The organism is Gordonia heveisoli (assembly GCF_030315745.1).
In the GTDB taxonomy this organism is placed as follows: Bacteria; Actinomycetota; Actinomycetes; order Mycobacteriales; family Mycobacteriaceae; genus Gordonia.
Map to the genome: position 1 here is coordinate 1 of NZ_JASXSH010000005.1, position 115,343 is coordinate 115,343.

The 115,343-nt window shown below is 67.5% G+C and carries 111 protein-coding genes (1 of these 111 running past the window's edge); 86 read left to right on the top strand and 25 right to left on the bottom strand.

Features of this window, described 5'->3' with window-relative positions:
- Positions 1-169 precede the first annotated feature (169 nt).
- From QSJ18_RS05675 to dprA, 24 genes are all read left to right on the top strand, one after another.
- Positions 170-580, top strand: a complete 411-nt coding sequence (locus QSJ18_RS05675) for a hypothetical protein (RefSeq protein WP_286325322.1) — start codon at positions 170-172, stop codon at positions 578-580.
- A gap of 268 nt (positions 581-848) precedes the next feature.
- Positions 849-1,322 carry an OsmC family protein gene (locus QSJ18_RS05680; RefSeq protein WP_286325323.1) on the top strand — a complete coding sequence of 158 codons (474 nt, stop codon included), beginning with the start codon at positions 849-851 and terminating at the stop codon, positions 1,320-1,322.
- A gap of 79 nt (positions 1,323-1,401) precedes the next feature.
- Entirely contained in the window at positions 1,402-1,725 is a 324-nt protein-coding gene (locus tag QSJ18_RS05685) for an acylphosphatase (RefSeq protein WP_286325324.1), read from the top strand.
- Positions 1,726-1,778: 53 nt separating this feature from the next.
- Positions 1,779-5,390, top strand: a complete 3,612-nt coding sequence (smc, locus tag QSJ18_RS05690; RefSeq protein WP_286325325.1) for a chromosome segregation protein SMC — start codon at positions 1,779-1,781, stop codon at positions 5,388-5,390.
- Positions 5,391-5,456: 66 nt separating this feature from the next.
- Positions 5,457-6,986, top strand: coding sequence for a signal recognition particle-docking protein FtsY (gene ftsY, locus QSJ18_RS05695; RefSeq protein WP_286325326.1), 1,530 nt, complete (start codon positions 5,457-5,459; stop codon positions 6,984-6,986).
- Positions 6,987-7,229: 243 nt separating this feature from the next.
- Positions 7,230-8,561 carry an ammonium transporter gene (locus QSJ18_RS05700; protein ID WP_286325327.1) on the top strand — a complete coding sequence of 444 codons (1,332 nt, stop codon included), beginning with the start codon at positions 7,230-7,232 and terminating at the stop codon, positions 8,559-8,561.
- Between the two features lie 49 nt (positions 8,562-8,610).
- A complete protein-coding gene (locus tag QSJ18_RS05705; RefSeq protein ID WP_004572306.1) occupies positions 8,611-8,949 on the top strand; it encodes a P-II family nitrogen regulator in 339 nt (112 codons plus the stop codon).
- Positions 8,950-8,957: 8 nt separating this feature from the next.
- Positions 8,958-11,573 (top strand): [protein-PII] uridylyltransferase, encoded by a 2,616-nt coding sequence (locus tag QSJ18_RS05710; RefSeq protein ID WP_286325334.1) that lies wholly within the window; start codon positions 8,958-8,960, stop codon positions 11,571-11,573.
- Between the two features lie 22 nt (positions 11,574-11,595).
- Entirely contained in the window at positions 11,596-13,167 is a 1,572-nt protein-coding gene (gene ffh, locus QSJ18_RS05715; RefSeq protein ID WP_286325335.1) for a signal recognition particle protein, read from the top strand.
- A 17-nt stretch (positions 13,168-13,184) separates the two neighbouring features.
- Positions 13,185-14,255 (top strand): amidohydrolase family protein, encoded by a 1,071-nt coding sequence (locus QSJ18_RS05720; protein ID WP_286325336.1) that lies wholly within the window; start codon positions 13,185-13,187, stop codon positions 14,253-14,255.
- 494 nt (positions 14,256-14,749) lie between these two features.
- Positions 14,750-15,214, top strand: coding sequence for a 30S ribosomal protein S16 (gene rpsP / locus QSJ18_RS05725; RefSeq protein ID WP_286325337.1), 465 nt, complete (start codon positions 14,750-14,752; stop codon positions 15,212-15,214).
- On the top strand, positions 15,211-15,453 hold the full coding sequence (locus QSJ18_RS05730; RefSeq protein ID WP_286325338.1) for an RNA-binding protein: 243 nt from the start codon (positions 15,211-15,213) through the stop codon (positions 15,451-15,453). Before rpsP ends, QSJ18_RS05730 begins: the two co-directional genes overlap by 4 nt.
- 23 nt (positions 15,454-15,476) lie before the next feature.
- On the top strand, positions 15,477-15,995 hold the full coding sequence (gene rimM, locus QSJ18_RS05735) for a ribosome maturation factor RimM (RefSeq protein ID WP_286325339.1): 519 nt from the start codon (positions 15,477-15,479) through the stop codon (positions 15,993-15,995).
- Between the two features lies 1 nt (position 15,996).
- Entirely contained in the window at positions 15,997-16,698 is a 702-nt protein-coding gene (trmD, locus tag QSJ18_RS05740) for a tRNA (guanosine(37)-N1)-methyltransferase TrmD (RefSeq protein WP_286325340.1), read from the top strand.
- A 167-nt stretch (positions 16,699-16,865) separates the two neighbouring features.
- Positions 16,866-17,213 (top strand): YbaB/EbfC family nucleoid-associated protein, encoded by a 348-nt coding sequence (locus QSJ18_RS05745; protein ID WP_286325341.1) that lies wholly within the window; start codon positions 16,866-16,868, stop codon positions 17,211-17,213.
- Positions 17,206-17,526, top strand: a complete 321-nt coding sequence (locus QSJ18_RS05750; RefSeq protein ID WP_286325342.1) for a hypothetical protein — start codon at positions 17,206-17,208, stop codon at positions 17,524-17,526. The genes QSJ18_RS05745 and QSJ18_RS05750 overlap by 8 nt, the downstream gene beginning before the upstream one ends.
- Positions 17,527-17,588: 62 nt before the next feature.
- Complete coding sequence (locus QSJ18_RS05755) at positions 17,589-18,545, top strand: hypothetical protein (protein ID WP_286325343.1); 957 nt, start codon at positions 17,589-17,591, stop codon at positions 18,543-18,545.
- Between the two features lie 203 nt (positions 18,546-18,748).
- Positions 18,749-19,090 carry a 50S ribosomal protein L19 gene (rplS, locus tag QSJ18_RS05760; RefSeq protein WP_286325344.1) on the top strand — a complete coding sequence of 114 codons (342 nt, stop codon included), beginning with the start codon at positions 18,749-18,751 and terminating at the stop codon, positions 19,088-19,090.
- A 252-nt stretch (positions 19,091-19,342) separates the two neighbouring features.
- The gene (lepB, locus tag QSJ18_RS05765; RefSeq protein WP_462476001.1) at positions 19,343-20,221 is read left to right on the top strand and encodes a signal peptidase I; all 879 of its coding nucleotides are present in this window, start codon (positions 19,343-19,345) and stop codon (positions 20,219-20,221) included.
- Between the two features lie 29 nt (positions 20,222-20,250).
- Positions 20,251-20,943 carry a ribonuclease HII gene (locus QSJ18_RS05770; RefSeq protein ID WP_286325346.1) on the top strand — a complete coding sequence of 231 codons (693 nt, stop codon included), beginning with the start codon at positions 20,251-20,253 and terminating at the stop codon, positions 20,941-20,943.
- Entirely contained in the window at positions 20,940-21,251 is a 312-nt protein-coding gene (locus QSJ18_RS05775; RefSeq protein WP_286325347.1) for a DUF2469 domain-containing protein, read from the top strand. Before QSJ18_RS05770 ends, QSJ18_RS05775 begins: the two co-directional genes overlap by 4 nt.
- Positions 21,252-21,369: 118 nt before the next feature.
- Entirely contained in the window at positions 21,370-21,783 is a 414-nt protein-coding gene (locus QSJ18_RS05780) for a YraN family protein (protein ID WP_286325348.1), read from the top strand.
- A 9-nt stretch (positions 21,784-21,792) separates the two neighbouring features.
- Positions 21,793-23,304, top strand: a complete 1,512-nt coding sequence (locus QSJ18_RS05785; RefSeq protein WP_286325349.1) for a YifB family Mg chelatase-like AAA ATPase — start codon at positions 21,793-21,795, stop codon at positions 23,302-23,304.
- The gene (dprA, locus tag QSJ18_RS05790; RefSeq protein WP_286325350.1) at positions 23,301-24,434 is read left to right on the top strand and encodes a DNA-processing protein DprA; all 1,134 of its coding nucleotides are present in this window, start codon (positions 23,301-23,303) and stop codon (positions 24,432-24,434) included. The genes QSJ18_RS05785 and dprA overlap by 4 nt, the downstream gene beginning before the upstream one ends.
- 3 nt (positions 24,435-24,437) lie before the next feature.
- Here the strand turns inward: dprA and QSJ18_RS05795 are convergent, their stop codons facing one another.
- Positions 24,438-25,004 (bottom strand): TetR/AcrR family transcriptional regulator, encoded by a 567-nt coding sequence (locus QSJ18_RS05795; RefSeq protein ID WP_286325351.1) that lies wholly within the window; start codon positions 25,002-25,004, stop codon positions 24,438-24,440.
- A gap of 213 nt (positions 25,005-25,217) precedes the next feature.
- Here QSJ18_RS05795 and QSJ18_RS05800 point away from each other — a divergent pair, with 213 nt between their 5' ends.
- Entirely contained in the window at positions 25,218-26,081 is an 864-nt protein-coding gene (locus tag QSJ18_RS05800; RefSeq protein WP_286325352.1) for a siderophore-interacting protein, read from the top strand.
- A 66-nt stretch (positions 26,082-26,147) separates the two neighbouring features.
- Positions 26,148-27,056: a tyrosine recombinase XerC gene (locus QSJ18_RS05805; RefSeq protein ID WP_286325354.1), complete on the top strand. Its 909-nt coding sequence runs from the start codon at positions 26,148-26,150 to the stop codon at positions 27,054-27,056.
- On the opposite strand, the gene QSJ18_RS05810 is transcribed toward QSJ18_RS05805, so the two are convergent.
- On the bottom strand, positions 27,004-27,621 hold the full coding sequence (locus QSJ18_RS05810; protein ID WP_286325355.1) for a M23 family metallopeptidase: 618 nt from the start codon (positions 27,619-27,621) through the stop codon (positions 27,004-27,006). The two genes, QSJ18_RS05805 and QSJ18_RS05810, sit on opposite strands and share 53 nt — an antisense overlap.
- A 428-nt stretch (positions 27,622-28,049) precedes the next feature.
- On the opposite strand from QSJ18_RS05810, the gene rpsB reads away from it, so the two are divergent.
- Together rpsB and tsf are read left to right on the top strand one after the other, a co-directional pair.
- Positions 28,050-28,865 (top strand): 30S ribosomal protein S2, encoded by an 816-nt coding sequence (gene rpsB / locus QSJ18_RS05815; RefSeq protein WP_286325356.1) that lies wholly within the window; start codon positions 28,050-28,052, stop codon positions 28,863-28,865.
- An 82-nt stretch (positions 28,866-28,947) separates the two neighbouring features.
- Positions 28,948-29,772, top strand: a complete 825-nt coding sequence (gene tsf, locus QSJ18_RS05820; RefSeq protein WP_286325357.1) for a translation elongation factor Ts — start codon at positions 28,948-28,950, stop codon at positions 29,770-29,772.
- Between the two features lie 118 nt (positions 29,773-29,890).
- Here the strand turns inward: tsf and QSJ18_RS05825 are convergent, their stop codons facing one another.
- Both QSJ18_RS05825 and QSJ18_RS05830 read right to left on the bottom strand, forming a co-directional pair.
- Complete coding sequence (locus QSJ18_RS05825) at positions 29,891-31,585, bottom strand: MFS transporter (protein WP_286325359.1); 1,695 nt, start codon at positions 31,583-31,585, stop codon at positions 29,891-29,893.
- Complete coding sequence (locus QSJ18_RS05830; protein WP_286325360.1) at positions 31,582-33,003, bottom strand: condensation domain-containing protein; 1,422 nt, start codon at positions 33,001-33,003, stop codon at positions 31,582-31,584. Before QSJ18_RS05830 ends, QSJ18_RS05825 begins: the two co-directional genes overlap by 4 nt.
- 309 nt (positions 33,004-33,312) lie before the next feature.
- On the opposite strand from QSJ18_RS05830, the gene QSJ18_RS05835 reads away from it, so the two are divergent.
- The 5 genes from QSJ18_RS05835 (at position 33,313) to QSJ18_RS05855 (ending at position 37,731) form a co-directional block, all read left to right on the top strand.
- Positions 33,313-34,341, top strand: coding sequence for an alpha/beta hydrolase (locus QSJ18_RS05835; RefSeq protein WP_462475994.1), 1,029 nt, complete (start codon positions 33,313-33,315; stop codon positions 34,339-34,341).
- A gap of 47 nt (positions 34,342-34,388) precedes the next feature.
- Positions 34,389-35,354, top strand: coding sequence for a glucosyl-3-phosphoglycerate synthase (locus tag QSJ18_RS05840; protein WP_286325362.1), 966 nt, complete (start codon positions 34,389-34,391; stop codon positions 35,352-35,354).
- Positions 35,355-35,428: 74 nt separating this feature from the next.
- Entirely contained in the window at positions 35,429-36,169 is a 741-nt protein-coding gene (gene pyrH, locus QSJ18_RS05845) for a UMP kinase (RefSeq protein ID WP_286325363.1), read from the top strand.
- A 60-nt stretch (positions 36,170-36,229) separates the two neighbouring features.
- Complete coding sequence (gene frr / locus QSJ18_RS05850) at positions 36,230-36,787, top strand: ribosome recycling factor (RefSeq protein WP_286325364.1); 558 nt, start codon at positions 36,230-36,232, stop codon at positions 36,785-36,787.
- 146 nt (positions 36,788-36,933) lie between these two features.
- Positions 36,934-37,731: a phosphatidate cytidylyltransferase gene (locus QSJ18_RS05855; RefSeq protein ID WP_286325540.1), complete on the top strand. Its 798-nt coding sequence runs from the start codon at positions 36,934-36,936 to the stop codon at positions 37,729-37,731.
- Positions 37,732-37,740: 9 nt separating this feature from the next.
- Here the strand turns inward: QSJ18_RS05855 and QSJ18_RS05860 are convergent, their stop codons facing one another.
- Positions 37,741-38,145: a LapA family protein gene (locus QSJ18_RS05860; RefSeq protein ID WP_286325365.1), complete on the bottom strand. Its 405-nt coding sequence runs from the start codon at positions 38,143-38,145 to the stop codon at positions 37,741-37,743.
- Positions 38,146-38,175: 30 nt separating this feature from the next.
- On the opposite strand from QSJ18_RS05860, the gene rlmN reads away from it, so the two are divergent.
- The gene (gene rlmN, locus QSJ18_RS05865) at positions 38,176-39,282 is read left to right on the top strand and encodes a dual-specificity RNA methyltransferase RlmN (protein ID WP_286325366.1); all 1,107 of its coding nucleotides are present in this window, start codon (positions 38,176-38,178) and stop codon (positions 39,280-39,282) included.
- A gap of 94 nt (positions 39,283-39,376) precedes the next feature.
- Here rlmN and QSJ18_RS05870 read toward each other — a convergent pair whose 3' ends face one another.
- Positions 39,377-39,652: a DUF2631 domain-containing protein gene (locus tag QSJ18_RS05870; RefSeq protein ID WP_286325368.1), complete on the bottom strand. Its 276-nt coding sequence runs from the start codon at positions 39,650-39,652 to the stop codon at positions 39,377-39,379.
- Positions 39,653-39,813: 161 nt separating this feature from the next.
- Between QSJ18_RS05870 and puuE the strand changes: the two genes are divergently transcribed.
- The 6 genes from puuE (at position 39,814) to QSJ18_RS05900 (ending at position 47,409) form a co-directional block, all read left to right on the top strand.
- Positions 39,814-40,797 carry an allantoinase PuuE gene (gene puuE, locus QSJ18_RS05875; protein WP_286325370.1) on the top strand — a complete coding sequence of 328 codons (984 nt, stop codon included), beginning with the start codon at positions 39,814-39,816 and terminating at the stop codon, positions 40,795-40,797.
- 83 nt (positions 40,798-40,880) lie between these two features.
- The gene (gene dxr / locus QSJ18_RS05880; protein WP_286325371.1) at positions 40,881-42,056 is read left to right on the top strand and encodes a 1-deoxy-D-xylulose-5-phosphate reductoisomerase; all 1,176 of its coding nucleotides are present in this window, start codon (positions 40,881-40,883) and stop codon (positions 42,054-42,056) included.
- A 63-nt stretch (positions 42,057-42,119) separates the two neighbouring features.
- Positions 42,120-43,346 (top strand): M50 family metallopeptidase, encoded by a 1,227-nt coding sequence (locus QSJ18_RS05885; RefSeq protein WP_286325372.1) that lies wholly within the window; start codon positions 42,120-42,122, stop codon positions 43,344-43,346.
- A 46-nt stretch (positions 43,347-43,392) separates the two neighbouring features.
- Complete coding sequence (ispG, locus tag QSJ18_RS05890) at positions 43,393-44,568, top strand: flavodoxin-dependent (E)-4-hydroxy-3-methylbut-2-enyl-diphosphate synthase (RefSeq protein ID WP_286325373.1); 1,176 nt, start codon at positions 43,393-43,395, stop codon at positions 44,566-44,568.
- Between the two features lie 66 nt (positions 44,569-44,634).
- Positions 44,635-45,471, top strand: a complete 837-nt coding sequence (locus QSJ18_RS05895; protein ID WP_286325374.1) for a GNAT family N-acetyltransferase — start codon at positions 44,635-44,637, stop codon at positions 45,469-45,471.
- 93 nt (positions 45,472-45,564) lie between these two features.
- Positions 45,565-47,409, top strand: a complete 1,845-nt coding sequence (locus QSJ18_RS05900; protein ID WP_462475995.1) for a penicillin-binding transpeptidase domain-containing protein — start codon at positions 45,565-45,567, stop codon at positions 47,407-47,409.
- Positions 47,410-47,427: 18 nt separating this feature from the next.
- Here QSJ18_RS05900 and QSJ18_RS05905 read toward each other — a convergent pair whose 3' ends face one another.
- From QSJ18_RS05905 to QSJ18_RS05915, 3 genes are read right to left on the bottom strand one after another with little or no spacing between them, the layout of a single operon-like run.
- The gene (locus QSJ18_RS05905) at positions 47,428-48,270 is read right to left on the bottom strand and encodes an ABC transporter ATP-binding protein (RefSeq protein WP_286325375.1); all 843 of its coding nucleotides are present in this window, start codon (positions 48,268-48,270) and stop codon (positions 47,428-47,430) included.
- Complete coding sequence (locus QSJ18_RS05910) at positions 48,267-49,286, bottom strand: FecCD family ABC transporter permease (RefSeq protein WP_286325542.1); 1,020 nt, start codon at positions 49,284-49,286, stop codon at positions 48,267-48,269. Before QSJ18_RS05910 ends, QSJ18_RS05905 begins: the two co-directional genes overlap by 4 nt.
- A gap of 50 nt (positions 49,287-49,336) precedes the next feature.
- Positions 49,337-50,389: a heme/hemin ABC transporter substrate-binding protein gene (locus QSJ18_RS05915; protein WP_286325376.1), complete on the bottom strand. Its 1,053-nt coding sequence runs from the start codon at positions 50,387-50,389 to the stop codon at positions 49,337-49,339.
- 263 nt (positions 50,390-50,652) lie between these two features.
- Between QSJ18_RS05915 and map the strand changes: the two genes are divergently transcribed.
- Positions 50,653-51,516, top strand: coding sequence for a type I methionyl aminopeptidase (gene map, locus QSJ18_RS05920; RefSeq protein WP_286325377.1), 864 nt, complete (start codon positions 50,653-50,655; stop codon positions 51,514-51,516).
- A 194-nt stretch (positions 51,517-51,710) separates the two neighbouring features.
- The gene (locus QSJ18_RS05925; protein ID WP_286325378.1) at positions 51,711-52,592 is read left to right on the top strand and encodes a hypothetical protein; all 882 of its coding nucleotides are present in this window, start codon (positions 51,711-51,713) and stop codon (positions 52,590-52,592) included.
- A 69-nt stretch (positions 52,593-52,661) separates the two neighbouring features.
- On the opposite strand, the gene QSJ18_RS05930 is transcribed toward QSJ18_RS05925, so the two are convergent.
- On the bottom strand, positions 52,662-54,941 hold the full coding sequence (locus tag QSJ18_RS05930) for a protein kinase domain-containing protein (protein ID WP_286325379.1): 2,280 nt from the start codon (positions 54,939-54,941) through the stop codon (positions 52,662-52,664).
- A 60-nt stretch (positions 54,942-55,001) separates the two neighbouring features.
- Between QSJ18_RS05930 and QSJ18_RS05935 the strand changes: the two genes are divergently transcribed.
- Positions 55,002-56,546, top strand: a complete 1,545-nt coding sequence (locus QSJ18_RS05935) for a cobyric acid synthase (RefSeq protein ID WP_286325380.1) — start codon at positions 55,002-55,004, stop codon at positions 56,544-56,546.
- A 76-nt stretch (positions 56,547-56,622) separates the two neighbouring features.
- Complete coding sequence (locus QSJ18_RS05940) at positions 56,623-57,426, top strand: alpha/beta fold hydrolase (RefSeq protein ID WP_286325543.1); 804 nt, start codon at positions 56,623-56,625, stop codon at positions 57,424-57,426.
- Positions 57,427-57,445: 19 nt separating this feature from the next.
- Here the strand turns inward: QSJ18_RS05940 and mtr are convergent, their stop codons facing one another.
- Both mtr and QSJ18_RS05950 read right to left on the bottom strand, forming a co-directional pair.
- Positions 57,446-58,846: a mycothione reductase gene (gene mtr, locus QSJ18_RS05945; protein ID WP_286325381.1), complete on the bottom strand. Its 1,401-nt coding sequence runs from the start codon at positions 58,844-58,846 to the stop codon at positions 57,446-57,448.
- On the bottom strand, positions 58,843-59,931 hold the full coding sequence (locus QSJ18_RS05950; protein WP_286325382.1) for an alpha/beta hydrolase: 1,089 nt from the start codon (positions 59,929-59,931) through the stop codon (positions 58,843-58,845). The genes mtr and QSJ18_RS05950 overlap by 4 nt, the downstream gene beginning before the upstream one ends.
- A 213-nt stretch (positions 59,932-60,144) precedes the next feature.
- Between QSJ18_RS05950 and mqo the strand changes: the two genes are divergently transcribed.
- From mqo to QSJ18_RS05980, 6 genes are read left to right on the top strand one after another with little or no spacing between them, the layout of a single operon-like run.
- Complete coding sequence (gene mqo, locus QSJ18_RS05955; protein WP_286325383.1) at positions 60,145-61,662, top strand: malate dehydrogenase (quinone); 1,518 nt, start codon at positions 60,145-60,147, stop codon at positions 61,660-61,662.
- A gap of 56 nt (positions 61,663-61,718) precedes the next feature.
- Positions 61,719-62,198, top strand: coding sequence for a GNAT family N-acetyltransferase (locus tag QSJ18_RS05960; protein WP_286325384.1), 480 nt, complete (start codon positions 61,719-61,721; stop codon positions 62,196-62,198).
- Positions 62,195-64,186: a VWA domain-containing protein gene (locus QSJ18_RS05965; RefSeq protein WP_286325385.1), complete on the top strand. Its 1,992-nt coding sequence runs from the start codon at positions 62,195-62,197 to the stop codon at positions 64,184-64,186. The genes QSJ18_RS05960 and QSJ18_RS05965 overlap by 4 nt, the downstream gene beginning before the upstream one ends.
- A 30-nt stretch (positions 64,187-64,216) precedes the next feature.
- Complete coding sequence (cobO, locus tag QSJ18_RS05970) at positions 64,217-64,834, top strand: cob(I)yrinic acid a,c-diamide adenosyltransferase (RefSeq protein ID WP_286325386.1); 618 nt, start codon at positions 64,217-64,219, stop codon at positions 64,832-64,834.
- A complete protein-coding gene (locus QSJ18_RS05975) occupies positions 64,831-66,309 on the top strand; it encodes a cobyrinate a,c-diamide synthase (protein ID WP_286325387.1) in 1,479 nt (492 codons plus the stop codon). The genes cobO and QSJ18_RS05975 overlap by 4 nt, the downstream gene beginning before the upstream one ends.
- Positions 66,310-66,316: 7 nt before the next feature.
- Positions 66,317-67,972: a GAF domain-containing sensor histidine kinase gene (locus tag QSJ18_RS05980; protein ID WP_462475996.1), complete on the top strand. Its 1,656-nt coding sequence runs from the start codon at positions 66,317-66,319 to the stop codon at positions 67,970-67,972.
- A gap of 1 nt (position 67,973) precedes the next feature.
- On the opposite strand, the gene QSJ18_RS05985 is transcribed toward QSJ18_RS05980, so the two are convergent.
- Entirely contained in the window at positions 67,974-68,660 is a 687-nt protein-coding gene (locus QSJ18_RS05985; RefSeq protein WP_286325388.1) for a response regulator, read from the bottom strand.
- A gap of 152 nt (positions 68,661-68,812) precedes the next feature.
- Between QSJ18_RS05985 and QSJ18_RS05990 the strand changes: the two genes are divergently transcribed.
- From QSJ18_RS05990 to QSJ18_RS06005, 4 genes are all read left to right on the top strand, one after another.
- Positions 68,813-69,808, top strand: a complete 996-nt coding sequence (locus tag QSJ18_RS05990; RefSeq protein ID WP_286325390.1) for an acyl-ACP desaturase — start codon at positions 68,813-68,815, stop codon at positions 69,806-69,808.
- Positions 69,809-69,915: 107 nt separating this feature from the next.
- Positions 69,916-70,164, top strand: a complete 249-nt coding sequence (locus QSJ18_RS05995) for a hypothetical protein (protein WP_286325545.1) — start codon at positions 69,916-69,918, stop codon at positions 70,162-70,164.
- Between the two features lie 115 nt (positions 70,165-70,279).
- Complete coding sequence (gene cobA / locus QSJ18_RS06000) at positions 70,280-71,503, top strand: uroporphyrinogen-III C-methyltransferase (RefSeq protein WP_286325391.1); 1,224 nt, start codon at positions 70,280-70,282, stop codon at positions 71,501-71,503.
- Between the two features lie 121 nt (positions 71,504-71,624).
- Positions 71,625-73,127: an MFS transporter gene (locus QSJ18_RS06005; RefSeq protein WP_462475997.1), complete on the top strand. Its 1,503-nt coding sequence runs from the start codon at positions 71,625-71,627 to the stop codon at positions 73,125-73,127.
- Between the two features lie 10 nt (positions 73,128-73,137).
- Here QSJ18_RS06005 and QSJ18_RS06010 read toward each other — a convergent pair whose 3' ends face one another.
- Complete coding sequence (locus QSJ18_RS06010) at positions 73,138-73,719, bottom strand: TetR/AcrR family transcriptional regulator (RefSeq protein ID WP_286325392.1); 582 nt, start codon at positions 73,717-73,719, stop codon at positions 73,138-73,140.
- 97 nt (positions 73,720-73,816) lie between these two features.
- Between QSJ18_RS06010 and QSJ18_RS06015 the strand changes: the two genes are divergently transcribed.
- Positions 73,817-75,448, top strand: coding sequence for an MFS transporter (locus tag QSJ18_RS06015; protein ID WP_286325393.1), 1,632 nt, complete (start codon positions 73,817-73,819; stop codon positions 75,446-75,448).
- A gap of 52 nt (positions 75,449-75,500) precedes the next feature.
- Here QSJ18_RS06015 and QSJ18_RS06020 read toward each other — a convergent pair whose 3' ends face one another.
- Together QSJ18_RS06020 and yaaA are read right to left on the bottom strand one after the other, a co-directional pair.
- A complete protein-coding gene (locus QSJ18_RS06020) occupies positions 75,501-75,818 on the bottom strand; it encodes a DUF3592 domain-containing protein (RefSeq protein WP_286325394.1) in 318 nt (105 codons plus the stop codon).
- Positions 75,819-75,948: 130 nt separating this feature from the next.
- On the bottom strand, positions 75,949-76,689 hold the full coding sequence (gene yaaA / locus QSJ18_RS06025) for a peroxide stress protein YaaA (RefSeq protein ID WP_286325395.1): 741 nt from the start codon (positions 76,687-76,689) through the stop codon (positions 75,949-75,951).
- A 104-nt stretch (positions 76,690-76,793) separates the two neighbouring features.
- Between yaaA and QSJ18_RS06030 the strand changes: the two genes are divergently transcribed.
- Positions 76,794-78,524 carry a proline--tRNA ligase gene (locus QSJ18_RS06030; RefSeq protein ID WP_286325547.1) on the top strand — a complete coding sequence of 577 codons (1,731 nt, stop codon included), beginning with the start codon at positions 76,794-76,796 and terminating at the stop codon, positions 78,522-78,524.
- A 28-nt stretch (positions 78,525-78,552) separates the two neighbouring features.
- Here the strand turns inward: QSJ18_RS06030 and QSJ18_RS06035 are convergent, their stop codons facing one another.
- On the bottom strand, positions 78,553-78,987 hold the full coding sequence (locus QSJ18_RS06035) for a ferritin-like domain-containing protein (protein ID WP_286325397.1): 435 nt from the start codon (positions 78,985-78,987) through the stop codon (positions 78,553-78,555).
- Complete coding sequence (locus tag QSJ18_RS06040) at positions 78,984-79,496, bottom strand: hypothetical protein (RefSeq protein WP_286325398.1); 513 nt, start codon at positions 79,494-79,496, stop codon at positions 78,984-78,986. The genes QSJ18_RS06035 and QSJ18_RS06040 overlap by 4 nt, the downstream gene beginning before the upstream one ends.
- A gap of 184 nt (positions 79,497-79,680) precedes the next feature.
- Here QSJ18_RS06040 and rimP point away from each other — a divergent pair, with 184 nt between their 5' ends.
- From rimP to QSJ18_RS06105, 13 genes are all read left to right on the top strand, one after another.
- Positions 79,681-80,244: a ribosome maturation factor RimP gene (gene rimP / locus QSJ18_RS06045; protein ID WP_286325399.1), complete on the top strand. Its 564-nt coding sequence runs from the start codon at positions 79,681-79,683 to the stop codon at positions 80,242-80,244.
- Between the two features lie 110 nt (positions 80,245-80,354).
- Complete coding sequence (gene nusA / locus QSJ18_RS06050; RefSeq protein ID WP_286325400.1) at positions 80,355-81,392, top strand: transcription termination factor NusA; 1,038 nt, start codon at positions 80,355-80,357, stop codon at positions 81,390-81,392.
- A gap of 44 nt (positions 81,393-81,436) precedes the next feature.
- Positions 81,437-81,820: a YlxR family protein gene (locus QSJ18_RS06055; RefSeq protein WP_353507204.1), complete on the top strand. Its 384-nt coding sequence runs from the start codon at positions 81,437-81,439 to the stop codon at positions 81,818-81,820.
- A gap of 79 nt (positions 81,821-81,899) precedes the next feature.
- On the top strand, positions 81,900-84,719 hold the full coding sequence (gene infB / locus QSJ18_RS06060) for a translation initiation factor IF-2 (RefSeq protein WP_286325401.1): 2,820 nt from the start codon (positions 81,900-81,902) through the stop codon (positions 84,717-84,719).
- A 141-nt stretch (positions 84,720-84,860) separates the two neighbouring features.
- A complete protein-coding gene (gene rbfA / locus QSJ18_RS06065) occupies positions 84,861-85,334 on the top strand; it encodes a 30S ribosome-binding factor RbfA (RefSeq protein WP_286325402.1) in 474 nt (157 codons plus the stop codon).
- Entirely contained in the window at positions 85,331-86,284 is a 954-nt protein-coding gene (locus tag QSJ18_RS06070) for a DHH family phosphoesterase (RefSeq protein ID WP_286325403.1), read from the top strand. Before rbfA ends, QSJ18_RS06070 begins: the two co-directional genes overlap by 4 nt.
- 41 nt (positions 86,285-86,325) lie before the next feature.
- Entirely contained in the window at positions 86,326-87,633 is a 1,308-nt protein-coding gene (locus QSJ18_RS06075) for an MATE family efflux transporter (protein ID WP_462476002.1), read from the top strand.
- Between the two features lie 64 nt (positions 87,634-87,697).
- A complete protein-coding gene (locus tag QSJ18_RS06080; protein WP_286325404.1) occupies positions 87,698-88,666 on the top strand; it encodes a metallophosphoesterase family protein in 969 nt (322 codons plus the stop codon).
- On the top strand, positions 88,663-89,346 hold the full coding sequence (locus tag QSJ18_RS06085; protein ID WP_286325405.1) for a 4'-phosphopantetheinyl transferase family protein: 684 nt from the start codon (positions 88,663-88,665) through the stop codon (positions 89,344-89,346). Before QSJ18_RS06080 ends, QSJ18_RS06085 begins: the two co-directional genes overlap by 4 nt.
- Entirely contained in the window at positions 89,346-90,245 is a 900-nt protein-coding gene (gene truB, locus QSJ18_RS06090; protein WP_286325407.1) for a tRNA pseudouridine(55) synthase TruB, read from the top strand. Before QSJ18_RS06085 ends, truB begins: the two co-directional genes overlap by 1 nt.
- 124 nt (positions 90,246-90,369) lie before the next feature.
- Positions 90,370-91,371, top strand: coding sequence for an oxygenase MpaB family protein (locus tag QSJ18_RS06095; protein ID WP_286325408.1), 1,002 nt, complete (start codon positions 90,370-90,372; stop codon positions 91,369-91,371).
- Between the two features lie 132 nt (positions 91,372-91,503).
- Positions 91,504-91,731 carry a hypothetical protein gene (locus tag QSJ18_RS06100; protein ID WP_286325409.1) on the top strand — a complete coding sequence of 76 codons (228 nt, stop codon included), beginning with the start codon at positions 91,504-91,506 and terminating at the stop codon, positions 91,729-91,731.
- Between the two features lie 13 nt (positions 91,732-91,744).
- Positions 91,745-91,942, top strand: a complete 198-nt coding sequence (locus tag QSJ18_RS06105) for a hypothetical protein (protein WP_286325410.1) — start codon at positions 91,745-91,747, stop codon at positions 91,940-91,942.
- 13 nt (positions 91,943-91,955) lie between these two features.
- On the opposite strand, the gene QSJ18_RS06110 is transcribed toward QSJ18_RS06105, so the two are convergent.
- The gene (locus tag QSJ18_RS06110; RefSeq protein WP_286325411.1) at positions 91,956-92,651 is read right to left on the bottom strand and encodes a metal-dependent transcriptional regulator; all 696 of its coding nucleotides are present in this window, start codon (positions 92,649-92,651) and stop codon (positions 91,956-91,958) included.
- A gap of 146 nt (positions 92,652-92,797) precedes the next feature.
- Between QSJ18_RS06110 and QSJ18_RS06115 the strand changes: the two genes are divergently transcribed.
- From QSJ18_RS06115 to QSJ18_RS06135, 5 genes are all read left to right on the top strand, one after another.
- Complete coding sequence (locus tag QSJ18_RS06115; RefSeq protein WP_286325550.1) at positions 92,798-93,781, top strand: bifunctional riboflavin kinase/FAD synthetase; 984 nt, start codon at positions 92,798-92,800, stop codon at positions 93,779-93,781.
- Between the two features lie 173 nt (positions 93,782-93,954).
- Positions 93,955-94,224 (top strand): 30S ribosomal protein S15, encoded by a 270-nt coding sequence (gene rpsO / locus QSJ18_RS06120; protein ID WP_286325412.1) that lies wholly within the window; start codon positions 93,955-93,957, stop codon positions 94,222-94,224.
- Between the two features lie 440 nt (positions 94,225-94,664).
- On the top strand, positions 94,665-96,938 hold the full coding sequence (locus QSJ18_RS06125; protein ID WP_286325413.1) for a polyribonucleotide nucleotidyltransferase: 2,274 nt from the start codon (positions 94,665-94,667) through the stop codon (positions 96,936-96,938).
- 215 nt (positions 96,939-97,153) lie between these two features.
- Positions 97,154-98,623: a putative nucleotidyltransferase substrate binding domain-containing protein gene (locus QSJ18_RS06130; RefSeq protein WP_462476003.1), complete on the top strand. Its 1,470-nt coding sequence runs from the start codon at positions 97,154-97,156 to the stop codon at positions 98,621-98,623.
- Positions 98,623-99,390, top strand: a complete 768-nt coding sequence (locus tag QSJ18_RS06135; protein ID WP_286325414.1) for an NRDE family protein — start codon at positions 98,623-98,625, stop codon at positions 99,388-99,390. The genes QSJ18_RS06130 and QSJ18_RS06135 overlap by 1 nt, the downstream gene beginning before the upstream one ends.
- Here the strand turns inward: QSJ18_RS06135 and ald are convergent.
- The gene (ald, locus tag QSJ18_RS06140) at positions 99,387-100,502 is read right to left on the bottom strand and encodes an alanine dehydrogenase (RefSeq protein WP_286325415.1); all 1,116 of its coding nucleotides are present in this window, start codon (positions 100,500-100,502) and stop codon (positions 99,387-99,389) included. The two genes, QSJ18_RS06135 and ald, sit on opposite strands and share 4 nt — an antisense overlap.
- A 147-nt stretch (positions 100,503-100,649) precedes the next feature.
- Here ald and QSJ18_RS06145 point away from each other — a divergent pair, with 147 nt between their 5' ends.
- The 6 genes from QSJ18_RS06145 to QSJ18_RS20190 all read left to right on the top strand — a co-directional run bounded on the left by QSJ18_RS06145 (position 100,650) and on the right by QSJ18_RS20190 (position 105,859).
- Positions 100,650-101,123, top strand: coding sequence for an Lrp/AsnC family transcriptional regulator (locus tag QSJ18_RS06145; protein ID WP_286325416.1), 474 nt, complete (start codon positions 100,650-100,652; stop codon positions 101,121-101,123).
- 164 nt (positions 101,124-101,287) lie between these two features.
- Positions 101,288-102,040, top strand: a complete 753-nt coding sequence (gene dapB, locus QSJ18_RS06150; RefSeq protein WP_286325417.1) for a 4-hydroxy-tetrahydrodipicolinate reductase — start codon at positions 101,288-101,290, stop codon at positions 102,038-102,040.
- A gap of 96 nt (positions 102,041-102,136) precedes the next feature.
- Entirely contained in the window at positions 102,137-102,568 is a 432-nt protein-coding gene (locus tag QSJ18_RS06155; protein ID WP_286325552.1) for a hypothetical protein, read from the top strand.
- A 7-nt stretch (positions 102,569-102,575) separates the two neighbouring features.
- Positions 102,576-103,031, top strand: a complete 456-nt coding sequence (locus QSJ18_RS06160; RefSeq protein ID WP_286325418.1) for a flavodoxin family protein — start codon at positions 102,576-102,578, stop codon at positions 103,029-103,031.
- A gap of 54 nt (positions 103,032-103,085) precedes the next feature.
- Positions 103,086-104,708 carry an MFS transporter gene (locus tag QSJ18_RS06165; protein WP_286325419.1) on the top strand — a complete coding sequence of 541 codons (1,623 nt, stop codon included), beginning with the start codon at positions 103,086-103,088 and terminating at the stop codon, positions 104,706-104,708.
- 710 nt (positions 104,709-105,418) lie between these two features.
- The gene (locus QSJ18_RS20190) at positions 105,419-105,859 is read left to right on the top strand and encodes a hypothetical protein (protein WP_353507205.1); all 441 of its coding nucleotides are present in this window, start codon (positions 105,419-105,421) and stop codon (positions 105,857-105,859) included.
- A gap of 6 nt (positions 105,860-105,865) precedes the next feature.
- On the opposite strand, the gene QSJ18_RS06175 is transcribed toward QSJ18_RS20190, so the two are convergent.
- Positions 105,866-106,615, bottom strand: a complete 750-nt coding sequence (locus QSJ18_RS06175) for a helix-turn-helix transcriptional regulator (protein ID WP_286325420.1) — start codon at positions 106,613-106,615, stop codon at positions 105,866-105,868.
- Positions 106,616-106,721: 106 nt separating this feature from the next.
- Here QSJ18_RS06175 and QSJ18_RS06180 point away from each other — a divergent pair, with 106 nt between their 5' ends.
- Positions 106,722-107,723: an aldo/keto reductase gene (locus tag QSJ18_RS06180; protein WP_286325421.1), complete on the top strand. Its 1,002-nt coding sequence runs from the start codon at positions 106,722-106,724 to the stop codon at positions 107,721-107,723.
- A gap of 91 nt (positions 107,724-107,814) precedes the next feature.
- Here the strand turns inward: QSJ18_RS06180 and QSJ18_RS06185 are convergent, their stop codons facing one another.
- Positions 107,815-108,504: a TetR/AcrR family transcriptional regulator gene (locus QSJ18_RS06185; protein WP_286325422.1), complete on the bottom strand. Its 690-nt coding sequence runs from the start codon at positions 108,502-108,504 to the stop codon at positions 107,815-107,817.
- Between the two features lie 65 nt (positions 108,505-108,569).
- Here QSJ18_RS06185 and QSJ18_RS06190 point away from each other — a divergent pair, with 65 nt between their 5' ends.
- Positions 108,570-108,884, top strand: a complete 315-nt coding sequence (locus QSJ18_RS06190; protein ID WP_286325423.1) for a hypothetical protein — start codon at positions 108,570-108,572, stop codon at positions 108,882-108,884.
- On the opposite strand, the gene QSJ18_RS06195 is transcribed toward QSJ18_RS06190, so the two are convergent.
- Positions 108,870-109,241, bottom strand: a complete 372-nt coding sequence (locus QSJ18_RS06195) for an HNH endonuclease (RefSeq protein ID WP_286325424.1) — start codon at positions 109,239-109,241, stop codon at positions 108,870-108,872. The genes QSJ18_RS06190 and QSJ18_RS06195 overlap by 15 nt on opposite strands.
- 33 nt (positions 109,242-109,274) lie before the next feature.
- Between QSJ18_RS06195 and QSJ18_RS06200 the strand changes: the two genes are divergently transcribed.
- The 3 genes from QSJ18_RS06200 to QSJ18_RS06210 are packed head-to-tail and all read left to right on the top strand — an operon-like array spanning position 109,275 to position 111,839.
- Positions 109,275-110,093, top strand: coding sequence for a thymidylate synthase (locus QSJ18_RS06200; protein WP_286325425.1), 819 nt, complete (start codon positions 109,275-109,277; stop codon positions 110,091-110,093).
- Between the two features lie 16 nt (positions 110,094-110,109).
- On the top strand, positions 110,110-110,616 hold the full coding sequence (locus QSJ18_RS06205) for a dihydrofolate reductase (RefSeq protein ID WP_286325426.1): 507 nt from the start codon (positions 110,110-110,112) through the stop codon (positions 110,614-110,616).
- Positions 110,613-111,839 (top strand): winged helix-turn-helix domain-containing protein, encoded by a 1,227-nt coding sequence (locus QSJ18_RS06210; protein WP_286325427.1) that lies wholly within the window; start codon positions 110,613-110,615, stop codon positions 111,837-111,839. The genes QSJ18_RS06205 and QSJ18_RS06210 overlap by 4 nt, the downstream gene beginning before the upstream one ends.
- A 5-nt stretch (positions 111,840-111,844) precedes the next feature.
- Here the strand turns inward: QSJ18_RS06210 and QSJ18_RS06215 are convergent, their stop codons facing one another.
- Both QSJ18_RS06215 and QSJ18_RS06220 read right to left on the bottom strand, forming a co-directional pair.
- A complete protein-coding gene (locus QSJ18_RS06215; RefSeq protein ID WP_286325429.1) occupies positions 111,845-113,362 on the bottom strand; it encodes a long-chain-fatty-acid--CoA ligase in 1,518 nt (505 codons plus the stop codon).
- A 151-nt stretch (positions 113,363-113,513) separates the two neighbouring features.
- Entirely contained in the window at positions 113,514-114,734 is a 1,221-nt protein-coding gene (locus QSJ18_RS06220) for a PucR family transcriptional regulator (protein ID WP_286325430.1), read from the bottom strand.
- Positions 114,735-114,766: 32 nt separating this feature from the next.
- On the opposite strand from QSJ18_RS06220, the gene rarD reads away from it, so the two are divergent.
- On the top strand, positions 114,767-115,343 hold the 5' portion of the coding sequence (rarD, locus tag QSJ18_RS06225) for an EamA family transporter RarD (protein WP_286325433.1). The gene runs 329 nt beyond the window's last position; the window shows 577 of its 906 coding nt (coding positions 1-577); the start codon lies at positions 114,767-114,769; the stop codon falls past the right edge of the window.

Sequence of the window (115,343 nt, forward strand, 5' to 3'; positions counted from 1 at the left end):
TTGAGTAGCCCGCCACCAGAAACTTGGCGTCAGTACCGGCCACGGCAGAATGCCCGCACGCACCCCGAATCAGGACGAGCATCCTGGCCGACGGTGCCGATCGCGAGTAGCGTCCCAACCGAGTCGGGCCCGACGAGAACCGTGAGGTTTCGCCATGAGGTATAAGGCCATGAGGTATAAGACCGCCGCCCTCGCGATGAGCGCCGTTGCCGCGTTCCTAATCGCTCCCGGCACCGCATCCGCAGCCACGATCGTGCCGTTCCAGATCGAACCGGCGATGTACGGCAATCCCAACGGGAGTTTCGACGTCCCGCCGGTCCGGTGCGGCGTCGAAGTGGGTAAGACGCGCGGCGTCGCCACCGTCACCGGACTGATGCGCCAACGGTGGGGTTGCTTGCCGTACTTGTGGATTCGGTGGGTGAATCTTTCGAATGGGAGGACGGGGACGGCGAAGATGTCGTCGGGCCTCAACGGCATTCCGGCCGAGGCCATTCTGCGCACCGACGTCGGACAAGTGATGCTCACGCTCGATGTGCGGTCACCGATGACGCCCGGTGTCGCGGTGGTGTGGGTTCCCTGAAAGCAGCGAGGACCACACATTCCCGCACCCGATGCGTCGGCCCTAACGAGGTCGATCAGGGTCCGCCGGCACGGCCGGTCCGTGCGCCGTGAGTCGTCACTGAATCGCAGTACATACTGATGTCCGCGCACTGACGCCGACGCGCCGGAAGAACTCCGGGCGCCCCGGCGTTCGACTGACCATGCGCGTGCGCACGCACGCCGACCACGATCAGCACCACCACGCGATCGCCCGACGATCGCGACACGACGAGAGGATGCGGCAGCAGATGACGACCGAAGCGAAAACCACCGAAGCAAGAACCGAGGCCGCGGCCGAGGCCGCCGACAAGCCGCACACCGAGCTGTGGGTGCAGCGGACCGGCACGCGGCGCTACACCGGGCACAGCTCGCGTGGGGCGCAGGTACTGGTCGGCTCCGAGGACGTCGCCGGAGTGTTCACCCCCGGCGAGCTGCTCAAGATCGCGTTGGCCGCCTGCACCGGCATGTCGTCGGACCGACCGCTGTCGCGCCGACTCGGCGACGACTATGACGCCACCATCCGGGTCAGCGGCGCCGCTGACCGCGGCAACGAGGTCTACCCGAAGCTGTCGGAGGTCCTCGAGGTCGACCTGTCCGAACTCGACGCCGACGCCGCGCAGCGGCTGCTCGTCGTGGTCGAGCGGGCCATCGACGCGGTGTGCACCGTCGGCCGCACCATCAAAGCCGGCGCCGAGGTGGACCTGCGCATCGACACCGAATAACTCCAACCTCGGTACATCGTTCGGCGGGTTGTATCCCATCTACGCGCTCGGCACCGCGGCGCCGGGCACACTGGACGCCATGCCCGACAAGCCCGTGCACCTCCATCCCGACGATCAGCCCGACCCCGACCAGCAGGTGCGGCTGATCGCCCACGTCCACGGCCGGGTGCAGGGTGTCGGATTCCGCTGGTGGACACGGTCACGCGCGCTGGAACTGGGGCTGGAGGGCTATGCGTCCAACCAGCCCGACGGGCGGGTACTGGTCGTCGCCGAAGGTGCGCGCAGAGCCGTGGCGGACCTGCTGACGGCGCTGCGATCCGGGCAGACACCGGGCCGGGTCGACCTCATCGTCGACCGGCTCGACCTGCCGCGCGGCGATCTCACCGGATTTTCCGAGCGGTGACCTGGCCGTGTGTGCGCAGATAACCATCACGATGGTGAGTAGTCTGTAGCGTCGTGCACCTCAAAAGCCTGACCCTGAAGGGCTTCAAGTCGTTCGCCTCCGCGACGACCCTGCGCTTCGAGCCGGGCATCACCTGTGTGGTGGGTCCGAACGGCTCGGGGAAATCCAACGTCGTCGACGCGCTGACCTGGGTGATGGGTGAGCAAGGCGCCAAAGCGCTGCGCGGCGGCAAGATGCAGGACGTCATCTTCGCGGGCACCTCCGGACGCGCGCCGCTGGGTCGCGCCGAGGTGACCCTCACCATCGACAACAGCGACGGCGCGCTGCCCATCGAATACTCCGAGGTCTCCGTCACCCGCCGGATGTTCCGGGACGGTGCGGGCGAATACGAGATCAACGGGAGCTCCTGCCGCCTGATGGACGTGCAGGAACTGCTCTCCGATTCCGGTATCGGCCGCGAAATGCATGTGATTGTCGGTCAGGGCAGGCTCGCGGCGATCCTGGAGTCGCGCCCCGAAGATCGTCGAGCCTTCATCGAAGAAGCCGCGGGCGTGCTCAAACACCGCAAACGCAAAGAGAAGGCCGTCCGCAAACTCGACGCGATGCAGGCCAACCTCGCCCGGCTCACCGACCTCACCGGCGAACTTCGCCGCCAGCTAAAACCACTCGGTCGGCAGGCCGAGGTGGCACGCCGCGCCCAGACCGTGCAGGCCGACCTGCGCGACGCCCGCCTGCGCCTGGCTGCCGACGACCTCGTCATCCGCCGCACCGAGATGGCCGAACACAGTGCCGTCGAAGACGCCGTGCGCCAGCAGCAGGACGAGGTGACCGCCGCCCTCGACCAGGTATCGGCGCAGGTCGCCGAACACGAAAGCCAACTCGCCGAGGTGACCCCCGCGGCATCGGCCGCCGGACAGGCCTGGTTCCGGTTGTCGGCGCTCGCCGAACGGGTCGACGCCACCTGCCGGGTCGCCAACGAACGCAGTCGCTACCTGTCCGAACCCACCGCCGAATCCAGCGGGCCCGACCCCGAAGAACTCGAAGAACAGGCCCTCGAAGCTGCTGAACTCGAAGCCGAACTCGGCGAAGGTGTCGCGATCGCCGCCGAACAGCTCGAGGTCAGCCGGGAAGAACTGGCCGAACGCGAATCGGTCGCCGGCCAGGCCGAGGCCGCCCACCTGGCCGCGGTGCGCGCCATCGCCGACCGTCGCGAGGGCCTGGCCCGACTGGAAGGCCAGGTCGACAACCTGCGCACCCGCGCCGAATCGGTGGACGCCGAGGCAGCCCGGCTCACCGCCGCGATCGGCGCGGCCACCGAACGCGCCGAACGCGCCCAGACCGAACAGGACTCGGCCGCCGGATCCCTCGCCGAACTCGAAGCCGCCGAGAAAGCCCTCGACGAACACCACGAACGCAGCGTCACTGCGCTGAACCTGTCCAACGAACGGGTCGCGACCCTACAGGCGCAGCAGCGGGAGACCGAACAGTCCATCGCCTCGCTCACCGCCCGTATCGAGGCGCTGGCCATCGGACTCGAACGCAACGACGGCGGGGCGTGGTTGCTGGCCAACGCCGCCGACGGCCTGCTCGCCCCGATGACCGAACTGATCACCGTCGATGCCGGTTACGAGACCGCGATCGCCGGTGCACTGGGACCGGCCGCCGATGCCATCGCCACCGTCGACGACCTCGCCGCGATCCGCGCGTTGCACGCCCTCAAATCCGGCGACGGCGGTCGGGCGGCACTGATCTGCGGTGGCCTGTCCGCCACGGCGGTCCCACGCATCGTCGACCTGCCCGCCGGGGTGCGCTGGGCGTCGTCGGTCGTGTCATGCCCGGAATCGGTCCGCGGCGCGGTCGACGTGCTGCTCGCCGACACCATCCTCGTCGACGATCCGCAACAGGGCCTGGACCTGGCCCGCAGCCATCGGCTGCTGGCGGTCACCCGTGACGGCGACCGGATCGGCGCGGCCGCCATCGTGGGTGGATCGTCGCATCGGCCGTCGACGCTGGAGGTGCAGTCGGCCATCGACGCCGCCACCGCCGACCTCGCCACTGCACACCGCCGCGCGGAGGAGATCGCGGCCGCCCTCGACGGTGCCCTCACCGAACAGCGGCAGCGTCAGGAATCCGCCGAAGAGGCACTCGCCGCACTACACGAATCGGACGCAAATGTCGGCGGCGCCTACGAACTGATGGCGCGTCTCGGGCAGGAGATCCGGTCGGCGGCATCAGAAGGCGACCGTCTCAACCGGCAGCGCGCACAGGCCGAGGCAGGCCGCTCGGAAACCCTCGCCAAACTCGACGAACTGCAGGACCGGCTGCGGCACGCCCGCGACGAGACCGATATCGAGAACCCCGAGTCCGGTATCGACGACACCGACCGGTCTCGCGCGGCCGAGGCGGTGGCCGCCGCCCGCGGCGTCGAGATTAAAGCCCGTCTCGCCCTGCGCACCGCCGAGGAACGGTTGGCGTCGGTGCGCGGCAAATCCGACTCGCTGCGCCGCGCTGCCCAGCGTGAACGCGATGCCCGCGAACGCGCCCGCCGCCAGGACATGGTGCGCCGGCACTCGGCTGCGGTGGCCGCAGCCGTGGCCACCGCCGGTGCGGGCGTTTCCGAACGCCTCGTGTCAGCGGTAGCGACCGCCCAGGCCGGCCGCGACGAACTCGAACAGATCCGCGCCGAACGGACCGCCACCCTCGACGCGCTCAAGGCGCAGGCCGCCGACCTCACCGCGCGTCTGAACACCCTGCGCGACTCGGTCCACCGCGACGAGATGGCCCGCGCCCAGGCGGCGCTGCGCATCGAACAGCTCGAGGAACAAGTGCTGGAGACCTTCGCGATGGCCCCCGACGATTTGATCGCCGAATACGGCCCCGACGTCCCCATGCCGCCGTCGGCGCTGGAGGTCCAGGAATATGAGGACGCCAAGGCGCGTGGCGATCAGGTCGTCGCACCCGCACCGATGCCCTACGACCGGGCCGCGCAGGAAGCCCGCGCGAAGCGGGCGCAGAAGGACCTCAACACCCTCGGCAAGGTCAACCCGCTCGCACTCGAGGAGTTCGCGGCCCTGGAGGAACGCTACAACTTCCTGTCGGCGCAGCTCGAAGACGTCAAGGCCGCCCGCAAGGATCTGCTCGACGTCGTCGAAGATGTCGACGCGCGCATCCTGCAGGTGTTCACCGAGGCCTACGCCGACGTCGAGCGGGAATTCGTGCAGGTGTTCTCCACCCTGTTCCCGGGCGGCGAGGGCCGACTGATCCTGACCGACCCCAGCGACGTGCTGACCACCGGCATCGAGGTCGAGGCCCGGCCGCCGGGCAAGAAGGTCAAACGACTGTCGCTGCTGTCGGGTGGCGAGAAGTCGCTGACCGCGGTCGCGATGCTGGTCGCCATCTTCCGTGCCCGGCCCTCACCCTTCTATGTGATGGACGAGGTCGAGGCGGCGCTCGACGACACCAACCTGCGCCGCCTGATCAGCCTGTTCGAGCAGTTGCGGGAGAAGTCTCAGCTGATCGTCATCACACACCAGAAGCCGACGATGGAGGTCGCGGACGCCCTGTACGGCGTCAGCATGCGCGGCGACGGCATCACCACCGTCATCTCACAGCGGCTGCGCGGCGTCGACATCCCGGTGACCACCGGCCCAACCGCCACGGACTGACCATTCCGGCCGGGTAGCGTCCGCGCGGTCCGGTCATCTATTCACGAGAAGAACAGGAACCCCACTGTGGACACCGGAATCATCATCGGCATCGTCGTCGCGGTGGTCGTGCTCATCGCGATCATCACGCTGGGCCTGGTGCTGGCCCGACGGCGACGGATCTCCCTGGGCCCGATCGCGGGCGAGGAGACCACGCCGACCGAGGTGACCGACGGCAGCAAACGTCAGGTCGACCGGTCCGGCGGATACAAGTCGGGATCCGGGTTCACCTTCAGTCAGGGCGCCACCGGCGCCGACCTCGCCGAACGGCCCGAAGCGCCGAAGGCTGAAGCACCCACCACCGAAACGCCCAAAACCGAGGTTCCGGAGGTGGTTTCGCCGAAGGTCGACGCGCCGACGGAGGTCACGGAAACCACCGATCGCGAGACTGCCGAGCCTGAGACCGCTGAGCCTGAGACCGCTGAGCCGGAGACCGCTGAGCCTGAGACCGCTGAGCCGGAAGCTGTTGAGTCGGAAGTTGCGGCACCCGAAGCCCCCGAGACTGCCGAGCCCGAGACCGCCGAGCCCGAGACCGCCGAGCCCGAAGCTGTGGCGACGGAGGTCGTGGAGGAAACCCCCGAACTCGTCGTCCCCGACGACGCGTCGGCCGTCTCCGCGCCCGCTGCACTCGACGAGATCGCCCCGACCGCCGGTCGGCTCGGCCGGCTGCGCGGACGGCTGTCACGGTCGCAGGGGGCGATCGGCAAGAGCGTGCTCGGTCTGCTCGGTGCCGGCGACCTCGACGAGGACAGCTGGGAGGAGATCGAGGACACCCTGGTGATGGCCGATCTGGGTACTGCGACCACCGCCGCCGTCGTCGACCGCCTGCGCGAAGAACTGGCCACCAGCCCGGTGCGCACCGCGGAGCAGGCGCGCGCACTGTTGAAGAAGGTGCTCGTCGAGCAGTTGCACCCCGAATTCGACCGGTCGGTGAAGGCGTTGCCGCACGCCGGACGTCCCGCGGTGATCCTGGTCGTCGGCGTCAACGGCACCGGCAAGACCACCACCACCGGCAAACTGGCCCGTGTGCTCGTCGCCGACGGTCGTCGGGTGCTGCTCGGCGCCGCCGACACCTTCCGGGCCGCCGCCGCCGATCAGCTGCAGACCTGGGGTGAACGCGTCGGCGCCGAGATCGTGCGCGGCAAGGAACAGGCCGATCCGGCCGCGGTCGCCTTCGATGCCGTCGATCGTGGCATCGACGCCGGGGTCGACGTCGTCATGATCGACACCGCCGGACGCCTGCACACCAAAACCGGTCTGATGGACGAACTGGGCAAGGTCAAACGTGTCGTGGAGAAGAAGGCGCCGGTGGACGAGGTACTGCTCGTCCTGGACTCCACGGTGGGGCAGAACGGGCTGGCGCAGGCCCGGGTGTTCGCCGAGGTCGTCGACATCACCGGGGTGGTGCTCACGAAGCTCGACGGGACCGCCAAGGGCGGCATCGTGTTCCACGTACAGAAGGAACTCGGTGTGCCGGTGAAGCTGGTCGGTCTGGGGGAGGGGGCCGACGACTTGGCCCCATTCGAACCCGAGGCGTTCGTCGACGCGCTCCTCTGATCGGCCCTCGGCGGTGGTTCCAGAGTGGTCGACCGGGATCAGCGACCGCTAATCCGGCTCACAATTGTTCGGCGAACCTGAGAGACCGCCGTCGATGCTGACCTGGACCGTTACGTTCAGGAAATAGAAACCGGTCGTTGGTTCACATTCTCGAAACACCAAGGCACCACCACGGAAACCCAGTGCCGCGACTCTCTTTGGAGGCGCCGAGCCGTCGGCGCAACCCCCGAGGAGGTTCGAACAGTGGTTTTGGCGCTGCCAGAAAGTGCTTTCGGCACATTCGACACGGGCGACACCGCATTCATGATCCTGTGCGCAGCACTGGTTCTGCTGATGACGCCCGGTCTGGCTTTCTTCTACGGCGGACTCGCCCGCGGCAAGTCCGTCCTGAACATGATGATGATGTCCTTCGGTTCGCTGGCGACAGTGAGCGTGATCTACGTGCTGTGGGGCTTCTCGATGTCCTTCAGCGACGGCATCACCGGTGACAGTGACATCGCGGGCATCTTCGCGAATCCGTTCTCGCTGTTCGGTTCCGGTCAGCTGACCGACACCGCCGGCGACAACGTCGTGACCGGCGGACTCAGCATCCCGTCGATCGTGTTCCTCGGCTTCCAGCTGACCTTCGCGGTCATCACCGTTGCGCTGATCTCGGGTGCATTGGCCGAACGTGTGAAGTTCTCCACCTGGCTGGTCTTCACCGTGCTGTGGACGACGATCGTCTACTTCCCGCTCGCCCATATGGTGTGGGGCGGCGGCATCATGTCGAAGAACGAGGACGGCTTTGCCGCGTGGATCTTCGGTACCGAGGACGTCGACGGCGTGGCCGTCGCCAAGGTCGCACCGATCGACTTCGCCGGTGGCACCGTGGTTCACATCAACGCCGGTATCGCCGCACTCGTCCTGGTGCTCATCATCGGTAAGCGTGCCGGTTTCGGTCGTACCGCCTACCGTCCGCACAACATCCCGTTCGTCATGCTCGGCGCGGCACTGCTGTGGTTCGGCTGGTTCGGCTTCAACGCAGGCTCGGAGCTGGCCGCAGATATGACCGCAGGCCTGGTCTGGGTCAACACCACCGCCGCCACCGCGGCCGCGATCATCGGCTGGCTCGCCGTGGAAATCATCCGCGACAAGCACGCCACCAGCGTGGGTGCGGCCTCGGGTATCGTCGCCGGCCTGGTCGCCATCACCCCGGCTTGTGGCGCGCTGACCCCCGTCGGCTCGCTCATCCTGGGTCTGATCGCCGGTGTACTGGCCGCGCTGGCCATCGGCCTGAAGAACAAGTTCGGCTACGACGATTCGCTCGACGTCGTCGGCGTGCACTTCGTCGCCGGTCTCTGGGGCACCGTCGGAATCGGCTTCCTGGCCAAGGACACCGGCCTGTTCTGGGGCGGCGACTACAAGCAGCTCGTGGTCCAGTGTGTGATCGCAGCATTCGCTGTGGCCTTCACCGCAGCGCTCACCGCGATCATCGCCTTCGCACTCAAGCCGCTGGGTTGGCGCGTCAGTGACGAGGACGAGAAGCGCGGCATCGATGAGACGCAACATGCGGAGACGGCGTATGAACCGGCATGATGCCCGCAGAATTCACGACTACGCTGACATCCATGGAGAGGGATGACTCATGAAGCTGATCACCGCAATTGTCAAGCCGTTCACGCTCGAAGACGTCAAGGCAGGCCTGGAACAGGCCGGCATCCTGGGTATGACCGTCAGTGAGGTCCAGGGATACGGCCGGCAGAAGGGCCACACCGAGGTCTACCGCGGCGCCGAGTATTCGGTCGATTTCGTGCCGAAGGTTCGGGTGGAGGTCGTCGTCGACGATGCCGCCGTGGACAAGGTCGTCGACGTGATCGTCGAGGCGGCACGCACCGGCAAGATCGGTGACGGAAAGGTGTGGGTCTCGCCGGTGGAGTCGGTGGTCCGGGTTCGCACCGGTGAGCGCGGCGGCGACGCACTGTAAGTCGGCCCGTGCCCTTTCTCAACACGACACACGGCCCCGCGTCCGACGACGAGTCGGGTGCGGGGCCGCGTTCTCCTTCCATTCCCGAAACCCCGGTCGCGGCAACCGACCTGGCGAAAACAAGGCGCCAGCTCGCCAACACCGAGAACTCGGGCAAACTCGATGCCGCCGCCCTGCGGCAGGTACTCGTCGATCTGCACGAGTTCTGGCTGACGAGTAAAGGTGCCGAACTCGGCATCAAGGCCGACAGCGGATTCGCGATCGTCGCGGTCGGCGGTCTCGGACGCGGTGAGATGCTGCCGCATTCCGATCTCGATCTGATCCTGTTGCACGACGACCTGCCGCCGGAACGGGTATCCGAGGTGGCCGACGGGTTGTGGTATCCGCTGTGGGACGCCAACATTCCGCTCGACCACAGCGTGCGGACGGTCCCGCAGGCACTGCAGGTGGCCGGCGAGGACCTGACCGCGGCCCTGGGCCTGCTCGAAGCTCGGCACATCGCCGGCGACGAAGACCTGTCCGCCCTGCTGATCGGCGGGGTCCGGCAGCAGTGGCGCAACGACATCCGCAATCGGTTCAGCGGCGTCGTCGAACACGCCCAGGATCGGTGGCGGCGAGCCGGCGACATCGCCCATCGGGCCGAACCCGACCTCAAGAACGGCCGTGGCGGTCTGCGGGATGTGCAGCTGCTCGGTGCGCTCGCGATCGCTCAGCTCACCGACGGTATGGCGAGCTTGCGCCCGGATTCTCCGGGAGCCGGTCCGCAACTGGCGTACCGCCGATTGCTGGACATCCGTACCGAATTGCATCGCATCGCCGGCCGGCCGCGGGAACAGGTCCGTGCCCAGGATGCCGATGAGATCGGTGCGGCATTGCGCATCGGGGACCGTTTCGATCTGGCGCGGGTCATCAGTGACTCGGCGCGCACCATCAGCTACTCCATCGACGTCGGATTGCGCACCGCCGGAAACGCATTGCCGCGACGCGGACTCGCCAAGCTGCGACGCTCACCGATCCGTCGTCCGCTCGACGAGGGCGTGGTCGAGCACAACGGTGAGATCGTGTTGGCGCGCAGCGCGATTCCGAGTAAGGATCCGGGACTGATCCTGCGGGTGGCGTCGGCGTCGGCGCGGACCGGGTTGCCGATCAGTGCGTCGACGCTGAGCCGGCTGGCCGACTATGCGCCCGAACTGCGGGAACCCTGGCCGGCCGAGGCGCTCAGTGATCTGCTGGTGCTGCTGGGCTCGGGGCATCACATGGTCGATCCGATCGAGGCGCTCGACCGGACCGGCCTGTGGGGTCGCCTGCTGCCGGAATGGGGTGCGGTCCGCGATCTGCCGCCACGTGATGCGATCCACATGTGGACCGTCGACCGGCATCTGGTGGAGGCCGCCTCCTTCGCCGGCGCGATGACCACCCGGGTGTCACGACCGGACCTATTGGTGCTCGGCGCTCTCATCCACGACCTCGGTAAGGGGCGCGGCGCCGACCACAGCATCGTCGGCGCGGAGCTGGCGGTCCAGGTGGGTAACCGGTTCGGGCTGTGGCCGCAGGATGTGCAGGTGCTCTCGGAGATGGTCCGCCATCACCTGTTGCTGCCGACCGTCGCCACCCGTCGCGACCTCGACGACCCGGCCACCGCCGAACATGTGGTGACCACCCTCGGCGGCAACCGGCTCCTGCTGGAACTGCTCGCCGCGCTGGCGGAGGCCGACTCGCGGGCGACCGGACCGGGGGTGTGGGGGGACTGGAAGTCGTCGCTGATCACCGAACTCGTCCGGCGTGCGATGCGGCTGATGGACGGCGACGAACTACCCGCGCCCGAACCGCTCACCCCCGAGCAGATCGAACTCGCCCACTCGGCGGAGTTCGCGGTGCGCATGACACCGGGGCAAGGGCACACCATCACGATCACGATGGTCGCGCCAGATCAGCCGGGTCTGCTGTCGAAGATGGCAGGTGTGTTGGCGCTCAACGGGATTCGTTCGCATGCGGCCACCGTGCAGAGTCTGGATGGTCGGGCGGTGAACACCTTCGCCGCCATTCCGCTGTTCGGCAGTCCGCCCGAGGCCGGTCTGATCCGCCAGCAACTGATGGCCGCGGTGGCGGGCAAGATCGACGTGCTCGCCCGGATCGAGACCCGCGACCGGGAATCGCCGATCCCGACCATCGGCACTGTCTCGGCATCGCCGGGCACCATCCTCGGTGGCGGTGCGTCGGCCGGCAGCACCGATCCCGCCGTCGACGGTGCCGGGCATCCGAAGAACGCGGTACCGGCACTGTTCGCGGTGGCCCCGCCGCGCGCCGAGTGGATCGACACACCCGGCGGGGAGGTGCTCCTCGAACTGCGCACCGACGATCGGATCGGCCTGCTGAGCCGGGTAACCGCCGTCCTCGAGGCGCACGGTGCCGACGTCCGGTGGGCGAAACTTGCCACCCTGGGCGCCACCGCGGTCGACACCTTCAACCTCACGTTGACCGAGGACACCCCCGATGTCCGTCAGCGTCTGGTGGACGCTGTCGTCGCCGCCTGTCCGCCACCGCAGCCGCGGTCCGAGGACGACGGGGAGGACGGGCCGAGCAGCTTCGGCGGTACCGGACGGTCCGGCGTGCCGATCAGTTAGCGATGCATGGGAGGATGGGTGAATGTTCGATTCCCTCTCCGACCGGTTGACCGGTGCTCTGAAGGATCTGCGCGGCAAGGGACGTCTGTCCGACGCCGACATCGACCGCACCTGCCGCGAGATCCGGTTGGCGCTACTCGAAGCCGACGTCTCGTTGCCGGTGGTTCGTGCGTTCATCGCACGGATCAAGGAGCGGGCCAAGGGCACGGAGGTGTCCGGTGCCCTGAATCCGGCCCAGCAGGTCGTCAAGATCGTCAACGAGGAACTCATCGCGATCCTCGGCGGCGAGACCCGGCGCGTGCAGTTCGCCAAGACTCCGCCGACGGTCATCATGCTGGCCGGCCTGCAGGGTGCCGGTAAGACGACTCTGGCGGGCAAGCTCGGTAACTGGCTCAAGGCGCAGGGGCACACCCCGCTGCTGATCGCCTGTGACCTGCAGCGTCCCGGCGCCGTGTCGCAGCTGCAGATCGTCGGCGAACGCGCGGGCGTGCCGGTCTTCGCGCCGCATCCGGGAACGAGTGTCGGCGGCGACGGCGTGCTCGGCGTCTCCTCCGGCGATCCGGTCGCGGTGGCGTTGGCAGGTGTCGAAGAGGCGCGCGCCAAGCAGTACGACGTCGTCGTCATCGACACCGCGGGCCGACTCGGCATCGACGAGGAACTGATGCGTCAGGCCTCCGACATCCGGACCGCGACCAACCCCGACGAGGTGCTGTTCGTCGTCGACGCGATGATCGGCCAAGACGCCGTGTCGACGGCCGAGGCCTTCGCCGCGGGTGTCGACTTCACCGGCGTGGTGCTCACCAAGCTCGACGGTGACGCGCGCGGTGGCGCCGCCCTGTCGGTGCGCGAGGTGACCGGCCGGCCGATCATGTTCGCGTCGTCGGGCGAGAAGCTGGAGGACTTCGACGTCTTCCACCCCGACCGCATGTCCAGCCGCATCCTCGGGATGGGCGACGTACTCAGCCTCATCGAGCAGGCCGAACAGCATTGGGACGCCGAGCAGGCCGAGGCCGCGGCCGCCAAGATCACCCAGGGTGAGCTGACGCTGGAGGACTTCCTCGACCAGATGCTGATGATCCGCAAGATGGGTCCGATCGGCAACATCCTCGGCATGCTGCCGGGTGCGGGACAGATGAAGGACGCACTCGCGCAGGTCGACGACAAGCAACTCGACCGGGTGCAGGCGATCATCCGCGGTATGACCCCGGCCGAACGTGACAACCCGAAGATCATCAACGCCTCGCGTCGTTTGCGTATCGCCAACGGTTCGGGCGTGACGGTCAGCGAGGTCAACCAACTCGTCGACCGGTTCTTCGACGCCCGCAAGATGATGGCGCAGATGTCGGGCCGTATGGGTCTGGGTGGCATGAACCGCAAGAACAACCGTAAGAAGGGCGCCAAGGGCAAGAAGGGGAAGGGTCGTGGACGCGGACCCACCCCGCCGAAGATGCGCGGGGGCTTCCCCGGCATGCCCGGTGGGATGCCTGCCGGTTTCCCCGACCTGTCGTCGATGCCGCCCGGGCTGGACCAGTTGCCCCCGGGCCTGGAGGGCATCGACGTCTCGCAGTTCCAGCAGCCGAAGAAGAACAAGTAGCGAAAGGGCGGTCGGCGGTGGCGCGGCATTATCGCGGTCGTGACCCGTTCGGGGACGAGCAGATCGAGTTCTGGGTCGTCGACGGACATATCACCTACCAACCGGTGGCCGACGCCGAGACCGCGTGCGCGGACGGCTGGATCATCCCGGGTCTGGTCGATGCACACAATCACGTCGGCATCGCCCCGGGTCTGGGTGTCACCATCGAACAGGCGCGTGCCTTCGCCCGCGCCGACGCCCAGGCCGGGGCGCTACTGATCCGTGAGGTCGGTTCGCCGCTGGACACCCACCCGCTCGACGCCGACCCCGTCGGTCCGCGGTTCGTCCGGGCCGGCAAACACATCGCCCGACCCAAGCGCTACCTGCGTGACTACGGGATCGAACTCGACGATCCCGACGACCTCGCCGCCGAGGTGGCCCGCCAGGCGCAGGCCGGTGACGGCTGGGTCAAGATCGTCGGGGACTGGATCGACCGGGGTGTAGGGGATCTCGCACCGCTGTGGACGCGGGGACAGCTCGAGGCCGCGGTGGCCGCAGCGCATGCACACGGTGCGCGCATCACCGCACATGTCTTCGGTGCAGATGCGTTGCCGGACATCATTTCCGCCGGGTTCGACGCGATCGAGCATGGCACCGGGCTCGATGAGGATCAGATCGATGCGATGGTCGCCGCCGACATCGCGCTGATTCCGACCCTGGTTCAGCTGGAGAATTTTCCCGGGATCGCCGCGGGGGCCGATCGGTTTCCCGCCTACCGGGCGACGATGCTCGCGCTGTACGAGGGCAGGCATCAGGTATTCGCCGCGGCGCGGGAGGCCGGGGTGCGGATCTATGTAGGCACCGACGCCGGCGGCTTCGTCGAACATGGCCGGATCGTCGACGAGGTCGAGATGCTGACCGAGATCGGAATGTCGCCGCTGGAGTCGCTCGCCGCGGCGAGTACCCGCGCCCGCGAATGGCTGGGGGCCGACGTGTTGGCCGACGGTGCGCGCGCCGACTTCCTGGTGCTCGACGCGGACCCGGGCAAGGATTTGCGTACTCTACGCCATCCTCGTCAGGTGGTGTGCGCGGGCGAACACATCCGCTGAGGTCAGCGCCGGGTGCGGCCCGTGAGTGTGACCAAGGCCACCCACTCAGGTCTGGTCGCGCTTCTTTACTGGGCGGTAATGTAGCAGCAGCGTTGCAAAGTGAACTCGTTCTGGGTTCGCTTCACTGAAGTCCGGTGTGCTCACACCCGACATGCGGTTTGTCGGACCGGCCGACAGGCGCACGCGGAAACGATGGGGGAGACGTCGTCCGCAAGCGTCCAGCCCTGTCTGCGTCGGTGAGACTGGTGCATCGCGTCGGGGTTCGTCGGCATGTGGTCGCCTTTCGCGGGGTAGGCGGCCACATGCCCGGCGACGACCACTCATCATCGGGATTTCCGATTCCTCCGACTGATCTGGCAGAATGGCGTGCTGGTTCGCCGGTGCCGGTTACGCACCGCCCGGCGGTCACACCATCAAGAGCGTGAAACCGGGCCCGTCACACCGGGCGGGCCGCTGAATCGCGCAGTGACCATATGAGAGAGAAGCAGTAGCACATGGCTGTCAAGATCAAGCTCACCCGTCTCGGCAAGATCCGTAACCCGCAGTACCGCATCGTCGTCGCCGACGCTCGGACCCGCCGTAACGGCCGGGTGATCGAGACCATCGGCAAGTACCACCCGAAGGAAGAGCCCTCCCTGATCGAGGTCGACTCCGAGCGCGCGCAGTACTGGCTGGGTGTCGGCGCACAGCCGACCGAGCCCGTCGCCGCCATCCTCAAGGTGACCGGTGACTGGCAGAAGTTCAAGGGCCTGCCGGGCGCCGAGGGCACCCTGAAGACCAAGGAAGCCAAGCCGTCCAAGCTGGACCTGTTCAACGCCGCGCTCGCCGCCGCCGAGAACGAGCCGGTCGCCGCGGCCACCACCCCGAAGAAGAAGGCCGCCAAGAAGGACGACGCCCCCGCCGCCGATGAGGCTGCCGCAGAGGCTCCGGCCGAGGCGCCCGCCGAGGGCGACGCGTGAGTGCCGTTGTCGCTGACGCCGTCGAGCACCTGGTGCGCGGCATCGTCGCCAACCCGGACGACGTCCGGGTCGACCTCGTCACCGGTCGCCGTGGGCGCCTGGTCGAGGTGCATGTCAGTCCTGAGGATCTCGGCAAGGTGATCGGCCGCAACGGCCGCACCGCGACCGCCCTGCGCACCCTCGTCACCGGTATCGGTGGCAAGGGCATGCGTGTCGACATCGTCGACACCGACCGCTGACCGGCGCACCCGAAGATCGCCGTATGGATCTCGTCATCGGCCGTGTGGTCAAAGCGCACGGCATCCGTGGTGAGGTCGTCGTCGATATCCGTACCGACGATCCCGAACTCCGTTTCGCCACCGGAACCACCTTGCGTGGCCGGCTGGCGCGGGGTGCGGGCGACAAAGAGTTCACTGTGACAGCCGCCCGGCCACACGCCGGGCGGCTGTTGCTGTCGCTGGCGCAGGTCTCCGACCGGGCCGGAGCGGATGCATTGCGCGGCACCCTGTTTCTCATCGATGCCGCCGACGTCAGCTCCGCCGACGACCCCGACGAGTTCTACGACCATGAACTCGAAGGTGTGCCGGTGACGACGGTCGCCGGCGCGGAGGTCGGTGTGGTCGAGTCGGTCCTGCATCTGCCCGGTGGCGAGCTGCTGGCTGTGCGCACCCCCGACGGCCGTGAGGTGCTGATCCCGTTCGTGCGGGAGATCGTGCCGACCGTCTCCACCGAGGTCATCGTCATCGATCCGCCGGACGGCCTGCTCGACGAGGTGAGCTGACGTGCGGATCGACATCGTCTCGATCTTCGGTGAGTATCTGGATCCGCTGCGGGTTGCGTTGCTGGGCAAGGCGATCGACGCCGGTCGGATCAGCATCGGCGTCCACGACCTGCGGGAGTGGACTCACGATGTCCACCGCAGTGTCGACGATTCCCCCTACGGCGGCGGCCCGGGCATGGTGATGAAGCCCGACGTCTGGGGTCCGTGTCTGGACGAGGTGTGTCCCGACGAAGCGCTTCTCGTCGTCCCCACGCCGGCCGGCGTGCCGTTCACCCAGGCGACCGCGATTCGCTGGAGCGCCGAAGATCACCTGGTCTTCGCCTGCGGCCGGTACGAGGGTATCGACCAGCGGGTGTTCGACGACGCGTCGCGTCGGGTTCGCGTCGAAGAGGTGTCGCTGGGCGACTTCGTGCTCATCGGCGGCGAGGTCGCGACCATGGCGATGATCGAGGCCACCGTGCGGTTGCTACCCGGTGTTCTTGGCAATCCCCGGTCGCACCAAGAAGATTCATTCTCCGACGGACTGCTGGAAGGTCCGAGCTACACGCGTCCGGAAACCTGGCGGGATCTGTCGGTACCGCCCGTCCTGCTGTCGGGTAATCATGCGGCGATCGCGGCCTGGCGTCGTGAACAGTCGCTGGAACGCACCCGTCTGCGTCGGCCCGACCTCCTGGATGCCTTCGATTCCGACACCGACGCCTAGTTCACGATGCGTCGGTTAACGGGCGGTGCGTTGCCCCGCCGATCGAGTACGCCGAGGCCTCGGCGCAGCGGCTGAACCTCGGGAGCGGCGACTGTGCATGAGCACAAACCAGATTCGCGGGCGAGGGGATACCATCAGTCCCTAGTCAAGCTAAGGGGTGGGACCAGTTGGCAGCTGAGCGATTCGCGGCGATGCTCGACGAACTCGACCGGCAACGCGCCGAGTTGAAACGGGCGCAGGAGCGCCTCGCGGATCTGACCGCGCGAGCAGTCAGCGCCGATCGTCTGGTATCGGTGACCGTCAACTCCCGTGGCCTCCTGGTGGATCTGCAGATCGCTCCCGCGGCGTTACGGCGTTATCGCAGTGAACAATTGGCGTCGTCCATCACCGGTCTGGTCGTCGAGGCCGACGCCACTCTCGCCGCCAAGCGGACAGAGCTGCTGTCGGCTGCCGCGGTGTCCGGTCCCGGTCTTGCCGACATTCGCACCGAGTTGGAGCGTGACGTCGATGCCTGAGCGAATGCACCATGATCCCGAAGAGTCGGTGGTCCTGAACCGGCGCCTGTCCGAGGTGGGCATCGAGTTGGCCACCATGCGCGAGGCGGTGACCGACATCATCGTCGATCTGGATTCGGCCATCGGGGTGGGTGCCGCCGCCGACGCATTCCGGCGAGGATTCGTCGGGCTCTCGTCGAGTGCGCAGGAGTCCCTGGAGGGCATCGATGTCGAGTTGATCGACGCCACCCGCGCCATCTATCGAGCCGACGTCGTCCTCACCGACACCGACATCGAGCTCGGCCGTAACCTCGACGGGTTCGGCCGACCGTGACGGCCGCCGCTCCGACGCCGGGTGAATCTGCTTGGAACGCACGAGCATTCGCTGAGAGTTTGGTGCCTTCCTGTTGGCCGAGCGCCGACGTCGCCGCCCTGGAGGACTGCGGGCGGCGCTGTCGTGAACTCGCCGCCACGATCGCCGGACTCGGTGAACGTCTCGATCGGGTGCGAGCCGACCATATCGGTGTGGGCGAGTTTCGCGATCGCCTCGACGCCAGACTGCGCACGCTGGGTGTCTCGACGGTAGACGGTTTGCCTGCCGTCGCCGCACGTCTGCGCGCGATGGCCACCGCGGTCGACGACTATGCGCGGCTCGCGGCCGATACCGAATGGGAGATGACTGCGGTCGCGGCGCTCGCCGATCGCGAGATCCGCCGGGGTGAGGTGATGGCCGCGCTCGGTGACGACTCGGCCCGGGTGCTCGCGGCCAGCACCGGACGCCTCGCGCTGACCGCGGCCGGGGAGGAATTCGCCGACCGTGCCGAAACCGCGGGCGCCGTCGACTCCCAGCCACCGTCGTCCTATCCGGGAGCCGGCAATGGCGCGATGATGTCGATGGGAGCGCTCGGAGGTGGCATGGTCGGGGTGGCCGACGGCGCGTCGGGGCGCGGGGTCACGTCGTCATCCGAGGATGTGACGGAGCGGCGCGCGAAGCTCGACGGTGAGGAACTGTGGTGGTTGCGCCGGCGGGCCGAACAGGTTCGGGCCGGCGTCGACGCCGGAATCGTCGGATGGCTGCGCACCGCGGTCGGGATCGGCTGGACGCCGACCGGCAGGCGGGTCGTCGTGGTGGCGACCAATGACCCGCAGCCCTATCAGCGTCGGGGCATGGTGCTGGCCGACGATGAGGCGCTGACCGCCGACGGCGGGCCGCCGGAGCTCGCGATCATCGCCCATCTGGCCGCCGACGGGGTGACGCCACGTGCCGTTGCCAGTGCCGACGAGATGGCTTCCGGGATCGTCGCCGCTCTGCGGGCCCGCGACGTCGAGGTCGTCGCACCGAATGTGGGGTGACCGGCGATTTCGCTGCCTGGGGGTCCGTCTGGCACAATAGTCGGGTTGCTTGGCGATGACGTCCCACCTGGGATTTTCATCGCCGGCGCCACAATGACTCGGAGTATGAACCGGTCGAACCCTGCACGCACGCCGATGCCTCGGCCACGCGGTGGGCCGCCAGGTTCCTCTGCTCGACGTTCACCAGACAAGGATCACGACAGATGAACACCCTCGACTTCCTCGACCAGAAATCGCTCCGCGACGACATCCCCGCCTTTGCGCCCGGTGACACCCTTGACGTCCACGTCAAGGTCATCGAGGGCAGCAAGGAGCGTGTCCAGGTGTTCAAGGGCGTCGTGATCCGTCGCCAGGGTGGCGGCATCCGCGAGACCTTCACCGTGCGTAAGGTCTCGTTCGGTGTCGGCGTCGAGCGCACCTTCCCGGTGCACAGCCCGAACATCGCCAAGGTCGACGTCCTGACCCGCGGTGACGTCCGTCGCGCGAAGCTGTACTACCTGCGCGACCTGCGCGGCAAGGCTGCCAAGATCAAGGAGAAGCGCTGATTGTTGCGCTCACCAGCGACTTTCTCGCTGGTTGAGACACGGCGCCATGTTCTGGCCGGGTTACCGGCGGCAGACTTTCACCACCCGATGCGACTCCGGTCGCATCGGGTGGTGTCGTTTGAGGCCGGATCGGGGTGCGCTGCGGGGAAATCGATCGGCGGCGACTAATCTGACGTCGTGGCCGACACTCAGGGATTCGACGACAACGACGGCACCCAGACCGGGGGTGGAGCCGATGCTGGCGACCAGACGATGCCGCTGTCGCGGCATGTGTCCGACGACGCGGGCACGGGGGACCCAAGCCGGCCCGCCGAGTCGGCCGAGGCACGCGAGCCGCGTCATTTCGAGGCCGCGGATGCCGACGACGCCGACGAGGAGGCTCGTCCGTGGCGATTGAAGACCGACACCGACGACGAGAAGCCGCGGAAGCGGGGTTCGTTCCTGCGTGAGCTCGTCATCATCGTCGGCTGCGTTCTCCTGCTGACCTGGGTCCTGCAGACCTTCATCGCCCGCCAGTACGTGATCCCGTCGGAGTCGATGGAGAACACCCTGCACGGCTGTACCGGATGCACCAACGACCGCATTGTCATCGACAAGCTCGTATATCGATTCCATGATCCCGAGCCCGGCGACGTCGTCGTGTTCAAGGCTCCGACCGAATCGTGGATGGGCGACTGGAATTCCCCGCGGTCGACCAACCCGGTCGTGCGTGGATTCCAGGAAGGGCTGTCGTGGTTCGGGTTCGCGCCGCCGAACGAGAACAACCTCGTCAAGCGGGTGATCGCGACCGGCGGGCAGACCGTCGAGTGCCATAACGCCGAAGGTGTCGGTGTGAAGGTCGACGGCAAGGTGCTCGACGAGCCCTACATCGACCAGGACCTGCAGCGTGCGAATACGGGCGGACAGCAGCCCCCGCCGTGCCTCGGCGACGACTTCGGTCCGATCAAGGTGCCCGCGGGTCATGTCTGGGTGATGGGCGACAACCGGCTCAACTCCGCGGATTCGCGATTCCACATCGAGGACGAATATCAGGGGACCGTCCCGGTCGACGACATCCGCGGCAAGGTTCGCTTCATCATCTATCCGTTCTCGCGGATCGGTGGGGTGGACGCGGTCAACCCGCAGAACTGAGTCCGGCACAGGTGAGTAGGAGAGCAGCGATGACGTCGACTCGCTGGCCGCCGCGATCGCCCGTACGACGGGCGGCGTCCCTGCGTACCTACGAATTCGCCCTGCACCGGCAGGGGCTGGGTCCGGTGGCCGGGGTCGACGAAGCCGGTCGGGGGGCGTGTGCGGGGCCGCTGGTCGTCGCCGCATGCGTGCTGAAACCGACCCAGCTGTCGTCGCTGGCGGACCTCGACGACTCCAAGCGGCTCACCGAACGTGCGCGCGAGACGCTGTACCGTGCCGTGACCCGCTACGCACAGAGCTGGAGTGCGGTCATCATCGACGCCGCCGAGATCGACCGCATCGGCATCCACGTCGCGAACATCGAAGGTATGCGGCGGGCGGTGGCCGCTCTCGACGTCGCACCGGGATACGTGCTGTCCGACGGCTTCGCGGTGCCCGGTCTGACCGCGCCGTCGTTGCCGGTGATCGGGGGAGACGGCTCGGCGGCCTGCATCGCCGCGGCGAGCATCATCGCGAAGGTCACCCGTGATCGCATCATGGTGGCGTTGGACGACTCGTTGCCCGGCTATGACTTCGCCGTCCACAAGGGGTACAGCACCGCCCATCACATGGCATGCATCGACGTGTCGGGGCCGTCGGCCGAGCATCGGATGTCCTACCGGAACGTTGCCGCCCGTGTGGTTTCGAGCAACCGGATGAACAACGATAGGCTGACAGGATGAGTGCTGAGGATCTCGAGAAGTACGAAACCGAGATGGAACTCTCCCTGTACCGCGAGTACAAGGACATTGTCGGCCAGTTCACCTACGTGGTGGAGACCGAGCGGCGCTTCTACCTCGCCAACGCGGTGGACATGGTCCCGCGTAACACCGACGGTGAGGTCTACTTCGAACTGCGGATGAGCGACGCCTGGGTGTGGGATATGTACCGGCCGGCACGGTTCGTCAAACAGGTGCGGGTCGTCACCTTCAAGGATGTCAACATCGAGGAACTGGAGAAGCCGGAACTCCGGTTACCCGACGAGCCCTGACGGTAGCGACCGGACTTCCATCGTCACGCGCTCCACATCGCGATATTCATCCACAGATCGGCGCCCACGCCGGTCGTGAGCGGCAGATGTAGCGCTCCGGTCGTCGATCCTGGAGCGCATGACACATGATGCTGCGTCGCCGTCGCCCACCCCGCGAGCGGATCGTCGGGGCCGGATCGGCCGGTTGGGTGAGGATCTGGCCGTCGAATTCGTCACCGCCCGAGGATGGTCGGTGCTCGCCCGTAACTGGCGCACCCGCTACGGCGAACTGGATCTGATCGCGGCCGACGGTGCGGTTCTGGTGTTCGTGGAGGTGAAGACTCGGGCCAGTCGGGTCTTCGGGGACCCGGCGGAGGCGGTGACACCGGAGAAGTTGTCGCGTATGCACCGGTTGGCTCGCTCCTGGCTGGCCGAGCAGGAGCATGAGTACACCCAGATCCGATTCGACGTGATCGGCGTGCGGCTCGATCCACGGGACCCGCTCGATGTGGCGATGGCCGACGTCCGGCATCATCCCGGCGTCTTCCTGTGAGGTGACGAGATGGGTCTGGGGTGTACACATGCGGTGGGGCTCAACGCGTTTCTGGCGCAGGTGGTCGATGTGCAGGCGAGTATCGGGCAGGGACTACCGGGCTTCCTGATCACCGGGAACCCTGATCCCTCGGCGCGTGAGGCCAAGGATCGGGTGCGGGCGGCGGTGTCGAATTCGGGTTTCAAATTCCCGGAGATGAAGGTCACCGTCGCGCTGTCGCCGGCCGAGATGCTCAAGGTCGGTTCGGGATTCGACCTCGCGATGGCGGTGGCGGTACTGGCCGCGACGGGGCAGGCAGGCGCGGAGATGTTGCCCGCCACGGTCTTTCTCGGTGAACTGGCGCTCGACGGTGGCCTGCGACCCATTCGCGGCGTGCTGCCCGCGGTGATCGCGGCGCGCGCAGCCGGGTTTCGGCGGGCGGTGGTGCCGCGCGCGTCGGTGACCGAGGCGGCGCTGGTGGACGGGATGGATGTCGGTGGTGCCGACAACCTCGCCGACGTGGTCTGCTGGCTCGAAGGGGTGCGCACCCTGGACACGGTGAACGACGTGCCGGTTTCACCGCCACCCCCGGTACCGGACATGGCGGACGTCGTCGGTCAGCACGAGGCGCGCCATGCCCTCGAAATCGCCGCGGCCGGAGCCCATCACGTCCTCATGACCGGGTCGCCGGGCATCGGCAAGACGATGCTGGCGCGCCGGATGCCGGGCATCCTGCCGTCCCTGGCGACCGAGGAGTCACTGGAGGTCACCGCGATTCACTCGCTGACCGGATCGTTGTCGCCGGGACATCCGCTCATCACCGAACCGCCGTTCATCGCGCCCCATCACAGTTCCACGGTCACCGCGTTGCTCGGTGGCGGTACGGGCTTCGCGCAGCCGGGTGCGCTGTCCAAGGCGCACCGGGGTGTGCTGTTCCTCGACGAGTGCGCCGAGATGGGATCCAAAGTCCTCGATTCCCTGCGGCAGCCGCTCGAAGAGGGGGAGGTGCGGGTGCCCCGCCGGGACGGGGTGGCCATGTACCCAGCGCGTTTCCAACTGATCCTCGCGGCCAATCCCTGTCCGTGTGCGCCCGCCCACGACGTCGACTGCGTCTGCTCGGCCGTGGTCCGCAGGCGCTATCTCGGCAAACTGTCCGGACCGCTGATGGATCGTGTCGACATCCGGGTCAAGATGGAGCCGCCGGGCAATACCGCACTGATGACCGGGACCGGGGAGTCGAGCGCAGACGTGCGGGCCCGGGTGGTCGCGGCGCGCGCCGCGGCATTGGAGCGATGGGGTGAACACGGCTGGCGGACCAACGCCGAGGTTCCGGGATCGGCGTTGCGGCAACGGTTCCGGCTTCCACCCGCGACCCTCAAACCGGTTGAGTTGTTCCTCCGGGACGGGCGGGTGACCGCGCGCGGAGCGGATCGTGCGCTGCGATTGGCGTGGACCTTATGCGATCTGCGGGGTGCCGATCAACCGACCGAGAACGACGTCGCCGAGGCGCTGATGTATCGGGATCGGGGGTCGAACTGGTGAGCGCGCTACCCGACGACGAACTGCTGGCCTGGGCCTATCTTGCGCGGGTGGCCGAACCGCCGGCCGCGTCGGTGATCGCCCTGACCGCCGAACTCGGGCCGGTGGACGCCGCCGCCGCGATCCGGGCACGTTCGGTGCCTGCCGCTCACCATGCGGTGCTGGCGGTGACCCAGGCCAGGGCGGACACCGATGTGGCGGCCGCCGATCTCGATAGCGCCGAGCGGGTCGGGGCGCGGCTGGTGACTCCGGCTGACGCGGAGTGGCCCGGTTTCGCCCTGCTGGCGCTGGACCAGGCCGACACCGCTGCGAAAGGTGGTGAGCCGCTGGCACTGTGGGTGCGTGGTCCGGCGCGCCTCGACGACCTGGTGACGTCGGCGATCGCGATCGTCGGTTCCCGGGCGGCGTCGGCCTACGGCGAACATGTGACCGGGATGCTCGCGTCCGGTGTCGCGCAGGCCGGTTGCGCGGTCATCTCCGGTGGCGCATTCGGGATAGACGGTGCGGCGCATCGGGCGGTCGTCGCCGCGGGCGGGGTGACCGCGGCCGCGATGGCGTGCGGTATCGACCGCGATTACCCGGCCGCTCACACCACTCTGCTGCGGGAGGTGGCCCGCACCGGTGCGGTGATCAGTGAGTACCCGCCCGGCACCGGGGCGGCGAAACATCGCTTCCTGACCCGCAATCGGCTGGTCGCCGCGCTCAGCGAAGCGACCGTCGTCGTCGAGGCGGGCCGACGGTCGGGCGCGGCGAATACGGCGGCCTGGGCTCGCAAACTCGGGCGTCCACTGGGGGCGGTGCCCGGGCCGGTCACCTCGGCGACGTCGGTCGGCTGCCACCGGATGATCGCCGATGAACTGGCGGTCCTGGTCGGCGACGTCGACGGGGTGCTGGCTTTGGCGCATCCGGAAGGCAAGGCGGAGAGGGGAAGTGGTCGGGTGCGGGTGACCGACGCGCTGGACGCAGATCAGTGTCGTGTGCACGATGCATTCCCGGCACGCGGGGTGGTGTCGCTGGATGAGATTGCCTACACATCCGGGCTGGCGGTCTCGGTGGTGCGCACGGCCCTGGCCGTGCTGGAGGTGCGGGGCCTGGTCGATGGCGATGGTGCCCGGTGGCAGTTGTCGGGCTAGTCCTCAGGGGGTGGTGATCAGGTTGATGAGGAAGCGGAGATCCTGGTGGGCGGTCGCGCTGAACTGCCCGTACGAGCGGATGAAGCCGATGCCGCCGTAGAGCAGGGCGGTGGCCCGGGAGCGTGCCTGGTCGGCGTCGAAGCCGAGTTCGGTGAGGGTGGTCTCGGCGAGTGCCAGCACGGTCTTGTCCATGTCCACCACCGAGGCGGCGAGGGTGGCATCTGTGTCGGCCCACCGTCGGATCGCGGCCTCGACCTGCCAGCGATGCGGATCGGCGGCAAGATCGCCGATCGCGGCCAGACGCGTTGCCGCAGGTTTCGCGCGCATACCGAGGATCAGGGCGCGGGCGTCGGCGTGCTGCTCGCGGAAGCGCTCGGCCAACGCTTCGCGCATCGCGCCGATGTCGGCGAAGTGCCAGTAGAAGCTGCCCTTGGTGACGCCGAGGATGACACTGAGCCGTGCCACCTTGAGCGCCTCGGGTCCCTCGTCGATGAGGAGCCGCATGGCCGCGTCGAGCCAGTCCTCCGCGCCCAGTCGCGGCGCACGCTTCGTTGCGGTGTGGTCGGACATTCTTCCCCCCAGGCTGCGTGTCGGCGAGCGCCGACCGCTGAAGTTTACCAATGTGAATCATCTGTAGATCGCGTGAATGTCTGGGGTCCTTACTTCTGCCTGGTCAGTAGGCATTTCGCATCGTTACTCATGCGAACGATTAGGGCCTCCGGTTAGGTCGCCCTAATCTCGCTACGAATCGGGCGTACGCTGGGTGCCCGACGAGGAGGTTGTGTGGCCAAGCGAGTGAACACGATGACGGTGCTCCGCACGGAACGATTGTCGCCGCATTTCGTGCGGGTCTACCTGGGTGGTGACGGCTTCGACGGATTCGCACCCGCACTGGGTGCCGCCGGGGAGCCGGACACCGATATGTACGTCAAGATCGCCTTTGCGCCCGCGGGTGTCGTCTATCCGGAACCGTTCGACCCGCAGGAGCTGCGGGCCACACTGCCGCCGGAGGAACAGCCCATCTTGCGCACCTACACGGTCCGCCGGGTCGACGACGAGCGTCGTGAGATCGCCATCGACTTCGTGGTGCACGGGGATGAGGGCATCGCCGGGCCGTGGGCCGCATCGGCTCAGCCTGGCGAAACGGTGACCTTCCTCGGGCCCGGAAGCGGCTACCGCCCCAAGGCCGACGCGCCCTGGCATCTGCTGGCCGCCGACGAGGCCGGCTTGCCCGCGCTGGCGGCCGCACTGGAGGCATTGCCCGACGATGCGGTCGCAAAGGTGTTCATCGAGGTCGCCGGTCCCGAGGATGAGCTCGAGCTGACCGCCCCGGTCGGTGCGGAGATCGTGTGGGTGCATCGTGGTGGCCCAGCCGGGGAGGTCGGTGACGACGTCTCCGGTGACAATGCGCCACTGATCGCGGCGGTGCGCGGCGCCGAATGGCTTGCGGGTGAACCTCATGTGTTCATCCACGGCGAAGCTCAGGTGGTGATGCACAACCTGCGTGGCTACGTGCGTAAGGAACGGGGGGTGAAGGCGGCCAACGCATCCATCTCGGGGTACTGGCGACGTGGGCGTACCGAAGAGGGCTTCCGGCGGTGGAAGTCGGATCTTCGGGCCGCCGAGGAGGGTGTCGCGCAGATCTGATGTGCGCGGTCACCGGAATGCATCGATCCGGGGCGCGATCCGCGTGTGCGGTTGCGCACCGCGGTCATGGGCGCTGTGCTGGGACCCATGCTCGATGACTTCGCCGACTATCTGCGCCTGGAATCCGGGCGCAGCCCGCATACCGTGCGGGCCTATGTCGGCGATATCCGTGCGCTGATCTCCTTTGCCGGGGCTCGGGGTGTGGAACCGCGGGCGATCGACCTCGCGCTGCTGCGCGCCTGGCTCGCGGAGAACACGCGCCGGGGTGCCGCCCGCACCACCGTCGCGCGCCAGGTGTCATCGGCAAAGGTCTTCTGCGCGTGGGCTGTTCGCGAGCAGATCATGGACAGCGACCCGGCTCAGCGGTTGCGTGCACCCAAAGCGCACCGCACGCTCCCTGCTGTGCTGAGTCCGGAACAGGCCGAGAAGGCGATGGCCACCAGCGCGCCCGACCAGGGCAATCCCGACGACCCGATCGCATTACGGGACCGGGTGATCATGGAGTTGCTGTACGCCACCGGTATTCGTGTCGGGGAGCTCTGTGGAGTCGACATCGGAGATATCGACCGGGAACGGCGGGTGCTGAGGGTGATCGGCAAAGGCGACAAGGAACGCAGCGTGCCGTATGGGCGGCGGGCGGCGGAGGCCATCGATCGTTGGTTGCGCGAGGGTCGGGCGGAACTGGCCGGCGAGCGATCGGGGGCGGCCCTGCTGCTCGGTGCACGCGGTGGTCGCCTCGATCAGCGGATGGCGCGAGCGGTGGTCAACCGCGCCGTGGAGGCGGCGGACGGTCCGGCGATGGGGCCGCACGGACTGCGGCACAGCGCGGCCACCCACCTCCTCGAGGGAGGTGCCGATCTGCGCGTGGTGCAGGAACTCCTGGGTCATTCGTCGTTGGCCACCACCCAGATCTATACGCATGTCAGCGTCGAGCGGCTGCGCGCGGTGCATCAGCAGGCCCATCCACGGGCGTGACCGCCGACGGGGCGCCGACAGGCGGTGTCGATGACGAGCCGATCGGTTTGAGGCGTATCCGGACGGCACCGATCAACCCGAGTGGATTGACGTAGCGCGCGGTCGGGCCGGTGCCGCGCCGCGCACCCCAATGGAGACAGCCGGGCGCCGGGCAATCGGGGTGCCCGGACTCCACGGTGCCGATGACCTCGCCGCGGACGACGGTGCTGCCGATCGGCACCGAGGCGCGGACGGGTTCATACGTAGTGATCAGCCCGGCGGGATCGGCGGGGGAATCGTGGGCGATCGAGATTACCGGCCGGCCGGCCACGTCGCCGACGAATCGCACCCGACCCGATCCGGCGGCCAGCACCGGGGTGCCGGGCACGGCCGACAGATCGACGCCGCGGTGCCCGGGCAGCCATCGCCGGGTGGGGGGATCAAAGCTGGTCACCACGGTCGGGCGGCCGGGGAGCGGGACTGTATAGGCCCGATCGGCATGGGCCCCGGCGGCAGGCAGGGCGAGTAGTACCAGGAGGAGAATCGTCAGGCCGCGCAATCGTGATCGTGGGTGTGCGGTTGGCATACCTGTGTTGACGCAGCGGCGGGCCGCGGGGATCCATCAGCGGCGGGCCGCGGGGATCCATCGGCGGCGGGCCGCGGGGATCCATCGGCGGCGGGCCGCGGGGATCCATCGGCGGCGGGCCGCGGGGATCCATCGGCGGCGGGCCGCGGGGATCCATCGGCGGCGGGCCGCGGGGATCGGCGAATCGGTTTTGGTTTACCGGGCCTGACCGGCGTAAACTCTTCGGCGCACCTCGTCACCAGGCGGGGTGACTTCGCGCGCCTGCAGTTCCGGTGGCTCGATCGCGGGTGTTCTCGCAGGTCGTACGGCCGGGACAAGGTCTCACACGAGCGGTCCGAGGATGAAGATCCGAGGTTTCGTACGAGCGTAGGCGCCAGGGTCGGCGCCACCGGTGTCGACGTCAACTGCACACAAAGGATTGAGAACTCATGGCTGTCGTGACCATGAAGCAGCTGCTGGACAGCGGCGCACACTTCGGGCATCAGACCCGCCGTTGGAACCCGAAGATGAAGCGATTCATCTTCACCGACCGCAACGGCATCTACATCATCGACTTGCAGCAGACGCTGACCTACATCGACAAGGCCTACGAATTCGTCAAGGAGACCGTCGCCCACGGTGGCACGATCCTCTTCGTCGGCACCAAGAAGCAGGCTCAGGAGTCCATCGCGGCCGAGGCCACCCGTGTCGGCATGCCTTACGTCAACCAGCGCTGGCTGGGTGGCATGCTCACCAACTTCCAGACCGTTCACAAGCGCCTGCAGCGCATGAAGGAACTGGAAACCATGGAGCAGACCGGTGGCTTCGAGGGACGCACCAAGAAGGAAATCTTGATGCTGACCCGCGAGAAGAACAAGCTGGAGCGCACCCTCGGCGGTATCCGCGACATGGCCAAGGTTCCCTCGGCCGTGTGGGTTGTCGACACCAACAAGGAGCACATCGCGGTCGGTGAGGCTCGCAAGCTCAACATTCCGGTCATCGCGATCCTCGACACCAACTGCGATCCCGACCTCGTCGACTACCCGATCCCGGGCAACGACGACGCCATCCGCAGCGCCGCACTGCTGACCCGTGTGGTCGCTTCCGCGGTTGCCGAGGGTGTGCAGGCTCGTGCCGGTGCCGCCGCAGGCGACGCCAAGCCCGAAGCCGGTGCGGGTGAGCCCCTCGCCGAGTGGGAGCAGGAACTGCTGACCCAGGCCGCGGCTCCGGCCGCCGAGGGCACCGGCGAGACCGCCGCTCAGTAGTCGGTACCGATTTCCCGTCGGGCCGGGACATTCCTCCCGGCCCGACGACCACCAAATCTCTTCCGAAGGAGGCTCGCCAACGATGGCGAACTACACCGCAGCCGATGTGAAGCGACTTCGCGAGCTCACCGGCTCTGGAATGCTGGACTGCAAGAACGCGCTGGCCAACAACGACGGTGACTTCGACAAGGCCGTCGAGGAACTGCGCATCAAGGGTGCCAAGGACGTCGGCAAGCGTGCCGAGCGTTCGACCGCCGAGGGTCTCGTCGTCGCCAAGGACGGCGCTCTCGTCGAGCTGAACTCCGAGACCGACTTCGTCGCCAAGAACGACGAGTTCCAGGCTCTCGCCGACCAGGTCGTCGCGGCGGCCGTCGCGGCCAAGACCAACGACGTCGACGTTCTCAAGGCCGCTGCCCTGGGCGACGGCACCGTCGATGAGGCCATCGCGGCTCTGTCGGCCAAGATCGGTGAGAAGCTCGAACTGCGTCGCGTCGCCTACTACGACGGACCGGTCGCGGTCTACCTGCACAAGCGTGCTTCGGATCTGCCGCCTGCCGTCGGCGTGCTGGTGTCCTACGCCGGTGAGGGCGACGCCGCAGCCGAGGCTGCTCGTGGCGCTGCCATGCAGGTCGCCGCGCTCAAGGCGCGCTACGCCACCCGCGAGGAGGTGCCCGCCGACGTCGTCGAGAACGAGCGCCGCATCGCCGAGCAGACCGCCAAGGAAGAGGGCAAGCCCGAGCAGGCGCTGCCGAAGATCGTCGAGGGACGCGTCAACGGCTTCTATAAGGACGTCGTGCTGCTCGACCAGCCGTCCGTCCAGGATTCGAAGAAGACCGTCAAGGCTCTTCTCGATGAGGCTGGCGTGACCGTGAACGGATTCGTCCGTTTCGAGGTCGGCCAGGCCTGATCTTCCTCGGAGTCCTTGCGACGCCGACCCGTACTACGACCGCCCCGTCTCTTCGGAGATGGGGCGGTCGTCGTCTTCGTGGGTGTGTATACGTATGGGGGACAAAACAACCGATGTGTCAGCGGCGCCCGGCCCGGACGAGCGCGGTGAGCATCGCGATGGCCGCGGTGATTCCGGCCAGGACCCACAGCGTGATCTGAAACGCGCCGAGGAAGGTGCTTGCGGTCACCGCTGCGGCGGCCTCCTGTATCGCCGGACGTGCCAGTGTCACCGCGGTGGCCACCGGACCATCGGTTGGCGTCCGGGTGTCGTCGGCCGAGCAACGAGGGGCCGGCCGTTCGGGATGTGCGGACTGAAGTTGGGCGGTCGCGCAGGAGGCGAAGCGATCGGCCACGATCGGCACGAAGAGCGGCTGCACGCCCGAATCCGCCAGTGCCATCGTAAGATCGGCCCGCACCGCGGGTACGGCGGTGGTGGTCTGTGTGGCGACCTGGCCGAAGAAGAAGATGGTCACCACGGCCAAACCGAGGGACGCCCCGATCTGCTGGACTGTCGGGATGGTGCCCGACGCCGATCCGACCGTCTGTTCGGAGGTGTCCGACAGGATCACCGTCTGTAGCGGCGCGACGAACAGTCCGGTGCCGATGCCGCCGAGTATCAGTGGCGCGAGAATGGTGGGTACGGAAAGTGTTTCGGTCGCCGGATCGATGACTGCGGCGAGCCAGCAGAAGGCGACGGCAAGTGTTGCCGCACCTGTGCCCAGCGTGGTGGCCGCGCTGGTCCGGGCGACGATGGCGGGGGAGAGGATCGAGCCGCCCGCGGCGCCCACCGCGAACGGTAGGGCGAGCAACCCGGTGTGCAGGGCCGAGTATCCCAGGCCGAACTGGGCCGAGATCGACACCGTGAAGAAGAAGCCTGCGAACACGCTGAAGAACAGCAGGGACAGCGTGAGCCCGACGCGGAATCGCCGCGATGCGAAAAGGTCCATCCGCAGCAGGGGTGCGCCGCCTCGGCGCATCAGCGCGCGCTCGTGTCCGACGAAGGCGGCCAGTAGGACCACGGCGACCGCCATCATCAGCCACAGTCGGGCAGGCCATTCCTGCTCGCGGCCGACGGCCAGCGGATACAGCAGGCCGAACAGGCCCGCCCCGGACAGCAGCATACCGACGATGTCGGGCGGCACCGGGTCGGGATCACGGGCGGTGGGTAGTCGTCGGCGGGCCAGCACACAGGCGACGACGGCGAGTGGGACGTTCACGAAGAAGATTGTCCGCCAGCCCCATCCGAAGAGGTCGGCGTCGACGAGCAGGCCGCCGATCACCGGACCGAGGATGGCGGCGAGTCCGGCGACCGCACCGTAGACACCGAAGACGAGCCCGTGCAGATCCTTGCCGAAAAGTGCGGCGATCAGCGCCAGGGTCTGCGCCGACATCAGCGCCGCACTGATGCCCTGCGCGCCGCGGAAGACGATGAGTGCCAGCGGATCGGTGGCGAGACCGCACAGCACCGACGTCACGGTGAAGGCGACCATCGCCGTGATGAACATCCGGCGGCGTCCCCATCGTCCGCCCAGCGTCGCCGCGGTCAGCAGGGTGCAGGCGAAGGCCAGTGTGTACACCGTGAGCACCAGCAGTTGTTCCGAGGTCGATGCACCGAGGTCGGCGGTGAGATCGGGCAGCGCGATATTCACGATGGTGGTGTCGAGCATCTGCATGAACACGCCAAGCAGGCAGCCGGCGAGCGCCAGCCATGACTCCCGCCGAACCGGTTGCCGGACAGCCCGATCCCGACCGGTGGCCGGGCCCGCGGTCACGAGGTGAGGGCAGGGAGTGCGGGCTGATAGTCACCCTGGTTGGCGACCGTGGTGACCACCTCGACGAAGCGTTCGACGTAGCGTCGGACCGAGTCGGCGGCGGTCTCGGTCTCCGGGTACAGGAAGGTGATGGTGGTGGATTCCGCGAATCGGTTGACCCACATGTACACCTCTTCGCTGCTACCGCGGTTGCCGAACAGGCAGCCGTTCGCGGTCTCGAAGATCTCCACACCCGGCAGTTTCCGCACGTCGATGTAGGAGACCATCGGTACGGTCCATCCCGGTCGTACCCTGATGCCGTCCTCCGGCCGCACCAGTTCGAGGACCCGGTGGAAGGAGACGTCGGTGAGTTCTTTGCCCTCGGCGTAGCTGCGGGCGGCTTCGGGGGCAAGGGTGGCGAAGGAGGTGTGCTCTCCGACCCGCAGCGGCACCGGAATCAGGCTGGTGAACCAGCCGACCGAGTTCCGTTCGTCTTCGGTGGCCCGGGTGCTCTTCGGGGTCATTCCGAAATAGGTTGCCTCCCCGGTGAATTCGGCATATAGCAACCCAGCGGTGGCCATGATGCCGGAGATGACGTTCGCCCCGAGGCTGCGGCACACATCCTCGAAACGCTGTGCGGTCGACTCGTCGAAGACGGTGGTCGTCAGATGCGCGCTACGGGTGTAGCCCTCCTCGTCGGTGTCGAGGGGGAGGGGGAAGTGCGGCAGTTCGCCGTCGTTCGCCGATACGAGGTCGATCCAGCGCTGGACGTGCGCCGATTCCCGGGTCAGTTCACGGGAGATGGCCCGTTCGCGCGCACAGTAGTCGACGTAGCTGCCGGCGGCCGGGAGTTCGGCCCCGGTGCCGAAGGCGGCATTGACGTACAGGGTCATCAGTTCCATGCAGGTCAGCGCCTGCGAGATGCCGTCGGTGTTGAGGTGGTCGACGGCGGCGTACAGCGTGAAGCCGCCCTCCCATTCGATGGTGCCGAAGGTGAAGCAGTCCCAGCTGAACGGTCCCGGCGTCTCGTCTTGGACAAGTATCCGGATCTCGGTCGGGCTGAGTAGTCCGTGCTCGGCGGGGATCATGTCGACGATCTCCGGGTCGATGAGGTGGCGATCGATCGTGCCGTCGTCGGCTATCGAGAACCAGGAGCGGAAGCTGTCGTGGCGCCGGACGAACTCGTTGACCGCGGTGGTCATCGCGGCCGCATTGAGGGGGGTCTGGAAGTCGAAGGCCATCAGGCACAGCCGGGCGAACCGGAAGCCTGCGGACTCGTTTCGCCAGGCGGCCCGGAGGTATTCCTCCTGCTGATGGGAAGCCGGAACGGGATGTGCCACAGCAGTTTCGGCAGACGTCACCGACGCTAGCGAGGCCACCCAGCTGGTCAACTGTCCCGGACGGGGGTTCCACTCTTCGATTAGTCCGAAATTCAACATTTGGGGGGGTACCTCGATTCACTCTGGGGGAGTTGAGATTCGGGACACGCCGTAATACGACTGTGACCTGTCCTCCCAATGGGGAGGCACGCTACACCCACCGCACCGTTTGTCGCCAGTACAACCCAGAAACTCGGTGAGACGTGAAACCGATTGCGTATCACCAGGTTTTGTGGGTCGAGAGACCCAGTTTCCTGGACATCTGACCCACGTGGACAACGCCGGATTTGTCGGGCAGACTGCCGGGCATCGACGGCGCGTGAGCCTCGTCGGGGCGTCGTCGGGGCACAACTGGGAGAAAACGTATTGATGAACCAGCATGCCGACCGCGGAGTCTCCTCGAGAGCCGGGCTTCGGGGATGTGTGGCCTGGTCGTTCGCCGTCGCGATGGTGGTGGCGGTGTTGGGCCTGCCTGCGCAGGCGTCGGCGGTCCCTGGTGCGCGGATCGTCGCCGAACATGTGCAGCGCGGCGGTGAGATCGACCTGACGGTCCGGTCGGTGTCCATGCGCACCGCAATGTCGGTAAAGGTGTTGCCCGCCAAGGGTTTTAGTCCAGCTCCGACGCTCTACCTGCTCAATGGTGCGGCCGGTGGCGAGGGCGGCAGCAGTTGGTTCGACCGCACCGATATCCGGTCCTACTTCGCCGACCGGCATGTCAACGTCGTCGTACCGATGGGCGGGGCGGCCAGCTACTTCACCGACTGGCAGCGTGAAGATCCCACCCTCGGCGTGCAGAAGTGGTCGACCTTTCTGACCAAGGAACTTCCCGCGGCGATCGACCGACGCTTCAATGGCAACGGCCGCAATGCAATTGCCGGAATCTCGATGGCCGGCACCTCGGTGTTCCAACTGTCGCTGCACGCGCCGAAGCTCTATCAGGCGATCGGATCCTTCAGTGGATGCGCCCAGACCAGCGATGCGCTCGGGCAACTGGTGGTGCGGATGGTCGTCGAAGGCCGTGGCGGCGCAAACACGCTGAACATGTGGGGGCCACCGAGCGATCCCGCCTGGCGCGCCAACGACCCGTACGTGCATGTCGAGGCGTTCCGCGGCAAGTCGATCTACGTCTCCAACGGCTCCGGTGCACCCGGCCGCTATGACACCCTGCAGGGCCCAGGCATCGACGGGAACGGAACCAAGCTGTTCGACCAGATCGCGGTCGGTGCGGTGATCGAGACGGCAACCGCCGAATGCACGCGCAATCTGCAACGACGGATGCAGGCTGCCGGGGTTCCGGCGACCTTCCATCTCTATCCGGGCGGCACCCATGCGTGGCCGTACTGGCAGGACGAACTCCACCGGGCGTGGCCGCAGTTCGCATCGGCGCTGGGCGCATGAGCCGGCGCGTCGAGTCGTCGCCCAACGGAGGGCCGACGCGTCGCCCGGTGCCCGATTCCACGGTGTCGTCGTCGGGAGGGTCGGCGACCTGGCTGGAGTCCAACACCTGGGAACGATCCCAGCCGGTGCTGGCCGATCTGGTCGCCCGCAAGAACGGGCGGACCATCTCCGTGGTACTGCCCGCGCTCGACGAAGAGGCGACCGTCGCGGCGGTCATCGCCTCGGTGCGTCCTCTGGTCGGCTCCCTCGTCGACGAGATCGTCGTCGTCGACTCCGGTTCCACCGATGCGACCATCGCGCGTGCCGCGGCGGCCGGGGCCCGCGTGGAGACCCGCGAGTCCGCGCTGCCCGGGGTGCCGGTGACCTCGGGCAAGGGGGAAGTGTTGTGGCGTTCCCTGTCGGCGACGACCGGTGACATCGTCGTCTTCCTGGACAGCGACCTCATCGACCCCGATCCGCTCTACGTCCCGCGACTGGTCGAGCCGTTGCTCACCGTCGACGACCTGCATCTGGTCAAAGGGTTCTACCGGCGGCCGATGCTCGGATCCGAAGGTGTGGACCCCGCCGGTGGTGGACGGGTCACCGAACTGCTGGTGCGCCCGCTGATCGCGGCGCTGCGCCCGGAGTTGGGCGGGGTGATCCAGCCCCTCGGCGGTGAATACGCCGGCACGCGCGAACTGCTCACCGCCATCCCGTTCGCGCCCGGATACGGCGTGGAGATCGGCATCCTGCTCGACACCCTGACCCACTATGGGATCGACGCGATCGGCCAGGTCAACCTCGGGGTGCGAATCCACCGCAATCGGCCGTTGACCGAACTCGGCCCGATGGGGCGACAGATCGTCTCGACGCTCCTCGGTCGGCTCGGCATCGAGGATTCCGGCGCACCGTTGACCCAGTTCCAGCTCGACGACGACGGGTTCACCGTCGCGCGCAGCTATCCGGTCACCGATGACCGGCCGCCGATGCGTTCGGTGGTGGGGGAGTTGCTCGCCGGAGGTATCGGTCACTGAGCTTCGACACGCGTCACCGGACGGTACGAGGGAGGACGTACGATAGTTCACCGAACCGACGAGTGAGGAAGTTGATGAGCGAAGTGTCCGACCAGAATCAGTCCGAGCGTCATGGATTCCAGCGGGTACTGCTCAAGCTCGGTGGTGAGATGTTCGGTGGCGGCGAGGTCGGCCTCGATCCCGACGTCGTCGGTACGGTCGCCGACCAGATCGCCGACGTCGTCGCCTCGGGTGTGCAGGTTGCCGTAGTCATCGGCGGTGGAAACTTCTTCCGCGGCGCCGAACTCCAACAGCGCGGTCTCGACCGGGCCCGGTCGGACTACATGGGCATGCTGGGTACCGTGATGAACTGCCTCGCCCTACAGGACTTCCTGGAGAAGCGTGGGGTCACCACCCGCGTGCAGACCGCCATCACGATGGGACAGGTCGCCGAGCCCTATCTGCCGCTGCGTGCTCAGCGACATCTGGAGAAGGGGCGTGTGGTCATCTTCGGTGCCGGTATGGGCATGCCGTACTTCTCCACCGACACCACCGCCGCGCAGCGCGCACTGGAGATCAAGGCTGAGGTCGTATTGATGGCCAAAGCTGTCGACGGGGTCTACAGCGACGACCCCCGGACCAACCCCGACGCCACTCTGTACCGCGAGATCACCCACCGTGAGGCGCTGGACAAGCAACTGAAGGTGGCCGACGCGACCGCCTTCAGTCTCTGTATGGACAACAAGATGCCGATGCTGGTGTTCAATTTGCTCGAGCAGGGCAACATCGCGCGTGCCGTCGCCGGCGAGCCGATCGGCACCCTGGTGCGGTCCTGACCGCCCAGCACAGTCAGACCACTACCGAGCCGACCCACTGACCGTAGAAACGGGGACCAGATGATTGACGACGCGTTGTTGGACGCCGAGGAGAAGATGGAAAAGGCGGTGAACGTCGCCAAGGAGGACATGGGTTCCATCCGGACCGGTCGCGCCAATCCGGCGATGTTCAACAAGGTCAGCATCGAGTACTACGGTGCGCTCACGCCGATCACGCAGGTCTCCAGCATCACCACCCCCGAGCCACGGCTGGTCGTCATCAAGCCCTACGAGGCGTCGAGCCTGCGGGATATCGAGACCGCGATCCGCAACTCGGATCTCGGCGTGAACCCGACCAACGACGGCAACATCATCCGGGTGTCGATCCCGCAACTGACCGAGGATCGTCGTCGTGACCTGGTCAAGCAGGCCAAGGGCAAGGGTGAGGACGCCAAGGTCGCCATCCGCAACGTGCGCCGCAAGGCCGCTGACGAACTCAAGCGGATCCAGAAGGACGGCGAGGCCGGTGAGGACGACGTGGTGCGCGCCGAGAAGGAACTCGACAAGACCACCGCGGGGTATGTGCAGCAGGTCGATGAACTGGTGAAGCACAAAGAATCCGAATTGCTCGAGGTGTGAGCGCCGCCCCGCAACGACGCGGTCAGCGCCGGAATACCTCTGGACCGACGTCGTCTTCCTCCGCCGGTGAGCCGCCCACCGGCCCGGCATCAGGTAGCGCGTCGGCTTCGGGCTCCCCGGAAAAGAAGTCGCGCGCCGGTCGTGACCTGCCGGCCGCCATCGGCGTAGGGGTATCGCTCGGGGCCGCGATCATCGTCATCCTGCTCTTCGCGCCGAAGGTGTGGTTCGGTCTGGTCGCCGTCGCACTGGCGATCGCCACCTGGGAAGTCGCCAAGCGCCTGCGCGCGGGTGGTTACGACATCGCGCTCTGGCCGCTGCTGATCGGTGGGCAGGCCATCATCTGGGCGAGTTGGCCGTGGGGGCAGACCGGACAGCTGACGGCGTTCACGGCGACAGTGCTGGTCGCGATGGTGTGGAAGCTACTTGCGCAGGGATTGTCCGAGGCCCCCAAGAATTACCTGCGCGACCTCGCGATCACCGTGCTGGTGCTGGCGTGGTTGCCGCTACTCGCCTCGTTCGGCACCTATCTCGTCGTGCAGGACGACGGCGCCGCCCGGGTGGCCACCCTGATGATCGTGGTGGTCTGCTCGGATGTCGGCGGGTATGCGGCCGGGGTGCTCTTCGGTAAGCATCCGATGGCGCCGGCGATCAGTCCCAAGAAGTCCTGGGAGGGGATGGCAGGCTCATTGCTGGTCGGCGGCATCGGCGCGGTCTGCTCGGTGCACTTCCTGTTGGGCAACCACTGGTGGATCGGCCTGATTCTCGGGCCGGGTCTGGTGATCTGCGCAACGCTCGGTGACCTCGTCGAATCCCAGGTCAAACGGGACCTCGGGATCAAGGACATGGGTACGCTGCTGCCCGGCCACGGCGGGATCATGGACCGGCTGGACTCACTACTGCCATCGGCGTTCGTGGTGTGGGCGGTGCTGACCGCGCTGCTGTGAGCGCGTGGGCTACTTGCCAGCCTTCTTCAGGGCGCGTCGCATCTGCAACATCCGCAGACCACCGATCAGCGCCACGATGAGCGCGCCGGCGATCGCGGCGATCAGGAGGCTGACGCCGACGGGCAGGTCGACCGTCCAGAACAGCAGGGTGATCGCCTGGGACTCCAGATTCTGCAGGATGAAGACCAGGAGCAGGATCAGGATGATCGCCCCGATGACCAGTCCGTAGAAGGTGGCGCGGGTGCGCGTGTGCTCGACATCGCGAACGCTGTTGCGCAGTTCATTGCGTTCGTTGAGCAGCGCCTGGTGTTCGGCGGCGGCCTGCGGGTCCACCGGCGGCGCGTCAAAGGCGGTGGGATCGAGGTGTCCCGCCGTGGGGTCGACGCCGGGATGCTGCGGATCTGGTGTCGTCATCGCCCCATCATTACATGCGACAATGGCTGCATGACGTCATTGCCACTCGTGTTCGACGCGCCCAAACGCGGGCGCCCGCCGACACATTTCACCGACCTCGAACCGGAGGCGCGGATCGCGGCGGTGACCGAACTGGGCCTACCGAAGTTCCGGGCCGACCAGCTCGCCCGGCAGTACTACAGCCGACTCAACGCCGACGTCGCCGAAATGACCGATCTGCCCGCAGGTGCTCGCGAGTCGGTCGGCGAACGGTTGTTCCCGCAGCTGCTGAACCCGGTCCGGCACATCTCCTGTGACGACGGCAGTACCCGCAAGACCTTGTGGCGTCTGCACGACGGAACGCTGCTGGAATCGGTGCTGATGCGTTACACCGACCGCAACACCCTGTGCATCTCCAGCCAGGCCGGTTGCGGCATGGCCTGCCCGTTCTGTGCGACCGGCCAGGGCGGTCTCGACCGTAATCTGTCCACCGGCGAGATCGTCGACCAGGTCCGGGCGGCTGCGCGATCGTTGCGCGACGGCGAGTTCGGCGAGCCCGGACGCCTGTCGAATGTCGTGTTCATGGGTATGGGCGAGCCGCTGGCCAATTACAAACGGGTGGTCAGCGCGGTACGACAGATCACCGCACCCGCACCGCAGGGGCTGGGCATCTCGGCCCGGTCGGTCACCGTGTCGACCGTCGGGCTCGCCCCGTCGATCCGCAGGCTCGCGGACGAGGGCCTGTCGGTCACCCTCGCGGTCTCCTTGCACACCCCCGACGACGAACTCCGCGACACCTTGGTCCCGGTCAACAACCGATGGTCGGTGCAGGAGGTGCTCGACGCCGCGCGGTACTACGCCGACACCACCGGTCGTCGGGTGTCGATCGAGTACGCACTCATCCGTGACGTCAACGACCAGCCGTGGCGTGCGGACATGCTCGGTCAGAAGCTGCACAAGGCGCTGGGATCGCTGGTCCATGTGAACCTGATCCCGCTGAACCCGACACCAGGCTCGGAATGGGACGCCAGTCCCAAGCCGGTCGAGCGTGAGTTCGTCCGGAGGGTCCGGGAGCAGGGGGTGTCCTGCACCGTGCGCGACACCCGCGGCCAGGAGATCGCGGCGGCCTGTGGTCAGCTCGCCGCCGAGGAACGCTGACCACGACCCGAATACAGACGGACCGCCCGTGGTGAACGGGCGGTCCGAAGTGGTGCCGGCGCCGGAGTCATCCGGCGAGAAGTTCTGAGTGGGTTCAGCGCTTCCAGGTGCCGCGGTTGCGGAGGGTGCCGTAGATGGCCAAGCCGACCAGGCCTGCGGCGATGGCGACGAGGTAGATGTCCTCGACATGGCCGACATGGTTGCCGATCAGCATGCCGAGCAGTGCGATGACACACAGGATGGTCATCGTCCAGTAGGTCTTGACCGCGCCGTTGCCGTGCCAGCCGAACCGTGCGGACGGTGCTTCCGAGGGTTCACGAACCCAGCCGGTGTCGATGACGTCGGTGTGCTGCACATCGGTGCTTGCCACAGGGGACTCCTCACTGCGCGGACGTCAGATCTCTGACGATCGGTAGTAGTTCAGCGATCAGCATAGCGGTATCGCCGCCCGATCATCGCAGTGCCATCGCCGTAACCGCCGGGGTCGGCGCTCACCCGGCCCCGGACGCGTCGAACTGACAGAATTCGGCCATGTCGCCAATTCCACAGTCGTCGTCGGGAGATCGTTCACCGCACACGCTGGCCGCCTATCGCGCGGAGAATTATCCGCGCGACATGATCGGCTATGGCGCCACCCCGCCTGACCCGCAGTGGCCCGGCGGTGCGAAGATCGCCGTCCAGTTCGTCCTCAACTATGAGGAGGGTTCGGAGAACAACGTCCTCGACGGTGACGCCGCGAGTGAGACCTTCCTGTCCGAGATGATCGGCGCGCAGGCCTTCGGTAACCGCCACATGAGTATGGAATCGCTCTACGAATACGGCTCGCGAGCCGGGGTGTGGCGGATCCTGCGACTGTTCTCCGACCGTGGGCTGCCGCTGACCATCTTCGCGGTCGCCCAGGCGATGGCGCGCAACCCCGAGGCGGTCGCCGCCTTCGCCGAGCGCGGCGACGAGATCGCCTGCCACGGCCTGCGCTGGCTGAGCTACCAGCTCACCGACATCGACATCGAACGCGAACACATGCATGCCGCGGTCGCGCTGCTGACCGAGATCACCGGTGCCGCGCCACTGGGCTGGTACACCGGCCGGGATTCGCCGAACACGCGCAGGCTCGTCGTCGAACACGGTGGATTCGTCTACGACTCCGACAGTTACGCCGACGATCTGCCCTATTGGGTCGGTGTGCCGACCGGTGGTGGGGCGGACGTCGATCACCTGGTGGTGCCCTATACCCTGGACACCAATGACATGAGATTCGCCTCGCCGGGCGGATTCGGTTCGGGGGAGCCGTATTTCGCATATCTGCGGGATGCCTTCGACGTGCTCTACCGGGAGGGCTGCGAGGGGGCACCGAAGATGCTCTCGATCGGGCTGCACTGCCGGCTCGTCGGCCGACCGGCCCGGCTGGCCGCGCTGGAACGCTTCGTCGACCATGTGCTCGCCCACGACGACGTCTGGATCGCGCGCCGAATCGACATCGCCGACCACTGGCGCCGCGTGCATCCGCCGCGCTGACGTCCGGTCGCCGAATGACGTCGGCGGTAGTGCGGCGCGGCGCGATGCGGGCGACGGCCCGCCGGTGGGCCAGAATGGAAGACGTGTCCACACGTGTGCTCATCCTCGGCTCCACCGGATCGATCGGCGTTCAGGCGCTCGAAGTCATCGGCGAACATCCCGATCGATTCCAGGTCGCGGGTCTCGGCGCGGGCGGTGGGAACCTCGATCTACTCGCGGCGCAGGCGGCCCGGTTCGGCATCGGTCCGGACCGGCTGGCCGTCGCCGACGCCGACGCGGCGGTCACGCTGGGGAATACGGTCGGCGGACGCGTCGCCGGCGGCCCGGACGCGATGTGCGATCTGATCGCGGCCGCCGACGCCGATGTGGTCCTGAACGCGGTGGTCGGGTCGATCGGGCTGGCACCGAGTCTGGCCACGCTTGCCACCGGTGCCCGGTTGGCGCTGGCGAACAAGGAATCGCTGGTGGCGGGCGGATCGCTGGTGCTCGACGCCGCCGCCCCCGGCCAGATCGTGCCGGTCGACTCCGAGCATTCGGCGATCGCGCAATGCCTGCGGGCCGGCAGCGCCGACGAGGTCGACCGACTGGTGCTGACCGCGTCGGGTGGGCCATTCCGCGGCTGGACCCGCGCGCAGTTGGAAGATGTGACGCCCGAACAGGCCGGCCGGCATCCGACCTGGTCGATGGGGCCGATGATCACCCTCAACTCGGCGACGCTCGTCAACAAGGCGTTGGAGGTCATCGAGGCGCATCTGCTGTTCGGCGTCGACTACGACCACATCGACGTGACCGTGCATCCGCAGTCGATCGTGCACTCGATGGTCACCTTTGTCGACGGTGCGACCGTCGCGAAGGCGTCGCCGCCGTCGATGAAGCTGCCGATCGCGCTCGCTCTCGGCTGGCCCGATCGCGTGCCGGGGTCGTCGATGGCCTGCGACTTCTCGACCGCGGCCCAGTGGACCTTCGAACCCGTCGACAACGAGGTCTTCCCGGCCGTCGAACTGGCTCGGACCGCCGGTCGGGGTGGTGGAAGTCTCACCGCAGTCTTCAACGCCGCCAACGAAGCCGCCGCCGCCGGCTTCTTCGCAGGCCGGATCCGGTTTCCGCGGATCGTCGAGGTCGTCGCCGAGGTGCTCGCCGACGCCGATCAGTGGCGCAACCCGCCAGGTACTGTGGAAGAGGTCTTCGCCGCCGATCAGTGGGCGCGCGCGCATGCCGCGCGCCTCGTCGAATCCACCGCGAGCCGCACCCGGGACTGACCGGGACGGCACCGGTGGCGGTGCGATCGGAGAGCATAGGCGAAGTCTGGATGGAGTGAGTACGTGAGTTTCGCGATCGGCGTGACCCTTTTCGCGGTGGCGTTGCTGTTGTCGGTCGCCTGGCACGAATGCGGTCACATGTGGGCGGCGCAGGCCACCGGCATGAAAGTGCGACGCTACTTCGTCGGATTCGGCCCGACCCTGTGGTCCACCCGCCGTGGTGAAACCGAGTACGGGATCAAGGCGGTGCCACTCGGCGGGTTCTGCGACATCGCGGGCATGACCCCGCACGAGGATCTCGCGTGGGACGAACGCGACCGCGCCATGTACAAGCAGTCCGCGTGGAAACGCCTGGTCGTACTCTTCGCGGGCCCCGCACAGAACTTCATCCTCGGCTTCGTCCTGATCATCATCGTCGGATTGAGCTTCGGGCTGCCCGACCTCAGCCCGCCCCCGACCCCCGCCCGCGTCGCCGAGACGAATTGCGTCTCCCCGAAGATCGACATCGTCGGCAACAAACAGACCAAGGCGCCGTGTACCGGTGCCGGTCCGGCCGCCGACGCCGGACTCCTGCCCGGCGATGAGATCGTCGCCGTCAACGGCCAGCCGGTCGGCAAGGCGGCCGACCTGACGCCGGTGATCCGCGCGAGCACCGGACCGGTGGTCCTGAGCGTGCGGCGCGACCAGCAACAGCTGCAACTGACGATGACGCCACAGCCGGTCACCGTCACCGCCACCGGCTCGGACGGCAAGGTCGAGTCGCAGACCTACAACATGGTCGGCGTCGCCTACGACACCCCGCCCGCGGTGAACCACTACGACGTGGCCGGCATCCTCCCCGGAGCCCTCGGCTTCACCGGTGATCTGTTCCGGGAGACCTGGAACGCGCTGCTGTCGCTGCCGTCGAAGGTCAGCGGACTGTGGACCGCGGTCACCGGCGGCGAACGCTCGCTGGACACCCCGGTCAGCGTGTACGGCGCGTCGGTGCTCGGCGGTCAGGCCGTCGAGCGCGGACTGTGGGACATGTTCTGGATCCTGCTGATCAGCATCAATTTCTTCCTCGGCCTGTTCAACCTGGTCCCGTTGCTGCCGCTGGACGGCGGACACATGGCGATCGTCGGGTACGAGAAGGTTCGTGACCTGATCCGGCGGATGTTCGGGCGAGCCCCGGGCGGCGCCGTCGACTATTACAAGCTGATGCCGATCACCTACGCGGTGGTCCTGGTGATGGGTGGATTCATGGCATTGACCCTCACCGCCGACATCGTCAACCCGATCGACCCGTGGTGATGAGAAGCACCGCGAGCCGCAACCACTGTGACCAGAGGTGAATGAGATGAACTCCCCATCGGATTCGGCAATCCCGATCGGTCTGGGTATGCCGGCGGCGCCGCTCCCGGTCCTGGCGCCGCGCCGCAAGACCCGGCAGATCCAGGTCGGGTCGGTGGGCGTCGGCAGCGACCACCCGATCTCGGTGCAATCGATGACGACCACCAAGACCCACGACATCAACGCGACCTTGCAGCAGATCGCGGCGCTGACCGCGTCGGGCTGCGACATCGTGCGGGTGGCCTGTCCGCGCAACGAGGATGCCGAGGCGCTGCCGATCATCGCCAAGAAGAGCAAGATTCCGGTGATCGCCGACATCCACTTCCAGCCGAAGTACATCTTCGCCGCCATTGACGCCGGGTGCGCCGCGGTCCGCGTGAATCCGGGCAACATCAAGGAGTTCGACGGCCGGGTCAAAGAGGTCGCCAAGGCCGCAGGCGACGCCGGCATCCCCATCCGCATCGGGGTGAATGCCGGTTCGCTCGACAAGCGGATCATGGAGAAGTACGGCAAGGCCACCCCCGAAGCACTCGTCGAGTCGGCGCTGTGGGAGGCGGGTCTGTTCGAGGAACACGGCTTCGGCGACATCAAGATCTCGGTCAAACACAACGACCCGGTGATCATGGTCGAGGCCTATCGGCAGCTCGCGGCCCAGTGCGACTACCCGCTGCACCTCGGCGTGACCGAGGCCGGGCCGGCATTCCAGGGGACCATCAAGTCGGCGGTGGCCTTCGGCGCACTGCTGTCGGAGGGTATCGGCGACACCATCCGCGTTTCGTTGTCTGCGCCCCCAGCCGAAGAGGTCAAGGTCGGCGACCAGATCCTGCAGTCGCTCAATCTGCGTCCACGCAAGCTGGAGATCGTGTCCTGCCCGTCCTGCGGGCGAGCGCAGGTCGATGTCTACAAGCTCGCCGACGCCGTGTCGGCCGGTCTGGAAGGGATGGAGGTTCCGCTGCGAGTCGCGGTCATGGGCTGCGTCGTCAACGGACCCGGCGAGGCGCGCGAAGCCGATCTCGGGGTCGCCTCGGGCAACGGCAAGGGGCAGATCTTCGTCAAGGGTGAAGTCATCAAGACCGTGCCGGAAGCCGAGATCGTGGAGACCTTGATCGAGGAAGCGCTGCGGATCGCGGGCGAATCGGGAGAAACTGGAGAGATCGGGCAACCCGTGGTGACCGTCTCGTAGTCGCGCAGACGGACCCAGACCCGGGTGCGCGGTGCAATGGTGTCGGGCGGCGATGAAGGAGTGGCAGTGCTGAAGCTTCTGGGCGACAAGCCACTCGGTGCGCGTGACATGGATGCGGTCCGGTCTGTTCTCGACTCGGATCCGGTGGCCAACTGTATGGTCGCCGCCCGTTTCGAAGCGCACGGCATCGCGCCGCGACTGCTCGGCGGCGAGTTGTGGACGGCGGGTGATCCGTCGAACTCCCTGTGTTTCTCCGGCGCGAATCTGATCCCGATCACCGGCAGCGCCGCAGACCTCGAGTATTTCGCCGATCGGGCCGTTGCGGCACCCCGGATCTGCTCGTCGATCGTCGGACGCGCGGATCTGGTCATGCCGCTGTGGCAGCAGATCGAGCCCGCGTGGGGACCGGCACGCGAGGTACGACCGGTGCAGCCGCTGCTGGTTCTGGAGGGCGCACCCGCGGTCGCACCCGATCCCGCGGTCCGGCTGGTCACGCTCGACGACCTCGACACCTATATGCCCGCCGCGATCGACATGTTCATCGGGGAGGTCGGGGTCGACCCAACTCTCGGCGACGGTGGACGGTCCTACCGGCGGCGACTGGCTACTCTCATCACCGCCAAGCGGGTCTTCGCACGTTTCGACGACGGTGAGGTCGTGTTCAAGGCGGAGATCGGCTCGATGTCGAGGCGCGTCGGGCAGATCCAGGGGATCTGGGTGTCGCCGGACCTGCGGGGCGGCGGGCTCGGGGCAGGGGGGACAGCCGCGGTGGCCGCGGCGGTGACGGCCGTTGGGCGCCTGCCGAGTCTCTACGTCAACAGTTTCAACCTGCCTGCGCGGGCCGTGTACGAGCGCGTCGGATTCACCGAGGTGGGTACGTTCGCGACCATCCTCGTCGACTGATCGTGCGATCGTCGATGTGATCCCCGTCGAGAGTCGGGTGTCCCGCGTGGCGCGCCGAGGATGGCGTGGGTGCGCACCTAAACTCGCTCATTGATGGGACAACACGTAGGGGAGCGTCGGCGCGGGCGTTCGATCATGGCGTTCGGTGCAGCGGTCTGCGTATTGTTGGCCGTCGTCCTGACCGGCTGCGCAGGCGACGAGGATGACGGTCCCCGCCGGGCCGCAGAACGCTTCCTCGCCGCCTTCGCGGCACGTGATGTGGTGACGGCCGCGGCAGCCACCGACAACGCCGACGCCGCCGAAGGTGCGCTCGACGCCGCCTGGACTGGACTCGCCGCGACGTCGCTGCGGGCGGAGGCCGGAAAGGCGTCGGTCAGCGGCGACACCGCCGAGATCACCGTCGACTACCGCTGGCGGCTGCCGCGCGACCGCGAATGGGCATATCCGGCCACCGTGCGGCTCAGCCACACCGACGCAGGCTGGACGGTGCGCTGGTCGAGCACCGACATCCATCCGGGGCTCGGTGCCGATCAGCGACTGTCGTTGCGGGTGTTGCAGTCACCGCGCGCAACCGTGAACGAGGCGGACGGGTCGGAGGTGATGGTCGACGGCACCTTGATCGGCGTCACCTTCGACGCCAAAGAGGCTGCCCGGCAGGGATCGGTCGCCGATTCGGTGACCCAGCTCGTCGACGTGCTCGGCCCGTTCGACCGGTCGTTGTCGGCCCAGCAGATTGCCGAGGAGTCGACCGCGACGACGGGCCCCTACCCGATCATGCGGCTGACCGAGGACACCTTCAACCGCTTGCGTGACCGGCTCGCGATCCCCGGTGTCGGCCACAACGAGCAGCGGATCCTCACCGCCAAGGACAAGAACTTCGCACCCGCGCTGCTCAGCCAGGTGCGCAAGGTGGTGGAAAGCGATCTCGACGGCCAGACCGGCTGGCGGGTCGTCACCGTCAACCCCAACGGGCTCGACGCCGACGTGCTCGCCGATCAGGCCCCCCAGCCCGCGCCGGCGGTCGGGCTGAGCCTGTCCCGGTCGGTGCAGACCGCGGCGCAGCGGGCGGTGAACGCCACCGACCGTTTCCAGATCGCGATGGTCGTCATCCAGCCGTCCACCGGCCGGATCCTCGCGGTGGCGCAGAATCGGGCCGCCGACCGGCAGGGGCCGATCGCGACGACCGGCCTCTACCCGCCGGGGTCGACCTTCAAGATGGTGACCGCGGCGGCCGCGATCAGCCGCAACCTGGCGCATCCCGACACCTATGTGCCGTGTCCCGGTGAGATCCAGATCGGTCCGCGTCTGATCCCGAACTACGACCGGTTCTCGCTGGGCACGGTCCCGATGCAGCGGGCGTTCGCACAGTCCTGCAACACCACCTTCGCGAAACTGGCCAGTGAGATGGGTCCGAGCGATCTCGCGCACACCGCCGCCGCGATGGGGCTGGGCCGGCAGTACACCATCGCCGGTCTGGACGCGGTCTCCGGTTCGGTGCCCATCGCCAACGAACTGGTGGCCCGCAGTGAGGACGGCTTCGGTCAGGGCAAGGTGCTGGCGAGTCCGCTCGGGATGGCGTTGGTTGCGGGAACTGTCGCCAACAACGGCAAAGCCCCTGTGCCACAACTTATCTTGGGTAAGCAGACACGGGTCGACGGTCCGGGCGCGGTCTTGGATCGCGGTGTCGTCGCGCAGTTACGACCCATGATGCGGGCGGTGGTCACCGAAGGTACGGCGACCACGATCAACGGGCAGGGACCGATCTTCGGCAAGACCGGTGAGGCCGAGTTCGCCGGCGGATCGCATGCGTGGTTCGCCGGGTATCGCGGTGACCTGGCCTTCGCGACGCTGGTGGTTCGTGGCGCCGACTCGAACAACGCGGTCGCGGTGACCCGCGACTTCTTCAATTTCCTGCCTGCGGGATACGGCCTGCGCTGAGCGCGGGTTCGGCGCGGATCAGCCCTCTGTCGCAGCGGGTCGGTCGAGGGGGGACCGCCGGGGCAGCACGACCAGCCGGCCCTCATGTTCGATGACCTCGACCGGATGGTCATAGGTCTGGGAAAGCAACTCGGGGGTCATCACCTCGCGGGTGGGGCCGAAGGCCAGCAGCTCACCCGACTTCATCACCGCCACCGCATCGGCATGTGCCGCGGCCAGAGAGAGGTCGTGCACCACCAGTAGCACCGCGGCCCCCGACGCGCGGTGATCGCCGAGGATGTCGAGAACTTCTTCCTGATGACGCAGGTCGAGGGCAGCGGTCGGTTCGTCGAGCATCATCACCGGCGCGGCCTGCGCAATCGCCCGGGCCAGCGACACCCGCGCCTGCTGACCCCCGGACAGCTGTGCGAAGGGGCGATCGGTGATGTCGGCGAGGTCGCACCGCTCGATGGCGTCGGCGATGAGCTGCGGTGAGTCGACCGCCTGCGGTGTGCGCAGCCAGGGGAATCGACCCATCTCCACCACCTCGCCGACGGTGAACGGGGTATCGGTCCGGTTGTGCTGGGTGACCATCGATCGTCGGCGCGCGAGTTCGCGCGGCCCGATCGAACCGAGCGGTCCGCCGCCGATCCACACCGAGCCGCGTTGCAGCTTGCGGGTTCCCGACAGCACCGACAACAGCGTCGACTTGCCACAACCGTTGGGACCGACGAGCGCGACCAACTGGCCGGGTTCGACCCGTAGGGACACGTCGCGAACCACCTCACGGCCACCGAGTGACACCCAGATGTGTTCGGCGACGATGCCGTCATGACCGCGGGCGGAGTGCTCCGCGGCGTGATCGATACCCGACGTACTCACCAGCCCACCCCCGCATGCCTGCTGCGGCGCAGCAGGAGGAAGAAGACCGGCCCACCGATGAAGGCGGTGAACACACCGATGGGTAGTTCGCCCTCGCCGTAGACGGTGCGTGCGGCCAGGTCGGCGGCGGCGATCACCAGCGCCCCGCCGATGACGCTGGTGGGCAGCAGAATCGAGTGTCGGGGCCCGACGATCAGCCGCATCACATGCGGGACGACCAAACCGACGAAGGCGATGATCCCGGCGAAGGCGACGGCCGCCGCGGTCAGGATGGCCACCAACACGATCGCCTGCCGGCGAACCTTCTCGACGTGGACACCCAGCGCCGCGGCCTGGATCTCGCCGAGCGCGAGAAGATCCAGTTTGCGCACCAGAACCAGGCTGAGACCGACCCCGACGACGATGAGCGGTGCCGCCACCCACACCTCGCTCCAGCCTTTGCCGTCGAGGGACCCGAGCTGCCAGAAGACGATCTGCTCACGCTGTTCCGACGATGCCACGGTGGTGAGGTAGGCGATGATGCCCAGGGTGAAGGCGTTGACCGCGATGCCGGTCAGCACCAGCATGATCGTCGACGAGGAGCCGTCGCGCAGCGACAGGAAATAGACGGCAGCCGCGGTGATCAGACCACCGACGAAGGCCGCCCCGGCGATACCCCAGTTTCCCGCGAGCGCACCTTCGCCGGCCACCGTGCCGCCGGTCGTGACGATGACCAGACACGCCCCGACCGCGGCCCCCGACGACACGCCGATGATGCCCGGTTCGGCCAGCGGGTTGGCCAGCACACCTTGCAGCAGGCATCCTCCCGCGCCCAGTCCGGCGCCGACCAGCAGGCCGAGCACGATCCGGGGGAAACGCACATTCCACAGCGCACCTTCGCCGAGCGGATGGGAAGGCAGTGGCCCGACATCGATATGCCAGTGGTGCAAGACCGAGCCGATCACCTCCAGCGGCGGTACCCGCACATGACCGGTGCCCGCGGACACCACCACGATGACGGCCAACGCGACCAGCATCACCACGACGACCGTGATGTTGCGGGCCGGGCTGTTACGGCCCCAGCGGCTCACGTGTAGATCGCCTCGGCCAGGGCGGCGATCACCTCGCCGGTGTCGGGGCCGAAGGACAGCAGTGTGGATTGATCCATCTGCACCACCCGACGATGGCGCCCGGCGCCGGTGTCGGCGATGCCGGGGAGTGCGAGCACGCCGTCGGGTCCGCCGACGGTGGCGGCACCCTGCGTCATCACCAGGATGACGTCGGGATCGGCGGCCAGTACGGCTTCGGCGCTGAGCTTGGTGAATGGTTCGCTGAGCCCGGACCGCTGGGCGGCGTCGACGCCGCCGAGTTCGGCGATCAGGTCGTCGGCGCCGGATCCGGGGCCGCCGACATAGAGGATGCCCGGCCCGCGCACGTAGATGAACATCATCGACGGGTCGCCGGACGGGGAGGGGACCCGGCGCCGGGCCTGCTCGATCTGCCGGTGGGCGCGTGCGATGAGCTGCTCGCCCTGCGGTGCGACGCCGAGGGTCGAGGCGACCGCACGCATCAGCGGGTCGTCCCCGGCCAGGCTGCGCCGTCCGGAGAACACCACAACCGTCACCCCGGAGTTGCGGATCTGATCGACCGACGCCTGCGGCAGGGTGGTGTCGGTGACGAGGAGCAGGGTGGGGGCGAGGGCGAGAACGGCTTCGGCGTTGATGCTGTGACCGCGGTTGGTGACCACCGGCAGGTGTGCGGCGGAGCCGAACGACGTTGACGCGTCCCGGCCGACGACGTGAGAACCGAGTCCGAGGGAGAACACGATGGTGCCGAGGGTGCCGTACTGATCGACCGCGATGACCCGACTGGCGTCGGTCACGGTGACGCGGCCGTAGCGCAGGGAGTCGACCGTCGTCGGCAGTCTCGGGGTCGGATCATCGGCGACCGGGTTGACGTCGGCGTCGGGCAGGGTGGCGGTTTGCGGACCGTCGCGCAGATGCTCCGACGGTGCGACCGACGGTCGTCCCTGATCGATGGGTTCGACAAAACATGCGCTGGTAGCGGTTGCGATCAGCAGGAGCAATCCCACGAGCAGCACACGCGCACCCGATCGGGTGTCGCCGCAGTTCGGCGTCATGGGGTCCTTTCCACCTAGCCGGTCGTCCGCTGATCCGGCACCCGTGCGGTTCTTACCCTCACCTTACTTGTCGGGTCGCCGACGTATCCGGGCCGGGCGCGCGGATCGGGAGGGTCCCCGACGGGTTTCGTGACGCTCGCGCGTTCCTCGCGAGCTCCGCGGCCGGGGCAGCTCGGCGCATGCGCGTCGCTTCCCACCGGCGGCAAGAGGCGCACGGCTGCCTGGTCATCGAAGTCGGCCGCCACGTCCCATAAGCTGGCTGCATGCCAGTTCGCGCACCCCTGCAGCCCGGTGTCCTCTCGCCGACCCGTCCGGTTCCCGATTCGATCGAGCGTCCCGAGTACGCCTGGAAGGACAGCGTCAACGAGGGGCACGAGCCGTGGGTGCAGACTCCGGAGACCATCGAGAAGATGCGGCTGGCCAGCCGCATCGCCGCGAACGCGCTGGCCGAGGCCGGGAAAGCCGTCGCACCCGGGGTGACCACCGACGAACTCGACCGGATCGCTCACGAGTACATGATCGATCACGGCGCCTACCCGTCGACGCTGGGCTATCGGGGCTTCCCGAAGTCGTGCTGTACCTCCCTCAATGAGGTGATCTGCCACGGCATCCCGGACTCGACGGTGATCGAAGACGGCGACATCGTCAACATCGACGTCACCGCGTACATCGACGGCGTACACGGCGACACCAATGCGACCTACCTGGCCGGGGACGTTGCCCCCGAGGTCGTCGACCTGGTCGACCGGACCCGGATCGCGACCGAGCGGGCGATCAAGGCGGTCAAACCCGGGCGCGAGCTGAATGTGGTCGGGCGAGTCATCGAGGCCTATGCGAATCGGTTCGGATACAGCGTGGTGCGCGACTTCACCGGACACGGCATCGGCGAGACGTTCCACAACGGGTTGGTGGTCTTGCACTATGACCAGCCGAATGTCGACACAGTCCTGGAACCCGGCATGGTGTTCACGATCGAGCCGATGATCAACCTCGGTGGACTGCCGTGGGAGATGTGGGACGACGGCTGGACCGTGGTCACCGCCGACCGAAAGTGGACGGCCCAGTTCGAGCACACGTTGGTGGTCACCGACGACGGTGCGGAGATCCTGACGCTTCCCGACGCCTGATCGTCGACGACTCCCAGACGACGGCGGATCGAGCTCGACGCGTCGCGCTGAGAATTGCCGACCGCTGATCGGTCGGGCGATATACCTTCGGTGACAATCGATCGTCGCGGCCGTGCGTTATGTCAGGATTGACCAAGCCCTGATCCCGGTGTTCCCGGGCGGGGCTTGATCTTTGCCAGGACGAGAGGACGATCGTGGGCTACCCGAACAATCCCAACAATCCGAACAACCCCTATCAGCCGCCGGTACCGCCGCAACAGCCGCCGGTGCCGCCGCAGCAGCCGGGCTGGGGCCCACCCCCGCCGCAACCCCCGGCGGGCGGAAAGAAGAAGGCCTGGTGGATCGGCGGGCTGATCGGGCTGGTCGCGATCATCGCGATTGTCGCGGTGGTGCTGGCGCTGACCCTCGGCGGCGACGACAGTGATGACGACAATGCATCGCCGACGCCCTCGGGTACGTCGGCGCAACCTGCACCGGCCGCCTCGGCGACGTCGATCCTGCTGCCCGAATCCGCGTTCCCGTCGCTACCCGACGGCAAGTTCTCGACCGAGACCGGCCCGTCCAGCGACGATTCGGATGTGCGCGTTGACAATGCCGCCTGCGAGAAGTTCTTCAAGTCGCCGGATTCGACCGCGGACCAGGCCACCCGTGAGCTGAAGAGCGAGCAGTCGAGTAGCCGGAGCTTGAAGACCGTCAGTTACGAGGCGAAGGTGACCAAGGAGGTCGACCCCAGCTACACCACGGACTTCGACTCGATCATCGGCGCGTGCAGCAACGTCACCCTGTACATCGACAACGACGGCACCGAGATTCCCGTGCAGGTCACCATGGAGAAGGTCACCGCGCCGGGTATCGACGGCGACTACAAGGGAGTCCTGATCAAGGGGCAGTTCGAGACCAGCGGCATCGCCTTCAAGATGGAGAACACCATGCTGCTCGGCGTGACCGACGGCGTGTCCTTCCGCACCGGCTACAGCTTCCTGGGCACCTCCGACCAGTCGAGCGATTCCGACGCCACCGCCACCATGGCCACGATGTTCAATCAGCAGCGCAAGCTCATCGCCGACGCGCAGTGACGTCGCGCGGATGAGTCCGGTGGCATCCGATCACACGTCGGATGCCACCGGCCTGGCCCGGAATGCGGGTCAGGGCACGCTGATTCGGACGGGGTCGGTAGAATAACGGCCGGGCGCGGCTGTACCCAGCTGGCCTTTGTCGTTCATTCCCCAGCAGTACAGATCGCCGGTGGTCTGCGCACACGTATTCGACGCCTCGACGGCGACCCCGGTCGGATTCGTGATCGAGCCGACCCGGGTGATGTTCCCCGAGTCGCCATAGAACTGCCAGCAATCGAGCGAGCCGGAAGTGATCGCACATCCGGTGGACGAACTGATCGAGACGGTGGTCGCGTTCGAGACGCCGACGGGCTTCGGCGTCGTCGAGCCCGCGTCGGTCGATCGTCCGGTGACATTTCCCCAGCAGGACACCGTGCCGTCGACGATCGCGCAGGCAGTGCTGATCGAGACGGCGATGGCGGTCGCCGTACCGCGTAACCCGAGGACCCGTGTCGGGGTCTGACGGTCGACGGTGGTGCCGTCGCCGACCTGCCCCAAGGTGTTGCTTCCCCAGCAGTAGGGACCGCCGTCCGCGACGGCGCACGTGGTCGACAGGCCGGTGCTGATGGCGGTGACGTCGGACAGGCCGTCGACTTGCACGGGCAGATCGGAACTGCGGTTGGTTCCGTCGCCGAGCTGTCCGTTGGTGTTGGCACCCCAGCAATAGGCGTTGCCACCGCTGATGGCGCATGTGGACAGGCCGACGCTGAGTCCGGTGACGTTGCTGATACCCGCAACCTTGCGCGGAGTGGTGCGGGCGTCGCTGCCGAGGGTGTATCCCCAGCAGTACACATCGCCCGCCGACACCGCACAGGTCGTACCCAGGCCACCGACGTCGACCTGGGTGACGTCGTTCAGCGGGACGCGCGTCGGAGTCGGACGATCCACGGTGGTCCCGTCACCGATGCTGCCGTATTTGTTTCCGCCCCAGCAGTACAGCGATCGATTCTCGATGGCGCAGATGGTGCCGCTGATGCCGGTGGCGATGGTGCTGACCTGTGGTGTGGTCGGGGAGTTCGGTTCGCTGGGCTCGGTCGACGGTTCCGTCGACTCGGACGGGCCGCTGGCTGCCGGTCCCGATGACGAGTTCGAATCCGATTTCGACACCAGGATGCCGACGGTGACCGCGCCGCCGATGAGGAGCAGGACCGCGGCAACCGCCGCGACGATCACACCGGTTCGTCTGCGGGGAGCATTCGACATCTGGCCGCCGGGCAGGGGATGACCGACGAACCCATGCGGGACCCCGACGCTGGGCGCGGGCACGACGGCGTCGGGTCCGGCCGGCGCCGCGATGGGTCGCGACGGCGGTGGTGACGACCTCATCCCGGCCTGCATCCGCGCCTGTGGACCGGATACGGATGGCGGACCGGATACGGATGGGAGACCTGCGGCCGCCGGGGTCGTCCGCACCCCAGCCGGCTGGGCGCCGGACGGCTGCCGTCCCGGCGTGACCGGCGTCGGGTCGCGATAGGAAGTGCGCGGTGGCCCGGACCGCAGGGCGGTGGTCAGGGCAGCGGTGAATCCGGCGCAGTTCGGGTATCGCTGTCGGGGATCCTTGGCCAGTGCGCGGGCAAAGATCGGGTCCAGCCACCCCATCGACGGGTTGACGGTCGAGATCCGCGGAATCGGGCCGCTCACATGTCCGGTGATCAATGCCAGCGGGCTCGTACCGGGTACCGGCTGCCTACCGGTGAGCAACTCGAAAGCGGTGCAGGCCAAGGCATATTGGTCCGACGCACCACTGGCTGCCGATCCGTCGAGGGTCTCCGGCGCCGAGTAGGCCAGGGTACCGATGAAGAGATTCGTTGCGGTCAGCTGGACAGAATCGACCAACCTGGCGATGCCGAAGTCGAGGACCGTCACCCGTTCGATCCGCCCGGCATCGTCGCGGCGTACCACGATATTGCCGGGTTTGATGTCACGGTGGATGACCCCGCGGCTATTGGCGTAGTCGAGCGCGTCGGCGACGCGGGCGGTGATCTCGACGACGTCCACCGGTGGCAGCGGGGCGGCGTCGTTGAGGTCGGCGCCCTCGAGATAGCTCATCGTGAACCAGGCGCTGCCGTCTTCGACGCCGTAGGAGTGCACGGTGACGATATTCGGGTGGTCGAGGCTCGCGGCCAGCAGCGCCTCGTTGCGGAAGCGGCCGGCGAAGGTCGGGTCGGTGGCGTTGGCGGAGATGACCTTGATGGCCTCATGCCGTCCAAGACTCGGATGTTCGGCCAGATACACCTCACCCATGCCACCCTTGCCGAGCGGTCGCACGATGCGATACCCGGCAAACGTCGACCCTGGTTCCAGCGTCACCTCGACCTCCCCACTCGGTGCCTGTCCGGACCACCTTATCGACCTGCGTAATCTGGCCGGGTGGACGGACTCCGGGGAGCGTTGCTGATCGGCGGGACCAGCAGCGACGCAGGCAAGAGCCTGGTGGTCGCTGGGCTGTGCCGGGCACTGGTCCGCGACGGTGTCCGGGTCGCGCCGTTCAAGGCACAGAACATGTCCAACAATTCGGTGGTCACCGCCGATGGTGGTGAGATCGGCCGGGCGCAGGCACTCCAGGCATATGCCTGCGGGCTGGCACCGTCCACGCGATTCAACCCGGTGCTGCTCAAACCCGGCGGCGACCGACGTTCGCATGTCGTGCTGCGCGGCCGACCGGCCGGCGATGTTGGGGCCGCGGACTATGTGCGCCGACGCACCCAGCTGGCGTCGATCGTCGCCGATGAACTGGCTAGTCTCCGTGACGATTACGACGTCGTGGTCTGTGAGGGCGCCGGTTCGGTTGCCGAAATCAACCTGCGTGCCTCCGACATCGCTAACCTGGGGCTGGCCCGCGGCGCCGATCTGCCCGTCGTGCTGGTCACCGACATCGATCGCGGCGGGTCGCTGGCGCACCTGTTCGGCAGCACCGCCATCCTCGACGCCGCCGATCAGCGGCTCATCTCCGGATTCGTGATCAACAAATTCCGCGGTGACCAGTCGATACTGGACCCTGGGCTGGTGCGGCTGGGGGAGCTGACCGGACGTCCGACCTTGGGCGTATTGCCCTTCGCCGAGAACCTCTGGATCGACGCCGAGGATTCGCTGGCGGTGCCGGTGGGCCGGCGTGTCGGACCGGCCGGCGGCGACGGCGACCCCGGTGCCACCCGGCTGTCGGTGGCGGCGATCCGGTTGCCGCGCATCTCCAACTCCACCGACGTCGAGGCCTTGGCCTGCGAACCCGGCGTCGACGTCACCTGGGTCGACGATCCGGGCAGTGTGGTCGCCGCCGATCTGGTGGTGGTGCCCGGTACCCGGGCCACCGTCAGCGACCTGGGCTGGCTGCGCGATCGCGGACTGGGCGCGGCGCTGACCGCGCGCGCGGCCCGCGGGGCACCGACCATCGCGATCTGCGGTGGATTCCAGATGCTGGCCCGCACCATCGACGACCCGGTCGAATCGGCGGGCGGGCGGGTGGACGGGCTGGGCGTCTTCGATATCGACATCGTCTTTCACCCGGACAAGACGTTGCGGCAGGTGACCGGCGTCGTGGACGGCGAAGCGGTCACCGGCTATGAAATCCATCACGGTCGGGTGGAACGGAGTGCCGAGCGGGACTGGATCGCCACCGATCCGGCGGCCGTCGGCGCCGACGCGGGAGCGATCCGCGGTGGGCTGCGCGGCACCCACATTCACGGGTTGCTGGCCAATGACCGCTTCCGGCGGGTGCTGTTGCGGCAGGTGGCCGACGAGGCAGGCAAACACGATTTCGTGGTGGCCGCCGACACCGAGGTCGACGCGGTGCGAGCCGCCCAGGTCGATCTGATCGCCGATCTGCTCGTGGCGCATCTTGATATGGGTGCGGTCGCCGAACTGATCGCGACCGGACCGACGCCAGGTCTGCCGACCATCACCCATCTATTGAGCTGACCCCAGCCCCGGCCGATCCTTACCTGCGGGAGGATCGTCGCCTATCGTGGGGCGGGTGGAGACAGAGCAGCGGTCGGTGACCGTGGGGGACTACACCTTCGACGTCCGGATCGGCGGTCCCGAGCGTGGGCCGTGGGTCCTCTTGCTGCACGGGTTCCCGGTCAACGGATCGTGCTACGACGACGTCGTCGGCCGCCTGCACGAGTCCGGTCTGCGAACCATTGTCCTCGACCAGCGGGGCTACAGTCCCGGGGCGCGGCCGACCGAGGTCGACGCCTATCGGATCGATCATCTCGTCGACGACGCTCTCGGCGTGCTCGATGCCCTGCAGGTGCCCTACGCGATCCTCGTCGGACACGACTGGGGTGGGATCGTCGCCTGGCACCTGGCCGGTAAGCACCCGGATCGGTTCACCGGGCTGGTCGTCGCCAGCACCGGCCACCCGTCTGCGGTGGCGGCCGCGCTGGCGAACAGCGACCAGCGTGAACGGTCTTCGTACATCAAGGATTTCGTTGCCGACGGGGCCGAGGAGAAGTTGCTGGCCCGCGACGGCATACTGTTGCGCCGGGCTGGGTGCACCGCGACCGAACTCGAACCGCTCACCCAGCCGGGGGCGATGACGGCGGCACTCAACTGGTATCGGGCGAATTTCGCCGGTGACATCAAGGCGACGATGAGCTGCCCGCCCATCGAGGTGCCGACGACGTTGGTGTGGAGTACCGGTGACGCCGCACTCGGACGCGAACAAGCACAGGGCACGTCACGGTTCGTGTACGCCGATTTCCGGTTCTGCGAGCTGGCCGACGTCGACCATTGGATTCCGCAGAAGGCATCCGCAGCTCTGGCGAGTGAGATCGCCCTGCGCTCAGCGGTTTTCTGAGCGCAGTACGGCCGGACTCTCAGACCTCCAGGCCGAGCAGCGCGTTCTCCAGCACCTCGGGCATGGCGGGGTGGATCCAGTACTGACCGCGGGCGAGTTCGTGTACGGGCACCCCGAAGGACATCGCGGTGATCGCCGTCTGGATCACGGTCGGTGCCTGCGGCCCGATGATGTGTGCGCCCAGCAGCTTCCCGGTGCCTCGTTCGGCGATCAGCTTGCAGAAACCCTCGGTGTCCTCCATCGCCCAGCCGTAGGCGACGTCACCGTAGGCCTGGATCTTGACGGTGATGTCGAGACCGGCGGCGCGGGCCTGCTCCTCGGTCAGCCCGACCGCGGCGATCTGCGGATGGGTGAACACCGCGGCCGGTACGAAGCGATGGTCGAAGCTCACCAGATCGGCTGCGTCCCAATCCTTCAGGAGATTGGCCTGGACAACGCGCTGCTCGTGGTTGGCGACGTGTTTGAGCTGATAGGGAGAGCTGACGTCACCGAGCGCCCAGACGCCGCGGGCGGCGGTGCGGCCGTGTTCGTCGCAGTGCACGCGGCCCGACTCATCGACCTCGATGCCGACCGAGGCGGCGTTGAGTCGGTCTCCGTTGGGGCGGCGGCCCACGGCCACCAGCAGTACGTCGGTGTCGATCTGACTGCCGTCGTCGAGGCTGACGCGAATGGTGCCGTCGGGTAGCTCCTTGGCCGCCGACACGGTGGTGTTGTGTCGGACATCCCATTTGGCCGCCGCGACCTCGGTGAATCGGCGGGAGATGTCGGCGTCCTGTTTACGCAGCAGGGCGTCGCCGCGCGCGATGATCGACACCTGGCTGCCCAGGGCGCCGAAGACATGCGCGAATTCGGCGGCGATATAGCCGCTTCCGACGATGACCAGACGTCTGGGGAGTTCCGGCAGACGCATCACATCGTTGTTGGTGTAGTAGCGCACCCCACTGTCGGCGATGGCGTCGGGGATGATCGCCCGCGACCCGGCCGCCAGCACGACCCGATCGGCCAGCACGACGGCATCCTCGGTGACGAGGCGGTACCGTCCGGCGTCGTCGCGGCCGTCGAATTCGACGTGGGTGGAGTACACGGTGATGTTCGGGCACCGGTCCACGCGGTATTCCTTGCCACCGGCCGAGAGCGGATCGATGCGGCCGAAGACACGTGCGACGATGGCCGGCCAGTCCACCGCGTCGACGTGGGCGTCGACGCCGAGCCGAGCCGAGTTGTCGACGATGTCGGCGATCTCGGCGGGGTAGACGAACATCTTGGTCGGAATGCAGCCGACGTTGAGGCAGGTTCCGCCGTACACGCCTTCCTCGAAGATGGCGATCGACATGTCGTCGAAGCGTTCGTCGGGGATGGAATTGCCGCTGCCCGAACCGATGATGGCGAGGTCGACGGTCTGGGTCACTGGTGCGGTCATCGCAGGGTCTCCTCGGGACGCGAGTCGCTGTCATGGGTGTGTTCGGACCGGCGTTCGGCGACCCGGGTGAGCCAGGCGTCGACCTCCCGGTAGGCGCGTTCGCGCGCGGCTTCGCGGGACAGGAATACGTCGTGACGGGCGCCGGGGATCGGGACGACGCTCACGCGGCCACCCAGGCATCCGCTCCATCGCGCGATTTGACTGACGTCGAGGACGGCGTCGGCGACGTCGACGCGTTCGGAGTAGGCGCGTGAGAAGTGGGTCTTGTCCGAGCGCAGCACGAGCGACGGCACGCCGACATCGAGTCCGCGATGCAGCCTGCGCTGGGCGGTGCGGATGGCGTTGAGGAACCCGAAGGTCACCGGGAAGCCGCCCAGCGGCTTGACCGTCAGGTCGTAGTGCCACTCGCCGTGCGCGTCCGCGTGCAGGCTCTCGCCGTAGGCCGACGACAACTCCTTGGGCACGACCTCCTTGGGGCGCGCGGCGGCCAGTGCCTTGAGCAGCATGGTGACCGGGTAGCTGCGCAGATAGGACTCGCCCTGTAGGTCGAGCCACGGGCTGTTGAGCAGCAGTCCGGCGACGCGGGCATGTTGATGTGGTGCCTGCGTCCGTAGCCGGTCGAGCCACAGCGGGGCGACGAGTCCGCCGGTCGAGTGGGCGGCCACGATCACCGGGACGTCGCCAGCTTCGGCACCGATGATGTCGAGGGCCGCGGTGAGCTCTTCGTCGTACTGGGTGAGATCGGAGGTGTAGTGCGCAGTGTGCTGCGGCTGCCGTGAACGCCCACATTTGCGCAGGTCGAGGGCGTAGAACCGATGTCCGCGGGCGGTGAAGAAGTCGGCGAGCGGTTCATGGAAGAAGTAGTCGGTGAATCCGTGCACGTACAGCACCGCGCCGGTGATCGGCTCGGGTCCGGTTGCGCCGGCTCGGACCAGCGTCGCCGAGATAGGTCCCTCTCCGTCGGGATCTGGGCCGAGTGGGAGGGTGCGCACCTGATATCGGTCGAGGAAGCGGTCGGGCTGCCAGCCCTCGTCTGCGGCGAGTGGGGCCCGGCTGGAGGCCGTGGGGTCCGGGGTAGCGGTCACGGGTGCCAGCTTAATGACCACTGGTCGTCGGCACTCAGTGTCATTCAGCCCACATTTCTGGAGATCCGATTATTTTTCCCGGGGCAGGATGGGGAACAATGTCTGGTGAAGCAATGGCCACATGCGAGGAAGTCGCGGCCGGCGGTGATCGCCAGGTGTTCGCACGTCCTCTGACAGGTGCACGTGTCCGCAATAGGTGAAGTGGGAGTCCAGGTGTCGAAACCGGTGATCAAGACTGACGTTGCGTTGGTGGGTGCGGGCATCATGAGTGCCACCCTCGGTGCCCTGGTGCGCCAGCTGCAGCCGGACTGGTCGATCAGCCTGTTCGAGCGTCTGGACGCCGCGGCCGCCGAGAGTAGCGACCCGTGGAACAACGCGGGCACCGGTCATTCGGCGCTGTGTGAGCTGAATTACACGCCGAAGACACCCGATGGTGACGTCAACATCGACAAGGCGATCACCATCAATGAGCAGTTCCAGGTCTCCCGCCAGTTCTGGGCGCATTCGGTGGACCAGGGCATCCTCGGTGACCCGACCGAGTTCATCAACCCGATTCCGCATGTGGCCTTCACCCACGGCGAAGCCGGTGCCGACTACCTGCGTAAGCGTTACGACAAGCTGGCCGGTCAGACCCTGTTCGAGGGTATGGAGTTCATCACCGAACCCGACGAGTTCGCCGCGCGGCTGCCGCTGATGTCGCAGGGCCGTGACTTCTCCGACCCGGTGGCGCTGAACTGGTTCACCCAGGGCACCGATGTCGACTTCGGCGCGCTGACCCAGCAACTGCTCAACTACGTCGGCAAGGACGCCGACATCTTCTTCGGTCATGCGGTCACCAACCTGACCAAACAGTCCGACGGCAGCTGGATCGTCAAGGTCGCCAACCAGCGCACCGGCGAGAAGTTCAAGGTGCATGCGAAGTTCGTCTTCGTCGGCGCAGGCGGCGGTGCCCTGCACCTGCTGCAGAAGTCGGGCATCAAAGAGGCCAAGGGTTTCGGCGGTTTCCCGGTGTCGGGTGAGTTCTTCCGCTGCACCAACCCGGATCTGATCAGCCAGCATCAGGCGAAGGTCTACGGTCAGGCCGCGGTGGGCGCACCGCCGATGTCGGTACCGCACCTCGACACCCGCGTCATCAACCACAAGCCGGGCCTGCTGTTCGGTCCGTATGCCGGTTGGTCGCCGAAGTTCCTCAAGTCGGGCAAGATCACCGATCTGCCGCTGTCGGTCAAGCCCGGCAACCTGCTGCCGATGTTGTCCATCGCACCGCAGGAGTTCGGCCTGCTCAAGTACCTGATCAGCGAGTTGGCGGCGAGCCGCGCCGACCGGGTGAAGACGCTCAGCGAGTTCGCCCCGCGTGCGGTGGGCAGTGACTGGGAGATCATCACTGCCGGTCAGCGAGTGCAGGTCATCCGTAAGACCGGGGTCGGTGGCTCGCTGGAGTTCGGCACCGCCGTGGTGGCCGCCGGTGACGGCACGATCGCCGGTCTGCTCGGTGCCTCGCCGGGCGCGTCGACCGCGGTGCCTGCGATGCTCTCGGTGCTGGAGAAATGCTTCCCGCAGCAGTACGCGTCGTGGGCGCCGAAGCTGTCGGCGATGATCCCGTCCTTCGGGCAGAAGCTGACCGGCAACCGCGACCTCTATCACCAGGTGTGGGACTGGACGAACACCAGCCTGAAGCTGACCAAGGACGCTACCGCCGACGCCACGCTGCAGTCGGCGAGCGCGCACTGAGCTGAGCAGCACACCGCATCGGATGCCGGTGCGCACGGTGTGGTAGTCACGACTACATGAGCTCACCAGCAGACGCTCGGACCGGCAGACTCCGGAGTGCCCGGACCGTCGATCTCGACCCGACGACGCTGTACCGCATTCTGCGGTTGCGTGGCGACGTGTTCGTGGTCGAACAGTCCTGCGCGTACCCGGATCTCGACGGCCGTGACCTGGAACCCGGGACACGTCAGTTCTGGATCGGTGACGAGGACGGTGTGCACGCGACCCTGCGACTGCTCACCGATCCGGTGGATGCCGACGGCGCGCTGGTCTACCGGATCGGCCGGGTGTGCACCGATCGGGCCCATCGTGGTCGGCGGCTGGGCGCCCGGCTCATCGACGCTGCCCTCGCCGAGGTGGGAGCACATGCGTGTCGGATCGACGCGCAGGCCCATCTGACCGGGATGTACGGTGCCTTCGGCTTCGTCGCCGAGGGTGATGAGTATCTGGAGGACGGTATCCCACACGTGTCGATGTTCCGGAAGGTTGTCGCATGAGCGCCCCCGCGTTCAGTTCCTATCCCTTCAGCGCTGTCGTCGGGCAGGACCAGCTGAAACTGGCGCTGATCCTGTCCGCCATCGCGCCGGGTATCGGCGGGGTGCTGATCCGCGGCGAGAAGGGCACCGCCAAGTCGACCATCGTCCGCGGTCTCGGACCGCTGCTCGGTGGGGACGGCGCTGCGGGTGACGATGCTGCGGGTGACGATGCTGCGGGGAATGGGCAGTCACGGGGCCGGGTCGTCGAACTGCCGATCGGTGCCACCGAGGACCGGGTGATCGGCTCGCTGGATCTGACGTCGGTGCTGCGCGACGGGCGTGCCGAGTTCACCCCGGGTCTGCTGGCCCGCGCCGACGGTGGCGTGCTCTACATCGACGAGGTGAATCTGCTCGCCGACCATCTCGTCGACGTGTTGCTCGACGCAGCGGCCAGCGGTCGGGTCACCATCGAACGCGACGGTGTATCTCACACGCAGGCAGCCGATTTCGTTCTCGTCGGAACTATGAACCCCGAAGAGGGAGAATTGCGTCCGCAGCTGCTCGACCGGTTCGGGCTCGCCGTCGACGTGGTCGCCGCCCGCGACATCGACGAGCGGGTCGAGGTGATCTCGCGCCGGATGGCCTTCGACGCCGACCCGGCGGCCTTTGTGACCGCCTACGCCGACGCCGACGCCGATCTGGCCGCGCGGATCGCCGCCGCACGTCACGCGGTCGCCACCGTCGGGTTGCCGACCGCGGAGTTGCGCCGCATCGCGGCCATCTGTGCGCATCTCGACGTCGACGGTCTGCGCGGCGACATCGTCGTGGCCCGCACGGCCGCCGCGCATGCCGCCTGGCGGGGGGCCGACGCGGTCGGTGAGGAGGATGTGCGCGCGGCCGTCGAACTCGCGCTGCCGCATCGCCGCCGACGCAATCCGTTCGACGAGTCGGGACTGAGTTCGCAGCAGCTCGACGACGCCATGCAGGCCGGTGACGAGGCTGCCGGACCGGACCCGGAACCCGACCCCGATCCCGACGGTGACCCGCCCCCGGACGGGTCCGATCGCTCGGCCGACCAGTCCTCCGGACCCGGAGCGGAAAATGCCACTGGGGGAGCGGATTCGGCGGACCCGTCGGCCGAGCAGCCAGATGCGGAGCCCGAGGACGCGCCGAATCCGGTACCCGGTCCGCGGTTCGGTGCAGGCAACGCGCCCACGGGTCGCCGTCTCCGCACCTTGCGGGTCGAGGGCATCGGCGACGGTGAGCCGGGACGGCGGTCACGCGCGCGCAGCCGGCGCGGCCAGACGACCCGCGCCATCGAGTTCGAACGCGGCCGACCCTTGCATCTGTTCGCGACCGTGCTGGGCGCGGCGGGGCGGGATGCCACCGCCGACGACCGCCCGACGGCGGGGCTGCGGGTCGCCGCCGCCGACCTGCGCGGCGCCGAACGCGTCGGCCAGGAGGCCAATCTGGTGGTGTTCGTCGTCGATCTGAGCGGCTCGATGACCGCGCGACGACGGCTGAGCGCCGTCTCGGAGCTGTGCGTGGAGATGCTGCGGGATTCCTACACCCGCCGCGATCGGGTCGCCGTGGTGGTCGCCCGTGGGCGCGCGGCCGAACTGGCGGTGCCCCCGACGAAGTCCGTCGACATCGCGTTGCGTCGACTCGAAGCGGTGCGCACCGGCGGCCGTACACCACTGGCCGAAGGACTACAGATGGCCACCGAGGTGATCGAGCGCTCTCGGCGTGCCGAACCGGAGCGCCGGCCGCTGCTGGTGGTGGTCACCGACGGCCGGGCGACGGCAGGCGACCATGCCCCCGATCGTGCGCGTGCCGCGGCCGCGGGCATCTCCCGGCGCGGGATCGACACGGTGGTGGTCGATGCCGAGCAGGGCATGGTGCGCCTCGGGATGGCGGCCGACCTGGCCGCGTATCTGAGTGCCGACCTCATCTCGATGGATCAGCTGTCGCTGTCCGCACTGGCTCCCGGCGCCCGTCCGGCCGCCTAGCAAGTCACCCGACGACAAGAGGAACATCAAGTGCCACAGGGTATTCCAGCCAGCATTCCGGACGATGGCCTGACCACCAGGCAGCGCCGCAACACGCCGGTGCTGGCCGTTCACACCGGTGACGGCAAGGGGAAGTCGACCGCCGCCTTCGGGATGGCGATGCGGGCGTGGAATGCCGGACTCGACGTCGCCGTGTTCCAATTCGTGAAGAGCGCCAAGTGGAAGGTCGGCGAGGAGTCGGCGCTGACGGCGCTGGGCGACCTGCACCGCGAGACCGGTGCCGGGGGGCCGGTGCAGTGGCACAAGATGGGGCAGGGCTGGTCGTGGTTGCGGGCCAACGACGACCACGACGACGACCATGCTGCGGCGGCACGCGCGGGCTGGGCGGAGATCGCCCGGCGGATCGCGGCGCAAGAACACGACTTCTATGTGCTCGACGAGTTCACCTATCCGCTGGATTGGGGGTGGATCGACATCGACGAGGTGGTCGAGGTGCTGTCCACCCGGCCGGGCCGACAGCATGTGGTGATCACCGGCCGACGCGCGCCACAGCAGCTGGTCGACGCCGCCGACCTGGTCACCGAGATGCGCAAGATCGCCCACCCGATGGACGCCGGCCGCAAGGGGCAGAAGGGCATCGAGTGGTGAGCGGTACCCCCGCAATCGTCATCGCCGCACCGTCCTCGGGCAGCGGCAAGACCACCGTCACCACCGGACTGATCGGTGCCCTGCGCGCCGCCGGACATCGGGTCGCCCCGTTCAAGGTGGGACCCGATTACATCGACCCCGGCTATCACGCGGTCGCCGCCGGACGCGTCGGACGCAACCTCGACCCCAACCTGGTCGGCGCCGACCTGGTCGCACCGTTATTCGCGGCCGGTTCGGCCGACGCCGACATCGCCGTCATCGAGGGCGTGATGGGGCTCTTCGACGGCCGCATCGTGGCCGACGACGACGCAGACACCCTGGGGGTGGGTTCCACCGCACAGGTCGCGACGCTGATCGGGGCACCGGTCGTCCTCGTCGTCGATGCCGCAGGCCACAGCCAGTCGCTGGCCGCGGTGCTGCATGGTTTTCTCGGATACGAACCGGCGGTGCGCATCGTCGGGGTGATCCTCAACCGGGTCGGGTCGCCCCGGCACGAGTCGGTGCTGCGGCAGGCGTGCGCGCGGGTCGGCATGCCGGTCTTCGGCGTGCTGCGGCGCGACCCGAGCCTCGCGGTCCCGTCGCGGCACCTCGGCCTGATCCCCGCCGCCGAACGCAGTGCCGACGCGCAGGCCGCGGTCGCCGCCATGGCGACGAAGGTCGGTGCGGCACTCGACCTCCCGGCGATCGTCGCAGCGGCACGCGGTGCCGATGTACCGGCCGTCGCGGGCTGGTCGGCCACCGACGCGATCGCCGGATCAGGTGCGGAGTCGGGGACCGGATCGAACGGGACCACAGGCACTGGCGCCCGGCCGGTGATCGCGGTGGCCGGGGGAGCGGCGTTCACCTTCGGCTATGCCGAACACACCGAACTTCTGCGGGCCGCAGGCGCCGACGTGGTCGGCTTCGATCCGCTGCACGACCGGCTGCCCGCCGGCACCGCAGGCGTGGTCATCGGCGGCGGTTTCCCCGAGGAGCACGCCGAGGAACTGGCGGCCAACGAGCCGCTGCGCGCCGACCTTGCCGCACACGCCGCCGCAGGTCGGCCGATCGCCGCCGAGTGCGCCGGATTGCTTTATCTGGCAACGACACTCGACGACCATCCGATGACCGGTGTGCTACCCGTCGACGGTCATTTCGGCCCCACGCTGACGCTCGGCTACCGGGATGCGGTCGCGGTGGCCGATTCGGTGCTCTACCGGGCGGGTGACCGGGTGACCGGGCACGAGTTCCATCGCAGTTTCGTCACCACCCGTCCCGATGACCGCGCCGATGGCCTGTCCGCCGCCTGGGGCTGGACCGGGCATGACGGTCGGTCGGCTCGGCACGGCGTTGTCTCCGGAGCCGTGCACGCCTCGTACCTGCATGTGCATCCGGTCGCGGTACCCGCCGCGATCGCCCGTTTCGTCGCGGCGTCCACCGGGCACGCGGCATCATCGAACCTGTCGGCATCGAGGCCGGCGATTGCTGAGGGATGACCGACCGATGGTGAGCGACAACCGGTTGCGTGAGGCGCTCGACGCACTGGCCGAATACGGCGCCGACGATCCGACACTGCTGCGCGAACTGCTCGAAGCAGTCCTGGTCGTCGGGCAGGGGCTCGACCTCGACGACGCCCTACAGCGGATCGTCGAGGTGGCGGTCGGGGTCGTCGATGCCCGGTACGGTGCGCTCGGCGTCCGCGGGCCCGACGACGGGCTGAGCGCCTTCGTCTACACCGGCATCACCGCCGCCCAGCGGGCCACGATGGGGCCGCTGCCGGTCGGCAAGGGGGTCCTCGGCGTCCTCATCAACGATCCCAAGATCCTGCGCATCCCCGATCTCGCGCAACATCCCGCCTCGGTGGGCTTCCCGCCGCATCACCCGCCGATGACGACCTTCCTCGGAGCGCCGGTCATCATCCGCGGTGAGATCTTCGGCCGCATCTACCTCACCGAGAAGAAGTCCGCCGACCAGTTCTCCGACCTCGACGAGACGCTGATCGCGGTCCTGGCCATCGCCGCCGGTATCGCCGTGGACAATTCGCGACTGTTCGAACGTGCGCGCACCCGGCATCGCTGGATGCAGGTGGTGGCCCGTCGAGGTTCCGAACCGCTGGCCGGGATCGCGCTGTCGGACACCATGTCCCGGCTGTGCACCGACGTCGCCGACCTCGTCGGCGCCACCGACGTCTTCATCGTGACCGACGATGCGGGGGAGGTCGAGGTGCGCGGACATACCGGGAGCGCACCGGCGGTCGGTGACTACACCTCGCCCGCCGTGTCGAAATTCCGGGTCGTCGAAAGCGGGTCCATCTCACCGGCATTGGTGCGCCGGGGCGCGCAATGGACCACGGTGCAGCCCCTGCAGCGTGCCGCCGGCGCCTTCGGCTGGATCGTCATCACCCATCGCACGCGTCCCACCTGGGAGGATGAGGAGATCGCCGGGCTGGCCGCGGTTGCCGAGGTCGCCTCACTGGCGGTCGTCTACGCCGAACAGCAGCAGACCGCACGTGACCTGGAAGTCCTCGAAGATCGCCACCGCATCGCCCGTGATCTGCACGATCACGTCATCCAGCGGCTGTTCGCCATCGGCATGTCCATCCAGACGATGCTGGCGCGCACCGCGGCCGGGGAGCCGGTCACGGCTTTCGACGAAGAACTGATCAACCCGCGACTCGAACAGATCATGGACGATCTCGACGCGACCATCGCCCAGATCCGCACCTCGATCTTCGATCTGCAGACCGCGTCCGACCATCACGACACGGCGACGCTGCGTCGTCGAGTGCTCGACATCGTCAACGAACTGTCGGTGCACGCCCCGATCTCGCCCAGCGTCGCCTTCGACGGGCCGGTCGACACCGTCGTCCCAGAAACCCTCGGACCACATATCGACGCCGTGCTGCGCGAAGGGCTGAGCAATGCGCTGCGGCACGCGCAAGCCGACCACATCGGGGTGTCGGTGAGCGCCGACGACGTGCTGACCGTGGAGATCACCGACGACGGCGTCGGTATCGGCACCGACGTCACCTATCGCGGGTTGGACAACCTGACCCGGCGCGCCGACGAATGCGACGGCACCTTCGCCGTGGTCACCTCGCCGGCCACGAGCAGGCGCCGGGGCGGCACGACGCTGACGTGGTCGGTGCCGCTGCGCTGACTCAGGCCTTGCCGTCGCGCAGCTTGGTGGCCATCACCGCCACCTGGGTGCGGCGCTGCATGTCGAGTTTCGACAGGATCCGCGACACATAGTTCTTGATGGTCTTCTCCGCCAGGAACATCCGTTCCGCGATCTGACGGTTCGTCATCCCCTCGCCGATCAGGCTGAACACCTCACGTTCCTGCGGGGTGAGCTCGGCGAGCGGGTCGGGTCGGTTCTTGCCGTCACGCAGCTTGGCCAGCAGCGCGGCGGTGCTGCGGTCGTCGAGCAGTGATCCGCCGCGACCCACCGTGCGCACCGCCGCCACCAGGTTGTGCCCGAGGATCTGCTTGAGCACGAAACCCGAGGCGCCGGCGAGGACCGCGGCCAGCAGGGCGTCGTCGTCGGCGTAACTGGTGAGCATCAGACATTTCACCGACGGATCGGCCGCGCGCACCTCGCGGCACAGTTCGACGCCGTTGCCGTCGGGCAGCCGGACGTCGAGGACCGCGACATCGGGTTTCGCGGCCAGGATGCCGACGAGTGCCTCGCCGACCGATGCCGCCTCGCCGACCACTTCGATGTCGCCTGCGGTACCGAGCAGGTCACGCAGCCCGCGACGGACGAGTTCGTGGTCGTCGACCAGGTAGGCGCGTACGGGCGCGGCATTCGGATCGACCGGTGGTGCGGGAGGCTGTGACGCGGACATATCCCTGAAAATACCCGAGTACGGGCCGGACGTCGGTGCCCAAACGCGCGACGAAAGGTCCCTGATCTTCGGGACCTTCGCCCCACGCTGCAGAACCACCCACGGCGCAAGGTTGGTAGCACCACCCGGATCGGCATTACCAAGGAGCGTCCGTGACCACCCTGATCGGTTCCCCCGAACTCAACAACACCGGCATGACCGGTGGCGACCTGCTGCGCGAGTTGCTGCCGGTGTGTGAGGCCGAGGTCGAGCGTCATATGAAGATGACCAAGGACTGGCATCCGCACGACTACGTGCCGTGGGACGACGGACGCAACTTCGCCGCACTCGGCGGGGAGGACTGGGATCCCGAGCAGTCCAAACTCTCCGATGTCGCCAAGGCGGCAATGATCACCAACCTGCTGACCGAGGACAACCTGCCCTCCTATCACCGGGTGATCGCCGACAACTTCAGCCTCGACGACGCGTGGGGATTCTGGGTCGGTCGCTGGACCGCCGAGGAGGCGCGCCACAGCATCGTCATGCGCGACTATCTGGTCGTCACCCGAGGTGTCGATCCGGTCGAGCTGGAGAACGTCCGTATGCAGCACATGACCGGCGGCTTCAATCCGCTGCCGGAGGACGACGGGCAGCGCGATCACAGTTTCGACATGCTCTACGCGGTCGCCTACGTCAGCTTCCAGGAACTGGCCACCCGAGTCAGCCACCGCAACACCGGCAAGGCGTGTGGCGACCCGATCGCCGACCGGATGCTGCAGCGCGTCGCGGCCGACGAGAACCTGCACATGCTGTTCTATCGCAACATCGTGGCCGGGGCGCTCGACCTCGTCCCGGATCAGACGATGGCCGCGATCTACGGCATCGTCTCCAACTTCCAGATGCCCGGTGCGACCATGCCGAATTTCCGCCGCAACGCGGTCCTCATCGCCAAAGGCGGCATCTACGACCTGCCCCAGCACATGAGTGAGGTGGTGATGCCGGTGCTGCGCAAGTGGCGGATCTTCGAACGCGACGACTTCGGCCCGCTCGGGGAGCACTACCGTGAACAACTCGCCGAGTTCCTGGAGCAGATGAATATCAAGGTCGAACGGTTCGAGGCGTCTCGGGACCGGGCCCTGGCCCGCGCCAAGTCGAAGGGCATCGCATGACCACCTTCGAACCGCTCACCGCCCGGCAGTTGGACATCGAAGTGCTCGCCGACCTGCCGGACGGGCCGGTCGTGGAGGGTTGTGACAACTGTTGTGGGAGTTGCCAGATGTCGAGTGCGGACGCGCCGCCGGTACCTGCCGGTTTCGACACCGCGATCGCGATGGCCGAGGCGGCGGCGAACCACAACCCGTCGTGGTGGAACGAGATCCGCACGCACGCAGGAGATTCGGCGGACGGCGAATACTGTTCGTCGCTTCTACTCGGTGCGTTGCTGCAGTCGGCCGCACACCGGCTGGGGGTGCCGACCGCCGACGTGTGGGCCTATATCCGCCGCACCGGTGAACTGCCGCTCTGAGGGTGCTCGCGGTGGCCGGCCGCCACGTCCGGGGGCATAGCACGTCAGGATGGCCACCCGACTGCTCGACTGCCGATGGCGGTACGCGGGTGCGGCGCCGATAGACTTCCGTGCCATGGTGAGCGAACAATCGCAGTCGGGCGGGCACTACCTGGTGGGGCTTGATCTGCGCGGACGTCGGGTCGTGGTGGTCGGCGGCGGATCGGTCGCCCAGCGACGGCTGCCCAATCTGATCTCCGCGGGTGCGGATGTGCACGTCATCGCCGTCGACCCGACTCCTGCGGTCGAATCGTTCCCGGGCATCGCCGTGACCAAACGTGCCTACGCCGACGGTGATCTCGACGGTGCCTGGTATGTGATGGCCTGCACCGACGATCCCGCGGTCAACGCGGCGGTGGTCGCCGAGGCCGAGCGCCGCCACACCTTCTGCGTGCGCGCCGACGATGCACGGTCGGGGACCGCGGTGACACCCGCCTCGGGCCGCCACCGCGACATCCAGTTCGGTGTCCTCGCCGGCGGCGACCACCGGTTGTCGGCGGCCCTGCGCGCCGCCATCGGCCGAGCGCTCGCCGACGGCTCACTCGTCGTCGAGGACACCGCGCCGCATGCCGCGGGTGTCGCACTCGTCGGCGGCGGACCGGGCGACCCCGACCTCATCACGGTGCGTGGTCAGCGACTGCTGGCCGAGGCCGACGTGGTGGTCGCCGACCGGCTGGCCCCGCCGGAACTGCTCGCCGCGCTGGGCCCGCAGGTGGAGATCATCGACGCCGCCAAGGTGCCCTACGGTCGCGCGATGAAGCAGGAGGCCATCAACGACGTCCTGGTCAGCAAGGCGCAGGAGGGGAAGTTCGTCGTCCGGCTCAAGGGCGGCGACCCGTATGTATACGGCCGTGGCTTCGAGGAACTGCAGGCCTGTGTCGCGGCCGGGGTACCGGTCACCGTCGTACCCGGGATCAGCAGTTCCATCGCCGCACCCGCCTCCGCGGGTATCCCGGTCACCCACCGCGGCGTCACCCACGAGATCGTCATCGTGTCCGGGCATGTGCCGCCCGGCCACCCCGATTCGCTGACCGATTGGCCGTCGCTGGGCAAGCTGCGCGGCACTATCGTGCTGATGATGGCGGTCGAGCGCGTCGAGGTCTTCGCCGATGCGTTGCTGGCGGGTGGACGGGCACCGGAGACGCCGGTCGCGATGATCGAGAACGGTTCCCTGCCCACCCAGCGGGTCCTGCGCACCGACCTCGCACATGCCGCCGAGGTGGCGGGCGCGCAGGGACTGCGGCCGCCGGCGATCGTCGTCATCGGTGAGGTCGCCGGATTCACCGAAGGCGCGCTCTGAACGCTCGACACCACCGGACGGGAACCCGTCGTCGTGATGCCGCCGATCACCGGAATGGGACGACCGACCTGACCAACGAGGATTGGCATATCGGGGCGGCAGGCCGGTAGCGTCCCTCGGTATGTCTACGTCCGGAATGCCGGAGGCGCCCACGATGGCCGCACCCGAATATCGCAAGGTCTTCGGACCGGCGATCCTCGTCCTCTCCGGTATGCAGCTCCTGATGGTCCTCGACGGGACGGTCGCCGCGCTGGCGCTACCGCGGATCCGTGAGGCACTCGACCTGTCCGAATCCAGTGCCAACTGGATCATCAGCAGTTACGTCCTCGCTTTCGGCGGCCTCATGCTGCTCGGCGGACGCCTGGGCGACACCTTCGGCCGAAAGCGCATGTTCGTCGTCGGTGTCTCGATGTTCACGCTGACCTCGTTGCTGTGCGGCCTGGCCTGGAACGAGGCCAGCCTGGTCGTCGGGCGGGCCCTGCAGGGCGCGTCCGCGGCGATCGCCGCACCGACGGCAATGGCGCTGGTCGCCACCACCTTCGCCCCCGGCAAACCCCGAAGCCAGGCCTTCGCCGTCTACGCCGCGATGACCGGTGTCGGCTCGGTGGCCGGACTGATCGTCGGCGGTGTGCTGACCGAGATCCACTGGCGTCTGGTGTTCCTGATCAACGTCCCGATCGGCCTGGCGGTCGCGGTGGGTGCGCTGTGGACGTTGCGGGAGTCGCAGGGGGAGCGGTTTTCGCTGGACGTGAAGGGCGCGGTGCTGGGCACTCTGGGATGCACCCTGCTGGTACTCGCCGTCAACGAGGGGCCCAACGGCTGGGGGCAGCCGATCGTGGTCGGCTCGTTCGTGCTCGGGGCGCTCGCCCTGATCGCCTTCGTCTTCGTCGAACGCCGGGCGAGCAACCCGATCCTGCCGTTCGTGCTGTTCGACAACGTCAGCCGCGTCGCGGCGCTCCTCGCGATCCTGTTCGCCAGCATGATCATGATGTGCATGGCGGTGTTCATCTCGCTGTACCTGCAGGGCATCCTCAAATACAGCCCGATACAGAGCGGTCTGGCCGTGGTGCCCTTCGCCTTCGGCCTGGCGATCGCGGCTGCGATCGCTTCGAAGCTGGCACTGATGATGCAGCCGCGGTGGCTGGTCCTGGCCGGCGGAGCGGTCATTCTGGCCGGTTGTCTGTATGCGTCCTCGATCGCCACCGACGCCCCGGGCTACTTCCCGAACATCGCGTTACCCGTGGTGGTGATCGGTTTCGGAGTGGGCCTGGCGGTGATCCCGCTGACCCTGTCGGTCGTCGCCGGTGTCGGCCCGAACGAGATCGGTCCGCTGACCGCGCTCGCTCAGGTCGCACAGAATCTCGGTGGCGCGGTCGGCCTGGTCGTCGTCGGGGCGATGGTCACCTCCCGAGCTCTGTCCCAGGGCGGTACCACCGGCCCGGTCGAGGAGATGAACGCCGCGCAGCTGGCCGCGCAGGCCGACGGCTATGGGCTGGCCTTCGCCTGCTGCGCCGGAATCGCGGTCATCGCCGCGATCGTCGTGCTGTTCATGCGCTTTACTCCCGAAGAGGTCGCCGAAGGGCAGGCCGCCCAGGAGGCGGCCGACGCGGGTGTGGACGCCTGAGTCCGAACGCTCAGCCTGCCGATAGTGCGCCGGCGATGGTGAGGCGGGCCAGCGCTTCGGCCCGCTCGACCGGATAGTCGGGGCCGTCGAGCAGCACCGCGAGGACGATGCCACCGACGATCGCGTCCAGGCATGCCTCGATCCGCTCATCGTCGAAGGTGGGCACCACCGACAGCCGGTCGCGGACCATCGCGCGCATCGGGTCGCTGAGTTCGGCCCGGAATCGGGCGGCGGTCGCGGGATCTTCGAGGGCTGCGGCAGACAGGGTTCGCACCGTGGCCTGCCCCTGGGTACCGGTCAGGGCCTGCGCCAACCGGCCCGCCCATACGGCGACGTCATCGGCGACGTCGGTACCGGAGTCGATCTGCGGCATGATCTCGTCGGCGTCCTCGGCCAGCACGTCGGCGACCAGGGCGGTGCGATTGCGCCACCAGCGGTAGATGGTCTGCTTGCCGACGCCGGCCGCGGATGCGACACCTTCGATGGTCAGCGACTCGAAGCCGCGTTCGAGTAGTAGCGCCCGGGTGGCGTCGAGGATGGCGCGCCGCGATCGTTCGCTGCGTCGTCGTGGTGCACGCGCCTGCTCGGTCACCGCGTCATCGTATCGGCGCGAAAGCCTGCCGTGGGTCGGGTCGATGGCTTACCGTGTCCCTGCGAGACGAGACGCACCGTCTCGTTAAGGGGTGGGAATGAGCGAGACGTCGAAGTCGGTCGGGCGGGGTGCGGTGGCGTGGCTGATGGCCGTCGTCTGTTCCGCGCTGGGACTGGTGATGGGTGCGATGACCGCCCTCAACCTCGCGTTGCCATCCATCGCCGCCGACGTCCAGGTCACCACCACGCAGCTGACCTGGCTGGTCGACGCCTACACCCTGGCGATGGCGGCACTGTTGCTGCCGGCCGGCGCGATCGGCGACCGCTATGGCCGGCGCGGAGTCATGATCATCGGCCTCGTGCTGTTCGCCCTGTCGTCCTTCGCGGCCGTCGTCCTCACCGACCCCGGTCAGCTCATCGCCTCGCGCGCGCTGGCCGGTGTGGCCGCGGCGCTGATCATGCCGGCAACGCTCTCACTGCTGACCTCACATATGCCCGCCGATAGTCGGCATATGGCGGTCGCCATCTGGGCCGGCGTCGCCGGTGCCTCCGGTATCGGCGGCTTCTTCCTGTCCGGCGCGTTGCTGGAGTTCTTCGAGTGGCAGTCGATCCTGCTGACCCTCGGTCTGGTCGCCGCGGTGTTGACCGTGCTGTCCCTGACCATCGGAACCTCGCGCGACGACTCGCCCAAGCGGTTCGACATCCCCGGTTCGCTACTGGCGCCCGCGGCGGTGGCGCTCGTCGTCCTCGGTCTGCTGGAAGCCCCGAACCATGGCTGGACCTCCGCATTCGTGGTCGCCTGCCTGCTTGCCGGGATCGCCCTCGGAGTGGCATTCGTGGCCGTCGAGCGGCGTCGGGACGACCCGTTGCTGGATATGTCCCTGTTCACCAACCGGGCGTTCTCCGCGGGTGCGCTCTGCGTGACGCTGCAGTTCTTCGCCTCGATGGGCATCTTCTTCGTGCTCCTGCAGCAGTTGCAGTTGAGCATGGGGATGTCGGCGTTGATGGCGGCGACCGCGCTGCTGCCGATCGTCGGGATCCTGCTGGTGATGTCGCCGCTGAGCGCGTGGTTGACGGTGCGCGTCGATCTGCGTGTCGTGCTGGTCCTCGGCAATGGACTCACCGGGCTCGGCATGGTGCTGATGGGGGTCATCGACTACCACACCTATCTCGGCGTGCTGCCGTTCGCGATCGTGGTGGCGCTCGGCCAGGGATTCGCGACCGCACCGCCGACGACGGCCATCATGGCCAACACCCCGGAGTCGGCGCAGGGCGTCGGATCTGCGGTCAACGACACCGCACGCGAACTGGGGTCGGCGATCGGTATCGCGCTGGCGGGCAGTGTCGTCGCCTCTGCATACGCGCATCGGATCGCGCCACTGCTCGACCAGTTGTCGGCGCAACCGGGTGGTGTTGAGTTGTCCACGCCGATTTCGCGCACGCTGGCCGAGGCGCTGGTCGTCGCCGACCGGATCTCCCCGGCCAATTCGGTTCTTGCCCAGTCTATTCGGGATCAGGCGACGGAAGCGTTCGACGGCGCGGCCGCGCAGGCCTGCTGGGTGATGGGCGCGGTGATCCTGGTGGGTGCGGTCGGACTGGCCGTTCTGTGCCCGGCCCGCATCGGTGGAACCGCGGCGGGAGTGGATCCGGGCGCGGATATCGATGGTGGCGCGGGCCCCGAGGCGGAGGCCGTCGATGTCGACGACGTCGGCGTCGGTGCGCGCCCCTGACCCCGGTCACCGATCGATGTTGACCCCGGTCACAGTTCGATGCTGACACCGGTCACAGATCGATGTGGTACTTCTGCGGGTTGTCGCGGTCGATATATACGGTGGTGGTGTAGCGCTGACCGTCGACCAGGTATTCGACAATCGCGCGGTGTTCGTACTGGCGATCCTCGCGGTCCCATGATCGGGTGTAGTCGATCACCCGGCCGCTGGTCTGTTCGGCGTTGCTCGCGAAGCCGACCGCCCAGATGGTCAGGCCGACGGCGACGACCAGGCAGATGATGCCGATCGCGGCGAAGGTGCGCACGACCCACACCACCCAGTTGGGTGAGCTGGTGCGCTCGAGTGCCCGCCTCCGTGCCAGATCCGTCACAGTGCCCTCCCAATGGCCGTCGATCTCACCGCCGGTTGTTGCATCGCAGCGGGCCGATCGCGGGTGTCATCGTTCGGGTGGCTGACCGGGGGCGTTTCGAGACGTGCGTGCTCGATGGCCAACGGTCCGCTCAGTCGGTGACGACGGTGATCTGGCGTTCCCCGGCGATCTCCACCCGCTGACCGGCATCGGCGAGGACCGCGGCCAGCCCGTTGATGTCACGCACCGTGCGCCGGGTGCGGACGAGTTCGCGCGCCATCAAACCCTTGTAGTGCTTGTTGAAGTGGCTCACCACTTTTCGGGAGCCGTCGGCGGCTTCGGTGACGACGGTTGCGGTCACCGCGCCGCGTACCGGACCGAGCTGGTGATAGACACCGGAGCGGAGGTCGACGACGAAATCGTCGACGGCGTCCAGGGTTTCCGACAGCGTCGGCTTCCACAGCGCCGCCAGCGTCGGCTGCCCGGGCAGCTTCGATCCGCCGGACAGACGATAGGCGGGAATCGGGTCGGCGGCGGCGACCACACCGAACAGGGCGGACCCGATCGCGAGGCGCTCGGCGGCCTTGGCCTTGCCTGCTTTGGTCAGATGCGGGTAATCGAGGGCGTCGTAGAGGACACCGGTGTACCGCTCGATCGCCGGTCGAGTCGGCGACAACCACAGGTCGGCATTGCGGTCCACCTCCGACAACTGGGTGGCGCCGAGGCCCAGTGCGACCCGGCTGGCGTCGAGGTCGGCGGCCAGTTCGACGATCACTTCGGCGATGAGTTTGCGGGTGGCGTTCAGCTCCGGGAACGACAGGGTGTCCAGATCGAGGGGCGCACCGGTGCCGCCGTCGGATTTGGTCTCGGAGGGAGGCAGGATGACGAGCACCGCAACACCCTATCGGCGCGGGCGGTGCAGCTCGACGCCGGAGGCCACGGCGCGCATCGGGTGCGGCGAACAGCCGACTATGATCGACCACCGTGATCACACGGATGTCGACCCTGTTCCTGCGGACCCTGCGCGACGATCCGGCTGACGCCGAGGTACCCAGCCACAAGCTGCTCGTGCGCGCCGGATATGTGCGCCGTGCCGCGCCCGGCGTGTACAGCTGGCTGCCCCTCGGTCTGCGGGTGCTGCGGGCGGTGGAGACCGTCGTCCGCGAGGAGATGGACGCCATCGGTGCCCAGGAGATCCTGCTGCCCGCGCTGCTGCCGCGCGACGCCTACGAGGCGACCGGCCGATGGACCGAATACGGCGACGCGCTGTTCCGCCTCAAGGACCGCAAGGGCGCCGACATGCTGCTCGGTCCGACCCACGAGGAAATCTTTACCCAGCTGGTGAAGGGGGAGTACTCCTCCTACAAGGACCTGCCCACGATCCTCTATCAGATCCAGACCAAATACCGTGATGAGGAACGTCCGCGTGCGGGCATCCTGCGTGGCCGCGAGTTCGTCATGAAGGACTCCTACTCCTTCGACCTCGACGACGACGGGCTGAAGGGTTCCTACGCCGCGCATCGTGAGGCCTACCAGAAGATCTTCGCCCGGCTGGGTGTCGAGTATGTGATCGTCGCGGCGACCTCGGGTGCGATGGGTGGCAGCGCCTCCGAGGAGTTCCTCGCGGTCAGCGAGGTGGGTGAGGACACCTACGTCCGCTGCGTCGACTCCGACTACGCGGCGAACGTGGAGGCGGTCGTCACCCCGGCCCCGGAGTCGATCCCCTTCGACGGACTCGCCCCCGCCCAGGTCCACGACACCCCCGGCACCCCGACCATCGAGTCGCTGGTGGACTGGGCCAACGCGACCCTCGACGGCCAGTTCGGTGGCTCGGACACCCTGAAGAACGTGTTGGTGAAGGTGCGCGAACCCGGTGGCGAATGGCAGCTCACGGCGGTCGGTGTCCCCGGCGACCGCGAGGTCGACTTCAAGCGTCTGGAGGCATCCCTGGAGCCGGCCGAGGTCGAACTGCTCACCGACGAGGACTTCGCCGCCAATCCCTTCCTGGTCAAGGGGTACATCGGACCGAAGGCATTGATCGCCAACGAGGTTCGCTATCTCGTGGACCCGCGGGTGGTCGACGGCACCAGCTGGATCACCGGCGCCGACGAACCCGGCAGGCATTACGTGGGGTTGGTCGCCGGTCGCGACTTCACCCCCGACGGCACCATCGAAGCGGCCGAGGTCCGGGAAGGGGACGCGTCCCCGGACGGCAAGGGCACCCTCGTGGCAGCCAAGGGCATCGAGATCGGACACATCTTCCAACTCGGCCGGAAGTACACCGACGCATTCGACGTCGATGTCCTCGGCGAGAACGGCAAACCCGTCCGCCTGACCATGGGCTCCTACGGTGTGGGCGTCTCACGTCTGGTCGCGGTGATCGCCGAGCAGTGCCATGACGAGAAGGGGCTGCGCTGGCCGCGCGCGGTGGCGCCGTTCGCGGTGCACCTGGTCATCGCCAACAAGGACGAGGCCGCGGTGGCGGGGGCTCAGGCACTGGCCGCCGACCTCGATGCCGCGGGCCTGTCGGTGCTGCTCGACGATCGCAAGGCGTCGCCGGGAGTGAAGTTCAAGGACGCCGAGCTACTCGGCATGCCGGTGGTCGTGGTCGTCGGACGCGGCTACGCCGGTGGCACCGTCGAACTGCGAGATCGCTTCACCGGGGAGGCGAGCGAGATCGCCGTCGCCGACGCGGTCGCCACGATCATCAACGCGGCTCGCGCCTGATTCACGGCCCTGCCCGGAGGGTGGCCGGTCAGGCCGGCGCCCCCGGGAAGGCCAGGGTTGCGGGTGAGATGCCGAGTGCGGCACGCCAATACGCGATGCGCACCGCCGAGTCGTCGAGTCCGTCCACGCCGATGCGGCGGGCCTCGGGTGTCTCGGCCTGCTCCAGCAGTGCACGGTAGGCGCGCGCGCAGTCGTTCTCCGCGGCCAACGCGGCCCGGGCGGCACTGGTCGGGCCGGTGACCTCCACCGGAAGCGTGTACCCGGCGGGTGCGGCGGGCGGGACGCCGCCTGCGGCGGTGATGGCCCGTTCCAGGGCATCCCGCCGCGCCCGGTGCGCACTGATCTGCTCGACGATGGTGCGTCGTCGTGCGGGCGCGGCGAATGCGGTGATCACGCCGTAGGTGAAGATGGCCGCGTTCTCGGCGGCGGTGGCGGCGCCCAAGGCGCTGATCGTGGCGGTCATGACAGTTGAACCTCCACCATCGAGACGATTGAAGCGGATACGGCACCGACCAGTCCGGCCGGATATCCGGTGAAGGTGATCGCGCCGTCGTGGGCCTGCCGGGCCGACTCGCGCAGCCGGGTCCGCAATTGACCGACGTCGGCGGGCGGTGCCGGAGCGTTCGACGGTGCCACACCCGTCCCCGACGGCGGTGTCGCGGTCAGTGTGTCGAATTCGGTGCCGGTGGCCCGGTGGAGTCGATAGATCTCGGCCCGTAACTGCTGCGCGTGTTCGGCGCGCTGGTCGGCGACGACACCCAGTGCGGCCGCGTATTCGGTGGAGCCGGGGATCAGTCGGCGGGCGGTCTTCGCGTCGGCGTCGGCTGCGGCGGCGATCGGCAGCAGTGCCTGCGCGGTCAGCTGTTCGGCAGTCGGGCCGTCGTCGGAGCAGCCGGTCATGGCGAGGACCGACAGACCTGCGGTGGCCGCCATACCGCCGCGAAGGACGGTGCGTCGGTTCAGCGGTGGCATCACCCGACACATCTTGCCAGCCGGCACTCGCCCCGACTACCGGCGCCCACGGCGTCGCAGGCCGTGGTGGAAACCCGTCGGCGAAAATCGACTACACTGGCCGAGCGCCGCGTAACCGTGGATCCGACAACTCAAGATCCCCGACAACTGAACACCCCTGACAACTGAAGACGAGGAGAGTGCCATGCCGAGCGTTTCGCGAAAGCTGAGCGAGCTCGTCGGACAACTCGTCTCCGACCGGGGTTTCGACCTTGAGGATGTCGTCGTTCGTCCGCGTGAGGGTGCCGACGAACTGTCCATCGTGGTCGACCGCGACGGCGGCAGCGATCTCGATGTGCTGGCCCAACTGAGCAATGAGATCTCGGAGGCCCTCGACGCGGCCGGGATTCTCGGCGACGAGGCTTACACACTGGAGGTCACCTCACCCGGAATCGATCGGCCGCTCAGCTTGCCGCGGCACTGGATTCGGGCGCGCGGACGTAAGGTCGCCATCACCCGCCAGGGAGCCGACGGGGAGCGCGCCGAACTCATCGGCCGGGTGGGCCCACTCGACGAGCAGTCGGTGACCATCGTGTCGAATCTCAAGGGCCGCATCGCGGTTGAACGCGTCGACTTCGAGGAGATCGTCAAGGCGGTCGTGCAGGTCGACTTCGGCAAGCCGAGTGTCGCCGAGCTGACCCGATGCGGACTCGACGACGCCGAGATCGCCGCGCGGCGTGGCGATCCGACGCCGATCGACGGCGGCTGAGCGCCGATCATCGGCACACCGCGTCCCACCGCGGACGTACCCGACGTGGACAATCGAATATCGAAAAACCGAACATCGAACGGCAACAAATGAATAGGAGCGCAGCCGCCATGAACATCGACATCAACGCACTCCGGATGATCGAGGCAGACAAGGGCATCTCGATCGACACCGTCATCACGGCGATCGAAACCGCCCTGCTGACCGCGTATCGCCATACCGACGGTTTCGCGCCGCACGCCCGGATCGACGTCAACCGCAAGTCCGGTGCGGTCCGCGTGATGGCGCAGGAGGTCGACGAGAACGGTGACGTCGTCCACGAATGGGACGACACCCCAGAGGGTTTCGGGCGCATCGCGGCCACCACCGCCCGTCAGGTGATCCTGCAGCGGCTGCGGGACGCGGAGAACGAGAAGAACTTCGGCGACCTGGTCACCCACGAAGGAGAGATCGTCGGCGGTGTGGTGCAGCAGGATTCGCGCGCCAATGCCCGCGGCATGATCGTCGTGCAGATCGGCAGTGATGCCAACGCCGCCGAGGGTGTCATCCCGCCCGCCGAGCAGGTGCCGGGGGAGACCTACACCCATGGTGACCGCATCAAGTGCTACGTCGTGGGCGTTGCCCGCGGCGCACGCGGCCCGCAGATCACCCTGTCGCGCACCCACCCCAATCTGGTGCGCAAGCTGTTCTCGCTGGAGGTCCCCGAGATCGAAGACGGCTCGGTCGAGATCGTCGCCGTGGCCCGGGAGGCGGGGCATCGGTCCAAGATCGCGGTGCACACCGGGGTTGCCGGACTCAACGCGAAGGGCGCCTGCATCGGCCCGATGGGTCAGCGGGTGCGCAACGTGATGAGCGAGTTGGCCGGCGAGAAGATCGACATCATCGACTTCGACACCGACCCGGGGGCCTTCGTCGGCAACGCACTCTCGCCCGCGAAAGTGGTCTCGGTCACCGTCATCGACGAGGCCGCCAAGGCCGCGCGCGTCGTGGTGCCCGACTATCAGCTCTCACTGGCCATCGGCAAGGAGGGGCAGAACGCCCGCCTCGCGGCCCGTCTGACCGGCTGGCGCATCGACATCCGGTCGGACGCCGACCCCGATCCGGACGGAGCGGCCGGCGGTTCGGCAGGTGCGGGACACCGCCGGTGACACGCCGATTGTCGTCGCACGGCCGAGTCGCGCTAGACTGATCGATGGTTCAGCGAAAGTCGTCCATTCCGGTCACCGGCGGACGACCAGATCAATCTGTTCGACGCCTTGTCACCCGGACGTGTATCGGGTGCCGACGGCGGGCAGAGGCCTCGGACCTGGTTCGACTCGTCGCTCAGCAGCGCGCGGACGGACCGGAGATCGTGGTCGATCGTGCGCGAAACCTGCCGGGACGGGGAGCCTGGTTGCATCCGGCTGCGGAGTGTGTGACCGCAGCCGTGCGACGCAGGGCGTTCGCCTCGGCACTGCGGGTCCCCGGCTTGTCCGTGAACCCGAACGACCTCACCGAAAAGCTCGGTGCGGCCGCCACCGACAGTTGGCCCTCCCGAGGGCCGGAACAGGTAGCAGAAGACATGAGCACACCGTGAAGTCCCCACGATGAGCATGTATCGGACATAAATCGAGGCCGTGGCGGGCAAGCCGCTCGGCCTCCAAGTGAGGAGAGCAGTGCCAGGCAAAGCCCGCGTGCATGAATTGGCCAAGGAACTGGGCGTGACGAGCAAGCAAGTGCTCGAGCGACTCAAGGAACAGGGCGAATTCGTCAAATCGGCATCGTCGACCGTTGAGGCCCCGGTGGCCCGTCGACTGCGTGAATCGTTCCCCCATAAAGACGGGGGATCCAAGGACGGCGCCAAGCCGTCGGCAACCTCGGGTTCGGGCGCCAAGCCCGGCCCGCGTCCGGCCGCCCCGAAGCCCGGTACGCGTCCCGGCCCCAAGCCGGCCGCACCGGCTCCCGCTGCCGCAGCTCCGGCCCCCGCGGCCGAGGCCGCGCCGGCTCCGGCGAAACCCGCTCCGGCGGCTCCCGCCCCCACCCCCGGTGAACGCCCGGCAGCGGCGGCCAAGCCGGCCACCCCGAGTCCGGAGGCGACCAAACCCGCCGCACCGGCGGCTCCCGGTCCGCGTCCGGGTCCCGGACCCAAGCCCGGTCCGCGTGCCCCGCGTGTCGGCAACAACCCCTACTCGTCGGCGCCCGCCCCGGCACCGCGTCCGCCTGCGCCGCGGCCCGGACCCGGTCAGGGTGGTCCGCGTCCCGGCGGCGGTAACCGTCCGCCGGCCGGTCAGGGTGGTCCCCGCCCCGGCGGCGGTCGTCCCGCTCCCGGTCAGGGCGGTCCCCGTCCCAGCCCGGGCAGCATGCCTCCGCGTCCGAACCCCGGCGCGATGCCCAGCCGTGCGGCCCGGCCCGACGCAGGTCGCGGTCGTCCCGGTGGTGGCGGTCGTCCCGGTGGTGGCGGCGGTGGTTTCCGTGGCGGCGGCGCTCCCGGTGGCGCACCGGGTACCGGCGGTGCTCCCGGTGGCGGCTTCCGCGGTCGTCCCGGCGGCGGTGGCGGTGGCGGACGTGGTCGCGGCGGTGCCGCGGGTGCGTTCGGTCGCCCCGGTGGTGCTCCGCGCCGCGGTCGTAAGTCGAAGCGGGCGAAGCGCGCCGAGTACGAGAACATGCAGGCCCCGGCCGTCGGTGGCGTTCGGCTGCCGCGCGGCGACGGCGACATCATCCGTCTCGCCCGGGGCGCGTCCCTGTCGGACTTCGCCGAGAAGATCGGCGCCAACCCGGCTTCGCTGGTCCAGGCGTTGTTCAACCTCGGCGAGATGGTCACCGCCACCGAGTCGGTGAACGACGAGACGCTGGAGCTGCTCGGCTCGGAGATGAACTACACCGTTCAGGTGGTCAGTCCCGAGGACGAGGATCGCGAGCTGCTGGAGAGCTTCGACCTCAGCTACGGCGAGGACGAGGGCGACGACTCCGACCTCGAACAGCGTCCGCCGGTGGTCACCGTCATGGGCCACGTCGATCACGGTAAGACCCGACTGCTCGACACGATCCGTAAGGCCAACGTCCGTGAGGGCGAGGCCGGTGGCATCACGCAGCACATCGGTGCCTACCAGGTGAACACCCACCTCAACGGTGAGGATCGACTGGTCACCTTCATCGATACCCCGGGTCACGAGGCGTTCACCGCGATGCGTGCCCGTGGTGCGAAGGCCACCGACATCGCGATCCTGGTGGTCGCCGCCGACGACGGTGTCATGCCGCAGACGGTGGAGGCCATCAACCACGCTCAGGCGGCCGATGTGCCGATCGTGGTCGCGGTCAACAAGATCGACAAGGAAGGTGCCGATCCGGCGAAGATCCGCGGCCAGCTGACCGAATACGGTCTGGTTGCCGAGGACTTCGGTGGCGACACCATGTTCGTCGACATCTCGGCCAAGCAGGGCACCAACATCGACGCTCTGCTCGAAGCCGTGCTGCTGACCGCCGATGCCTCGCTCGATCTGCGGGCGAACCCGGATATGGACGCCCAGGGTGTCGCCATCGAGGCGCACCTCGACCGCGGCCGTGGTCCGGTGGCGACCGTGCTCGTCCAGCGCGGAACGCTCCGCATCGGCGACTCGATCGTGGCCGGTGACGCCTATGGTCGCGTGCGCCGCATGGTCGACGAGAACGGCGACGACGTCAACGAGGCGCTGCCGTCGCGTCCGGTGCAGGTCATCGGTTTCACCTCGGTGTGTGGTGCAGGCGACAACCTGCTCGTCGTCGAGGAAGACCGCACCGCGCGGCAGATCGCGGACCGTCGCAATGCGCGTAAGCGCAACGCGCTGGCCGCCCGCAGCCGCAAGCGCATCAGCCTCGAGGACCTGGATTCGGCACTGCGTGAGACCAGCCAGCTGAACCTGATCCTCAAGGGCGACAACGCCGGTACGGTCGAAGCCCTCGAAGAGGCGCTGCTCGGCATCGAGATCGACGACGAGGTCTCGTTGCGGGTCATCGACCGCGGTGTCGGTGGTGTCACCGAGACCAACGTCAACCTGGCAGCCGCCTCGGATGCGATCATCATCGGCTTCAACGTCCGTGCGGAGGGTAAGGCCACCGAGCTGGCCAACCGCGAGGGCGTCGACATCCGGTACTACTCGGTGATCTACCAGGCCATCGACGAGATCGAGAGCGCGCTCAAGGGCATGCTCAAGCCGGTCTACGAAGAGGCAGAACTCGGCCGCGCCGAGATCCGCGCCATCTTCAAGTCGTCGAAGGTCGGCAACATCGCCGGCTGTCTGGTGCAGAACGGCATCATCCGTCGCAACGCGAAGGCCCGCCTGCTGCGCGACAACGTGGTGATCGCCGAGAACCTGACGATCTCCTCGCTCAAGCGTGAGAAGGACGACGCCACCGAGGTTCGCGAAGGCTACGAATGTGGTCTCACGCTGACCTACTCGGATATCAAGGTCGACGACGTCATCGAGAGCTACGAGCTTCGCGAGAAGCCGCGCGACTGACCGTCAACGGCTATTGGCCACATCGAAGGCGCGGGATCGACTCCGATCCCGCGCCTTCGATGCCACCTCAGCTCGTGGTGTCGCATGGTCGACTACCACCGGCTGGAGTATTTTCGACTTCGGAAAGGACACCGATCACTGATGGCTGATCCCGCACGTGCCGCTCGAATGGCGAAGCGCATCTCGACGATCGTCGCCTCCGCGATCGCGCAGGAGATCAAGGATCCCCGGCTCGCCTTCGTCACGATCACCGACGCCCGCGTCACCAACGACCTGCACGACGCCACTCTCTTCTACACGGTGCGCGCAGACTCCCTGGACGCCACACCGGATTACGAGGCCGCCGCGGCCGGGCTGGCCAAGGCGCGAGGGATCCTGCGGTCGAAGGTGGGCGCCGGAACCGGTGTCCGCTTCACCCCGACCCTGACGTTCACCCTGGACACGGTGCCCGACGCGGCCCGCCAGATGGAAGAACTGGTCGCCCGGGCGCGGGCCAATGACGAACTCGTCGCACGGCAGGCCGCGGACGCCACCCCGGCCGGCGACGCCGATCCATATCGCAAGGACGAGCCCGCCGTCCCCGAAGAAGCCGACGGGGAGGGAGCGGGCGCGTGAACGCCACGACCCCGGCGTCGGTGGCGGACGTCCTCGCCGCGTCGCGTGCGGTGACGATCCTGTGTCACGTCCGCCCGGACGCCGACACCATCGGCAGTGGGCTCGCGCTGGGGCTGGCGCTCGACCGTCGGGGTGTCGACGTCGAGGTCGCCTTTCCTGGCGATGACCGGTTGCCCGGCACCTTGGGAATGCTGCCGGGGGCCAAACTCCTCGTGCACGAGTCCGCAGTGGTCGGCCACACGACGGTGGTCGCGGTGGATGCGGCGACCATCGACCGGCTCGATCGGCTCTCGGCCGTGTTCGAGCGCGCCGACCGGACCGTCGTCATCGACCATCACGCCTCGAATGAGGGCTTCGGTCAACTGGATCTCATCGACGCCGAGGCCGACTGCACCGCGACGCTGGTGCTCGACGTCCTCGACGCGATGGACACCCCGATCGACGCCGACATCGCCACCTGCATCTATGCCGGTTTGGTCACCGACACCGGATCGTTCAAATGGGCCCGACCGGATTCGTTGCGTGTCGCGGCCCGGCTCCTCGATCTCGGGGTCGACGGGCGCACCTGGAGTCGTCTGCTTCTCGACAGCCATCCACTGACCTGGCTGACACTGGTCGCCGAGGTGCTCGGCGCCGCACAGTATGTGCCGGACGCATGCGACGGCGGGCTGGTGTACGCGGTCGTGCCCAATGCTGCGCTGCGCAAGGTGGACTGGGCCGAGGTGGAGAGCGTCATCGACATTCTGCGCACGGCCCAGGAGGCCGAGGTCGCCGCGGTGTGCAAGGAGATCGCACCCGGGAGTTGGGCGGTGTCGTTACGCGCCAAGGAATCCGTCGATCTGGTTCCGGTGGCCCGCTCGCACGGTGGTGGCGGACATCGTCGCGCCGCGGGGTACAGCGACACCGGAACCGTCGACGAGGTGGTCACGCGCCTGTTGGGGTCGTTCTGACCGACACGGCAACGGCGACACCCGGATTCGGGCGGATCGCAATCCTGACGGTGTCGGCGCTCGCGGTTCTGATCGCTCCGCCGCTGTACCTGCTGCTTGACCTGGCGGTCGTCGGCCGACTCGGTGGCGATGAGCTGGCCGCGCTGGCGGTCGCCACCCTGGTGTTGTCGGTGATCAGCACGCAGCTGACCTTCCTGTCCTATGGCACGACGGCGCGTTCGGCCCGCCGCTTCGGTGCGGGTGACCGGGCCGGGGCGGTCACCGAAGGGCTACAGGCGAGTTGGGTGGCGATCGGCGTCGGTGTCGGCATCATCGCCATCGCCTATCCGGCGGCCCCCCTGATCATGCGGGTGCTGGTCGGTGGAGGCTCGCCCGATGTCGCCGCCGATGGCGCCGAATGGTTGCGCATCGCGGTGTTCGGGGTACCGCTGATCCTGCTGTCCATGGCAGGAAACGGCTGGATGCGCGGTGTGCAGGAGACCCGTCGCCCGGTGGTCTATGTGGTGATCGGACTGGCGGTCGCGGCCGTACTCGTCGTCGGGTTGGTGCACGGGATGTTCGGCCTGCCCCGGTGGGGGCTGCCGGGCAGTGCGGTGGCGAATCTGGTGGGTCAGACGATCACCGGCCTGCTCTTCGGTGCCCGGGTGTTGCGGGAATCGCTGGCGCTGGGCGCCGACCGTGCGTCGTTGCGTCCGGACCGGATGATCATCGGCGCTCAGCTGGTGATGGCCCGCGATCTCATCGTGCGGTCCCTGTCCTTCCAGGTCTGTTTCCTCTCCGCGGCCGCGGTCGCGGCCCGCTTCGGCGTCGCCCAGGTCGCCGCGCATCAGCTGGTGCTGCAGCTGTGGGAATTCATGGCGCTGTTCCTCGATTCGCTGGCGATCGCGGCGCAGGCCCTCGTCGGCGCGGCCCTGGGGTCCGGGGCGGTGCGTGCGGCCGGTTCGGTAGCACGGCGGGTCACGGTCGTCTCCACGGTTGCCGCGATGCTCGCAGCCGCAGTCTTCGCCGCCGGCTATGGGGTCATCCCGCAGATCTTCACCGACGACGGAGCCGTCCTCGACGCGATCGGGGTGCCGTGGTGGTTCTTCGTCGCCATGCTGCCGATCGCCGGGGTGGTGTTCGCCTTGGACGGCGTGCTGCTCGGCAGCGGCGACGCGGCCTTCCTACGGACCGCGACGCTGATCGGAGCGCTGATCGGCTTTCTGCCGCTGATCTGGGCATCGTTGATCTTCGACTGGGGTCTCGCCGGCATCTGGACCGGATTGCTGGCGTTCATGCTGGTGCGTCTGGCGACGGTGAGCTGGCGGATCGCCGGTGGCCGGTGGCATCGGGTGGGTGCGCCCGGCTGAGGCGGGGCCATCCGACGGGTCCGGCGAATCGGACGACCGGGCGGCTCTGGCACGATGGGTACCCATGGCAACTCTATGGGCGATCAGCGATCTGCACATCGCACATCGGGGTAACGAGCATATCGTCGACGACATCCGGCCGACCTCAGCCGACGATTGGCTGATCGTCGCCGGTGACGTGGCCGAGCGCACCGACGACATCATCGACACGCTGCGTCGGCTGCGCACCCGGTTCGCGAAGGTCATCTGGGTACCCGGCAATCACGAGCTCTACACCACCGCGAAGGACCCGCTGCAGATTTTCGGGGTGGCGCGCTACGACTATCTGGTCCAGGCGTGCCGTGACCTCGGGGTGGTGACCCCCGAGGACATCTATCCGCTCTTCGACGCGGGTGACGGGTCGGCGCCGGTCCGCGTCGTGCCGATGTTCCTGCTCTACGACTACACCTTCCGCCCGGAGGGGACGACCAACAAGCTGTCGGCGCTCGCCCTCGCGCGTGAGCGCAATGTGGTTGCCACCGACGAGTTCCTGCTGTCGCCGGAGCCGTTCGGCACCCGCGATGCCTGGGGCCGCGCGCGCATCGAGGCGACCCGCAAACGGCTACAGGCGCTCGATCCGGCCGAGCGGACGATCCTGATCAACCATTGGCCGCTCCGGCGCGAGCCCACCGATGCGCTTTTCTATCCGGAGTTCGCGCTCTGGTGCGGCAGCGAGCTGACCGCGGACTGGCATCTCGAGTTCAACGCGGCCTGCTGCGTCTACGGACATCTACACATCCCGCGCACCACCTGGTACGACGATGTTCGCTTCGAAGAGGTGTCCGTCGGCTATCCCCGCGAGTGGAAACGACGCGGCCTTCCGGAACCGTTGCTGCGCAAGATCTTCCCCGACGACGGACCACGGGCGGAGGAACTGCCCGAACATGGGGTTCGTTTCGAGCTGCCACCCGACTACGCCGAGCGCGCCGCCGAGTTCCGACGCCGCGTCGAAGAGCGGCAGGCTCGCCGCGCCAACCGAAAGGCCGACCAGTGATCGACCGACTCGTTCCTGCCGGGGTGGCCACGGCGGAGGCGTTCACCGACCCGCCGGGTCTGGAGCCCATGCCCGCCGAACTGAGCCTGATCGCCAAGGCGGTGGACAAGCGGCGACGGGAGTTCACCACCGCACGACACTGTGCCCGGCAGGCGATGGCGCAGCTGGGTATCGAACCCGCGCCGATCCTGCGGGGCGAGCGCGGCGCCCCGGTGTGGCCCGCCGGGGTGGTGGGCAGCCTGACACACTGCGACGGCTACCGCGGTGCGGTCGTCGCCTACGGGCTAGGAGTGCGGTCACTGGGCATCGACGCCGAGCCGCATGCGCCGTTGCCCGACGGGGTCCTCGACCACACGAGCATCGCCGCCGAACGTGCGGTGTTGGCCACGCGCGCACCCGGTCTGCACTGGGATCGATTGTTGTTCTGCGCCAAAGAGGCCACGTACAAGGCCTGGTTCCCGCTCACCAATCGGTGGCTGGGCTTCGAGGATGCACACATCACCTTCACCCGAACCGACGCCGCCGGTCCGGCGGCAGCCGATGCCGGGGCGACCGGCGAGTTCGTCTCGCGCATTCTGATCGACCCGAAGACCGACGACGGGGGAGAACCCTTGCTGGAATTGCGCGGACGCTGGCTGATCGACGGCGGCCTGATCATGACCTCGATCACGGTGGCGTGATGGCTGCTTCGTCCATCGAGAATGCCGGGCTGCTCATCGTCGACAAGGATGCCGACATGACCAGCCACGACGTGGTGTCGCGGTGCCGCAAGATCTTCAACACCCGGCGGGTCGGCCACGCAGGCACCCTCGACCCGATGGCAACCGGCGTGCTGGTCGTCGGGATTGAGCGGGCGACAAAGCTTCTCGGCCTGCTGTCGCTGACCACCAAGTCCTACTCGGCGACCATCCGGCTCGGTGCGGCCACCACCACCGACGACCGGGAGGGCGAGGTCATCTCGTCCGCGGACGCCTCGGCGGTCACCGACGATCAGATCGCCGCGGGGATCGCCGCGCTGACCGGCGACATCGAGCAGGTCCCGGCCAAGGTCAGTGCCATCAAGGTCGATGGTCGCCGGGCGCACGCGCTGGTGCGGACCGGGGAAGACTTCGATCTGAAGGCCCGTCCGGTCACGGTGTCGCGTTTCGACATCCGGGAGGTCCGTCGCGACGGCGGGTTCGTCGACGTGGACGTGGAGGTGGATTGTTCGGCAGGCACCTACATTCGATCGCTGGCCCGCGACCTCGGTGCCGGACTCGGTGTCGGGGGACACCTGACCGCGCTGCGGCGCACCGCGGTGGGGCCGTTCACTCTCGATCACGCCCGCGGGCTGGATGCGATCCGGGAGGACCCGCGCGTCGGCCTCGACATCGACGAGGCGGTCAAGCTGTCCTTCCCGCATCGCGACATCGACGACGACGAGGCCGAGTCGATCAGTCAGGGACGGTGGCTGGAACCGATCGGGGTCAAGGGGATCTACGTCGTGGTCGACCCGGCCGGGCGGTCGATCGCGCTGGTGCAGGAGAAGGGGCGGCGTGCGAGTTCGGTGATGGTCGTCCGTCCGGCGACACTGCGCTGACGCGGACCGCGCGGGACCTTGTACCCCAATCGCGTTGCGGTTCTCCGGTGATTCTTGACACCGGGGCTTCGGCAGCAGTTAATAGAAACTGATTACATCAGTACTCAGATCGGGGGTTGGCGGCATGACCAGTGTGGTGCGGGTGAGCGCGGACGAGATCGACACCGGGCAGGTGATTCCGGAGGAGTCGGCCGACCCGGCGGCTCGCGGCAAGCGTAAGAGCTATCTGCCCGATCTGACCACGGCGGTGCCGGTGCTGACTACCGGGCAGACCCGGCTCACGGTCGCCACCCCGGAGCGGCGACCCAACGAGGCCTACGTCCGAACCGAGATCGAGGATGCCTACGACTTCTGGGCCGCGGCCGGATCGGCGGCGAATGTTGCGATGCAACTCGGCTGGCCCGAGGTCGCCTATGGCGTGATGGAGTCGAAGGTGGATTCGGGTGCGCTGATGAAGCATCCGTGGAAACGCCTGCGCACGACCGAGCAATACCTGGCGGTCGCCATCATGGGCACCGACGAAGAGCGGGCCGCCTACCGCGAGGCGATCAACACCGCGCACCGGCATGTGCGCAGTACCGAATCGTCGCCGGTGAAATACAACGCCTTCAATCGCGAACTGCAGATGTGGGTGGCCGCGTGCCTGTTCGTCGGTTTTGAGGACACCCACCAGCTGCTGCACGGGCGGATGAATCCCGAACAGGCCGAACAGTTCTACCGCAGCGCCACCCCGTTGGCGACGACGCTGCAGGTCACCGAGGACATGTGGCCGGCGACGCGGGTGGAGTTCGACAAGTACTGGAATGTCGCCTGCGAGCGCATCACCTACGACGAGACGCAGAAGAAGTTCATCAACGATCTGGTCGACCTGCGGATGATCACCCCGCTGCTGGCCTATCCGCTCCGCGGGCTGCTGCGTTTCCTGACCATCGGCTCGTTGCCGCCGCTGTTCCGCGAGAAGCTCGAGTTGCGCTGGCGACCGATCGACCAGCGTCGCTACGACAATCTGTTCCTCTTCGTCGGTTTCGTCAACCGCTTCCTGCCGCGGCCGCTGCGTTTCGGTGGCTTCTACCTGATCATGCGTGACCTGCGACGCCGCATCCGTAAGGACCAGGCGCTCATCTGATCTGCGGGCCCACTGATCGACATCAGCGGACAAGAGCCGCGAAATCCCTTGCGCCATACCTGCATGTGATGTGTGTCGCCGCTGTGCGGCGACGCGGGTATCGTGCCGCAACCTGTGAGAAAGAGCTTAGTCATGTGGAATATGGTGAGCCGCGTGCTCGATCATGAGATGAAGGTGTCGGAGTTCCTTGGCACCCTGATCCTCATCGGCATCCCCTACGGCATCATCGGCGTCATCTGGACGCTGACGCATACGTCGCACCTGGCCGACATCGACAGCACGACCGACAAGATCATCTCGTTTCTCGGGTCGATCGTCTGCTGGCCGGTGCTGATCTTCTCCAACGTGACGATGACCTAGGACTGCCGAACCAATGATGCTTCTCGTTCGTCTCATCGACCTGTTCGTCGAATATGTGAAACTACTGTTCGGCGTCGGCTATCAGAACACCGGCGCCCGCGTGGTCGCCTGGCTGTTCCTGATCGCGGTGATCGCCACCGTGATCGGGCTCATCGCCTGGGGGGTCGCGCTCATCCCAGATCTGATCGACGTCCTCAACGGGACCGGATAGTCGGCCGCCGCACTCAGATGCCGGTGAGGAAGATGGCGCGGGCCGCGATGTCGCCGAGGTCGATGTCGTTGCTGCCCTCGACGGTGATCGCGATCGTCCCGGCGAAGGGTCGCTTCTCGACGACCGTCAGCCGGCGGTCGAGGGCGACGCCGACCTCGTCGAAGTAACGCAACATATCGGGGTCGGCGTCGGAGATCCGTGCCACCGTGCCGGATTCGTTGACCTCCAGATCCGAGAGCGGACGGACGTCGGGACTCGGTACCGAACCGTCGAGTGCTGGAATCGGGTCGCCGTGCGGATCGCGGTCGGGGTAGCCGAGTTTCGCGTCCAGCCGTGCCATCAGACGGTCGGATACCGCATGTTCGAGGACCTCGGCCTCGTCGTGGACCTCATCCCAGCCGTAGCCGAGTTCGCGCACCAGGAAGGTCTCCAGCAGCCGGTGCCTGCGGACCATCAGGATCGCTGCGGTACGGCCCTCGTCGGTCAGTGACACCGCGCCATAGCGCTCATGGGAAACGAGTCCCTGCTCGGCAAGTTTCCGGATCGCCTCGGAGGCGGTCGATGGCGAGACGCCGAGCTTCTCGGCGAGCAGCTTCGTCGTCACGCGGACGTCGGCCCATTCCTGGGTGGTCCAGATGATCTTCAGATAATCCTGGGTGACCGACGACAATTCGGTCACCGGACGTTCACCGGCACGGGAATCGGGCATGGAGTCGACTCTATCGTTCCCACCGGGCCGGATGGTGGTGCCGGGCGCGCGGTGAGCGGGTCGGTCGCCCTCGCGTGAGCGTGGTCTCGCGACATCCGGTGTGGCCGATGTGGTTCAAGGACCCGAGGAGCCGTAGGCTGGTGCGCGTGTTGCGATGGCGAGGTCTCGACGACATCCCGGCGGACTGGGGTCGCTGCGTGGTGACCATCGGAGTCTTCGATGGTGTGCATCGCGGTCATGCCCAGCTGATCCATGCGGCCACCACCGCAGCCCGCGAGCGTGGCGTGCCGTCGGTGCTGATGACCTTCGACCCGCACCCGGCCGAGGTGCTGCGTCCCGGATCGCATCCGCCGCAGCTCACCACCCTGACCCGACGGGCCGAGCTGGCCGAAGAGCTCGGCATCGACGTGTTCTGCGTCATGCCGTTCACGCCGGAACTCGCGTCGCGCTCACCCAAGGAATTCGCCCACGACGTTCTCGTCGAGAGCCTGCACGCGGCCGACGTGGTGGTCGGGGACAACTTCACCTTCGGTAAGAAGGCCGCCGGTGACGTCGCCAAACTCGCCGAACTCGGGACGCTGTTCGGGTTCGAGGTGCAGGCGATCTCGTTGTTCGGTGAGCACGCGGTCACCTTCAGCTCCACCTACATTCGGTCCTGTGTCGCCGCAGGCGACGTCGAGCGCGCCGATGAGGCGCTGGGACGTCCACATCGGGTGGAGGGCGTCGTCGTGCGCGGCGACGGGCGTGGTCGTGAACTCGGTTTCCCCACCGCCAATGTCGCACCGCCGATGCACGCCGCGATTCCCGCCGACGGTGTGTATGCCGCCTGGTTCACCGTGCTCGGTGCTGGTCCGGTCGTCGGCCAGGTCATACCGGGGGAGCGGTATCAGGCGGCGGTCTCGGTGGGCACCAATCCGACCTTCTCCGGGCGCACCCGCACCGTCGAGGCCTATGTGCTCGACGCCAGTGCCGACCTGTACGGGCAGCACGTGGCCGTGGACTTCGTCGGCCGGATTCGCGCGATGGAACCCTTCGAGTCCGTTGACGCGCTCATCGTCGCGATCGCCGACGACGTCGAGAAGACGCGCGGTGTCCTGGCCGCCGCCGACGCGGCCACCCCGACCGAGTGAGGATGGTGCCGGTCGCGGCACCAGCGGGATTTGGGTGGTCACCCGGCCACTGGTAGCCTTGACCCTCGGCGTTGCTGCGGTCCGCGGTGGCGCGCCACCCCGAGGAGCCGTCTGGGTAGACGTTGAGCCGGGTCACAGAATCACGCGGGACTGAGAAGTTCAGGAGAACACCCATGGCATTGACTGCCGTCCAGAAGAAGGAAATCCTCGCCGAGTACGGTCTGCACGAGACCGACACCGGTTCCCCCGAGGCTCAGGTCGCACTGCTGACCAAGCGCATCGTCGACCTGACCGAGCACCTCAAGACCCACAAGCACGACCACCACAGCCGCCGCGGCCTGCTGCTGCTCGTCGGCCGACGTCGTCGTCTGCTCAAGTATGTCGCCAAGGTCGACATCGCGCGCTACCGCTCGCTGATCGAGCGCCTCGGCCTGCGTCGCTGAGACCCCGAACAAACGCCACCGGCCACGTCCTCAACGGGATGTGGCCGGTGGCGTTTGCGCGTCCGAGGCGATCTGTCAAGGTTTGGCAATGCACGATGATAAACTGGCCGACGGATCGTCGCCGTGAAGTCGGTGTACGGACGTGAGGACGAGCCAGATCGGTCCTCGGTAGTGGCCGCCGGAGCAATCGAGTTCCGGCCGCTTCGATCGATGGCCGTCTGAGAGCTCACCGCCCGCATCAGGATGAGCGGGCATTCACTCCGGCCATCGGGTTTCACAGCACAGTTCCGGGCTGGTTTCGTCCTGCGCGCAGATCGCGCGGACGACGACGAGTACGTCAGTCGAACCCCGGCCCACATCGCATATATCGGGGCGCAACATCTGCGCCCGGGACGACGGTCGCAACGGATGCGACCGATACGAAGGGATCAACACCCCACATGACAGATCTGACCACCACCACCGAAGACCTCGACTACGACGACGCCATCACCGAGGCGACCGCGGTCATCGACAACGGCTCGTTCGGTACCCGCACCATCCGCTTCGAGACGGGCCGGCTGGCCCTGCAGGCGGCCGGTTCGGTCACTGCCTACCTCGACGACGAGAACATGCTGCTCTCGACGACCACCGCGTCCAAGCACCCGAAGGAGCACTTCGACTTCTTCCCGCTGACCGTGGACGTCGAGGAGCGGATGTACGCCGCAGGTCGTATCCCCGGATCGTTCTTCCGCCGCGAAGGCCGTCCGTCGACCGACGCCATCCTGACCTGCCGTCTGATCGACCGTCCGCTGCGCCCGTCTTTCGTCGACGGCCTGCGCAACGAGATCCAGGTCGTCGTGACCGTGCTCAGCCTCAACCCGAACGACCTCTACGACGTCGTCGCCATCAACGCGGCATCGGCGTCCACCCAGCTCGCGGGTCTGCCGTTCTCCGGCCCGGTCGGCGGCGTGCGTGTCGCACTCATCCCGACCGAGGAGAACAAGGCGGGCCAGTGGGTCGCGTTCCCGACCGTCGAGCAGCTCGAAGGCGCCGTCTTCGACATGGTCGTCGCGGGCCGCATCGTCGGCGGTGAAGGAGATAACGCCGACGTCGCGATCATGATGGTCGAGGCCGAGGCCACCGACAACGTCATCGACATCATCGCCGGCGGCGCGCAGGCACCGACGGAGGCCATCGTCGCCGAGGGTCTGGAAGCGGCGAAGCCGTTCATCGCCCGACTGTGCGAGGCGCAGAAGTCGCTGGCCGCCGCCGCAGCCAAGGAGACCGGCGAGTTCCCGCTGTTCCCGCCCTACGAGACCGACGCCTACGACGCGGTCGCCGCAGCTGCCACCGAGCGACTGTCGGAGATCCTCACCATCGCGGGTAAGCAGGAGCGCGACGACAAGACCGACGAGCTCAAGGCCGACATCCTGGCCCAGCTCGGCGAGCAGTTCGAGGGACGCGAGAAGGAGATCGGCGCGGCCTACCGTTCGCTGACCAAGAAGCTCGTGCGCCAGCGCATCCTGACCGACCACTTCCGCATCGACGGACGTGGCATCACCGACATCCGCGCCCTCTCGGCCGAGGTCGGCGTCATCCCGCGCGCCCACGGCAGCGCCCTGTTCGAGCGTGGCGAGACCCAGATCATGGGCGTCACCACCCTGGACATGGTCAAGATGGCCCAGCAGATCGACTCGCTGGGGCCCGAGACCTCCAAGCGCTACATGCACCACTACAACTTCCCGCCGTATTCGACCGGTGAGACCGGCCGCGTCGGTTCCCCGAAGCGCCGCGAGATCGGCCACGGTGCGCTCGCCGAGCGTGCCCTCGTGCCGGTGATCCCAAGCGTCGAGGACTTCCCGTACGCGATCCGTCAGGTCTCGGAAGCGTTGGGCTCCAACGGTTCCACTTCGATGGGTTCGGTCTGCGCCTCGACCATCTCGCTGCTCAACGCCGGTGTGCCGCTGCGTGCCCCAGTCGCAGGTATCGCGATGGGTCTCGTCTCCGACGAGGTCGACGGCGAAATGCGTTATGTCGCACTGACCGACATCCTCGGCGCCGAAGATGCCTTCGGCGACATGGACTTCAAGGTCGCCGGTACCAAGGACTTCGTGACCGCCCTGCAGCTGGACACCAAGCTCGACGGCATCCCCTCGAAGGTTCTCGCCGGTGCACTGAGCCAGGCCAAGGACGCCCGTCTGACCATCCTGGACGTGATGGCCGAGGCGATCGACGAGCCGGACGAGATGAGCCCGTTCGCCCCGCGCGTCACCGCCATCAAGGTTCCGGTGGACAAGATCGGTGAGGTCATCGGGCCCAAGGGCAAGACGATCAACACCATCACCGAGGAGACCGGCGCCAACATCTCGATCGAAGATGATGGCACGGTGTTCGTCGGTGCCGCCGACGGTCCGTCGGCACAGGCCGCCATCGATCGCATCAACGCGATCGCCAACCCGCAGCTGCCGAAGGTCGGCGAGCGTTTCCTGGGCACGGTCGTCAAGACCACCGCCTTCGGTGCTTTCGTCTCGCTGCTGCCGGGGCGCGACGGCCTGGTCCACATCTCGAAGCTGGGCAAGGGCAAGCGCATCAACAAGGTCGAGGACGTCGTGAACGTGGGCTCCAAGCTCCGCGTGGAGATCGCCGACATCGACGAGCGCGGCAAGATCAGCCTGATCCCCGTCGACGACGAGGCCAAGGCCGAGGCACCCGCGGAGAACGCGGACGCCTGATCGTCACCTGATCACCACGAGCGACCCGTCACCGGCATCTGGCCGGCGACGGGTCGCCGTCGTTTGGTGGGTGCTGTTCTCGCGGGCGCCGGTGACACGGTCAGCATCGGTCCGCAGCATAGGATCGGGGCGTGGGCATCCCCGATGACGACCTATCCGCAGGTGCGGCGGCGCCCGCCGGTGCCGGCGCGCCGACGGGGGACGCTGCCGATCTGGTGGCACCGAAGCTGACCGTCGCCCGGCGGCGCGACATCGGCGACCCGGTAGAGGGGGTGGCCGGCGACCTGATCCGGACCCGGCCGGTCATCGGACGTCCCGAGATGAGTGTGCGTCAGGCTGCGGAGCTGATGACCGAACGGGCGCAGGATTACCTGCTGGTGCCGTGGTCGGCTGGCGGATATGCGGTGGTCACCGACGCCGATATCCGGGCGCGGGTCGTCGCGGCCGGACGCGACGCCACGACGCCGGTAGCCCAGGTCGTGGCCGAACGCGCGTTCACGGTGCGCGATCACACGCCCGCAGTGGAGGCGCTGACCGAGTTGCTGGAGAGGGAGCTGACGATCATCCCGGTGCTCGCCGCCGACGGTGAGGTCCTCGGCGTGGTGTCCCAGGCCGACTTCGTGGCGGCGCCGGCCGGTGCGAGTATGGGATTGCGCCATCAGATCGCACGATCGCGCACCGAAGCCGAACTCGTCGACCATGCCCGACGCACACCGAGTCTGATCGCCGACCTGGTACGTCGGTCGCGTCCGGTCCACGAGATCACCCGAGTGCTGTCGCTGACCAATGACGCGATCGCGCGGCGTGGGCTGGACCTGGTCCTCGACCGGCACCCCGAACTCGACCGTGCGGCGCTGACCTGGCTGTCGCTGGGCAGCAACGCGCGTCGCGAACCGGTATTGAGTTCTGACGTCGATTCTGCTGCCTCACTTGCCGATTCGACGACCAGCAACGAGTTGGACGGATTCCGTGCGGCATTCACCGAAGTCGACGTCGTGCTGCGCCGTGCCGGTTTGCGCATCGACACCAACGGGGCGGTGGCGTCGATGCCGTTGTTCGCACGGACCCACGACGGCTGGCGCAGTGCGGCGCGCACCTGGATCGACGATCCGCTCGCGAACAAGGGCATGATCTTCGCGTCGTTGATGCTCGATGCACGGGTCCTGGTCGGGCCTCGCGATTCGGCCGCAGCGGAGACGATGCTGACCGATCTGCGTAGCAACCCGCGCACGCTGGGACTGTTGCTCGCCGAGTCGCTGGCCACTCGCGCCCGGATGCGGTCCATGCGAGATGTACTGACCCGCCGCGGCGACACCTTTGACATCAAGACCCACGCCATCACGCCGGTGGTCAACATCGCCCGATGGGCGGCGCTGAGCGTCTCCTCTGCCGAGGTCGACACCCGATCCCGACTGCAGACGGCGTCGGGCAGTGAACTTCTGCCCGACGAGCAGGCATCCACACTCGTCGAGGTTTTCGACGTGCTGCAGCGGATCCGGCTCAGTTATCAGGTCGCACAGTTCGATCAGGGCGAGCACATCGGCGACGAACTGTCGATGAAGCATTTGTCTCCGCTGGATCGCAGTCTCCTCGGTCAGGCGGTGCGCGAGATCGCGGGGATTCAGCGCCGGATGGCGAATATGAGTCACTACGTGCCGATCGCGGCGGGAGAAGCCGACCACTGATGTGTGTGATCCTGTTCGCCTGGCAGAACCACCCCGACTATTCGCTGATCGTCGCGGCCAACCGCGACGAGTTCCATCGGCGCCGGACCCGGGTTTTGGCGCGGTGGCCGGACCTGCCGATCATCGCCGGTCGTGACGCGCAGGCCGGCGGCACCTGGCTCGGTGTGCATGCCGACGACCCGCGGCGGGTGGCGATGGTGACCAATGTGCGCAGTGGTCCGCCACAACCGTCGGGTCCGCGCTCGCGAGGCGAACTGCCGGTTGCCTTCCTCGCCGGTGACGACAGTCCGGCCGACTATGCCGCGAGGGTGGCCGCCGAGGCCGGTGACTATCAGCCGGTCAATCTGCTTGTCGGCGACGCGGTCGAGCTGTGGTGGGTGACCAACTGGCCGGAAACGGTGGCGCAGAAGGTAACTCCCGGAATACATGGACTGTCGAACGGAGCACTCGACAACGGCTGGCCGAAGGTCGCCGACGGATCGGCCGCGCTCGCCCCGATCGTCGCGGCCGATCGTCGGGACGCCGGCGTCGAACCGTATCTGGTCCTGCTCGCCGACGACACCCGGCCGGACGTCGATCGACTGCCCGACACCGGGGTTCCCGCCGACTTCGAGAAGGGGCTGTCGTCGATCTTCATCGACCTGCCCGGCTACGGAACGCGCGCCTCGACGGTGCTGCGGGTGACCCCAGACGGGCGCGGTGACCTCACCGAACGACGGTTCACCTATCGGGGCCGCCGTCGCGGGACCAGTTCGGTCGTCTTCTAGACGTTCGTCAGTGCGGTCCGGGCGACCGGTAGGTCGAGTGCGGCACCGACCTGCGGACACCGCAATTTGCCGGCGTGGGTGCTGAGTCCGGCGGCGAGCCCCGGATCGTCGCGGCAGGCACGTTCCCACCCGTGGTCGGCCAAGCGCAGCACGTAGGGGAGCGTCGCGCCGGTCAGCGCATGGGTCGAGGTGCGGGCCACCGTCCCGGGCATATTCGCCACGCAGTAGAAGACGGTGTCGCCCACGGTGAAGGTCGGGTCGTCGTGGGTGGTCGGGTGCGAATCCTCGAAGCAGCCCCCTTGATCGATGGCGATGTCGACGAGCACGGCTCCCGGCCGCATCCGCTCCACCAACGAACTGGGCACCACGACAGGAGCTTTGGCGCCCGGCACGAGGACGGCCCCGATCACCAGGTCGGCCTCGACGACCGCTTCGGCGAGGGCGAGGGCGGTGCTGTGTCGGGTGTGGACGCGACCGCCGAAGCGGGCGTCGATGGCGCGCAGTCTGGCGATGTCGATGTCGAAGACGGTCACCCGCGCACCCATGCCGACCGCGGTCGCGGCGGCGTTGACGCCGCTGACGCCACCTCCGATGACGACGACGTCGGCCGGTGCGGTTCCGGGTACGCCGCCCATCAGTACGCCGCGCCCGCCCGCCGACCGCATCAGGTGGTAGGCACCGACCTGTGGGGCCAGCCTGCCGGCCACCTCGCTCATCGGCGCCAGCAGGGGCAGCGTCGAATCCGCGGCACGCACCATCTCGTAGGCGATCGACGTGGTGCCCGCGGCGAGCAGCGCATCGGTGCATGCGCGGGAGGCGGCCAGGTGCAGATAGGTGAACAGGGTCTGGTCGGCACGCAGCAGTGCGTACTCGGCGTCGATGGGTTCTTTGACTTTGAGCAGTAGTTCGGCCTGCTCCCACACCTCGGTCGCGGTGCCCAGGATCTGGGCGCCGGCGGCTTTGAAGTCGGCGTCCTCGATGGCCGAACCCAGCCCGGCGCCTGCCTGGATGACAACCTCATGGCCGTGGGCATGGAGTTCGGCGATCCCGGCCGGGGTGATCGCCACCCGGTACTCGTTGTTCTTGATCTCGGTGGGGATGCCGACGCGCATATCGTGTTCCTCTCGTCGGCCGACGGCGGTTCGCCAGCAGAACTCCAGGGTGAAGGTTCTACGAGCATGGCGCAATGAAGCTGTGGAAGATTCTTTGTAGAGTCCTAGGATTGAAGAATCATCGAATTTTCTAGGCTGGAGGCTGCCATGCCGAAGGATGTTCGGGCCGTCGAGCTCGACGAGACCGACCGGACGCTGCTGCGCATCCTGCAGGTCGACGCGCGGATCCCCAACAGTGAGCTCGCGGCGCGTGTCGGGATAGCCGCGTCGACCTGCCATGGACGTGTTCGGCGGTTGATCGACCTCGGGGTGATCCGCGGCTTCTTCGCCGATGTCGATCCGGCGGCGGTCGGCCGACCTCTGCGGGCGATGGTGGCGGTGAGTCTGAAATCGGATGCGCGGGCACAGATCCGCGAGTTCGTCGGTGAGATCGCCACCCACGACGAGGTCATCGATGTGTTCTTCCTCGCGGGCGCCGACGACTATCTGCTGCACGTCGCGACCGCCGACACTCAGACGCTGCGCGATTTCGTGGAGATGCTCAACGATCGGCACGAGGTGGCCGGCACGACGACCTCGCTCGTCTTCGATCACCGGCGTGGCGGGGCGCCGATCTTCTGAGTCGATGGTGAGGCGATGTCGCGGCGGTGCGGGCGTGCTCGGGCGATGTCGCGGCGGGCACTAGACTCGATGTTCGAGGCAGCGCGTCGGCGAGCGCACTCGGCGGGAGATCCGCAGCGGCACCGAACATCGACACGAGACAGCGGGCGAGGAAGAGGGAACAAGTGGGCAACGGCATCAAGGTGGGCGTTCTCGGTAGCGCGGGCAAGGTCGGACAGGCGATCGTCGCGGGCGTCGAGAAGGCCGACGACCTCACCTACACCGTCGGCGTCGACAAGGGCGATTCGCCGACGGCCTTCACCGAGTCGGGTACCGAGGTCGTGGTCGACTTCACCCACCCCGACGTCGTCATGGACAACCTGGAGTTCCTCATCTCCAACGGGATTCACGCGGTCGTCGGAACCACCGGATTCACCGAGGAACGACTCACCACGGTGCGCGGATGGTTGGCCGACAACCCCGGTGTCGGCGTGCTCATCGCCCCGAACTTCGCGATCGGCGCGGTGCTGTCGATGCGCTTCGCCGCCCAGGCCGCCCGCTTCTACGACTCGGTCGAGGTCATCGAACTGCATCATCCGCACAAGGCGGATGCGCCGTCGGGTACCGCCTACCGGACGGCGTCGCTGATCGCGGCCGCCCGTGCCGAGGCCGGCGTGGGCGTCAGCCCGGATGCGACCACCGAGGAGCTCGACGGTGCGCGCGGCGCGGTCGTCGACGACGTGCGTGTTCACTCGGTGCGGCTGGCCGGCCTGGTCGCCCACCAGGAAGTGCTGCTGGGCACCGAGGGGGAGACCCTGACCATCCGCCACGATTCGCTCGACCGCACCTCGTTCGTCCCCGGTGTGGTGCTGGGTGTGCGCAGCATCGGCGCTCGGCCGGGTCTCACGGTGGGGCTCGAAGAACTGATGGATCTGTAGGACGCGGTGACTGACGACGTGAACTCCCCGGAGCCAGACCGACCGGCCGGCCGCCGAAAAGGGCCGTACGCGAAGGACGCCCGGCCGGTGGTGTGGATGATCGCGGGCCTGGTCATCGCGCTGATCGTGTATTTCGGGATCCTCGGGTGGCGCGGCATCTCGTTGATCGCGACCGGCACCGTCGCCGGGATCGGGCTGGGTATCGGCGTGATCGTGCTGCCGTTGATCGGTGCGTGGATGGTCTACGCGACTCTGCGCGCCGGCATCGAACATCAGCGGCTGGCAGCGATTATGGCCGAAGATGGCCAGGAACTCGACATCTCGGCGTTGCCCACCCGTGCGTCGGGTCGGGTCGAACGTGACGCCGCCGACGAACTTTTCGCCACTTGCAAAGCCGAGTGGGAGGCCGATCCGGGCAACTGGCGCAAGACCTATCGGATCGCCCGCGCCTACGACTATGCCGGAGACCGGTCCCGAGCCCGGGAGATGATGAAGCGGGCTGTCGCACAGTTCCACGACGAGGAGTAGCCCCGGCATGGCCACCTTGCTGATCGTTCACCACACCCCGTCGCCGCATTGTCAGGCGATGTTCGAGGCGGTGCTCAGCGGTGCGACCGACCCGGAGATCACCGGCGTCGACGTGGTGCGCCGGGCCGCACTGTCGGTGACGACGTCGGATTTCCTTGCCGCCGACGGCTATGTACTGGGCAGCCCGGCGAACCTTGGCTCGATCTCGGGTGCGCTCAAACATGCCTTCGATTGCTCGTACTACCAGATCCTCGACTCGACACGGGGTCGCCCGTTCGGGCTGTACCTACACGGCAACGAGGGGACCGAGGGCGCGGAGAACGCCGTCGACCGGATCACTGCCGGACTCGGGTGGGAGAAGGCCGCCGAGTACGTCATCGCGTCGAATAAACCCGACAAGGCGGTGCTGGAGGCGTGCTGGGAGCTGGGCGCGACAGTGGCGGCCGGATTGATGGAGGTTTGAGCGAGTCCACGTTGAACCCGGTGCGAGGTCGCTGATCGGAGTAATGTCCCGCGAATGCGGCATTGGGGTGTACTCCTGATATTGAGTGCGGCGCAGTTCATCATGGTTCTGGATACGACGGTGATGAACGTGTCCATCGCGCAGGTCGTCGACGACCTCGACACGACGCTCACAAATCTGCAGACGGCCATCACGCTTTACACCCTGGTGATGGGTTCGTTCATGCTCTTCGGCGGTCGGCTCGGTGACATGTTCGGCCGGCGCCGCATCTTCTCGATCGGTCTCGTCGTCTACGGAATCGGATCGCTGACAACGGCATTCAGCCCTAATTATGCGGTGCTGCTGTTCGGCTGGTCGTTTGTGGAGGGTATCGGCGCAGTCCTGGTGATGCCGGCGATCATCTCGCTGACCGCCACCAACTATCAGGGCAGGGATCGGGCGACCGCGTACAGCGTGCTCGGCGGAATCGCCGCCGCGGGCGCGGCAGCCGGACCACTCATCGGGGGGTGGGTGACCGAGGCGCTGACCTGGCGGGTGGTGTTCGCGGCGGAGACGGTGGTGTGTGTGGTCATCGTGCTGCTGGTGCGGACGATCGCCGACGACCCGACCACCGAATCCGGACGGATGGACTGGATCGGGACGATCCTGTCCGCGCTGGGGTTGGGGCTCATCGTGATCGCGTTGCTACAGGCCGGAACCTGGGGCTTCATCCGACCGTCCGGCGCCTTGGAGATCGGTGGCGTCGAGATCACGCCGTTCGGATTCTCGGTGGTGCCGTTCATGATCGCGGCCGGGATCTTCGTGCTGATCGGCTTGGTGCACTGGGAGAATCGCGTCGTCGACCGGGGTGGCACGCCGCTCGTCCATCCGAAGCTGTTGCGCACCCTGCAACTGCGCAGCGGCCTGGTGATGCTGGTCGCCCAGCAGGCGATCATCGGCGGCATGTTCTTCGTCATCCCGATCTACCTGCAATACGCGTTGCTGAAGAACGCCTTCGAGACGGGACTCAAACTGGCCCCGATGTCGGTGGCGATGCTCATCGCGGCCTTCTCGAGTCCGAAGCTCTCGACGCGTTACTCGCCACGCCACATGGTGACCCTGGGGTTGGTGCTGGTCATCGTCGGCTGCGCAATCCTGGTGACGACAATCAACCCCGAGCTGAATGATGTGCTGTTCGCGGTAGGCATGGCGATCTTCGGGGCCGGATTCGGTTTCATCGCAGCCCAACTCGGCAACGTCATCATGTCCTCGGTCACCGACCGTCATCGCGGTGAGGCGGGCGGCCTGCAGGGAACGGCACAGAACATCGGCACCTCGGTCGGCGTAGCAGTGCTCGGTGCGATGCTGGTGGCAGCCATGAGCGCGGGGTTCAACCAGGCGACACAGGCGGATCCGTCGTTGTCGGCACAGACCAAGGAACAGGTCGCCGCGGCGTCGGCCGACGGCGTCGAGGTCCTCGGCCGTGACCAGCTCGACGCGGTCGCCCAGCAACACCAGATCCCGGCCGACGAGGTGTCCGCGCTCGTCGACCACTATGTCGACGCACAACTCGACGCGATCCGGCTGGCGATCCTGCTCGCGATCTTCCTGGCCGGCATCGGGCTCGTACTCGCACGACGGCTACCCGTGATTCCGGGCGCCGAACTCGGTGAACCAGCGCCTGTCTCGCCGGTTTGAATTGTGCGAGAACTGCATCGAGGGCGATCCCCGGTTGGCTATCCTGGGCCTCGGACGTCGTCGACCTGCGGGGGACACATGCGTGTGAGATCGCGATCTATGCGTGTGACGGTACTGATCGCCGCGGTGATGTTGGTGGTCGGAGCATTCCTCGCTCCGGCGCCGCAGGCGCACGCAGAGGTGGTCGTACCGGCCGAGGGTTACGGATTCTCCCAGGGCGCACCACAACTCACACTCAGCGCGGCAGATCTGGATCGAGAACTCGACGCGGTGTCGAGAACTGGGGGCACGTGGCTCCGGGTCTTCGTCAATTGGTCGACCATCGAACGAACCAAAGGTACCTACGACTGGACCGTCCCGGATCGAGTCATCGGTGCTGCGCGGGCTCATAACCTGAAGGTCCTTGCCCTCGTCCTGACGGCGCCCTCCTGGGCCCGACGCGGCGGTGCGCTCGCTCCATCTACGCGCCGCCGGCCAATCCCGCCACCATCGGCGGATTTCTCAAAGCGTTCATCGCCCACTATCCCGACGTCACCCACCACGAGATCTGGAATGAGCCGAACCTGCCCGCGTTCTGGGGTCTGGCACGCGCGAACCCCAGCGACTACACCGCACTACTCAAGGCCGCGTACACCGCGATTAAAGATGTTCAGCCGTCGTCGACGGTGGTCGCTGCTGGTTTGAGCCCCGCGGCCGGGGCCGTCGACTTCGTGACCAAAATGTATGCGGCAGGTGCGAAGGGCCACTTCGACGCCGCGGGGATGCATCCCTACGTCTTTCCCAAAGGGATCGCGTCAACTCCCAACGGCTGGACCGAAACCCAACAGATCCGGGCGGTGATGGTGGCCAACGGCGACTCCGCCAAGACGATCTGGCTGACCGAGATGGGTGCGCCGACGATTCCATCCAGCGGTGGGTCGGGCACGTCGTCACTGGGGTTCGGCGCCGGCGAGATGGTGACGCAGCAGCAACAGGCGACTCAGATCGTCGACGTCCTCGGAGCGGCCGCCCGGTCGGGATACTGCGGCCCGGCATTCATCTATTCGGTGCGTGATTCGGGGACCGCGGCCAACAATCGCGAAGACAACTTCGGTGCACTCCTGACCCACGACTGGCAGCCAAAGGTGGCGGCGTCGGTTCTGGCCGGGTAGCAGCCGTCAGTCGATCTGGCAGGCGGCGGCGAGATAGACGGTCATCCGCAGACCGGGATCAGGCAGGCGCAGCGACTCATACGGATAGGTGATCACGCGGCCGTCGGTATCCCGGAAACGTTTGGCATCCGCGCGGCGCGGTGCGACGGCGAACGACGCCCACCACTCGCCGAATGTGGTCGAGGCGGCCGACAACTCGGTGGTCAGCGCGTCCAGTCCCGGATCCGCGACATCGGCGTTGGCGGCACGCAACGCGGCGACGCTGCGGCGCGCGTTGTCCTCCCAGTCGACGAACCGCTCTCGTGCGCGCGGATCGGTGAGGAGGTAGCGGCACGTATTCGGTCGAGGGTGGTCCATCAGCCCGGTGAACAGCTCGGCGCCTTCGGAATTGATGGCGACGACGTTGCTGACCTGATCGAGCACATACGCCGGGTTGGGGCGGAGGCTCTCGACCAGGCGACTCATCCGGGCGGCGTCGATGTCGATGCCTGCACCGATGCCTGGCCGGTCGCGTAATGCGCGTGCGTAGGCGTGATCGTCGGGACCGAAACCCAGGCTGTCGCCGATGGCGGCGAGCACGTCGTCGCTCGGATTGCGTTCTCGTCCCTGCTCGAGACGTGTGTAGTAGTCGTGGCTCACCGCCGCGGCCGTCGCGACCTCTTCGCGTCGGAGTCCGGGGGTGCGTCGGCGTTCGCCGACCGGTGCGACGGCCTGTCGCCGTCTGGTGCGCAGGAACTCTCCCAACGTGGCATCCACCCTCCCAGTCAACCGCATGCCGCGGCGTCGGCGGTGAGGGTGGGTGCGGCACACCTAGGATCCGGTCGGTCTTCCCCGGATACCGCTCGTATCCGATCGTTGTCTCATGACTTCCAGCAGCGAATTCAGTTTCCGCAGTCTCGGTATCGACGGTCCCAAGGTCGGACCGGTCGGACTCGGGTGCATGGGCATGAGTTCCACCTATCAATCCGTCACCGACGCCGCGTGCCGGACCACGCTGCAGGCCGCCGTCGACGCCGGTGTCACTCATTTCGACACCGCCGACATGTACGGCCAAGGACATAACGAGACCCTGGTCGGGACTACGCTGACCTCCGTGCGCGACGACGTGGTGATCGCCACCAAGTTCGGATACCGCTTCGACGACTCCGGCGGGCGCACAGTCGATTCCACCGCGACGTGGACGCGCACCGCCTGCGACGAGTCGCTGCGCCGACTGCACACCGACTACATCGACCTCTACTATCTGCATCGCCGCGATCCGGGCACGCCGATCGAGGAGACGATGTCGGCGCTGGCCGACCTGGTGCAGGCGGGCAAGGTACGTCACCTCGGCCTGTCCGAGGTTTCCCCGGGCACCCTGCGGCGCGCGCATGCCATCGCGCCGATCTCGGCGGTACAGATGGAGTACTCGCTGTTCACCCGCGACGTCGAAGCCGAAATGCTCGACACCTGCCGCGAACTCGGCGTCGCGCTGGTCGCCTACGCGCCGGTCGGCCGTGGATGGTTGAGTGGGGCGGTGCGCTCACCCAGCCAACTGGAGGCCTCCGACGGGCGGCGGGTGCATCCGCGATTCGCCGACGCCGCCTTCGAGACCAACACCGCCCTCGTCGATGTGGTGCGTTCGATCGGTACGGAGATCGGCGCCACGCCGGCACAGGTCGCCCTCGCCTGGTTGTTGGGCAACGGCGACGACATCCTCGCGATTCCGGGGACGACCGTCGTCGCCCACCTGCACGAGAACCTGGCCGCCACCGAGATCCATCTGGACACCGAGCAGCGCAGCCGCCTCGACCATCATCTCGCTCCGGGTGCGGCGGCCGGCGCGCGCCACACCGCGGCGAACCTGTCGATGGTCGGGCATTGACGGCAAAAGTTGTCGATGGACGAGCCGCGTGTGCCCGTAATCGCCTGCGTAACAGTGCCGGTCGGCCGCCACCGTTCTGACCGGCGTGGCATCACGCCAGTAGCAGTCTGCACCAGGCGTCGAAGATCCACTCGCGGAAGCGATCCGGAGTCCAACCGCGCTCGGCGACGAGCATGGCGTAGTACTCGGAACTGTTCATGGTCCAGATGATGTCGGCGACTTCGTCGACGCTGAGGTCGGTGCGCATACCTCCGGCGGCGGCCAACTCTCCGGCGAGAACCCGCATATTCTGGGCACGTCGCCGGGTGATTTGTTGCCACAGTTCACGGAGTTCGATTTCGGCGGCCGCGGCCTCACGCAACACCAGGAACAGCGGCGCCAACCTGCCCTGTAACTCGGTGACGGCCCCGGCATAGATCCGCAACCGCTCCCGAACGTCGGGTTCGGCACGCATCCGCACCGCATAGTCACGGTCGGCGCCTACGACCGGAGCGGATGTGCCCGAGAGGGCGAGTTCGATGAGGGTGGCGAACAGTTCGGGTTTGCGGCCGATCGTCGCATAGACGGTGTCCGGTGCGACCTCGGCCGCGCGGGCGATCGCAGCGATAGTCGTCGTCCGGTAGCCGTCTGCGAGAAAGGCCAGCCGTGCTGCGTCGAGGATGCGGATCCGGGTCTGCTCCGCCGCTGCCCGACGGCCGCTGGCGTCATAGCGTCGGCGCCGCTGACCGGGCGATTTGCCGGTGGAGGTTGCGCCCGGAAGGGCATTGACGGCGTCGGTCATCGGTCCTACTCTAGTGACAGTCCAATTAATCCGAAAGCCTATCGGATGAAAAGAGGGTGAATGTCATGGCATTCTTCGCATGGACCCAGACCGTGCCGATCACCGCGGAGATCTACGACGAGATCGCGGCGAGGATGGGCGACACGCCGATGCCGGGCCTCGTGGTTCACGTCGCGACGCAGAACTCTGACGGATCACTGTCCTACCTCGACGTATGGGAGTCGAAGGAAGCCTGCGAAGCGGCCGTCGAAGCGGTCGTTCATCCCGCCGTGCATCCGACTCTGGCCGCCCACGGGATCAACCCTCCCGGGGAGCCTCCGCGTACACCGGCGGCCGTGCTCGACGTCCGCTTCGCGGACGGAACATCACTCCGTGGGTGACTGCGATCCGGAATCGTCGGCGAGGGTGCGCGCAATCTGAACCTGACGGACGAGGAACGCACCTTCGTCGAGCTTCTTGCGACGCATCCAGGTGGTGACCTCGGCATTGCATTTGCTGGCGTTGCACGACCCGCAGCAGGGAACGACATTGCCGAGTGTGTAGCGCCCGCCGCGCGAGATGGCCAGCATGCAGTCACGTTGCAGTGCGACACCGCTGGCGCCGCAGTAGGCGCAGCCACCCCACGCCTCCTGTAATGCGGTCCACTGTTCCGGGGTGAGGTCGTTGTCCCGCGCGGCCACCCGAGTGCGCCGACGCTTGGCATACCGGTTGGCGCGCGAACGGCTGCGTGGCGGCATGCGCACGAACCTACCCCCTATACACTGGGGATCGTGAGCACGGCCATCCGCGAGTCCATCGCCACCCCGTATGAGGACCTGCTACGTCTGGTGCTGGAGACCGGCACCTCTAAGGCGGACCGCACCGGAACGGGCACACGAAGCGTCTTCGGTCACCAGTTGCGGTACGACCTGTCCCACGGATTCCCGCTGATCACCACCAAGAAGGTGCACCTCAAGTCGATCATCTACGAACTGTTGTGGTTCCTACGCGGCGACTCGAACGTGCGTTGGCTGCAGGATCGCGGGGTCACCATCTGGGACGAATGGGCCGACGATCAGGGTGAACTCGGCCCTGTCTACGGCGTGCAGTGGCGCAGTTGGCCGACTCCCTCGGGTGAGCAGATCGACCAGATCGCCGCGGCACTGGAGACCCTGAAGACCAACCCCGACTCGCGACGCAACATCGTCTCCGCATGGAATGTCGGGGAGATCCCGCAGATGGCGCTGCCGCCGTGTCATGCGTTCTTCCAGTTCTACGTCGCCGACGGCAAGCTGTCCTGCCAGCTCTATCAGCGCAGCGCCGACCTGTTCCTCGGTGTGCCGTTCAACATCGCCTCGTACGCGCTGCTCACCCACATGATGGCGCAGCAGGCCGGCCTGGAGGTCGGCGACTTCGTGTGGACCGGCGGCGATTGCCACATCTACGACAACCACGTCGACCAGGTGCGGCTGCAGTTGTCGCGTGAGCCCTACCCCTATCCGACACTGCAGTTGCGTAAGGCGGCGTCGATCTTCGACTACGACTACGACGACATCGAGATTGTCGGGTACGAGTCGCATGCGGGCATCAAGGCCCCGGTGGCGGTCTGAGGGATCCAGCGTACCCATGACGACGCAGATCGCCCTGATCTGGGCGCAGGACCGAGCCGGTGCCATCGGACGGGACAACACCATTCCGTGGCACGTTCCCGAGGACATGCGACGCTTCCGCGAGATCACCGGCAGTGACCCGGTGGTCATGGGCCGTCGCACCTGGGAGTCGTTACCCGACCGCTTCCGTCCGCTGCCCGGCAGGCGCAACATCGTGATCACCCGATCGGTGGATTTCCTCGCCGACGGAGCCGACGTGGTGCACACCGTCGCCGACGCACTCAACGCGGGCGGGGAGCGGCTCACCGTGATCGGCGGAGGTGAGATTTACACCGCGGCATTGGAATTCGCCACCCACCTACGGGTAACCGAAATTGATGTGCTGGTGGCCGGGGCTGACGCCTTCGCGCCTGAGATCGATCCGCTGCGCTGGGAGGTACAGGTGGCAGGCGAGTGGCAGACCTCCACCGGTGGAACCCGCTACCGCTTCCTCGACTATCACCGGCACCGGCCGGGCGAATGACACCCCAGCGGATCAGTTCCGCCGCCGCGCGTCGAATTGCGTTGGCTGCACAGGGTTTTGCCGATCGGGCACCCGCAGCGACGCCCACGCGAGCCCACCTGCGTCGGGTCGTCGGACGCACGAATCTCATCCAGATGGATTCGGTGAACATCGTGGCTCGGGCCCATTACCTGCCGATGTTCAGTCGCATCGGATCCTACGATCCGGCGATACTGGAGCGGGCCGCCGCCGGTGGCAACCGGCTCCTCGTCGAATACTGGGCGCATGAGGCGGCGCTCATCCCGATCGACGACTGGCCCCTGTTCGGCTGGCGGATGCAGGATTTCGCTGACGGTCGCTACCGGTACACCCGTGAGGTGATGGCGAACAACCGTCAGCTCGCCGCCGACGTCACCGCGGTGATCGCCGAACACGGCCCGAGTATGCCCCGCGACATCGAGGCAGCACTGGGCATCGAGCGCGCACCCGGTGTGGCGGGTGGCTGGTGGAACCGTGGCGAGGTCAAACACGTCTGTGAGGCGATGTTCGCCTCCGGTGAGCTATCGGCGGTGCGCGACAACGGTTTCCGTCGCTACTACGACCTCACTGAGCGGGTCGTCGGGGCTGAACGAGTGGGCGCCAAACCCGATCGTGCGACGGCCCACCGGGAACTGACCGCGCGGGCGGCGTCCGCACTGGGGGTGGCGACCGTCGCGGATCTGGCCGACTACTACCGGCTCAAGGCCGCCGAGGTACGCCCGGCGGTCGCCGACCTCGTCGACGACGGCGTCCTCGACGAGGTGAGTGTCGACGGCTGGAAGGACCCGGCCTATCTACACCGGGAGGCGCGCACACCGCGCCGCGTCGCAGGGTCGGCGATCCTGTCGCCCTTCGACCCGCTGATCTTCTTCCGGCCCCGGGTCGAGCGCCTGTTCGACTTTCACTACCGCATCGAGATCTATGTGCCCGCACACAAACGAGTCCACGGCTACTATGTGCTGCCCTACCTGTTCGACGAGTCGATCGTCGCCCGCGTCGACCTCAAGGCCGACCGCAAAGCCGGTGTGCTGCAGGTCCTCTCGGCCCACCGCGAAGATGGGCACGACGATTCGGAGGTCGCCGCCCGGCTGGCGGTGGATCTGGCCGAATTGGCGTCGTGGTGCGGACTCGACTCGGTGTCGGTGAACCGACGCGGCGCGCTGTCCGGTGCGCTGCGCGGGGCCGTCGCCGAACTCGACCGATAGCGGCCTCAGCTGATCGCGACCAGCGCGTCGAGTACGTCGTCGGGAATGACGATGTCGCGCTTCTGGATCTTGCCGGTCGCACCGGTCGGCAGGGCGTCGACGAACCAGATGTGACGCGGATACTTATAGGCCGCGACCCGCTCTTTGACGAAGCTGCGCAACTCGTCCGCGGAGGCGCTGCCGGCTTCTTTGACCTGGATGACCGCGGCGACGTCCTCGCCGAGCGTCGGATGCGCGACCCCGATGACGGCGGCACCGGCCACCGCGGGATGCTCGTAGAGCACCTCTTCGACCTCACGCGGATAGATGTTCATGCCCCCGCGGATGATCATGTCCTTGGTGCGGTCGACGATCCGGTAGTAACCGTCGACGTCCCGGGTGCCGATATCCCCGGAGGAGAACCAGCCGTCGGCGTCGATCGCAGCGACCGTCGCCTCCGGTGCGTTCCAATACCCCTGCATGATGTTGTGGCCGCGGATCTGGATCTCGCCGGGGGTGTCGATGCCGACCGGCTCACCGGTGACACCCACCACTCGCATCTCGACGCCTTCGATCGGAACTCCGATCGTCCCGGCCCGACGCTCGATGTCCGGACGGTTGAAGGAGGCTAGCGGCGAGGTCTCCGACAATCCGTAGCCCTCCAGGATGACCGCGTCGAATGCCTCCTCGAACTCGACGATGACCTGTGCCGGAAGTGCGGAACCACCGGAACAGCAGACACGGAGGGAACTGGTGTCGTCGTCGGCCCGGCGTGCGGCGATCAGAGCCGAATACATGGTCGGGACACCGAGAAACGCGGTGGCCTGGTCGGCGGCGATGGTGTCGAGCACCAGCCGCGGGTCGAAGCGGGGAATGAGCGACAGCGCAGACTGCGCCCGCACCGCGGCATTGAGTCCGCAGGTGAGCCCGAAGACGTGGAACAGCGGCAGGCACCCCATGACGATGTCGTCGGGGGTGGCCGACAACAGTGTGCGGGCTGCGATCTCGGCATTGCGGGCGAGTCCCGCCACGGTCAAGGCCGCGCCCTTGGGTTTACCGGTGGTGCCGGAGGTGTGCAGGATCACCGCGATGTCGTCGTCGGTGCGGTCGACCGGCGCCGGTTGCGGTGTCGCAGTGGCGATCCGCTCCGTCAGGTCGTCGTCGGCGATGATGCAGTGTGTGCCGGCCGCCTGCGCGCCGGCCTGCGCCTCGTTGGCGAAGGTCTCCACCGCGAACAGCACACGCGCGGACGTATTGGCCAGGTAGTACTCGACCTCGCGGGCCTTGAGCAGGGGATTCATCGGCACCGCGACGGCTCCGGCGTGCTGGATGCCATAGAAGAGGATCGGGTACTCGCACACGTTCGGAAGCATCAGACCGACGCGGTCGCCGGGACCGACCCCGAGCTCGCCGAGCAGCGTCGCCACCCGCGCCGCAGCATCGTTGAACTCGGCGTAGGTAAAGGTCACCGCGCCGCACTTCAGAGCCAGGGCCTCGCCCCGCACGGTGGCCGCGGTGACGAGGTTCGCACTCAGCTGGTTCATCGGTTCTTCGTCGCTCCCTGGGCAGTGATCACGTCATCATCCAGAATGAGGCCCGGAGCACTCGCTCACCTATGTGTGCCGACCAACACCGAATGCCCTCCAGCTGTGCACGTGCACAACCGAACTGGTGGACATGGTGTGCGGACCGCGGTCAGGGTGAGTCCGGCGACACCGGAAAATAGGTGTCCACCTCGAAGGCGAGGCAGAGTTCGGCGAGTTCACGCGGTGCAGTCGTCGAGCGGCCGGTCAGCTCTTCGATGCGCCGCAACCGATGCCGGACGGTGTTTCGGTGCACGAACAGTGCCTCGGCCGTCGTCGACACGCTGCCGCCGGCGTCGACCCAGGCGCGGAAGGTGTCGAAGAGTGGCCGTCGATCCTCGGCGGAGAGGCTGTAGAGCCCGCGCAGCACCGTCCTGGCCAGATCGGTGGTGACCGCGGGGGCGGACACCGCTGCGATCCCCAGGACCGACGCGTCGAATTCGGTCAACCCCGTACCTGGACTGTTGAGTGCGATCCGCGCGTAGCGCAACGACTGTGGGGTGTCGGCCAGCTCGGGGTAGGCGGCGCTGACCCCGACCCGCCCCGTGGCGGTCCGCCCCAGCAGCGCCAGTGCGGTCCGCCGTGCTTCGACCGTCGGCACATGCACGAGCCCGATCTGTTCGTCGGGCAGCAGCCGCCATGCTGAATGCAGATCGATTGCGCGCAAGCGCGATTCGATACCGGGTAAGGCCTGCTTGCCGACCGACGGGGGTGCGGCCGCCACCGCGAGATAGGGGCCGCGCGTCGGGATCCGCAGATGGGCGGCAACCTCCCACAGCGTCGCAGTCGAGGTGATCCGGCCCTCCAGGAGGTGTTCGGTCAGTGCGGCACGCTCGGCGGCGTCGTCGAGGACGTTGCCGGTGGTCTGCTCGCGGTGGGCGACGGCCATATCCGAGATGAAGCGGTCCTCGGCCAGCCACATGCGTGCGGTCGCGTCGAGCAGTGCGCGCCGGGACAACTGGGGATGAGCTTCGGCGACCTGGCGAAACTCCGCCCACATAATCTGAAAGCCGATCCGGTAGGCGTGCATCAGAGCGGCCAGCGGAACACCGGCAGCGGCCCGTCCCGAACCGGTCACCCGCGCGGGTCCGGTGTCGAAGTCCTCGTTGCCCCGCAGCCCTTGGATGACCCGCGCGAAGTTGTCGGCGATGGTCTCCTCGATTTCCGCGGCGGTCACCACGTCGGTGGTCGCATAGAACTCCACATCCCGCTGGATCGCTTCGGTCACCCGCACCGACAGCCCGTCGAGCCGACGGATCAGCAGGGTGGTGATGCGGTCGAGCTCACCGTCGACATCGGTGGGCCACGGCTCGGGTGCGGGGGATGGGGCCACGCCGCCATTCTCGCCTGCGAGACACTGATCGGGTGAACGAACCGGCGCACCCGACCCACGTCCGGCACCCGGTCGACGCGCGTGGCACCGCCGCGGGCTTCGGCGCCTATGTGACGTGGGGTCTGTTCCCACTGTTCTTCACCCTGGTGGAACGCTCGGGTGCGCTCGAAGTGCTCGCGTACCGGGTCATCTGGATGCTCGTGGTGATGATCGTCGTACTCGCGGCACTCGGCGAACTGGGTACGCTGCGTTCGATCTCGGCGCGTTCGTGGGGAATCGTCACCGCGGCAAGCACACTCATCTGCGTCAACTGGGGTGTGTACATCTATGCGGTGACGTCGGGCAACGTCGTCGAGGCCGCGCTGGGCTACTACATCAATCCGCTTGTCAGTGTCCTGCTCGGCGTGCTGGTCTTCGGTGAACGACTCAGTCGGCCCACCATCGCCGCATTGGCGCTGGCCACCGCGGCGGTGGTGGTCATCACCATCGACTACGGTCGGCCGCCGGTCATCGCCCTGCTCCTCGCATTCACCTTCGGAACCTACGGGCTGTGCAAGAAGGTCATCGACCTGCGGCCGCGCACGAGTCTGACGGCCGAAGGCATCGTCG

Excerpts from the sequence above, each read along its gene's own strand:
- rpsB (WP_286325356.1), top strand. The coding sequence starts at position 28,050 with ATGGCTGTCGTGACCATGAAGCAGCTGCTGGACAGCGGCGCACACTTC.
- QSJ18_RS05705 (WP_004572306.1), top strand. The coding sequence starts at position 8,611 with ATGAAGCTGATCACCGCAATTGTCAAGCCGTTCACGCTCGAAGACGTC.
- tsf (WP_286325357.1), top strand. The coding sequence starts at position 28,948 with ATGGCGAACTACACCGCAGCCGATGTGAAGCGACTTCGCGAGCTCACC.
- rlmN (WP_286325366.1), top strand. The coding sequence starts at position 38,176 with ATGACGTCATTGCCACTCGTGTTCGACGCGCCCAAACGCGGGCGCCCG.
- rimP (WP_286325399.1), top strand. The coding sequence starts at position 79,681 with ATGCCGAGCGTTTCGCGAAAGCTGAGCGAGCTCGTCGGACAACTCGTC.
- QSJ18_RS05860 (WP_286325365.1), bottom strand. The coding sequence starts at position 38,145 with ATGACGACACCAGATCCGCAGCATCCCGGCGTCGACCCCACGGCGGGA.
- ald (WP_286325415.1), bottom strand. The coding sequence starts at position 100,502 with ATGCGCGTCGGCATCCCCACCGAGATCAAGAACAACGAGTACCGGGTG.
- QSJ18_RS06095 (WP_286325408.1), top strand. The coding sequence starts at position 90,370 with ATGACCAGTGTGGTGCGGGTGAGCGCGGACGAGATCGACACCGGGCAG.
- QSJ18_RS06210 (WP_286325427.1), top strand. The coding sequence starts at position 110,613 with ATGACACCCCAGCGGATCAGTTCCGCCGCCGCGCGTCGAATTGCGTTG.
- QSJ18_RS06105 (WP_286325410.1), top strand. The coding sequence starts at position 91,745 with ATGATGCTTCTCGTTCGTCTCATCGACCTGTTCGTCGAATATGTGAAA.
- QSJ18_RS05750 (WP_286325342.1), top strand. The coding sequence starts at position 17,206 with ATGCCTGAGCGAATGCACCATGATCCCGAAGAGTCGGTGGTCCTGAAC.
- QSJ18_RS06185 (WP_286325422.1), bottom strand. The coding sequence starts at position 108,504 with ATGACCGACGCCGTCAATGCCCTTCCGGGCGCAACCTCCACCGGCAAA.
- QSJ18_RS05775 (WP_286325347.1), top strand. The coding sequence starts at position 20,940 with ATGAGTGCTGAGGATCTCGAGAAGTACGAAACCGAGATGGAACTCTCC.
- rplS (WP_286325344.1), top strand. The coding sequence starts at position 18,749 with ATGAACACCCTCGACTTCCTCGACCAGAAATCGCTCCGCGACGACATC.
- nusA (WP_286325400.1), top strand. The coding sequence starts at position 80,355 with ATGAACATCGACATCAACGCACTCCGGATGATCGAGGCAGACAAGGGC.
- ffh (WP_286325335.1), top strand. The coding sequence starts at position 11,596 with ATGTTCGATTCCCTCTCCGACCGGTTGACCGGTGCTCTGAAGGATCTG.
- QSJ18_RS06135 (WP_286325414.1), top strand. The coding sequence starts at position 98,623 with ATGTGTGTGATCCTGTTCGCCTGGCAGAACCACCCCGACTATTCGCTG.
- QSJ18_RS05995 (WP_286325545.1), top strand. The coding sequence starts at position 69,916 with ATGTCGAGTGCGGACGCGCCGCCGGTACCTGCCGGTTTCGACACCGCG.
- QSJ18_RS05685 (WP_286325324.1), top strand. The coding sequence starts at position 1,402 with ATGCCCGACAAGCCCGTGCACCTCCATCCCGACGATCAGCCCGACCCC.
- QSJ18_RS06055 (WP_353507204.1), top strand. The coding sequence starts at position 81,437 with ATGGTTCAGCGAAAGTCGTCCATTCCGGTCACCGGCGGACGACCAGAT.
- QSJ18_RS06165 (WP_286325419.1), top strand. The coding sequence starts at position 103,086 with ATGCGGCATTGGGGTGTACTCCTGATATTGAGTGCGGCGCAGTTCATC.
- puuE (WP_286325370.1), top strand. The coding sequence starts at position 39,814 with ATGTCGCCAATTCCACAGTCGTCGTCGGGAGATCGTTCACCGCACACG.
- QSJ18_RS06155 (WP_286325552.1), top strand. The coding sequence starts at position 102,137 with ATGATCGCGGGCCTGGTCATCGCGCTGATCGTGTATTTCGGGATCCTC.
- rimM (WP_286325339.1), top strand. The coding sequence starts at position 15,477 with ATGGATCTCGTCATCGGCCGTGTGGTCAAAGCGCACGGCATCCGTGGT.
- QSJ18_RS05965 (WP_286325385.1), top strand. The coding sequence starts at position 62,195 with ATGAGCGCCCCCGCGTTCAGTTCCTATCCCTTCAGCGCTGTCGTCGGG.
- QSJ18_RS06160 (WP_286325418.1), top strand. The coding sequence starts at position 102,576 with ATGGCCACCTTGCTGATCGTTCACCACACCCCGTCGCCGCATTGTCAG.
- rpsP (WP_286325337.1), top strand. The coding sequence starts at position 14,750 with ATGGCTGTCAAGATCAAGCTCACCCGTCTCGGCAAGATCCGTAACCCG.
- pyrH (WP_286325363.1), top strand. The coding sequence starts at position 35,429 with ATGAGCGAAGTGTCCGACCAGAATCAGTCCGAGCGTCATGGATTCCAG.
- rpsO (WP_286325412.1), top strand. The coding sequence starts at position 93,955 with ATGGCATTGACTGCCGTCCAGAAGAAGGAAATCCTCGCCGAGTACGGT.
- QSJ18_RS06195 (WP_286325424.1), bottom strand. The coding sequence starts at position 109,241 with ATGCCGCCACGCAGCCGTTCGCGCGCCAACCGGTATGCCAAGCGTCGG.
- ispG (WP_286325373.1), top strand. The coding sequence starts at position 43,393 with ATGAACTCCCCATCGGATTCGGCAATCCCGATCGGTCTGGGTATGCCG.
- QSJ18_RS06035 (WP_286325397.1), bottom strand. The coding sequence starts at position 78,987 with ATGACCGCCACGATCAGCGCCTTGGGCGCCGCCACCGCCGCCGAGAAC.
- lepB (WP_462476001.1), top strand. The coding sequence starts at position 19,343 with ATGCCGCTGTCGCGGCATGTGTCCGACGACGCGGGCACGGGGGACCCA.
- QSJ18_RS06180 (WP_286325421.1), top strand. The coding sequence starts at position 106,722 with ATGACTTCCAGCAGCGAATTCAGTTTCCGCAGTCTCGGTATCGACGGT.
- QSJ18_RS05680 (WP_286325323.1), top strand. The coding sequence starts at position 849 with ATGACGACCGAAGCGAAAACCACCGAAGCAAGAACCGAGGCCGCGGCC.
- QSJ18_RS05830 (WP_286325360.1), bottom strand. The coding sequence starts at position 33,003 with ATGTTGAATTTCGGACTAATCGAAGAGTGGAACCCCCGTCCGGGACAG.
- QSJ18_RS06040 (WP_286325398.1), bottom strand. The coding sequence starts at position 79,496 with ATGCCACCGCTGAACCGACGCACCGTCCTTCGCGGCGGTATGGCGGCC.
- frr (WP_286325364.1), top strand. The coding sequence starts at position 36,230 with ATGATTGACGACGCGTTGTTGGACGCCGAGGAGAAGATGGAAAAGGCG.
- QSJ18_RS05980 (WP_462475996.1), top strand. The coding sequence starts at position 66,317 with ATGGTGAGCGACAACCGGTTGCGTGAGGCGCTCGACGCACTGGCCGAA.
- QSJ18_RS05810 (WP_286325355.1), bottom strand. The coding sequence starts at position 27,621 with ATGCCAACCGCACACCCACGATCACGATTGCGCGGCCTGACGATTCTC.
- QSJ18_RS05780 (WP_286325348.1), top strand. The coding sequence starts at position 21,370 with ATGACACATGATGCTGCGTCGCCGTCGCCCACCCCGCGAGCGGATCGT.
- QSJ18_RS06100 (WP_286325409.1), top strand. The coding sequence starts at position 91,504 with ATGTGGAATATGGTGAGCCGCGTGCTCGATCATGAGATGAAGGTGTCG.
- QSJ18_RS05675 (WP_286325322.1), top strand. The coding sequence starts at position 170 with ATGAGGTATAAGACCGCCGCCCTCGCGATGAGCGCCGTTGCCGCGTTC.
- mtr (WP_286325381.1), bottom strand. The coding sequence starts at position 58,846 with ATGACCGCACCAGTGACCCAGACCGTCGACCTCGCCATCATCGGTTCG.
- QSJ18_RS06215 (WP_286325429.1), bottom strand. The coding sequence starts at position 113,362 with ATGAACCAGCTGAGTGCGAACCTCGTCACCGCGGCCACCGTGCGGGGC.
- QSJ18_RS05795 (WP_286325351.1), bottom strand. The coding sequence starts at position 25,004 with ATGTCCGACCACACCGCAACGAAGCGTGCGCCGCGACTGGGCGCGGAG.
- QSJ18_RS06145 (WP_286325416.1), top strand. The coding sequence starts at position 100,650 with ATGCCGAAGGATGTTCGGGCCGTCGAGCTCGACGAGACCGACCGGACG.
- truB (WP_286325407.1), top strand. The coding sequence starts at position 89,346 with ATGGCTGCTTCGTCCATCGAGAATGCCGGGCTGCTCATCGTCGACAAG.
- QSJ18_RS06110 (WP_286325411.1), bottom strand. The coding sequence starts at position 92,651 with ATGCCCGATTCCCGTGCCGGTGAACGTCCGGTGACCGAATTGTCGTCG.
- QSJ18_RS05910 (WP_286325542.1), bottom strand. The coding sequence starts at position 49,286 with ATGCTGGTCGCGTTGGCCGTCATCGTGGTGGTGTCCGCGGGCACCGGT.
- QSJ18_RS06190 (WP_286325423.1), top strand. The coding sequence starts at position 108,570 with ATGGCATTCTTCGCATGGACCCAGACCGTGCCGATCACCGCGGAGATC.
- QSJ18_RS05835 (WP_462475994.1), top strand. The coding sequence starts at position 33,313 with ATGAACCAGCATGCCGACCGCGGAGTCTCCTCGAGAGCCGGGCTTCGG.
- map (WP_286325377.1), top strand. The coding sequence starts at position 50,653 with ATGCCAGTTCGCGCACCCCTGCAGCCCGGTGTCCTCTCGCCGACCCGT.
- QSJ18_RS05785 (WP_286325349.1), top strand. The coding sequence starts at position 21,793 with ATGGGTCTGGGGTGTACACATGCGGTGGGGCTCAACGCGTTTCTGGCG.
- QSJ18_RS05960 (WP_286325384.1), top strand. The coding sequence starts at position 61,719 with ATGAGCTCACCAGCAGACGCTCGGACCGGCAGACTCCGGAGTGCCCGG.
- QSJ18_RS06080 (WP_286325404.1), top strand. The coding sequence starts at position 87,698 with ATGGCAACTCTATGGGCGATCAGCGATCTGCACATCGCACATCGGGGT.
- QSJ18_RS05805 (WP_286325354.1), top strand. The coding sequence starts at position 26,148 with ATGGGCGCTGTGCTGGGACCCATGCTCGATGACTTCGCCGACTATCTG.
- QSJ18_RS06005 (WP_462475997.1), top strand. The coding sequence starts at position 71,625 with ATGTCTACGTCCGGAATGCCGGAGGCGCCCACGATGGCCGCACCCGAA.
- QSJ18_RS05900 (WP_462475995.1), top strand. The coding sequence starts at position 45,565 with ATGGGACAACACGTAGGGGAGCGTCGGCGCGGGCGTTCGATCATGGCG.
- rbfA (WP_286325402.1), top strand. The coding sequence starts at position 84,861 with ATGGCTGATCCCGCACGTGCCGCTCGAATGGCGAAGCGCATCTCGACG.
- QSJ18_RS05915 (WP_286325376.1), bottom strand. The coding sequence starts at position 50,389 with ATGACGCCGAACTGCGGCGACACCCGATCGGGTGCGCGTGTGCTGCTC.
- QSJ18_RS06205 (WP_286325426.1), top strand. The coding sequence starts at position 110,110 with ATGACGACGCAGATCGCCCTGATCTGGGCGCAGGACCGAGCCGGTGCC.
- QSJ18_RS06015 (WP_286325393.1), top strand. The coding sequence starts at position 73,817 with ATGAGCGAGACGTCGAAGTCGGTCGGGCGGGGTGCGGTGGCGTGGCTG.
- QSJ18_RS05985 (WP_286325388.1), bottom strand. The coding sequence starts at position 68,660 with ATGTCCGCGTCACAGCCTCCCGCACCACCGGTCGATCCGAATGCCGCG.
- cobA (WP_286325391.1), top strand. The coding sequence starts at position 70,280 with ATGGTGAGCGAACAATCGCAGTCGGGCGGGCACTACCTGGTGGGGCTT.
- QSJ18_RS06030 (WP_286325547.1), top strand. The coding sequence starts at position 76,794 with ATGTCGACCCTGTTCCTGCGGACCCTGCGCGACGATCCGGCTGACGCC.
- QSJ18_RS05770 (WP_286325346.1), top strand. The coding sequence starts at position 20,251 with ATGACGTCGACTCGCTGGCCGCCGCGATCGCCCGTACGACGGGCGGCG.
- QSJ18_RS06125 (WP_286325413.1), top strand. The coding sequence starts at position 94,665 with ATGACAGATCTGACCACCACCACCGAAGACCTCGACTACGACGACGCC.